We start from the raw sequence: 112,823 nt of genomic DNA on the forward strand, positions 1-112,823 counted from the left end.
AATTTCCTGCTGGCGCTGACTGAAGGCATCGTTGGACAGACCAACGATCACTCGCCCCAGATAATCCTCGCTGGCCGCGCCGCTGCTGACTTTGGCGTCCTGGAAAAAATCATTGTTCAGGGCAATTCGTTGCAGCCGTACCGGCGCCTGAAACACTTCGACCTGATGCGGACGACTGTGGGCATCCGCCGGTTGTTCGACATACACCAGAATCCGGTTGGCGCTGTCCTGTACTTCAAGGAAGCGCACGTTGGGCGTCGCCAGTGTTGCCTTGAGCAGACTTTCCAACACGTCGTTGTTGCCGGATATCACCCCGTATTCGGTGGCGGGCGCCAGTTGGTTGGCGATCAGTTGACCGGTGTGGTTGAGCTCCTGGCGCAAATCCTGAATGCGCACGAAGGTGAAGAAACTGATCAACAACAAGGTCAGCAACAGCGCCGGGCCCAGGCTGATCAGCTGAGTGCGGGTGTTGATATCCCAACGACGACGAAAATTCATGGGCGGCTTTCTCCTTCAGCCAACGCGCTGGCGACAGACGCTTCATTCAGCGGTTCGATACCCAAGGAACGAGCGACCTGGGCATTACTTGAGACCTTGAAGCGTTCGGGATAGAGCGATCGCGGCCAATGGATCGGCGGCTGGTCGAGCAACCGGTCGAGAATGCTCAGCCAATCGCTCTGGTCGCTGTAAGTGCTGGCCAGGCTGCCGGCACGCACGAACGCGGCGTTTGGCCCGACCAGCGCCATTTGCCGGGAATAGCTGCTGAGCAGCAGATTTTTCGCGGTCTTGGGGTTGTACAGATCCGGATCATCCAGGCCCAGCAGCACGTCACTGTTTTTCAGCACGGCTTGCAGGGGGCGGCTGTCGTGAGTGTTGTCCCAGCGCTGGCTGACCACTTGCAGATTCAGCGGCTCGGCAGCCAGAAGCAGCTCTTTGAGGAGGAACTCGCTGTGTTCATCGAACAACACGCCAATCCTGCTCGCCTGAGGCAGGATGTGGCGGATCAACTGCAACTGTCGGCTCAGCGGCGGATCACTCCAGAGCAAACTCAGGTGCGCCGGTTGCGCGGCGCCGAGGCGTTGTCGGGCTTGCAGACGACTGATGCGCAACACCAGCGTCGCCGGGCCTTGAGGTTCTTGCAGGCGCCAGTCGAGGCTCGGCAGGTCGAGCAGAATCAGGCGCAGGCTGGACGGCAATTTGCCTGGCGCTGGCAGACTGGCCAAGGGCTGGAAACGCACGTTGTCGGTGGGACGCAATTCACTCAGCGCCTGGACGAACGCCTGCACGCCGGGGCTTTCTTCGGCGCCGGTCAGCAAAATGTCCGCGGCTTGCACCGCCACGCCGTGCAACCACACGGTCACAAACAGGCAAAGTCCGGCCAGCCAATGGCCGAGGGTCGGCGCCTTCCTTGACAGGCCGTGGCGCATCCTAGAACTCCAGCTCGGCGCTGACATACATCACGCGGCGTTCGTCGTAATTGTTGTCGACGAAGGTGGTCGGCTCGTGATCGAGGCGCTGCTGCAACACGCCGGCCAGTTCCAGTTGGGCCTTGCCCAGCGTGATGCGTTTGGCGATTCGCGTGTCGACGCGCTCGAAGCGATAGCCGTTGAGCGCGTTGTCGCCGTAATAGAAGAGGGCGCTGTTCCAGCCGTGACCCCAATCGCGCAGCCATCCGGCAGAACCGCTGTGACTGGCGGTGAATTGCTGATCCAGCGGATTGCTCGCCTCGGCGTCGACGTAAGCGTAAGTGAAGCGCAAGCGGTCGACCGTGTTAACGCGCCAGTCGAGTTGGGTTTCGGTGCCGCGAAAACGCGAGCTGTTGGCGTTGCTGGCGATGTACTGATTGTTGCGCAGCGGTTCGCTGATCATCCCGGTGATCTCGTCGTAGAACAGTTTGACGTCGACCGCCAGGCCCCATTCGGCAAAGTAGCCGTTGTAGCCCAGCTCTCGCGAGCGCATGTGTTCCTGGTCGAGATCGCCGGGGCCGCGGGTCTTGACGAAGTAGCGCGCCGAAGATTTGCCGTACGCCGAAGGTCGCAGTTTGCTGACCTGATAGCTCCAGTTGACGTTGTTCTCGAACATGTCCGGCGAGCGAATCGCCTCCGAGTACACCGCACGCAGGCCGTGACGCGGGTTGATCAGGTAATTGATCGCGAAGCGTGGGGTCAGCGAACTGCCGATCAGTTGCGTGTCCTCGAACATCGCGCCGCCCTGCAACAGCCAGTGTTCAGTGGCGCGCCACTCCAATTGGCCGAACGCCCGCCACGTAGTGTCGTCCAGCGTGCCGTTGAAGTAGGTCTCGGAATTGGCGCGGTCGTAACGATAGTTCAGGCCGCTGACCAGACGCAGGCTGTCGGAGAGGCTGAGGGTGTCTTGCAGTTCGAGGTCGTAGCGCGACTCGCGCGCGCTCTGGTCGATGTCGCCGCACAGGGTCTGACTGGCGCCGTTGCGCCACTGATCGAGCACTTGGGTGGCCAGAGCCATTTCCCGCGGCGTACCAGGTTCCGCGCCTGGACCAGTGAAACGCGTGATGTTGCGCGCTAAACGCTCGGTGTAATTCGGGTTGAGCTGCCACAGCTGTGTCAGCTCCGGGCTGAACGACACCTCGGCATCACAGGCGCGCCACACCTGCTGACGATCCCAGTGCTGCGCCGAGCCTTGTATATAAAGACTGTGCTCGGGATTGATGTCGAGATTCCAGCGCACTGAACCGGCATAGTCCTTGGCCACCACGTCGGAATTGTTGCCGCTGTCAGTAATCCCCGAGAACACCGGGCGGTAGGTATAAGGCCGTTGATTGCTGCCGTCCTTCGCATTGGCCTGCCAGTCGAGGCTCTGGTTGTCAGTCAGCGTGTGGCTGACCGCAAGGCTGAAGCGGTTCAAGCGGCGGCTGTCACGGTAATCGGCGCCCGTGCGATCGCTGTCGAAACCGTCATCCTCCTGGCCGGACAGCGACAGACGCAGATCACCGCCATTCCATCCGGTGCCCTGGCTGGCATAAAAATCGTTGATGCCGCGCTGGCCTCGGGTGATTTTCAGCCGCGTGCCGTGGCTGTCTGCCGGATTGCGGGTGATGATATTGACCACTGCCATCAGCGCGTTGGCGCCGTAGCTGACAGTGTTCGGGCCGCGAAAGACTTCGATGCGCTCGATGTCCTCCATGGCCACCGGAATATCGCTCCAGTCCACCGTGGCCAGACCTGCGCGGTACACCGAGCGGCCGTCGATCAACACCTGCATGCGCCGCGCTTCGGTGGCGTTGGTGCCGTGGTAATTGACCGCCGCCTGATTGCCGCTGATGTTGCCGACCATCATGCCCGGCACCAGCCGCAGCAGTTCGCTGATGTCGCGGGCGCCGCTGGCGCTGATCAATTCGCTGTCGAGCACGGTCATGCTCCCCGGCACTTCCGCCGGCGTCTGTTTCAGCCGAGTGGCTGTCAGTACCTGCGGCAGCGCCTGGCTGTCCATGAACAGGTCGTCCGCCAGCAATACCGGGCTGAACAACAGCGCCAGCAGCAGGGAGGAACGCGGTGGGGGAGGAGCGAAAAACACGACGCGGCCTATCGAACGAAGAATTGGCGCGCATGTTAACCGAGGACAGCGACTTTTCTAATCACGTTGCAGGCATTTTCCTAGGTTTTATTGGTCTTCTTCCTACAAGTGTCGGTAATTGACGCAGGGGCTGGCCGCGACCGGGTCGCCCCGTATAATGCCGGCATCGCCACTGGTATGGATTAACGGATTGCATATGACTGAGCAGCGCCCGATTGCGGTCCTGGGAGGCGGAAGTTTTGGTACCGCCGTGGCCAACCTTCTGGCCGAGAACGGCCATCAAGTCTTGCAGTGGATGCGTGACCCCGAGCAGGCCGAGGCCATCCGGGTCAACCGCGAAAACCCGCGTTACCTCAAAGGCATCAAGATTCTGCCGGGCGTGACTGCGGTCACCGACTTGCAGCACACCCTCGACGCCTGCGACTTGTGCTTTGTCGCGCTGCCGTCCAGCGCACTGCGCGCAGTGCTCGCCGCGCACGCCGAGCGTCTGAGCGGCAAGATGCTGGTCAGCCTGACCAAAGGCATCGAAGCCCACACCTTCAAGCTGATGAGCCAGATCCTCGAAGAGATCGCCCCGCAGGCGCGCATCGGCGTGTTGTCCGGGCCCAATCTTGCGCGGGAAATTGCCGAGCACGCGCTGACGGCAACGGTGGTCGCCAGTGAAGACGAAGAACTGTGCAAACAGGTGCAAGCCGCGCTGCATGGCCGCACATTTCGTGTTTACGCCAGCGCCGACCGTTTCGGTGTCGAACTGGGCGGGGCGTTGAAGAACGTTTACGCGATCATCGCCGGCATGGCGGTGGCCCTGGAAATGGGCGAGAACACCAAGAGCATGCTGATCACCCGCGCATTGGCCGAGATGACCCGGTTTGCGGTGAATCAGGGCGCCAACCCCATGACCTTCCTCGGTCTGGCGGGTGTTGGCGATCTGATCGTCACGTGCTCGTCGCCGAAAAGCCGCAACTATCAAGTCGGATTCGCCCTCGGCCAGGGCCTGAGCCTTGAAGAGGCGGTGTCGCGCCTCGGTGAAGTCGCCGAAGGGGTCAATACCCTGAAAGTGCTGAAAGCCAAGTCCCAGGAAGTCGGCGTCTACATGCCGCTGGTCGCCGGCTTGCACGCGATCCTGTTCGAGGGGCGCACGCTGGAACAGGTCATCGAGCTGTTGATGCGCGCCGAGCCGAAAACCGACGTCGACTTTATTTCCACCAGTGGTTTCAACTGACTGCTGTTATTCACGGGTAGGGGAGCTGAACATGAACGAATCAAAATCCGAAGCCAGGTACGAATCCATCCTCCTGCGGGTGTTGTGGATGATCGTCTACCTGCTGGTCTGGCAAGTGGCGCAGTTTATTCTCGGCGCGGTGGTGCTGGTGCAACTGATCTATCGTTTGATCTATGGCGCACCGAGCGCCAGCCTGATGAACTTCGGCGACAGTCTGAGCCAGTTTCTGGCTCAGATCGGCCGCTTCGGCAGTTTTCACAGCGACCAGAAGCCTTGGCCGTTTGCCGACTGGCCAGCGCCGCGTACGCCGGAAGGCGAGGCGCCACATGCCGTGCCGCCAGCACCGCATCCGGTTCGCGATGAGGAACCCAAACTATGAAACTCTGGGTATTGCGTCACGGTGAGGCCGTGCCTTATGGCTCGTGCCCCGACTCCGAACGGGAACTGACCGAGCACGGTCGCAAGGAAGCCTTGAGCAGCGCGGCCCGATTGATCGGTCAGCCGCTGACGGCGATCTACGCCAGCCCCTACCTGCGCGCGCAACAGACCGCGCAGATTGTCCGCGAGGCGCTGGGCTTCGAACCCGAGATCCGCACGGTCGAGTGGCTGACGCCGGAGGTCGATCCGGACAAGGTCACTGATCAGCTGGTTTCGGTGAGCAATGTGCTGCTGGTCAGTCACAACCCGCTGGTGGGCAATTTGCTCAGCTATCTGCAGCATGGCGCCGGGTATCCGCCGGAGAAAGTCAGCACGGCGGGGTTGGCCGAGCTGGAGAGTGCTGAACTGCTGATCGGCTCGATGACCCTCAACAGCCTCAAGCATCCTTAAAGCAAAAGATCGCAGCCTTCGGCAGCTCCTACATGAGAATGCGATCCCATGTAGGAGCTGCCGAAGACTGCGATCTTTTGATCTTGTTTCTTTTAGTAAAAATTCCAACCAAGCACTTGCTTGGTTGACTACGCTTGCTCCAGACCTAAAAAAACAGGAGCGAGTCGCATGTCTGCCGCATTCCGTTTGCCGCTGGACGTGTTTTACGAACGTGAAGCCCGGCATCCGCGCCAGCGTTTTCTTGTGCAGCCCATCGGTGGTGGCCAGGTCGAGACGCTGACCTGGGCCGACGTCGGCCATCAGGCCCGTTGCGCCGCACACTGGCTGCGTGCACGGGAGTTGCCGCAAGGCAGCCACATCGCCCTGATCTCGAAAAATTGCGCGCACTGGATCATTGCCGATCTGGCCATCTGGATGGCCGGGCACGTGTCAGTGCCGCTGTATCCGAACCTGACGGCCGACTCCGTCGCCCAAGTGCTCAAACACTCGGAGAGTGTGCTGGCGTTTATCGGCAAACTCGATGACTGGCCGAGCATGTCGACAGGCGTGCCGGCGGGCTTGCCGACCATCAGCCTGCCGCTGCATCCGCCTGGCGATTTCGATTTCAGCTGGGCCGATTTGCAAAGCAGCTCGCCGATCCAGGACGATCCGCGTCCCGCCGCCGAGCAACTGGCGACCATCATCTACACCTCCGGCACCACTGGCCTGCCCAAAGGCGTGATGCACAGTTTTGCCAATCTTGGGTTTGCCACCAGCCGGGGCACGCAGCTCTTCGGGCTCAACGAGAGCGATCGGCTGCTGTCGTACCTGCCGTTGTGCCATGTCGCGGAACGCATGTTCGTTGAAATGGCCTCGATCTATACCGGGCAGACAGTGTTCTTTGCCGAAAGCCTCGACACCTTCATCACCGATCTCAAGCGGGCGCGGCCGACGGCGATGTTCGGGGTGCCGCGGATCTGGACCAAATTCCAGATGGGCGTCTACAGCAAGATCCCGGCGAAGCGTCTTGATTTGCTGCTCGGTCTGCCCTTCATCGGCAAGCGTGTGGGGCATAAAGTGCTGGCGGGCCTGGGGCTGGACGCCTTGCGCGTGGCGCTTTCCGGTGCAGCACCAGTGCCGCAGACATTGCTCGCCTGGTATCAGAAACTCGGCCTCGATGTGCTGGAGGTCTACGGCATGACCGAGGGTTGCGGTTACTCGCACATCTGTTTGCCCGGCGAATACAAACAGGGCTGGATCGGCAAACCGTGCCCGGATGTCGAGGTGCGCATCGATGAATCCGGCGAGGTGCAGGTGCGCAGTCAGGCGAACATGCTCGGTTACTTCAAGGAACCACAAAAAACCGCCGAGACCCTCACAGCAGACGGCTATCTGCGCACCGGCGACAAGGGCGAACAGGATGCCGAAGGGCGCTTGCGCCTGACCGGGCGACTGAAGGAAATCTTCAAGACCAGCAAAGGCAAATACGTCGCCCCGGCGCCGATCGAAAACCGTTTGGCCGTGCACTCGCGCATCGAACAGGTGTGTGTGGTCGGTGATGGTTTGAGCGCGCCGCTGGGGTTGTGTGTGCTTTCGACCGTCAATCAGGAAGAGCCTCGCGCGAGCCTGCATTCGAGCCTGGAAAAACTGCTGGAGGAGGTCAACGCCGTGCTCGACAAGCACGAGCGTCTGCGCCGGCTGGTGGTGGTCAAGGACAGCTGGGCGGTGGAAAACGGCTTCCTTACGCCGACCCTTAAAATCAAACGCAACGTCATAGAAGACACCTACGGCGCCCGCTTCGAAGAATGGAGCGCGCGCAGCGAGGCGGTGCTGTGGCAGGATTGAGCGACGACTAAAACAACAAAGGAAGTCTGCGATGAGCTTGTGGCGTACCACTCCCAACATCGAGCAGTTGAACGCGATCCAGAAAAACACCATCGGCGAAGTGCTCGACATCCGTTTCGAAGCGTTCGACGAGGAGTCGCTGACCGCGAGCATGGTCATCGACCACCGCACTCATCAGCCTTATGGCTTGCTGCACGGCGGCGCTTCGGTGGTGCTGGCGGAAACCGTCGGCTCGATGGCCAGTTATCTGTGCATCGATGCCAGCAAGTTTTATTGCGTGGGGCTTGAGATCAACGCCAACCATTTGCGCGGCCTGCGCAGTGGCCGGGTGACAGCGGTGGCCAAGCCGATTCACATCGGCCGCACCACGCATGTCTGGGATATCCGCCTGACCAGCGATGAAGGCAAGGCCAGTTGTGTGTCGCGGTTGACCATGGCGGTTGTGCCACTGGGGCAACAACCGCCGGCTCGATGAGGATCATGCGATTGAGTCGTCACAGGTGTCGTCTAAAAGTGCAGATTTGATCGCGAGTATTTGCGTTGACCGGGCGCCGTTTCGCTGACGATGTAGAACACCTCTGTGGCGGCGGGGTCGTAGGCCTGATTGCTGGACGTCGGCACCTCCTCCTGTTCGATGCCGCTGCCGACAGTGTTATTTTCCACATCCCAACGGGTCTGGCCCAGATCTGCGCTCAAGCCGGGAGTCGCGGTGGTGACAAATGTCGAGCGCAAGTCGCCAATCCCATTGGCGACCGCTCGACTGACTGCTGCCTGAGCATTGGCGTCCAATTTGTCAAAACCCGGTATTTGTGCGACCGCCAGGTTGGCCAGTTGACCCAGTGAGGAAAAGAAATGCCGGCTGCTGTACCCGACGACGGCTTTGGCCTTGTCGAGTGTCGGCCCGCTGCCTTTCGAGGGTTTGGTGGGCGTTCCCAAAAGGCCCCTTGCCGCGGAGGCTCCAGCTGCGCCGACGGCCGTCGCCGTGGCGGCGACCAAGGTTGATTGCAAGGCTTGTCCCGCAGGCTCGGCGCCAAACAACAGCGAGCCAGCATAGCCCAAGGCGCCACCCGCAGCACCCACGGCGCCCATGCTAGCGGCCCCGGTGCTGAAATCGGCACGGCCGACGGAGGGATTGCTCGGGCCGGCGTTGGCGAGAAATTGTGAAGACAGTTCGCGAAACACAGTCCCGAATGCGCTGCCGATTTGCGCGGCTGCAGCGGTATTGCCTAATGGGTCGAGAGCGCCGAGCAAAGAGGGGGCTGCCCCCAGTGCTGCGCCAAGAACAGTTCCGCCGACTTTAGCTAAAAAAGGTGCCATGCTGCCGGGATCATCGAAAGACAAGCGCGACTGTGCCCAGTTAGTGCTGGCGTACCCACTGATCGCTCCGGTAATGCCGCCCGCGATTGCACCGGCAATAGTTACTCCCGCGCCAAGGGGAGAGAGCGTTCCGGTGACGGTATATTGCGCACCGGCGGCAAGCAGGGCGCTGGGCAGTTCTCGGCCCGCGGTTGCTGCAGCCGCCTTGACCGTGTCGGAACCGGCGAGGCCTTGCAGGTCGACGAATCTGACCGGATTGCCGCGCACCATCGCAAACAGGTTCAGGCCATCGCCAATGCCTGCCGGGTCCGGGCTGAGCCAGCGCATCCACCAGTGGGCGTAATAGCGTTGGCCGTAGTAATACAGGCCGGTAGCGTCGCGCTCTTGTCCTGAGTAACGCCGCGTCTTGTAGCTGGCCTGCACTTTGTCCTGACCGGCCCACCATGACGTGCCGCCATAAGGGAAATACTCTTCCTCGCTGATCAGTGCGGCGTCTTTGTCGAGCGTCAGCTGGCTGGAGCCCAGATGATTGCTGAGGCTGTAGTGAAACTGGTCGGCACCGGGGCCGCCGTGAGTCCAGTGGAGTACCTGCACGGAGCAGCGCCCAGCCTGTACGCAGATCACCTCCAGCGTTTCTTGCGGTGTCGTGCGGATTTCCAGTCCCGGCAAGTATCGGGTTTCGTGGGTTCGCGTGGTGACGCCGTTGTGGATCAGGCGAATTTTGCGTTGGCGTTGCCCGGCGACATCGTAGATGTAGCGTTCAAAATCGTTCGCCGCCTCCTTGCGCACGACCTGGTCAACCTGGCGCAGCCGCTGGTCGAGGCTCCAGCTCAGGTTCTGGCCGGCAAGCAGTTGATGCTGTTTGCCGCAGGCATCGAAACCGGCGGCGATTTCACTCTCGTCGGGCAGGCTGCCATCATCCTTTTGTGTCAGGCCCCGATTGCTGTACCTGGAAATCGCCATGCGCTGGGTCCAGCCCTGGCTGGCTGCGCCATGAATCAGTAGGGTCAGGTTGCCGCCAGCATCATAGGTGTATGTCTGTCGGTAATTTTCCAGTTGTCCGGGATCGGAGGGGGAGGTGAATACCGGTTCATGCGGGCCGTTGCGGGTGTTGATTCGCTGGCGACCGGTAGCCTCGATCAACTGATAAAGACTGTTGTAGGTAAACTCGCTGACGGGTTCGATCCTCTGGTTGCGAAAATAATAAGTGCGCTGAGCCGTGTCCTCGATCCGGAGAATATTGCCCACCTGATCGTATTGGTACAGCAGACGTTGCAGTGGCGGCTGACCGGGCAGGCCCGCGCGGATTTCCAGAAGCCGGCCGTCCCGCGTGTCGTACAGGTTTTCGCTGGTCACGCCATTGCCGGCAGTCTGTCGCAGGATCTGATTACCGGCGCTGTACTGAATGCCGTGCAATAGCGGTGCAGCATTCGAATCCCCGGCCTGTTGCAGTCGAACACTACTGAGCTGACCTGCGACATTCAGATCGGAAAACTGCACATTACCTTTCGCATCTTCCACGCAGAGCGTGTTGCCTATGGCGTTGAAGGCTGTGCGCGTTATGGCTCCGCTGCCGGGTTCGTGGAGCAGGTCTCTCTCGGCCTCGGCAACCGGCCAGTGCGGCTCATCCAGAGTTTCAAGAAAGTATCGGGTCTGGGAAGCGACGCCGCCCGTCAGTGCGTAGCTTGAAAAAAGTATTGAGCCAGCACTGTCGTCAATACGAACCACTCTGCCGCATTGATTGTGCGAGGCGAACGGCGCGGCGTTGTCGCCGTACGTGTAAAACGCACTGTTTCTTGCCGGCCCGCCATGAGCCAGTTCGATCCTTTTGACCGGGCGCAACATGAGGTCATATTCGATTCGGACCTCAGTCAACAGGCTGTCCCAGCCGACAACCGTCTCTTTGGCTAACCCTGGCAATATCAGACGACTGCCCGCATCCACGCTGTCGCTGCGCAGAGCCACACCCGTCAGTCCGTGGATGGTTTGCAGGTTGGGTCGGGCGTCTGGTTCAGTCTTCAACAGTTCGTGCAGGCGGGGATCAAGGCTGACCGTCGGGCGACCTGCGGCATCATAGGTTTGTCGGTAAATCCGCGGTTGCGCCTCGGCGCCGGGGACTTCGCGGCAGTAGGACACCGAGGCGATGTCGAGTCCGCGAGGATCCCGTACAGAAACTGTTGGCGTTTTGGCATGCATGGTGGCGCCCCCGAGAACGCTGTGAACTGTCAGCATTCATCCGCCTTTGCCGGACTCTCGTCAACTGTCAGAACTAACAGGTAAGGGCTGTTTTTCGACGATATTTTCGGATTGTTTTCATCGATGAAACGACGCTGTCATCATTCCTGGCAGTTACGGTCATTGCTGTAGCCTCCGGTCTTGCGGACAATCAACGCCACGTTTCCCGCTCATGGATTTGCCAGCATGTCGCAACCTATCTTTTTCGCCCACGCCAACGGGTTTCCTTCGGGCACCTACGGCAAGTTGTTCGCGGCGCTGGCGCCCGAGTATCGGGTCGCGCATCTGGAGCAGCATGCTCATGACCCGCGTTTCCCGGCAGATGACAACTGGTACAACCTTGTCGACGAATTGATCCACCATTTGCAGCAGCAAGACCAGCCAGTGTGGGGCGTCGGCCACTCCTTTGGCGGTGTGCTGCACCTGCATGCGGCGTTGCGTTGCCCTGAGTTGTATCGCGGTGTGGTGATGCTCGATTCGCCGGTGCTGACCCGCACCGACCAATGGGTGATCCGCGCCGCCAAGCGCTTCGGCTTCATCGACAGACTGACCCCGGCCGGCCGCACCCTTGGCCGACGTGAAGAATTTACCGACCTCGCCAGCGCGCGCAGCTATTTCGCCGGCAAGAGCCTGTTTCGCGGGTTCGACCCGGAATGCTTCGATGCCTACCTGCAGCATGGCTTGCACCAGGTGGGCGACAAACTGCGCCTGCGCTTCGACCCGGCCACCGAAATCAGCATTTATCGCGGCGTGCCGCACACCAGCCCCGGCCGCACCCGCCAGTTGCAAGTGCCGCTGGCGGTGGTGCGTGGGCACACCAGCCGTGTGGTCATGCGTCATCACACGCGCTTCGTTTCGCGTCTTGCCCAAGGTGAAGCGCTGAGCATGCCCGGTGGCCATATGTTTCCCCTGGAGCGTCCGCAAGACACCGCACGGCTGTTGAAGAATCTGTTTACGCGCTGGGAAAACCGCCTGGACAAGGATTGCGCATGACCCCGACCTTCGAAGAAGTGCGCCTGAGCCTGCCGCATATCGAGTTGGCAGCGCATTTGTTCGGCCCCGAAGACGGTGTGCCGGTGATTGCCTTGCATGGCTGGCTCGACAACGCCAACAGCTTTGCCCGTCTCGCGCCGAAGCTCAAAGGCCTGCGCATTATCGCGCTGGACATGGCTGGACACGGGCATTCCGGGCATCGGCCGCACGGCGCCGGGTATGCGCTGTGGGACTACGCCCATGACGTACTGCAAGTCGCCGAGCAACTGGGCTGGAAGCGTTTCGGCCTGCTCGGGCATTCCATGGGCGCGATTGTTTCCATGGTGCTGGCGGGATCGTTGCCGGATCGGATCACTCATTTGGCGTTGATCGATGGGGTGATTCCTCCTACAGACAAGGGCGAAAACGCTGCCGAGCGCATGGGCATGGCCCTGCAAGCGCAACTGGATCTGCGCGACAAGCGCAAACCGGTCTACAACACCCTCGACCGTGCCATCGAGGCGCGGATGAAAGGCCTGGTCGCGGTCAGTCGGGAGGCCGCAGAGTTGCTGGCCCAGCGCGGCTTGATGCCGGTACCCGGCGGTTACACCTGGCGCACCGACAATCGCCTGACCCTGCCATCGCCACTGCGCCTGACTCAGGAGCAGGCGATGGCCTTCGTCCAGCGCATCGGTTGCCCGGCGCAATTGGTGGTCGCGGCGGACGGCATGCTGGCCAAGCATCCTGAGCTGCTGGAGCGTCTACCCTTTAGCCGGGAACAGCTGCCCGGCGGGCACCATTTGCACCTGAACGACGAGGCCGGTGCGGATCTTGTCGCAGACTGTTTCAATCGGTTCTTCGCCATTCCTTGACTTGCACCGGGCAACTGTCGAGGCTGGGCGGGTTGAAATGGGAGACAACCACGATGGATTTCTATACCGCTACGACCCCGATCCGCCAAGCCATGCCGATCCGATGAGCCTGACTATGCGGTCACTCAGTCTGTTGGCGCTGTGCTGTTTCAGTTCCATTTCGTTCGCCGCCGATGTGCCGGGCAGTCAGGATCTGCAGATCGTGCCGCGACTGGCCGACGCGCAAATCGTCGACTATCGCGCTCCGGCAGAGCAGGAGCGGATTTACCCCTTGGGCTCGATCCGCAAGATCAGCGGCCAGTTGCGCTTTGACGGCCAGGTCACTGCCCGTGGCCAGACCACCTCGCTCACTTACGAGTTGCCACCCGAACACGCCGCCACCGAAGCCTTCACCGCCGCCCGCGAGGCCCTGCAAAAGCAGGACGCCGAGTTGCTGTTCTGGTGCCAGGCCCGCGACTGCGGCGAAAGCAGCCTGTGGGCCAACGAGGTGTTCGGCAATGCCAAGTTGTACGGTGCCGACGAACAACAGGCGTATTTGTTGCTGAGGCTGGCCGCACCGCGGGATAACACGCTGGTTGCGGTCTACAGCATCACGCGGGGCAATCGCAAAGCCTATCTGCATGTCGAACAGTTCGAAGCGGCTGCGCCGCTGGGCGAGTTGCTGCCGACGTCGGCGACCCTGCTGCGCCAGCTCAAGAGCACGGGTGAACTGGATTTCCCCAAACTCGTGAATGACCCGGATGACACCTGGTTGCGCCTGATTTCTCGTGGACTGAATCTCGATACCACGCAGCGGGTGACAGTGTCGGGGCCCAAAGCCGAGGCCTGGCGCCAGGCATTGATCAATCAGGGCGTGCGCGCGGCGCGGATGGAAACCGGCAAGGTCGATGGCACAGGTTTGCGCATTGATCTGTTGCGATAAGCTGCATCGGGCGGGCACGCGCAGCATGTTCGCCTACTCTTTGCCTGACTGACTTTTTCGAGACCTTACATGCTCAATAACGATCGACTGCTGGTGCAGATCCTGCTGCTGGTGTTGTTTGGCGCCAGCCTGTGGGTGATGGCGCCGTTCTGGTCGGCGCTGTTCTGGGGCGCAGTACTGGCGTTTGCCAGTTGGCCGCTGATGCGTCTTTTGACCCGGCTACTCAATGGCCGCGAATCACTCGCGGCGGCGATTCTGACCCTGGGCTGGATGTTACTGGTGGCGGCGCCGCTGGTCTGGCTGGGCTTCAACCTCGCCGATCATGTGCGTGACGCGACGGCGTTCATCAAGGATGTGCAGGTAGATGGGTTGCCGGAGGCGCCGACCTGGCTCGCCAGTGTGCCGCTTGTGGGCGAACGGCTGGTCGGCATTTGGGACAGCATCGATCAGCAGGGCGCTGCGTTGATGGTGTCGATCAAGCCTTACCTGGGGCAGGTCGGTAACTGGTTGCTGGCGCGCAGTGCGCAGATCGGCGGCGGAATTCTCGAGCTGACGCTGAGCATTGTCTTTGTGTTCTTTTTCTATCGCGACGGGCCGCGTCTGGCGGCGTTCGTGCACGGTTTGCTGGAGCGTTTGATCGGTGATCGCGCCGGGTACTACATCGAACTGGTTGCCGGGACGGTGCAGCGGGTGGTCAACGGGGTGATCGGCACGGCAGCGGCGCAGGCGGTCCTGGCGTTGATCGGGTTCCTGATTGCCGGGGTGCCGGGTGCGCTGGTGCTGGGGATCGTGACGTTTCTGCTGAGTCTGATTCCGATGGGGCCACCGTTGGTGTGGGTGCCGGCCACGGCTTGGCTGGCCTGGAAGGGCGAGTATGGGATGGCGGTGTTTTTGGGGATCTGGGGGGCGTTGATCATCAGTGGCGTGGATAACGTTTTGAAACCTTATCTGATCAGCCGAGGCGGAAATTTGCCGTTGGTGATTGTGTTGCTTGGGGTGTTTGGCGGGTTGATTGCGTTTGGGTTTATCGGGTTGTTTATCGGGCCTACGCTTTTGGCGGTGGCTTATAGTTTGTTGACGGACTGGAGTAAGAGTCAGGCTCGGGTTTAGGGGCGCTTTGAGGTGTGTATATCCGTTTTTGTGGTGATGGCTGATTAGGGTTCCGCCCTTACGGCGGGTCACTTTTTCCAGACGCCGAAAAAGTAACCAAAAAGGCTTTACCCTGACGTACGGCCCTCGCTGTGGCTCGGGTTCCTTCGCTGCGGAATTGATCCGGGGGCATCGCCTCCGGTTTGCTTCGCTGCACCTCCTCTCGATGTGTTCGACTTCGTCGAACGGTCGCTGCGCTCCCACCCCCGGATCAATCCCTCCACTCAGCCTGCCGACGGGCTCCGAGATCAAGATCAAGAGCTGCACTCGAGCTAACGCTCATTGTGTTGAGTGGGGCGGACTTCGCCGCGTGGGGTGTACGTGATTCAACATTATGGAAGCTGGCTTGCCAGCGAAGGCGGCCTGACAGCCTACCAGTTTCTGGCGGGTGTACCCGATCCATGTGGGAGCTGGCTTGCCAGCGATGGCGGCCTGACAGCCGACCAATCTCTGGCGGATTGAATCCCCCCTGTAGGAGCTGCCGAAGGCTCGGGCCGCGATCGGACGATCTTTTGATCTGCTTGGCTTTGGCTTTTGATCTTGCTCTTCAGGCCCATCGGCAGGCCGAGCGTAGGTGTTCATCAGGGGGTAGGCGCGCAGCGCCGTGCGGCGAAGCCGCATCCATCGAGAGGAGGTGCAGCGAAGCAAACCGTAGGCGATGCCCCCGGATGGACACCGTAGCGAGGGAACACTGAGCCTCAGCGAAGTGCCGTACGTCAGGGGGCAGCCTTTTTGGTTACTTTTTCGGCGTCTGGAAAAAGTGACCCGCCGTAAGGGCGGAACCCTAAGCAGCCGTTACCGCAGCAACGGATATGCCCCCACCCCCCCCCCCACACACATGCAAGAACCGCCAAACGCCACGATCTGTTGATCTTGCTAATAATTCAAAAAGCAAAATCAAAAGATCGCAGCCTCGTTCCACTCGACAGCTCCTACAGTAGGCGGGTTACGTAGCGACGTTGAGGTACTTGCCCACTGGCGCCGCATTATCCAGCGAGTACTGCTTGCTCAAATTGGCAATCATGCGGTTCAGCGCTTCTGTCGTGCTCTGGATCGACGCCATTTGCTCTTCATCCGGTCGCTCCCGCCCTGCCTGCAAAGCCGCTTTCAACTCATCGCTGCTCACGCCGCCGCTGCTGTCGCTATCCAGTACCTTGAGCAACGCAGCACTGTCATCGGTGCTACCGGCGCTGGTCAGGCCGCTGCTGAGTTCATCGTTGCTGATGGCGCCGTCGCCGTCAGTGTCGAGGGCGCTGATCAGGGCGTCGGCCAGGTCGGTGTTGGGGGCTTGGTCTTGCGGTGGTGGCGGCGGCGCCATGGCCGTCATTTCTTCGGCGTTGAGGCTTCCGCTGCCGTCGCTGTCCAGGTCGCCGAATTGTTTGCTAAGGTTGACGAGCAGGCCGTCGTCGGACTTTTGCGACAGGGCGCTGTTCAGTTCGTCCTGATCCACCGCGCCGTCGCCGTTGCTGTCGAGTTTGGCGAACAGGTCTTTCTGCAGTTGCTGGCTGCGGGCGTTTTGCGTGGCGGTGCTGTTGGTGCTGGTATAGCTCGTGTAGTTGCTGACGCTACCGATCATCGGGCTCACTCCTTGGACTGGAAAACCGGTGGGCGTACCGGCTTATGCAGCCTCAAGGTGCAAGTTGTCGTGGGTATGTGGAGTTTGTACCGGCTGGTACACAGATCGAACGATTACCATTGAACCTGTAGGAGTGAGCCTGCTCGCGATGACGGCGTGTCAGTCGACATCAATATCGACGGATGTACCGCTATCGCGAGCAGGCTCACTCCTGCAGGGTGGGTGTTTTCAGGTGCGGGGCAGACGAATGATCGCTGTGAGACCACCGCCCGGTGTTTCTTCCAGGTTCAATTGCCCGCCCAGTCGTTGCGCGGCTTCCCGGGCGATGGTCATGCCCAGCCCGACCCCACCGGAATTGCGGTTGCGCGATCCTTCCAGACGAAAGAACGGTTCAAACACCGCTTCACGTTTGTCCTCGGCAATCCCCGGCCCATGGTCGATCACGCGGATCAGCAGTTGCTCGCGCTGATCGTGCAATTCGATGCGCGCCTGCCCGGCGTAACGCAGGGCGTTATCCATCAGGTTGTTGAGGCAGGACCGCAGCGCCATCGGCTGCACCGGCAGCGGTGCGCAGTGGCCGCTGACGTGTACGTCTGCGCCCTGGTCCTGAGCGTTTTCGCACAATGATTCGACCAGCGCCTGCACGTCCATCAGTTGCAAGGCTTCGCTGGTGCGTTGCTCGTGCAGGTAGGTGAGAGTGGCGTCGAGCATGGCGATCATGTCGTTCAGGTCCTGGCGCATCTGGCTTTGCAGCTTGTCGTCGCTGATGTTTTCCAGGCGCAGTTTCAATCGTGACAAGGGTGTGCGCAGGTCATGGGACACCGCGCCGAGCATGCGCGCGCGCTGTTGGACTTGTTCGCGAATGCGCCGCTGCATCAGGTTGAAGGTGTGCGCCGCTTGCCGCGCCTCGCGTGGGCCGGACTCGTCCAGCGGGGGGCTGTCGAGGTCCTCGCTGAGACGTTCAGCGGCGTCGCTCAGGCGCTGGATCGGTCGACTGAGCAACTTGGCGCCGTACCAGGCGGCGATCATCAAGGTGATGAACTGAAAAGTCAGCGGCACGATCGGGCCGCCGAACCAGGGGCGCGGTGGGCGTGGTGGGTAGCGCGGATCGTGTGGCGGCTGTTGGCCTTCGATGTTCTGGGAAAATTCCGGTGGCGGCGGAGGCGGGGGTGGGCCGTAGAGGCGGAACCAGGTAAAAGCGAGCAAGTGCGCCAGGACGATCGCCAAGAACAGCACGCCAAACAGACGGCCGAACAGCGTGTCAAAGCGCGCTCGCATCAGCCGATGTCTCGGGCGTCGAACAGGTAACCTTCACCGCGCACGGTTTTGATCAACTGCGGGGCTTTTGGATCGTCGCCGAGTTTCTGTCGCAGGCGCGAGACCAGCAAGTCGATGCTGCGATCGAACGCTTCGATCGAGCGACCGCGCGCAGCGTCGAGCAATTGTTCGCGGCTGAGTACCCGGCGCGGGCGTTCGATAAACACCCAGAGCAGGCGGAATTCGGCGTTGGACAGCGGCACCACCAGGCCATCGTCGGCGACCAGTTGGCGCAGGACGCTGTTCAGACGCCAGTTGTCGAAGCGGATGTTCGCCCGCTGCTCGGTGCGATCATCGCGCACGCGGCGCAGGATGGTCTGGATTCGCGCGACCAGTTCGCGCGGTTCGAACGGTTTGGCCATGTAGTCGTCGGCGCCGAGTTCGAGGCCGATGATGCGGTCGGTGGGTTCGCAGCGTGCGGTGAGCATCAGGATCGGGATGTCCGATTCGGCGCGCAGCCAGCGGCACAGCGACAAGCCGTCCTCGCCGGGCAGCATCAGGTCCAGCACCACCACATCGAAATGCTCGGCTTGCATGGCCTGGCGCATCGCTGTGCCATCAGTGACGCCGCTCGCGTGGATGTTGAAACGCGCGAGGTAGTCGATCATCAATTCGCGGATCGGCACGTCATCGTCGACGATCAGTGCACGAATGCTCCAGCGCTTGTCGTCTTTTTGCTCATCCGTCATGGTGGTTTGGGTGTTGTGCATGGGGCTGTTCATCTGCCAGTAGGCCGCCAACCACAAAGATGGGCTGCGAGGTGGTGGTTTCAGCATAGGCGTCCGGCGGTGAGGCGGGAAGTGCTGATGTAAGGACGTGTTGCGGCTGGCGAGGCTAGCGCGGGCGCGTGTTGGCGACATGTCGGCTGTGTATCGGAGTCGACACAATAGCAGCGAGCGCTATGCTGATCTCGGCTGGCACGACGATTTACCGATCATCGGGTGCCGCGCCGCCGCCGGTTCCGCTACAATGCGCGCCGATTTCGACCTGCCTGAGAGCCCTTCCAATGTCCGTCTGCCAGACTCCTATCATCGTCGCCCTGGATTTCCCCACCCGTGACGCCGCACTGAAGCTGGCCGACCAGTTAGACCCGAAACTGTGCCGGGTCAAAGTGGGCAAGGAACTGTTCACCAGTTGCGCCGCTGAAATCGTCGGCACTCTGCGGGACAAGGGCTTTGAAGTATTCCTTGATCTGAAATTCCACGATATCCCCAACACCACTGCGATGGCCGTGAAAGCGGCTGCCGAGATGGGCGTCTGGATGGTCAACGTTCACTGCTCCGGCGGTATGCGCATGATGGCAGCCTGCCGTGAAGTGCTGGACAAGCGCAGCGGCCCGCAGCCGTTGCTGATCGGCGTAACCGTGCTGACCAGCATGGAACGCGAAGACCTGGCGGGTATTGGTCTGGATATCGAGCCGCAAGAGCAGGTTCTGCGTCTGGCAGCACTGGCCGAGAAAGCCGGGATGGATGGTTTGGTGTGCTCGGCACTGGAAGCCCAAGCGCTGAAAACTGCGCATCCGTCGCTGCAACTGGTGACCCCGGGGATTCGCCCGGCGGGCAGCGCGCAGGACGATCAACGGCGCATTCTGACCCCGCGTCAGGCGCTGGATGCAGGCTCCGATTACCTGGTGATCGGCCGTCCGATCAGCCAGGCGACTGATCCGGCGCAGGCGTTGGCCTCCGTCGTCGCCGAAATCGCCTGATCAGACCCTGCGCAGCCTGCGATCTTTTGACCTTCCCTCAGCTGATATAAATGGCTGCAAGCGGTAAAAAGATCGCAGCCTTTGGCAGCTCCTACATGGGCTGCCTACAGGCTGAGATCCTTTTGACTTTGTTTTAAACCTTCAACACCAACTTGCCGAAATTCTCACCGCTGAACAATTTCATCAGCGTCTCCGGGAACGTCTCCAGCCCCTCGACAATATCTTCCTTGCTCTTGAGTTCGCCCTTGGCCATCCAGCCGGCCATTTCCTGTCCGGCGGCAGCGAATTGTGCGGCATGGTCCATCACCACAAAACCTTCCATCCGCGCACGATTGACCAGCAGCGACAGGTAGTTGGCCGGGCCTTTCACCGCCTCTTTGTTGTTGTATTGGCTGATCGCACCGCAGATCACCACTCGCGCCTTCATGTTCAGACGGCTCAACACCGCGTCGAGAATATCGCCGCCGACGTTATCGAAATAAACATCGACGCCTTTCGGGCATTCACGTTTAAGCCCTGCAACCACGTCTTCGCTCTTGTAGTCGATGGCGCCGTCAAAGCCCAATTCATCAATAAGGAATTTGCACTTGTCGGCACCGCCGGCAATGCCGACCACGCGGCAACCTTTGATCTTGGCGATCTGTCCGGCAATGCTGCCCACCGCACCGGCCGCGCCGGAAAGCACCACGGTGTCGCCGGCCTTCGGTGCGCCGACATCAAGCAGGGCGAAGTAAGCAGTCATGCCGGTCATGCCCAGCGCAGATAGATAAACCGGCAGCGGTGCCAGTTTCGGATCGACTTTGTAGAAACCTCTGGGTTCGCCGAGGAAGTAATCCTGCACGCCAAGGGCGCCATTGACGTAGTCCCCGACTGCAAACCCCGGGTTGTTCGATGCGACGACTTTGCCTACGCCCAAGGCGCGCATGACTTCGCCGATACCGACCGGCGGAATGTAGGACTTGCCTTCATTCATCCAGCCGCGCATGGCCGGGTCGAGGGACAGGTATTCGTTCTTGACCAGAATCTGTCCTGCCGCAGGTTCCCCGACCGGCACTTCCTGATAGGTGAAGGTCTCGCGGGTGGCGGCACCCACCGGGCGTTTGGCGAGCAGGAACTGGCGATTGGTCTGGGAAGTCATGACAGGCACTCAAGTTGAATGAAGCCTTGTTGATAGACCTTCATGGGCGATGCCGCAAGGTTGGCTGATGCGGCGAATGCACGCCGATCCAATGCAGTGATAGTCATAGGCATGGATTTATCACTGCGACGCATGGGCACATAGACAGCCTTCTGATAGTGCTGACGTCCGGCAAACCCTTGTCGCTATGCTGCAATTGCGCTGCATGTCTAAACCGCCCCGCATCTATCCGTTCGAGGACATAACAATGAGCATGACGTTTTCCGGTCAGGTTGCCGTAGTCACGGGAGCCGCCAACGGCATCGGCCGCGCAACGGCCCAGGCATTCGCCGCCGAAGGTCTGAAAGTGGTGGTGGCCGATCTGGATACTGCCGGAGGGGAGGGCACTGTCGCGCTTATTCGTACAGCCGGCGGCGAAGCGACCTTCGTGCGTTGCAACGTTACCGTCGAAAGCGAAGTGAAAAATCTGATGGACGAGGTGATTAATACCTACGGCCGTCTCGACTATGCCTTCAACAATGCCGGAATCGAAATCGAGAAGGGCAAACTGGCCGACGGTTCGATGGACGAGTTCGACGCGATCATGGGCGTCAATGTCAAAGGCGTCTGGCTGTGCATGAAATATCAATTGCCGCTGTTGCTGGCTCAGGGCGGTGGGGCGATCGTCAACACCGCCTCGGTGGCGGGCCTGGGGGCGGCGCCGAAGATGAGCATTTATGCGGCGTCGAAACACGCGGTGATCGGTCTGACCAAGTCGGCGGCCATCGAGTACGCGAAGAAGAAAATTCGCGTCAACGCGGTGTGTCCGGCAGTCATCGACACCGACATGTTCCGTCGTGCCTATGAGGCCGATCCGAAGAAAGGCGAGTTCGCCAACGCCATGCATCCGGTGGGGCGCATCGGCAAGGTCGAGGAGATCGCCAGTGCGGTGTTGTATCTGTGCAGCGACGGCGCGGCGTTCACCACCGGTCATTCGTTGGCCGTGGATGGTGGCGTTACCGCGTTCTGAATCACACTGTTGAAAAAACCCGCATTCGTGCGGGTTTTTTTATGCGCCGTGTTCACTTCACTTAAACCACTAAACAATGTGTATCAAATGATTAGAACAGTCGCTTTTGAGGGCGTTGTCGCACAGCCTGTGCGGCGTGGCTGTGATTAACTGCCGCCAGCAAAACGGACAGGAGTTTGCTTGCTCATGGAATTGAGAATTGACCGACAGGCAATGGTGCCCGTCGTACAGCAGATTGTTGACGGGCTGACTGAGTGGATCCTGCAAAGCGGGGTACCGCCAGACACCCGTTTGCCCTCGATCCGGCAAATCGCCCGGGGTAATCTGCTCAGCCAGTCGTGTGTCGTCGAGGCGTGCGAACGGCTGGTTTCGCAGGGCGTCCTGACCACCCGCCAAGGTGCGGGGTTTATCGTGGCAGCGTCGCCGTCGACGACGGGCGCAGAGGATGAGTCCATACCCTTCGAGAGCCGGCTTGCCTGGTGTGATGCGGTGTGTGGGGCCGCGAGTGGTCTGAAGCTTGGCGGCGGCGGTTTGCCGCAGAGCTGGCGCGAGCCTGACGATCTCAGCTATGCGCTGCGAGAGGTGGCGCGCACCGACATGGCCAGCCTGTTCAACTACAGCACGCCGCTGGGCCTTGCGGCATTGCGTGAGCAGATCGTCAAACGCCTGAGACTGTTCGGGGTCGAGGCCCGCAGCACGCAGTTGCTTAGCACGTGCGGCGCCAGTCACGCGCTGGATCTGATCGTTCGAACCTTGTTCAAGGCCGGCGACTGTGTGGTGGTCGAAACCCCCGGTTACGCGCCGTTGTTCGACCTGTTGCGGCTGCACGGGGTACGGATGCTTGAAGTGCACCGCACACCGAGCGGGCCGGATACGGTCGCGCTCGAGGCGTTGCTGCGCCAGTTTCAGCCCAGTGCATTGTTCATCAACAGCCATCACCAGAACCCCACTGGCAGTTGCCTGACGCCGGCGGTGGCGCAGCGCATCGTGCAATTGAGCAAGACTTACGATTTGCGCGTGATCGAAGACGATGTCTACGCCGATCTGCACACTGGCAACGGTACTCGACTGGCCGCGCTGGACGATGAAGGGCGAGTGATTTACGTCGGCAGTTTTTCCAAGACACTCAGCAGTTCGATAAGGGTCGGATTTGTTCTCGCCGACAGCGAGATTGTTGCGCGGCTTGCCCAGGTCAAGATGATCAGTGGTCTGGGGGCCTCAAGGTTTTCCGAGGCGGTGCTGGCCAACCTGATGGCAACCGGTGCTTATCGCAAACTGGTGCAGCGCCAGCGGCAACGTTTGAATGCCGATCGCGCCGCGGCGTTGCAGGCATTGGAAGACGCCGATTGGGAAGTGTTCGGCAAACCGACTGGCGGTTTGTTCATCTGGGCACGTGCGCGGGTGGCGGATCAGGCGCGAGTGCGCGCACAGGCTCAGCGTTGCGGTGTTTTGCTGTCAGCCCCGGATGCCTTCAGCCCCAGTGGCGAGGGAGGCGACTGGCATCGCATCAACGTCGCTTACGCCTGTGATGCGCGGGCTCGACAGTTTTTTCGCAATACCGGTTCGGATCGACCTCAAGTGTTCTGAAAACGACGCAGGCGTAGCTTTTTGCCATTATTCCGATGCCAGAGACTTGTGCTCGTTCATGGCCATTGCGACTCTTCGTCAACTGACTTTGGCAGGGGACTACGCGCAATGATTTCGGCCGTGCAAGGACGTTTTGCCAACCTCGGTATGGCGAAAAAACTGGGTATCGGGTTTGTGCTGGTTTTGCTGCTGACCGCACTGGTGGCGGCGATTGGCGTCTGGTCCCTGCAAACCATCAGCCACCGATTTGACGGGCTGAAACAGATGTCCTCGCTCAATAGCGGCCTGCTCAAGGTTCGATTGCTCGAGCAGGAGTATGCCTTGCGCGGTAATCCGAAAACGGCCGATGCCTTGCGTGAGGGCGTGGATGGCTTGATTGCCCTGGCCAACGAGCTCAAGGCGCAATCGCCTGCCAACGTCACGGTAATGGCGGATGTCGAGCAGTCGTTGGGCGCCTATCGCAAGGCGTTCGACGAGTTTGTCTCGTTGACCCAGGCCAAGGATCTGGCGCTGGAAATGGCCAGTTGGTCAGTCTCAAGCGTGGCCAACAACCTCGACGTGTTGCAGGCCGGGCTGGCGGATGACGGTGCCTATACCCTGAAGGACACCGAAGGCAAGGACGGTGCGCAGTTCATCGAGCAGGCCAGTCAGATCAGCCAGGTGTCGAGGCTGATGCTGCAAGCGATGAATGAGGCGCGGGTTCGCCTGGATCAGAGTCGCAAGGGCGATGACAGTGGTGGCAAGGGCAATATCGAACAGGCCGCGCAGGCCCAGAGCCAGGCCGAAGCGCTGAAGTCCTCGGTCAAGGACGATGGGTATCTGACGGTGCTCAATGAGGTCTCGGGGCACATCGCCGGTTTCAACGACAAACTGGCCGAGTACACCGGATTGCTCGCACAGGAAAAGACTGTCTACGAGCAATTGCATCAGCGCGCGGCACAAGTGATGGAACGGGTGGATCAGGCTTACGTTGCCGAGGACGCCGCCATGCAGGCCGAGCTGAAAAAGAACTCGCTGTTGATTGTGGGTTCTTCGGCACTGGCGCTGTTGGTCGGTTTGATTGCGGCGTGGCTGATTACTCGGCTGATCGTCGCGCCGTTGCGCAGTGTGATCAATGTCGCGCAGCGCATTGCGGCCGGTGATTTGAGTGCGACCGTGGAAGTCACTCGCCGTGACGAGATTGGCCAACTGATGTTGGCGATGCAGCAGATGGGCGCGGGGTTGAGCACGATTGTCAGTGGGTTGCAGGCTGGTATCGAACAATTGGCCAGTTCCGCGCAGTCGCTGTCGGCCGTCACCGAGCAGACCAATCTTGAGGTCAGCAGTCAGAAGGAAGAAACCGAACAGGTGGCCACCGCCATGAACCAGATGACCGCCACCGTCCACGATGTCGCGCGCAACGCTGAAGAAGCGGCGTTGGCGGCGCAGACGGCGGACGGCAAGGTCGAGAGTGGTCAGCAAGTGGTGCGCCAGAGCATGGCGCGGATCGAGCAACTGGCGGATTCGGCGAATTCGGCCAGCTCAAGCATCGAGAGTCTCAGTGCCGAAATCCAGAATATCGGGACGGTGCTGGGTGTGATCAAAAGCGTTGCTGAGCAGACCAATCTGTTGGCATTGAATGCGGCGATCGAGGCGGCGCGGGCCGGGGAGCAGGGCAGGGGCTTTGCGGTGGTGGCCGATGAGGTTCGCGCATTGGCTCGACGCACGCAGCAATCGACCGAAGAGATTGAGCGGCTGGTCAGTGCATTGCGCTCGGCGGCGCATTCGTCGGTGCAGCAGATTCAGAGTAGCGGTGAGTTGGTGGAGCTGGCGGTGAGTGATGCGTTGCAGACTGAGAGTGCGTTGGGGAGTATTGCGGCGGCGGTTTCGTTGATTCAGCAGATGAATCAGCAGATTGCGGCGGCGGCGGAGGAGCAGAGTTCGGTGGCGGAGGAGATCAATCGCAGTGTGACGAGTATTCGCGCGAGTGCGGATCAGTCGTCGATTGCGATGCGTGGGAATGCGGCTTCGAGTATTGAGCTGGCGCAGTTGGGGAGTGAGTTGCGGGGGATGGTTGGGCATTTTCGGCTTTGACGCTTTTGACTTGGCGGCCTTTGGGCCGACCATGTTGTGGGGGTTGGGGTGAATATCCGTTTTTTTTGTGATGGCGGCATAGGGTTCCGCCCTTACGGCGGGTCACCTTTTCCAAACGCCGAAAAGGTAACCCAAAAGGCTTTGCCCCAACGTTCGGCCCGCTCGCTGGGGCTCGGGGTTCCTTCGCTCCGGGATCCATCCTCTCAGCCTGCCGACGGGGCCTTGTAGATCAAGAGCTGCAGTCGAGCTAACGCTCATTCTGTTGAGTGGGGCGGCTGCGCCGCGGTGGTGCTGCTTGCTGTTTTGCTTGTAGTGGGGACTCCCTGTAGGAGCTGCCGAAGGCTGCGATCTTTTGATTTTGCTGTTGCTCTTTGTGTGAGCTGGACAATCCCTGGTTGAATGCATCCATCCCAAACTGTAGGAGTGACCCTGCTCGCGATGGCGACCTGTCATTCACCTTGCTTGTGCAAATGAAACACCAACATCAGCCCACAAAAAAGCCACCTCTCGGTGGCTTCTCTTTCAGCATCAGCGATCAGTCGTAGATGACTTTTTTCTTCCAGTCCGCATCTGCTTCAGCATCCTTGAGCCCTGCAGTCAGTTGGTTTTCTTCACCTTCGACCGGGGCGATTTTGTCCATGACCTGGGCGTTGGCGCGAGCCAGCAGTTTTTCCAGGTACTGCAGTTGTTCGGCATACATCTGCGGGTCTTGCTGTTTGCGCAGGTATTGCACGCCGCGTTCGAAGGCGAGGCGGGCCTGGCCGGGTTGGTTTTGTTGCAGGGACTGCTGGCCGAGGTTGTTGAAGAACTCGATGTGCAGCAGTACCAGAATGTGGCGGACTTCGCGGATCCAGTGTTTGGCTTCGTTCGGTGGCAGGAAGCCGTCATGGGCGGCGCGAGTGATCTGGCCGTGCAGGGCTTCGAGGAGGAAGCGTACGTCTTTGGCTTTGGCTTCGGTCAGGATCGGCGCCGGTGGATTGTTGACCGGGATCGATTCGCCTTGGGCTACCAGTGCGTTCAGTTCGGTGATGCGGGCTTTGGTGGCGGCGCTGGTTTTCTCAAGGTTCAGCAGGCGCTGGCAGACGTTGAGTTCCAGGCGGGTCAGCAACAGCTTGAGGGCCGGGGTCATGAACTGGCCGGGGAAGGTCTCGGTCAGTTCGCCGCAACGGCGCAGGCGGTCGTTGAGTTCGACTTTGGTGCGGGCCTTTTCCAGTTTGTTGTTTTCCACCACATGGTTCATGTAGCCAATGGCGATCAGAATTGCGATCCCGGCTACTACTAGCAGGGTGATCATGAGTGGTGTCACCGGTAAGACCTCTTTATAGGGTTCGCATGCGAGTGTAGTGGTTGGGCATTTATGCGCCTAGCGCCGTTCGACGAGTTGGCGCAGTGGGTTCTATCTGTATCGGCCATGCACCACTTATATGAATGCTGGCGCATGATATGCAGATTGCCATCACTGTGCGGTGACTATAACGTCTTGGCGACTGCCGGAATATAGGCGTCAATCGTCGGGCGAAGGAAAAGCCGGAACGGGGCCTGAAAGCAGGTCGAAGTCATTGATTTAAATAAATTTATATCAGGGGGTTGACGACCCTCCAATCCATCCATAGAATGCGCGCCACTTACAGCGTAAAGCACACAGCGAAACGCGGTAGGGAGTGAATGTTGTAGTGTGTCCCCTTCGTCTAGTGGCCTAGGACACCGCCCTTTCACGGCGGTAACAGGGGTTCGAGTCCCCTAGGGGACGCCAATGCGGGAATAGCTCAGTTGGTAGAGCACGACCTTGCCAAGGTCGGGGTCGCGAGTTCGAGTCTCGTTTCCCGCTCCATTTTTAAACAGCACTGCTTTAGGGCGGGGCTGAGTGAAACCAGAACCAAGTCTTCGGATGCGGATCTGGACACCGAAACACACACCATGTGTTCCGGGTAGCGTGTCCCCTTCGTCTAGTGGCCTAGGACACCGCCCTTTCACGGCGGTAACAGGGGTTCGAGTCCCCTAGGGGACGCCATTTGCGGGAATAGCTCAGTTGGTAGAGCACGACCTTGCCAAGGTCGGGGTCGCGAGTTCGAGTCTCGTTTCCCGCTCCAATTTCACAAAAACGCCGCTCAGTGATGAGCGGCGTTTTTGTATGCGCGTTTTATGGATTCTTCTTCCCAAGTATCACGCAGACAAAAAAAGGCCCATCGATGAAAGTCGGTGGGCCTTTTGCGTTGCGGGGGCAACTTACCAGGACAGCATCAGTCGACCGGCAAACAGAATCAGCACGACACCCATGGTGCGTTCGAACCAGTGCCCCATGCGCATGAACAACAACCGCACTTTGTTGCTTGAGAAAAACAGCGCGACGATCACGAACCACAGCGCATTCACAAAACACATCCACACACCGTAAAGCGCTTGAATCTCCAGCGGTGTGCTGGCGCTGATGATGGTGGTGAATATCGCGAGGAAGAACAGCGTGGCTTTGGGGTTGGTGGCATTAGTCAGAAAACCGGTACTGAAGGCTTTGAACAGCGTTTGTTCGGCGGCGGGCTCATCGGCGATTTTGTCACCCTCGAGTGTCGATTTCGGCTTGCTGCGCAGCAGGCTGACACCCAGATACAAAATGTAGGCACCGCCAATCACCTTGGCGACCGTCAACAACCACGGGGTGGTGTGCATCAATGCGCCGACGCCCAGCAAGGTGTACAGCACATGTACGGAAATGCCTGCGCCGATACCCAGTGCCGTGCAAATTCCCACCAGTCGGCCAAAACGCACACTCTGGCGAATGGTAACCGCGAAATCCGGGCCGGGAGCGACCACGGCCAGAAAGTGAATGGTGGCCAGCGCCAGAAACTCGCCCAGGTAGTTCGATAACATCTCAGCTCCAGAAGGTCAGGGGTGAAGCATTGCCGCGGTAGCCGACAAAGAAGGAAAGGCTCAAGCGCGGATCCGCCACGCCCGGAGTTACCGAGTGCATACAGCGCGAATTGAACATGATGAAATCGCCGGGCTCGGGTCGCACTTCGAGGGTGGGCGGGCCGAGCAGTGCCGGATCGATGCCGTAACTGTCGCCGCGCATTTCGTCGAATTGATCCGGCGTAATGTCGTCATCCCACATTTGCAACGCGCCGCCCTCGGTCGGCATGTTCAGGTATACGTTGCAGGCAAATTGCGCCTCGAGGCTGCGGGCCTGAAAACTCTCCGGCGCGTCCTTGGCGAAAATGTCGTGGTGGGCCAGGAAGCACACGCCGGGTTTCACCACGCGCGAAAGGCCGACATACATTTTGCGTCCGTAGAGGTTTTCCAGATGTGCGCCGGCGGGCCAGGATTCGTCGAGCATGCAGCGGAGTGTGTCGACCGGCGACGAGTAGGGCGCACAGCGCTGACGCAGTTCGGCGATGTTGCTGGTGGCCCGTTCGAAATAGTCCTCGATCAGTAGCGGCTGGTTTTCCGCTTCATAAAACGCCATGCCGATGCGGCCGATACTCGGTGCGTTGATGTATCCCTCAAAGCCTGGCGCAAGAATCTTGTCGCCAATCCGGATCGCCAGCGGCTCGGGCAAAAAGCCTCTGAGGCGGATGGCGAGGACTTCTTCGTTGGCCAGTTTTTTTATGCACGTCTCATCGAGACGCTCGACGTCTAGCATCATTTTCTTTAGGTCCATCTATCGATAGTCAACGGAATCCGCGCGTGCGGTTCCCCCGCGCCGGCTACTGCGCAGGGCAGCGGCCGAAATGCTCAATCCACGCTGTAGTGGACGGACAGCGTGCCTTTCTTCTGTGAAAGGGACGCGATCGTGACTGTGCCCAGATCCTTCAGGCTACGTACGTGGGTGCCGCCGCAGCCATAGGCTGGCAGCTCACCAAAACCGATTTCCCGCGCGCCTTCGCGCAGTGACGTCAAGCGTGGCAGATCGTGTTCGACCCATTGATCGATACCGAGTTGAACGGATTGCGCGTCGACCTCCTGCGCGGCATCGCCCGGCTTGAATTGCACGCGTCCTTCGTCTGGCCAGTGGTGCGCCTTGATCGGCATCCAGCCCAGAGCCTGAACGAAATGCCCGATCAAATGGCCGGCCGAATGCATGCGGGTGTTAAAGCCACGGCGCTGTTCGTCGACGCGGATACAGGTCATGCCGAGCGGTACCGGTCGGTCGACGAAGTGGATGATTCGATCCGGTTCCTGCACCACGCGCAGCACCAGACTCTCGCCAATCCAGCCGGTGTCACATGGCTGGCCGCCACCTTGCGGATGAAACAAAGTGGCGCGCAGCACTACTGCGAATTCGTTCTCTTGGGGCGTGCAGTCGAGGACTTCCACATTGGCCTTGAGGTCATCACTATGGAAAAAGAGGCGAAGCGTCATATTCCATGCCCTGATTAAAGTTTCTATTTTTATTATATGAATCGTGCAATAACGTGATAATCCGTTCAAACATCAAAGGACTTGTGCGCTGTGAGCATCAATCTCCCGCTACCACTGCTCGGCGAAATGGCGATTTTCGTCAAGGTCGTGGAGACCGGCAGCTTTTCTGAGGCCGCGCGCCAGCTCGGTTCATCTCCGTCGGCGGTCAGTCGCAGCATTTCTCGGCTGGAAAAGGCTCTGGCTACGCGGCTTTTACAGCGCACTACGCGCAAATTGCGGCTGAGTGACGGCGGGGAAGAGGTGTTCAAGCGTTGTCAGGAGATGGTCAGCGCCGCCAAATCGGTGATGGAGATCAGCGGCCAGTTCACCCATGAAGCCGAGGGCCTGATACGCGTCAGTGTGCCGAAGGCGGTGGGGCGTTTCGTGATTCATCCGCACATGCCCGAGTTTCTGCGGCGTTATCCCAAGGTCGATGTAGAGTTGTTGCTGGAAGACCGGCAGGTCGATCTGATTGACGATCATGTCGATCTGGCGATCCGCATCACGGATCGGCCACCGGCCGGGCTGGTCGGGCGGCAACTGCTGACCATCGATCATTTGCTCTGCGCTTCCCCGCAATACCTGGCCGAGCACGGTACGCCAACGCATCCCCACGATTTGCTCAATCACAGCTGCATTTATCTGGGCGAAACCCCAAGCGATGCGCGCTGGAAATTCAAAAAGGGCACCAAAGCAGTGACGGTGGGGGTGCGCGGTCGCTATGCCGCCAATCACACCGGCGTGCGCTTGGGTGCGGTGTTACAGCACATCGGTATAGGCAGCCTGCCGTATTTCACCGCGCGCTATGCGCTGGAGCAGAAGTTGGTGGTGCAGGTGCTGCCAGACTGGGCGTTCCTGGCTTCATACCATGGTGGGCTGTGGTTGCTGCATTCGCCCACGCGCTATCTGCCGCCGAAGTTGCGGGTGTTTATCGACTATCTGGTGGAGTGTCTGGAGAAAGAGCCGACCTTGAGCAAGCCGGGGAAGCCGGGTGGGGTGGTTAACGCAGCGATGGCGTATGAGTTACCGGAAAGCGAGGGGTTGTTGTAGCGTAAAAGCAAAAGATCGCAGCCTTCGGCAGCTCCTACATGGGAACGTATTCTCCTGTAGGAGCTGCCGAAGGCTGCGATCTTTTGATCTTCAGCAGATAAAAATCAGTGCTTGCTGTCCTGAGCGGACATCGCCATCAGCTGTTTTTCCTGATTCCAGTCGAACGGCTCATCGTTCTGTTCAGCCTCGAAGCGACGTTCTTCCAGAGCCTGATACATGTCGATCTCTTCATCGGACAGGTAGTGCAGGCAATCGCCAGCAAAGAACCACAGCAGATCGCGCGGGATCAGGTGGGCAATTTGCGGATAACGGCTAATCACTTGAGTCAGGATGTCCTGCCCCAGGTATTGGCTTTCGATCGGTTCGATCGGCAGTGACGCGAGCAATTCGTCGAAGCGCTCCAGGAACAAGGCATGGCTTTCTTCGGGAACCTGTTCGGCCTCACCTACGGCGACCAGAATACTGCGCAGATGGTCGAGTAACACAAGATGATCGGCAACGACGTTGGACACGAGATAAGTCCTCAAGAGCAAAACGGGCGCAGGAGTATAAAGCTCCTGCGCCCTTTTTTCACGGGTAACGGTCAGGCGGTTGCGGCGATCAGCGCACTTTGCTCTCTGCCAGCTCCAGTTCCTCTTTGTCGAAGTCATCGACATCGATCACCTTGCGCCGTGCTGCTTCGGCATCGCGCAGGCTCTGCGCTTCAAGCGGTTGCAACACACCTGCTTCCAGCGCCGCATCAATGGCGTGTTCGCCCGCCACCGGTTTGACCTGGCCGCTTTTCAACGAAGTGTGCAGTTTTTTGTGCAGTGGCTGCGCGGCATTCAGCAGATCGCTGGCGTGTTGCAGCGCACCGACAGCATCGTCCGCCGATTGCGGGCGATAGCAGCCGGCAAGCAGTTCTTCCAGCGCCGGATCACCTTTGGCGCGGCCGATGACACCTGCCACTTCGGCACCGAGTTTGTCCGACGGGCCTTTATGACGACGACCGAACGGGAACACGATCACGCGCAACAGGCAGCCGAAGACCTTGTTCGGGAAGTTGCTCAGCAGTTCATCCAGCGCTCGTTCCGACTGGCCGAGGCTTTCTTCCATGGCCCATCTGAACAACGGCTCCATGTAGGCCGGCGAATCCAGATCGTGATAACGCTTGAGCGCAGCGGAAGCCAGATACAGATTGCTCAATACATCACCCAGACGTGCCGACAGGCGTTCGCGACGTTTCAGTTCGCCGCCCAGCAGCATCATGCTGAAGTCGGCGAGCATGGCGAACGCAGCCGCCTGACGATTGAGTGCACGGAAGTAGCCCTGACTGATCTTGTCGCCCGGTGCTTTTTCGAAATGACCGAAGCCCAGGTTCAGAACCAGCGTACTGGCGGCATTGCTCACGGCGAAGCCGATGTGTTTGAGCAGCAGGCCATCGAATTCTTTCAGTGCCTGATCCTTGTCCTCGCGACCCGCCAGAGCCATTTCCTTGAGCACGAACGGATGGCAGCGAATCGCACCCTGGCCGAAGATCATCAGGTTGCGCGAGAGAATGTTCGCGCCTTCCACAGTGATGAAGATCGGTGCACCGTTCCAGCTGCGTCCCAGGTAATTGTTCGGGCCCATGATGATCGCTTTGCCGCCGTGTACATCCATGGCGTGGCTGATGCATTCGCGACCGCGTTCGGTGAGGTGATACTTGAGGATCGCTGACAGCACCGAAGGTTTCTCGCCCAGATCCACCGCGTTGGCGGTGAGCATCCGCGCGGCGTCCATCATCCACGCGTTACCGCCGATGCGCGCCAGCGCTTCCTGAATACCTTCGAATGCCGACAGCGGCACGTTGAATTGCTCACGAATCTGCGCGTACTGGCCGGTTACCAGGCTGGTGAACTTGGCTGCGCCGGTGCCCACTGCCGGCAGCGAGATAGAACGGCCGACCGACAGGCAGTTCATCAGCATCATCCAGCCTTTGCCGAGCATTTCCTGACCGCCGATGAGGAAGTCCAGCGGGATGAACACGTCTTTGCCCGAGTTCGGCCCGTTCATGAACGCGGCGCCAAGTGGCAGGTGACGACGACCGATTTCCACGCCCGCCGTGTCGGTTGGGATAAGCGCCAGGCTGATACCGAGGTCGGTCTTGTCGCCCAGCAGGTGATCCGGGTCATAAGCCTTGAACGCGAGGCCGAGCAGGGTGGCTACCGGGCCGAGGGTGATGTAGCGCTTTTCCCAGTTCAGGCGCAGACCGAGAACTTCCTCGCCTTCCCATTGGCCTTTGCAGATGATCCCGGTGTCGGGCATCGCGCCAGCGTCGGAACCGGCCAGTGGTCCGGTGAGGGCGAAGCAAGGAATGTCGTCGCCACGGGCCAACCGTGGCAAGTAGTGATTACGTTGTTCATCGGTGCCGTAATGCAGCAGCAATTCGGCCGGGCCGAGGGAGTTGGGCACCATCACGGTGGAAGCGAGGTCGCCGCTGCGCGTGGCGAGTTTCATGGCCACTTGCGAGTGGGCATAAGCCGAAAAGCCTTTGCCGCCGAATTCCTTGGGAATAATCAGGGCGAAGAAGCCGTGCTCCTTGATGTGCGTCCAGGCTTCTGGCGGCAGGTCCATCGACTGGCCGATCTGCCAGTCCGTGACCATTGCGCAGAGTTCTTCGGTCGGGCCATCAATGAACGCCTGTTCTTCTTCGCTCAATTGAACCTTGGGATAGGCCAGCAATTTGTCCCAGTCCGGACGACCACTGAACAGCTCGCCATCCCACCAAACGGTGCCAGCATCGATCGCGTCGCGTTCGGTCTGCGACATCGGCGGCAGGGTTTTCTGGAACCAGTTGAACAGCGGCGCGCTGAAATGCTTGCGGCGCAGATCGGGCAACAGCAAAGGTGCTGCAACGACCGCCAATACGACCCAGAGCACCAGCAGCAGCAAGCCTGGCGCGTGGCCGAAAATCCCCATTGCCAAAAGGTAGACGGCAACGATGCCCAGCGCGGGCAGCGGGGCGATGCGCCGGTGGGCGAGGTACGCCACACCAATGATCAAAACCAGTATCCACAACAACAGCATATTTCAGTCCTCCGTGAACCAAGGCAAATCGACCCTCCACAGCTTAGACGGCATCTGCGAAACCGGGTGGTCAGAGCAAGGTGATTGAAATCGTGGGAAACCCCGGATGGTTTTCGTAGGTTCGGTGGGCAACACGTGTGGGAAATCGTTCGCTTATTCCGCGCCTTTGCGTCCAAGTTTGGCCGAAACGTCGTTATCTCTGTGCTTGAGCTGTCGCTAGACTCGAGGCTCACCCAGGAGATCTGTCGTCATGCGCGAGTATCTGAGTTCCGGCCGCTTCATCGATAGTGACCACCCGGCGGTGGTGGAGTTCGCCGAACGACATCGTGGTGTCAGCCGCGATCCGCGTGAGCAGGCGATCAGCCTTTATTACGCCGTGCGCGAGGCAGTGCGTTACAACCCCTACACCTTCAGCCGTGACCCGCAAACTTTGTGCGGCAGCTATGCGCTGGCAGCGGGGGAGAGCTATTGCGTACCCAAAGCCACGCTGCTTGCCGGTTGCGCACGCCATTGCGGTATTCCTGCGCGCATCGGGCTGGCCGATGTCAGAAATCACCTGTCGACCCCGCGTTTGCTTGAATTGCTGAAAAGCGATGTGTTCGCCATGCACGGCTACACGGAGCTGTTTCTGAACGGTCGCTGGGTCAAGGCGACCCCGGCGTTCAACCAGCAACTCTGCGAGATGTTCAACGTCGCACCGCTGGAATTCGACGGCATCAATGACAGTGTTTTCCACCCGTTCAACCGTGACGGCGCGCAACTGATGGAGTATCTGGTCGATCATGGCCAGTTCACTGATGTGCCGGAAACCTTCTTCTTCGAACACCTGGAAAAATGCTATCCGCACCTGTTCGGCGATCATCAGCCGCAACTGTTGGGTGACATGCACAGTGATGTAAGCCGTCTCTGATCCGGCGTATGCTGCCTGCCCACTCATGTGCAAAGAGGCGGTCATGCTGAAGATCTGGGGACGGAAAAACTCATCGAATGTCAGGAAGCCACTGTGGGCTGCCGAGGAATTGGGCCTGGCTTACGAGGCGATTGATGCCGGTGGCGCATTTGGCGTCGTCGACACGCCCGAGTATCGGGCGATGAACCCGAATGGTCGGGTGCCGGTGATCGAAGATGACGGTTTCGTGCTGTGGGAATCCAACGTCATCGTCCGTTATCTGCTGGCAAAACATGCACCGAACAGCGCGTGGTACTCCGCCGATCCGCGAGCCCGCGCTGTCGCCGACAAGTGGATGGACTGGACCACTTCGAGTTTTGCCGGCCCCTTCCGCACCGTGTTCTGGGGCGTGGTGCGCACCCCGGCCGAGCAGCAGGACTGGCCAGCCATTCGCGCCGCAATCAAGGAATGCACCGAGTTGCTGGCCATGGCCGATCAGGCCCTCGCCGACCAAGCTTACTTGTCCGGTGACGAAATCGGCATGGGCGATATCCCGCTCGGCAGTTTCATTTATGCCTGGTTCGAGATGCCCATCGAGCGTGCGCCGCAGCCTCATCTGCAAGCCTGGTACGAGCGCCTGAAGCAGCGTCCGGCGTACCGCAAAGCAGTTATGACCGCGTTGACTTAATACCTACTATCGACACGCTTGACTGTACTTGTGCGGCGGCGGCACGCACCATTGCGCTCTTGCGCCGCGGTTGAATTCGCCGTCGCGCGCCCTTATTCAGTTCTTTCTTCCCTTCACCATGGTGCGTAAATCAGATATGAGTTCCGCTCTGTCCATCCGGCAGCTAACCAAAACCTACGGCAACGGGTTCCAGGCCTTGAGTGGTATCGATCTGGACGTCGCCGAAGGTGACTTTTTCGCCTTGCTCGGCCCTAACGGCGCCGGCAAATCCACGACCATCGGCATTCTTTCGACCCTGGTGAACAAGACCAGCGGCACGGTGAATATCTTCGGTCATGACCTGGACAAGAATCCTGCGCAGCTCAAGCGCTCGATTGGCGTGGTGCCCCAGGAATTCAACTTCAACCAGTTCGAAAAGACTTTCGACATCGTCGTGACCCAGGCCGGTTACTACGGCATTCCTGCGAAGATCGCCAAGGAACGCGCCGAGCAGTACCTGACCCAGCTCGGTCTGTGGGACAAGCGCGATGTGCCGTCGCGTTCGCTGTCCGGCGGTATGAAGCGGCGGCTTATGATTGCCCGCGCGCTGGTGCATGAGCCGCGTCTGCTGATCCTTGACGAACCGACTGCCGGAGTCGACATCGAGCTGCGCCGTTCGATGTGGACGTTCCTCACCGAACTGAATGAGAAAGGCATCACCATCATCCTCACCACGCACTATCTGGAAGAGGCCGAGCAACTGTGCCGCAACATCGGCATCATCGACCACGGCACCATTGTCGAGAACACCAGCATGCGTCAGCTGCTCGGTCAGTTGCACGTGGAAACCTTCCTGCTCGACCTCAAGGGTGATCTGGCTGCCGCACCGCAACTGGTCGGGTATCCGGCTCGTCTGGTGGATGCGCACACGCTGGAAGTCCAGGTCGACAAATCGATGGGCATTACCGCACTGTTCGGCCAATTGGCGTTGCAGAACATCGAAGTGCTGAGCCTGCGTAACAAAACCAATCGCCTTGAGGAGTTGTTCGTGTCCCTGGTGGAGAAGAATCTGTCGAAGGTGGCGGTATGAGTTCCGAGTTACGTCCAAACCTCGTCGCCCTCCAGACCATCGTTTACCGCGAGGTCAAACGCTTCACGCGGATCTGGCCGCAGACGCTGCTGCCGCCGGCGATCACCATGGTTTTGTACTTCGTGATCTTCGGCAACCTGATCGGTCGGCAGATCGGCGAGATGGGCGGCTTCACTTATATGGAGTACATCGTGCCAGGGCTGATCATGATGTCGGTGATCACCAACTCCTATGGCAACGTGGTCTCGAGCTTCTTCGGCAGCAAATTCCAGCGCTCGATTGAAGAGCTGATGGTATCGCCGGTGTCGCCGCACACCATTCTGATCGGCTACACCTGCGGCGGCGTGTTGCGCGGTTTGATGGTCGGGGTGATCGTGACCATCCTGTCGCTGTTCTTTACTGATTTGCAGGTGCATCACCTGGGTGTGACCATTCTGGTGGTGGTGCTGACGGCGACGATTTTCTCGCTGCTGGGCTTCATCAACGCCGTGTTTGCGCGCAACTTCGATGATATTTCGATTATCCCGACCTTCGTGCTGACACCCCTGACGTATCTGGGTGGCGTGTTCTACTCGATCACCCTGCTGCCACCGTTCTGGCAGACCGTGTCGATGGCTAACCCGGTGTTGCACATGGTCAATGCGTTCCGTTACGGCATTCTCGGAGTGTCGGATATCCGCATCGGCATCGCGATCACGTTCATGCTGGTGGCGACGGTGGTGCTGTATATCGGCTGTGCGCGGTTGCTGGTGAGTGGGCGCGGGATGCGCACGTAATACGCACATGTAGGAGCTGCCGAAGGCTGCGATCTTTTGATCTGGCTTTTAAAGGCAAGATCAAAGGATCGCAGCCTTCGGCAGCTCCTACAGTGGGATTGTTGTCAGTTCAGGCAACACAAAAAACGGCCTCCATTGCGGAGGCCGTTTTGCATTCAGGACATGCGTTTTTTCTTGCGCCGCGCCCATTGCCGGGACACCCACCAGCGCCAGTACATCATCACGCCGAAATAGGCGATGACGCCAAGCACCAGTCCGACCACGACCGAGCCCAGCAAAAACGGTTGCCACAGCGTCGACAGTTCACCGCTGATCCATTCCCAGGTCAGCTCATCCGGCAAGTGCCGCGCCGGCACGTCCATCAACCAGGCGCCGGTCTGATAGGTGCAGAAAAACACCGCCGGCATGGTGATCGGATTGGTCAGCCACACCAGGCTGACGGCAATCGGCATGTTGCCTCGCACTACCACGGCCAGTGCCGCGGCAACCAGCATCTGAGCGGGAATCGGCAGGAAAGCGGCGAACAGCCCAACCGCCATCGCTCGGGCCACCGAGTGGCGATTGAGGTGCCAGAGGTTTGGGTCATGCAGCAACTTGCCGAGAAAGCGTAAGGATTTGTGTTCCCTGATGCTCGTCGGGTCGGGCATGTAACGTTTGAATAAGCGCCGGGGCATAAGGCTTCTCGGTCGGTTAAGGCGGCAAGTATGTCTGGATTCCATGAACGGCCCATTCAGACTTTGTGACAATTGTTGACGGCGGTCGTGCCAAATACCCGCTATGCCTAAGTTCGGGACTCTCAAGGACGGGCTTATGCGCACAGGGATGATGGCGCTGGCAGTCGGTTTGCTTGCTGCGATATTTATGCCGGCGTTACCGCCGGTCTGGTTGATGGTGTTGCTGGCGGTCGTGGCTTTGATGTTGTTGCCGTTTCGCAGCTACCCATTGGCTTTTCTGCTTTTTGGTTTCACCTGGGCTTGCGTCAGCGCGCATTGGGCGTTGCAGGATCGCTTGCCGGTGGCGCTGGATGGCGAAACCCGTTGGCTCGAAGGGCGGGTAGTCGGGTTGCCGCAAACCAGCGACGGCGTGGTTCGTTTCGAATTGGCGGACGCCCATTCGCGCCACGGCAAACTGCCGTCACTGATGCGCCTGGCCTGGTACGCCGGGCCGCCGGTCAACAGCGGCGAACGCTGGCGCCTGGCGGTCAAGCTCAAGCGCCCAAACGGGTTACTCAATCCGGACGCCTTTGATTACGAAGCCTGGCTACTCGCACAACGCATCGGTGCCACGGGCACGATCAAGGAGGGTCAGTGTCTTGGCGAAGCGCGATGGGCGTGGCGCGACGGCATTCGTCAGCGCTTGCTGGCGGTCGACGCGCAGGGCCGGGGTGGGGCGCTGGCGGCGCTGGTGCTGGGCGATGGCTCGGGCCTGAGTCGCGAGGATTGGCAGATTTTGCAGGACACCGGCACCGTGCATTTGCTGGTGATTTCCGGCCAGCACATTGGAATGCTGGCGGCGGTGATGTACTTGCTGGTCGCCGGGCTGGCCCGATATGGTCTGTGGCCGCTGCGGTGGCCGTGGCTGCCTTGGGCCTGTGGCCTGGCCTTCGCCGCGGCACTCGGTTACGGGTTACTCGCCGGATTTGATGTGCCGGTGCGACGGGCCTGCGTGATGGTCGGGCTGGTACTGTTGTGGCGTCTGCGCTTTCGCCATCTCGGCGCCTGGTGGCCACTGTTGCTGGCGTTCAATGGCGTGCTGTTGCTGGATCCGCTGGCCAGTCTGCGCCCCGGTTTCTGGTTGTCATTTGCGGCGGTGGCGGTGCTGATCTTCACCTTTGGCGGGCGTCTCGGGGCATGGCGCTGGTGGCAGACCTGGACGCGGGCGCAATGGTTGATCGCGATTGGTCTCTGCCCGATGTTGTTGGCGCTGAATCTGCCGATCAGCCTCAGTGGGCCGTTGGCGAATTTGCTGGCGGTGCCTTGGGTCAGTCTGGTGGTACTGCCCCCGGCATTGCTCGGGACGCTGTTGTTGCCAGTGCCGTATGTCGGCGAAGGGTTGTTGTGGTTGGCGGGTGGTTTGATCGACTGGCTGTTCCAAGGCTTGGCGCTGATCGCCGGGCAGTGGCCAGCGTGGATTGCGCCGTCGCTTCCCCCGTGGGCGTTGGCTATCGGCAGTCTCGGTGCCGTGCTGTTGTTGCTACCGCGGGGCGTACCGCTGCGTCCGTTGGGCTGGCCATTATTGTTGATTCTGGTCGTGCCGCCACGGGAGCGGCTGGACGCCGGACTGGCCGATGTCTGGCAACTTGATGTCGGCCAAGGCCTGGCGATTCTGATACGTACGCGTCATCACGCGCTGCTCTACGACGCCGGGCCGCGGTTTCGCGATTTCGATCTTGGCGAGCGTGTTGTCCTGCCGGCCCTGCGCAAACTGAATGTCGAGACACTGGACCTGATGCTGCTCAGCCATGCCGACGCCGATCATGCCGGTGGTGCTTTGGCCGTTGCGCGCCGTTTGCAGGTGAAGCAAGTCATCAGCGGCGATCCGCCGGGGCTGCCAGCCGAACTCAACGCGCAGGCGTGTGAAAGTGGCCAGCAGTGGCAGTGGGACGGTGTCAGTTTTCAACTCTGGCAATGGGCGGACGCTCACGACAGCAATCAGCGCTCCTGCGTGTTGCAGATCGAGGCCAATGGCGAGCGCCTGCTGCTGACCGGCGATATTGATGCACACGCTGAACGAGTTTTGCTGCAAAGCCCTCTGAACGTAACCACTCAATGGCTGCAAGCCCCGCACCACGGCAGCCGCAGTTCTTCATCCATGGCATTGCTCAAAGCGCTGAAACCCAATGCCGTTTTGATATCCCGTGGCCAGGGCAACTCGTTCGGCCATCCGCATCCGATTGTCATGGCGCGTTATCTACAGCAGGGCCTGCGTATCTACGACAGCGCCGAGCACGGTGCCATTCATCTGCAACTGGGCGCGTTCAAACCACCGTGGACAATGCGCCAGTACCCGCGTTTCTGGCGTGAACCGCCGCTGTCCTCCCATTGAGCGGGGCAAGCGTGAAGGCGACATCACGGTCGTCGGAGCGGCGGGTCTTAATCGCGAACCGGTATGGTAAAGTGGCGCACTTTTTCGAGGGGACTGTCACTGTGTGGGAATTGGTCAAATCCGGCGGCTGGATGATGCTGCCGATCATTCTGAGTTCCATCGCGGCCATGGCGATTGTCGCCGAGCGCCTGTGGACCCTGCGCGCCAGTCGCGTCACCCCCGAGCACTTGTTGGGCCAGGTCTGGGTCTGGATCAAGGACAAGCAGCTCAATAAAGAAAAACTCAAGGAGTTGCGCGCCAATTCGCCGCTGGGAGAAATCCTCGCCGCAGGCCTGGCCAACTCCAAGCATGGTCGCGAGATCATGAAAGAGTGCATCGAAGAGGCCGCTGCCCGGGTCATTCACGAGCTCGAACGCTACATCAATGCACTCGGCACCATTGCTGCCATGGCGCCGTTGCTGGGTTTGCTCGGCACCGTGCTGGGCATGATCGACATTTTCAGCGCATTCACCGGTTCCGGCATGACCACCAACGCCTCGGTTCTGGCCGGTGGTATCTCCAAAGCGCTGATCACCACGGCTGCGGGCCTGATGGTCGGTATTCCGGCCGTGTTCTTCCACCGTTTCCTGCAACGCCGCATCGATGAACTGGTGGTGGGCATGGAGCAGGAAGCGATCAAACTGGTTGAAGTGGTGCAGGGCGACCGTGACGTCGACCTGGCTGAGGGCCGCGCGTGAAATTCCGTCGCAAGCCCCGGGAAACCGTAGACATCAACCTCGCGTCGCTGATCGACGTGGTGTTCATCCTCCTGCTGTTTTTCGTCGTGACCACCACATTTACTCGCGAAACCCAATTGCGCGTGGATCTGCCGGAAGCGGTCAGCGGCTCGCCGGCCGAAGATCAGCAACTCAAGCAACTGGATATTGCCATCAGCGCCGAAGGCGTGTTTTCGGTGAATAACAAGATTCTGCCGAAAAACGATCTGGCGACGCTGATGGAAGCCATGCAGAAGGAATCCAACGGCGATACCAACATGCCGTTGTCGATCAGTGCTGATGGCAAGGCTCAGCATCAATCAGTGATCACCGCCATGGACGCGGCCGGCAAGCTCGGTTTCAGCCATCTGCGCATGACCACGGTCGAGGCGGCGCCTAAATCCTGATGAGCCTGTCCGATCGTTTGCTCGCCGCGTGGTATCAGGGGCACCCGGCCCTGACGCTGTTGCGGCCACTGGAAATGCTTTATCGGCGCGTCGTCATCGGCAAGCGCCAGCGTTTTCTCGACGGTGAAGGCGAAATCTATCAGCCGCCGGTGCCATTGATTGTGGTGGGCAACATCACGGTCGGCGGCACCGGCAAGACGCCGATGATTCTCTGGTTGATCGAGCATTGTCGCCGCAGCGGTTTGCGCGTCGGCGTGGTCAGTCGTGGTTACGGCGCCAAACCGCCGCAGTTGCCCTGGCGAGTCGAGGCCGATCAAAGCGCCGACATTGCTGGCGACGAACCATTGCTGATCGTGCAACGAACCGGCGTGCCGCTGATGATCGACCCCAATCGCAGCGGCGCCGTCAGAGCCTTGTGCGCCAGTGAACCGCTGGATCTGATCCTCTCCGACGACGGCATGCAGCACTACCGCCTGGCGCGGGATCTGGAGCTGGTGCTGATCGACGCTGCTCGTGGCCTGGGCAATAAACGCTGCTTGCCGGCAGGTCCGTTGCGCGAGCCGATCGAACGTCTGCAAAGCGTTGACGGTGTGCTGTTCAACGGTGCCACCGAGGACCGCGACGACGGTTTCGCTTTCCGCCTGCAACCCACCGCGCTGATTAATCTGCGCAGTGGCGAACGCAAGCCGCTCGATCATTTTCCGGCCGGTCAGGCGCTGCATGCAGTGGCCGGGATCGGTAATCCGCAACGTTTCTTCAATACCCTCAAAGCGCTAGACTGGCGACCAGTCCCCCATGCGTTTGCCGATCACGCCGAGTACAGCGTGCAGGCCTTGAATTTCACACCGTCATTGCCGTTGGTGATGACTGAAAAGGACGCGGTGAAGTGCCGAGCCTTCGCGGCTGCCGACTGGTGGTATCTGGCGGTCGATGCCGTGCCGTCGCCGGCCTTCGTGGCCTGGTTCGACACACAGCTGATGCGCCTGATGCCGGATCGTCTTTTGCCTTAACTCTTTTATCCAGGGAATGTTCATGGACACCAAATTGCTCGACATCCTCGCGTGCCCTATCTGCAAAGGCCCGCTCAAGCTCAGCGCCGACAAGACCGAACTGATCAGCAAGGGCGCCGGCCTGGCGTACCCGATCCGTGACGGCATCCCGGTAATGCTCGAAAGTGAAGCCCGCACCCTGACCACCGATGAGCGTCTGGATAAATGACCACTGCCTTCACCGTTGTCATCCCGTCGCGTTACGCGTCGACCCGGCTGCCGGGTAAACCGCTGCTGGACATTGCCGGCAAGCCGATGATCCAGCACGTCTGGGAACAGGCGAGCAAAAGCAGCGCCACTCGTGTGGTAGTGGCAACCGACGATCCGCGCATCGTCGAGGCCTGCAAAAGCTTTGGCGCCGAAGTGGTGCTGACCCGTGAAGATCACAACTCCGGCACCGATCGTCTTGCCGAAGTCGCGGCGAAACTGGGCCTTGAGCCTGACGCGATCGTGGTCAACGTGCAGGGCGACGAGCCGCTGATTCCGCCAAGCGTGATCGATCAGGTCGCCGCCAACCTCGCGGCCCACACTGAAGCGCGCATGGCCACGCTGGCCGAGCCGATCGAAGACGTGGAAACCCTGTTCAACCCGAACGTGGTCAAGGTCGTCAGCGACCTTAATGGTCTGGCGCTGACCTTCAGCCGTGCAACCTTGCCGTGGGCGCGCGATGCGTTTGCCAAGAGCCGCGAGCAATTGCCTGATGGCGTGCCGTATCGTCGCCACATCGGCATTTATGCCTACCGCACCGGGTTCCTCCAGGACTTCGTCAGTTGGGGCCCGTGCTGGCTGGAAAACACTGAATCGCTGGAGCAACTGCGTGCCCTGTGGCACGGCGTGCGGATTCATGTCGCCGACGCACTGATCGCGCCGCCAACCGGCGTTGACACAGTCGAAGACCTCGAGCGCGTTCGTCGCCTGCTGGAGGCCTGATGCGGGTTTTGTTTGTGTGCCTGGGCAACATTTGCCGGTCACCCACCGCCGAAGGCGTGTTGCGCCGCAAACTGCGTGAAGCGGGGCTGGCGGATCAGGTCGAAGTGGCCTCCGCCGGCACCGGTGACTGGCACGTTGGCAACTCGCCGGACAAACGCAGCCAGGCTGCGGCCAAGGTGCGCGGCTATGATTTGTCAGCGCAACGCGCGCAGCAAGTCAGCCGTGCCGATTTCGCCAGTTACGATTTGATCCTGGCCATGGACAACAGCAACCTGCGCAACCTCAAGGCGCTGCAACCGTCCACTGGCAAGGCCGAGCTGGATCTGTTCCTGCGTCGTTATGCCGGTGTCGTCGATGAAGTGCCGGACCCGTATTACGACGGCGACCAGGGTTTCGAGCAGGTGCTGGATCTGATCGAAGCGGCCTGTGACCAACTGCTGATCGAAGTGAAGGGCCGGTTATGAGTCTGCTGGTGCAACCCCGGGTTTCCCTGAAACCGTTCAACAGTTTTGGCGTGGACGTTCACGCGCAGCTGTTCGCCGAAGCCCACTGCGACGCCGATGTCCGCGAAGCGCTGGCGTATGCCGAGTCTCACGATGTGCCTTTGCTGGTAATCGGTGGCGGCAGCAACCTGCTGCTGACCGCTGACATAAAGGCGCTGGTGCTGCGCATGGCCACGCGCGGTATCCGCGTGATCAGCGATGACGGCAGTCGCGTGGTGATCGAAGCCGAAGCGGGCGAGCCGTGGCATCCCTTTGTGCAGCACACGTTGGCGCAGGGTTTTTCCGGACTGGAAAATCTCAGCCTGATCCCTGGCACGGTTGGCGCTGCGCCGATGCAAAACATCGGTGCGTACGGCGTCGAGATCAAGGATGTATTCGCCGGGCTCACCGCGCTGGATCGCCAGACGGGCGAACTGCGCGATTTCAGTCTGGAAGAATGCAACTTCGCCTACCGTGACAGTGTGTTCAAGCAGCAACCGGGGCGTTGGCTGATTCTGCGCGTGCGTTTTACGCTCGACCGCGTCGCGCATCTGCATCTGGAATACGGCCCGGTGCGTCAGCGCCTGACCGAGCAGGGCATCGAGCAACCGACGCCCACTGACGTCAGCCGCGCAATCTGCAGCATCCGCAGTGAAAAACTGCCGGACCCGGCAGTGCTCGGCAATGCCGGCAGCTTCTTCAAGAATCCGTTGGTGCCGGCATCGCTGGTCGCGCAGATCAAGGCGCAGCATCCGGATCTGGTGGCCTACGCCCAACCGGACGGGCAGATGAAACTCGCCGCCGGTTGGCTGATCGAACGCGCCGGCTGGAAGGGTTTCCGTGAGGCCGATGCCGGTGTACATAAATTGCAGGCGCTGGTGCTGGTCAACTACGGCGCGGCGACCGGCCTGCAGTTGCTCGACTTGGCGCAGCGTATTCAGAAAGACATTAGCGAACGTTTCAATGTCGAACTGGAAATGGAGCCCAATCGCTATTGAAGCTACGCTTGCTGAGCGTCATCCAAAGCCCTGCACTGATTAAAAAGTGCAGGGCTTTTTTGTTAATGCTGGGTTAACTTAGCGAGCTAACGATGCTGTTCATTTGCTCCACCAAAGGCCCGGTGCAGACCTTCCCGTCGGCACAAGAGAGCCCATTAGCCTGAGTCGATCTGCGCGAACCCACCGCTGACTTTCCGGCGGCAGATTGCTCGACCCCATAACCTCCAAAAATATGCGGGCGTGCCCATGATTACCCTGAAACTCAATGGCCAAGACCATCCACTCGATGTCACCGAAGACATGCCGCTGTTGTGGGCGATTCGTGATGTCGCCGGTTACAACGGCACCAAATTCGGTTGCGGCATGGGCCTGTGCGGCGCGTGCACAATTCATATCGATGGTTTGCCGGCGCGCAGTTGCATCACGCCGATCGGCTCGGTAGTCGGCCAGAACGTCACCACTATCGACAACCTGCACGCTGACCCGGTCGGGCAAGTCGTCCAGCAAGCCTGGCTCGACAGCGCTGTGGCCCAGTGCGGTTTTTGTCAGGGCGGGCAGATCATGTCGGCCACGGCGTTGCTCAAAACCAATCCAAACCCGAGCGACGAGCAGATCGAAGAGGCCATGGTCGGCAACATTTGCCGCTGCGGCACCTATAACCGGATCAAAACCGCGATTCGCCAGGCTTCCACCCACCTGAAGGAGGCCAAGGCATGAGTCGCCTGCCGAATGATTTCGCCCTGAGCAATCTCAGTCGCCGTGGCTTCCTTAAAGGCGCAACCGCCACTGGTGCATTGGTGCTGGCGGCGAGCTGGGGTTGGCAGGATGCGTTCGCCGAAGACAAGCCGAAGCAGTTCGGTGCCGATGGCATGCCCAACGGCTGGATCGATGATCCGAAGGTCTACGTCAGCATCACCAGCGACGGCACGGTTACTGTCGTGTGCAACCGCTCCGAGATGGGCCAGGGCGTGCGCACCAGTCTGACCATGGTTGTCGCCGACGAACTGGAAGCTGATTGGGCGCACGTCAAAGTGCAGCAGGCGCCGGGCGATGAGATGCGTTTCGGCAATCAGGACACCGACGGTTCGCGCAGCATGCGTCACTGGTACGAGCCGATGCGCCGTTGCGGCGCGGCAGCCCGTACGATGCTTGAGCAAGCGGCGGCCGCGCAATGGAAAGTGCCGGTGGGCGAATGCCATGCGCAATTGCACAAAGTCATTCACAAGCCGTCCGGGCGTGAGCTGGGTTATGGCGAGCTCGCCGCTGCGGCCAGTGCGTTGGCGGTACCGGCGCGCGACAGTCTGCGCCTCAAGCAGCCGTCGGAATTTCGCTATATCGGCAAGGAAGGCAGCAAAGCCATCGACGGTGACGACATCGTCAAAGGCCGCGCGGTATACGGCGCCGACGTGCATTTCGACGGCATGCTGTACGCGACCATCGCCCGTCCGGCGGTGTACGGCGGCAAGGTCAAATCACTGGATGACAGCGCGGCGCTGAAAGTGCCCGGCGTGCTAAAAGTCATGCAGATCGAAGGCCGTCCACTGCCTTCGGAGTTTCAACCATTAGGCGGAGTGGCCGTGGTTGCCAGTAACACCTGGGCGGCCATCAAGGGCCGCGAGGCGCTGAAGATCGAGTGGGACGATGGCCCGAACGCCAGTTACGACTCGATCGCTTATCGCAAGGAACTGGAAGCCGCGTCGCTGAAGCCTGGCAAAGTGGTGCGCAACACCGGCGATATCGACAAGGCGCTGAGCAGTGCTGCCAGCACCTTGGAAGCCTCTTATTATTTGCCGCATCTGGCGCAGGCACCGATGGAACCGATGGTGGCCATCGCCCGTTTCAACAACGGCGTTTGCGAGGCATGGGCGCCGAGCCAGGCACCACAGGTGACGCGTGAGCGCATCGCCGAGCGCCTGGGGCTGCCATTCGATAACGTCACCGTCAATGTGACGCTGCTGGGTGGTGGTTTCGGGCGCAAGTCGAAACCGGACTTCGTCATTGAAGCGGCCATCCTCGCCAAGGAGTTTCCTGGCAAGGCAGTGCGGGTGCAGTGGACGCGCGAGGACGACGTGCACAACTCGTATTTCCATACCGTGTCCGCCGAATACCTGAAGGCGGGCGTGGGCAAGGACGGCATGCCGTCCGGCTGGTTGCATCGCACCGTGGCGCCGAGCATCACCGCGCTGTTTGCGCCGGGCATGAACCATGAAGCGGCGTTCGAACTGGGCATGGGCTTCACCAACATGGCCTACGCAATTCCCAATGTGCGTCTGGAAAACCCGGAAGCGAGGGTGCACACGCGGGTCGGCTGGTATCGCTCGGTGTCGAACATTCCTCATGGTTTCGCGATCCAGAGTTTCGTCGATGAACTGGCGCACAAGGCCGGTGTGGATCCACTCAAATATCAGATCAAGCTGCTTGGCCCGGACCGGCAGATCGATCCGCGCACCTTGAGCGAAGAGTGGAACTACGGCGAATCCCCTGAGCGTTATCCGATCGACACCGGTCGTATGCGCGCCGTGCTGGAAACCGCGGCCAAGGCAGCCGGTTGGGGTCGTCAACTGCCAAAGGGTCGTGGCCTGGGGCTGGCAGTGCATTACAGCTTCGTCACTTACGTGGCGGCGGTGATTGAAGTCGAGGTCAAGGACGATGGCACGCTGATCGTGCACAAGGCCGACATCGCCGTGGATTGCGGGCCGCAGATCAATCCTGAACGTATTCGCTCGCAGTTCGAAGGCGCTTGCGTGATGGGCCTGGGTAACGCCGTGCTGGGTGAAATCAGTTTCAAGGACGGCAAGGTCCAGCAGGACAATTTCCATATGTACGAAGTGGCGCGCATGTCGCTGGCGCCGAAGGAAGTTGCCGTGCATCTGGTCACACCACCGGGCGATGTGTCGTTGGGCGGCGTCGGTGAGCCGGGCGTACCGCCAATTGCGCCGGCACTGTGCAATGCGATCTTCGCCGCAACCGGCAAACGCATCCGCAACCTGCCGGTGCGTTATCAGTTGCAGGGCTGGCAGAAGGCACGAGCCTGATGGACAGCGTTGATCTGAATGTCCTGCGCAGCGTGCTCGAATGGCGCCGCGCCGGCCAGCGAGTGGTGCTGTTCAGCGTGGTGCAGACCTGGGGCACGGCGCCGCGGTCGCCCGGCGCCATGCTCGCCTTGCGCGAGGATGGCGTGGTAATTGGCTCGGTGTCCGGCGGCTGTGTCGAGGATGACTTGATCGCCCGGCTGCACGACGGGCGCATTGCTACCGACGGGCCACCGGTGCAACTGATCACCTATGGCGTCACGCGTGAAGAGGCGGCGCGGTTCGGCCTGCCTTGTGGTGGAACGTTGCGCCTGACAGAAGAGCGGGTCGGCGACCCGGCGTGGGTCGCCGAACTGCTTGCGCGATGTGAAGCCCACGAGATCGTTGCCCGTGAGTTGAACATTGAAACGGGTGAAGTGGTGTTGGCGCCCGCGAGCAAATCCGACTCGCTGGCGTTCGATGGCAAAACCCTGCGCGCGATTTACGGCCCGCGCTGGCGTCTGCTGTTGATCGGCGCCGGGCAATTGTCGCGATATGTCGCGGACATGGCGCGGCTGCTGGATTTCGAGGTGCTGATCTGCGATCCGCGCACCGAGTTCGTCTATGGTTGGGAAGAACAACATGGTCGTTTTGTACCGGGTATGCCGGACGATGCGGTGCTGAGCATCCAGACCGACGAGCGCACGGCGATTGTCGCGCTGACTCACGACCCGCGGCTGGACGACATGGCGTTGCTCACCGCGCTCGATTCGCCGGCCTTTTATGTCGGCGCACTGGGTTCGCGGGTCAACAGTCAGAAACGCCGGGAGAATCTGGCTCAGCTAGGCTTGTCAGTAGAGGCGATCAAGCGTTTGCACGGGCCGATCGGTTTGCACATCGGCAGTCACTCGCCGGCGGAAATTGCCTTGTCCTTGTTGGCAGAGATCGTGGCGATCAAGAACGGCGTCGAGTTGAAACAGAAGAAGTCAGTGGAGGGCGCATGAGTCATTCCATCGCGGTGATCGTATTGGCAGCAGGCGAGGGCAGCCGCTTTCGCCAAGTGGCAGGCGCGGACAAGGACAAGTTGCTGGCCGATTGCACTGGTCGTGATGGCGCCGTGCGTTCGGTGATCGAGCAAGTGCTGGTGAACCTGCCGGCCAGTCTCGACAAGCGCGTGCTGGTGACGACTGAAGCACGGCCGCAGGCGATGCGCATGGCGCAGGCTTATGGCTGTGAAGTGGTCTTGATCGAGTCTACCGGCATGGGCGACAGCATTGCCGCGGGCGTGGCGGCTTGTCCGGATGTTGATGGCTGGCTGATCGTGCTGGGGGATATGCCGTTTATCTTGCCGTCGAGTATCGAGCGGGTGGTGGCGGCGATGGCGAACGATGCGGTGAGTGTGCCGGTGCAGGATGGCGAGTTTGGGCATCCAGTGGGGTTTGGACGTTCGTTTGGTTCGGGGTTGCTGGCGTTGAGCGGTGATCGCGGGGCCAGGCCCTTGTTCAAGCAGGGAAGGGTCGTTGAGGTGACGGTGGATGATCCCGGGGTGTTGTGGGATATCGATGTGCCTGAGGCTTTGGTATTTAAGTAACAGCAAAGTCAAAAGATCGCAGCCTTCGGCAGCTCCTACAGGGGATCGCATTCCAGATATTGATCATACCCACGCTCTAAATGGGAACGATCATGTAAATGCGATCCCCTGTAGCAGCTGCCGAAGGCTGCGATCTTTTGATCTTCCAAACCGCATAAAAAAGCCCCGCCTGACGAATCAGGCGGGGCTTTTTAGTGGCTTACGGAATCAGACGAGTGGTTTAGGCTCGTGTTCTTTTTCCTGGGCCTCTTCGTGTTGCTGTGCCGCGTCCTGAACGGAGCGTGGCGCTTCGGCGATCACCGATTCAACCGCAGCTTCTTCAGCAGTAGGGGCAGGAGCTGCCTCAACCACTTCAGCAACCACTGGCTCGGCAACAACCGGAGCAGAGGCTGCTGCCAGCTCGGCTTCCTTCGCCAGACGCTCTTCTTCACGCTTGCGACGACGCACTTCACGCGGGTCGTTTGGTGCGCGGCCGTTTGCTGCCAGGGCGCTGACCGGAGCAACTTCCACTTCTGGAGCTGGTGCTTCGGCAACCACTGGAGCCTCGACGACTGGCGCTGGAGCCGGTTCGGCAACCTTGGCTTCTTCAACCACTGGCGCTTCGTATGCAGGCGCTGGTGTTTCAGCGGCGGCAGGCTCGGCAACCCAGTTGAATGCAGTCTGCTCTTCGCGAACTTCACGCACGGTTTCGGTCACGGTTTCAGATACGGTTTCGACAACCGGCTCTGCAACGACGACTGGTGCCTCGACGACTACCGCAGGTTCGGCGGCAGGTTCAGCAAACGCTTCAAACTGAGCCTGGGTTTCGCGAACCGGTGCTACTTCAACTTCCGGAGCTGCTGTCACTTCCACTGGAGTGGTGGCTTCAACAACCGGTGCTTCTACTGGAGCAGTTTCCAGAGTAGCGGCGGTGGCGCGTTCGGCTTGCTCGTGAGCTTGTGCTTCAGCCGGAGCGCTGATCACGCTGCTGGCTACGGCGGCAGTCACGGCCAGGCCAGCAGCCAGATCGGCAGTGCTCGGGCCTTCAGCGTTTTCGTCGGACTCGGACTCTTCCGAACCTTCGATCACGTTGCCATTGGCATCACGCTGACGCTCGCGACGGTTGCTGCGACGACGCTGACCGCGGGAACGACGACGTGGGCGATCGCCTTCGGCGCTCTCCGAACCGTCTTCCTGCAGTTGCTCTTCGTTGCTGATGACTTCTTCTTCATCAGCTACGGCAGCAGCGGCCTGCTCGGCGCGCGGTTGACGCTCTTCACGTGGCGGGCGCGGTGCGCGCTCTTCACGTGGCTGACGGGCCGGACGCTCTTCAGCGGTCACGGCAGCAGCGGCGGCTACAGCTGGAACGGCATCGAGTGGCTCGCGCAGTTCACGTACACGTTCTTCACGCTCGCCACGTGGCTTGCGATCTTCACGTGGAGCACGTGGTGCACGCTCTTCACGCGGTGCGCGTGGTGCGCGTTCTTCGCGGGCGGCTGGCGCTTCGGTACGGGCTTCACGAGGCTCGCGAACTTCACGGGCTTCACGTGGCTGACGCTCTTCACGCGGCTCGCGTGGGGCGCGTTCTTCACGCGGTGCACGTTCTTCGCGCGGCTTGCGTTCTTCATCGCGGCGACCGTTACGGTTGCGGCTCTGCTGACGACCGTTGCGACGCTCTTCGTTACGGGCCGGACGCTCGGTGGCCGGTTTCTCAACCACAACCGGAGCAGCAGGCTCTTCTTTGGTAGCGAACAGGCTGACCAGCGACTTCACCAGACCTTTGAACAGGCTTGGCTCTGGCATGGCAACTGGCGCAGCAGCGGGTGCCGGGGCAGCCACTTCGGCCGGGACCGGAGCATTGGCGCGGGCCGGAGCAGTTTTCACTGCAGCTTCCTGGCGAACCAGAGTGCGGGTCGCGGCGGCTGGCTGAACTTCTTCAACTTCGGCAGCAGCGGCGGCAATTTCATAGCTCGACTGGCCGGTAGCGGCTTCCGGGCTGTCATCACGCAGACGCTGAACTTCGAAGTGCGGCGTTTCGAGGTGATCGTTCGGCAGAATGATGATGCGGGCACGGGTGCGCAGTTCGATCTTGGTGATCGAGTTGCGTTTTTCGTTGAGCAGGAACGCAGCAACCGGGATCGGCACCTGAGCGCGGACTTCGGCGGTGCGGTCTTTCAGGGCTTCTTCTTCGATCAGGCGCAGGATCGCCAGCGACAGCGATTCAACGTCGCGGATGATGCCGGTGCCGTTGCAACGCGGGCAAACGATGCCGCTGCTTTCGCCCAGCGATGGACGCAGGCGCTGACGGGACATTTCCAGCAGGCCGAAGCGCGAGATCCGGCCGATCTGCACGCGAGCGCGGTCGGCTTCCAGGCATTCGCGGACTTTCTCTTCCACGGCGCGCTGGTTCTTGGCAGGGGTCATGTCGATGAAGTCGATGACGATCAGGCCGCCGATGTCGCGCAGGCGCAACTGACGGGCGATTTCTTCAGCCGCTTCAAGGTTGGTCTGCAGGGCGGTTTCTTCGATGTCGCTGCCTTTGGTGGCGCGGGCCGAGTTGATGTCGATGGACACCAGGGCTTCGGTCGGATCGATAACGATGGAGCCGCCGGAAGGCAGTTCGACGACGCGCTGGAAAGCGGTTTCGATCTGGCTTTCGATCTGGAAACGGTTGAACAGCGGAACGCTGTCTTCGTACAGCTTGATCTTGCTGGCGTACTGCGGCATCACCTGGCGGATGAAGGTCAGGGCTTCGTCCTGGGCTTCAACGCTGTCGATCAGCACTTCGCCGATGTCCTGGCGCAGGTAATCGCGGATGGCGCGGATGATCACGTTGCTTTCCTGGTAGATCAGGAATGGCGCGGCGCGATCCAGCGAGGCTTCTTTGATGGCGGTCCAGAGTTGCAGCAGGTAATCGAGGTCCCACTGCATTTCTTCGCTGCTGCGGCCAAGGCCGGCAGTGCGCACGATCAGACCCATGTCGGCTGGAGCAACCAGGCCGTTCAGCGCTTCACGCAGTTCGTTGCGCTCTTCGCCTTCGATGCGACGGGAGATACCGCCGGCACGCGGGTTGTTCGGCATCAGCACGAGGTAACGACCGGCCAGGCTGATGAAGGTGGTCAGGGCTGCGCCCTTGTTGCCACGTTCTTCTTTCTCGACCTGAACGATGACTTCCTGGCCTTCGCTCAGGACGTCCTTGATGTTGACGCGGCCTTCAGGGGTTTTCTTGAAGTATTCGCGGGAGATTTCTTTGAGGGGCAGGAAGCCGTGGCGCTCAGAGCCGAAGTCGACAAAGGCAGCCTCAAGGCTTGGTTCGATGCGAGTGATCTTGCCTTTATAGATATTGGCTTTTTTCTGCTCGCGTGCACCGGATTCGATGTCCAGGTCGTAGAGGCGCTGGCCATCTACCAGTGCAACACGCAACTCTTCGGGTTGAGTTGCGTTAATCAGCATTCTTTTCATGTAGTACCGTCGGTTTCCGGGCTGCCGGAAACGGCGTTCGGCACACACGACTTCTCACGGTCGGTGTCAGGTGCGTCGGGAGTGGTTGGCCATTCCCGTGTCTGGCGATTGCGACCAATTGGGCCGAGACCGCGACGTACGCGTCCTGCTTGCTGTGGCTACTTAAGCACTCAGTCAGGAGGAGGAATCAACCGGCGGCTGTGGACGAGATGAAGCGTCTTGATAAAGCCTAATGCTACACAGTCCAGCGGTTGTGCATCTCCACCCTACACGTATCCCTGATAATTCGGGTGCTGCCGCGCGCAGAATCCGCAACGGGTTGGCATTTACCGTGAGCTCCGAAAGGGGAGGTCACGCATCATGGCTAATTTAGGCGTTGTTTCCGAAGCCTTCGCTCGGGGTCATTCACAGCTGACTGCACTTTGTGAACTGGCCTTGAATGTTTGCCTGCCAGGCGAGTAAAAACTCTGCTCGGCGGTGTGATTCAGGCCTTATGTCACCTGCGCTTGTTACAACTGCAAACTCCACCGTTACGTAGCGAAAGCCCCGTAGGACGGCCTCGCGTCCTGGTGAATTGCGTTGGTCAGGGCCGGTTTTTGACCGTGGTGCCGCTGTCCAGGCCGCTTTTGGCGGCGTTCGCGACTATAGCAGCAATGATTAAGTGCTTCAATTCCATAAAAATTGTTATCATCCGCGCCATGACAACTACTGCCCCTACGACTCCAGGCGTTCAACTGCTTGAAGTCTCGCCGGAGTATGCCGGCCAACGAATCGATAATTTTCTCCTCGCCCGGCTCAAAGGCGTGCCCAAGACCCTGATTTACCGCATTTTGCGCAAAGGCGAAGTGCGTGTGAACAAAGGTCGGATCAAGCCCGAATACAAGCTGCAGGCCGGTGATATCGTGCGCGTGCCGCCCGTTCGCGTGCCTGAGCGTGACGAGCCGGTGCCTCTGGCCCAAGGTCTGTTGCAGCGTCTGGAAGCCTCGATTGTCTTCGAAGACAAAGCCCTGATCGTGATCAACAAGCCTGCGGGCATTGCGGTTCACGGTGGCAGCGGCTTGAACTTCGGTGTGATCGAAGCCTTTCGTCAGTTGCGTCCGGATACCAAAGAGCTGGAGCTGGTTCACCGTCTCGATCGCGACACTTCCGGCCTGCTGATGATCGCCAAGAAGCGCAGCATGCTCCGTCATTTGCACGAGCAGTTGCGCGGCGATGGCATCGACAAGCGCTACATGGCGCTGGTTCGTGGCAACTGGGCGACCTCGATCAAGAAAGTCAGCGCGCCATTGCTCAAGAGCAACTTGCGTTCCGGCGAGCGCATGGTTGAAGTCAATGAAGAAGGCAAAGAAGCCCTGACGATGTTCAAGGTGCTGCGCCGCTTCGGTGATTTCGCGACCATGGTCGAGGCCAAGCCGGTTACCGGTCGCACCCATCAGATTCGCGTGCACACTTTGCATGCCGGCCATTGCATTGCTGGCGACAGCAAGTATGGCGACGAGGATTTCACCAAGGAAATCCGCGATCTGGGCGGCAAGCGCCTGTTTCTGCATGCTTACATGCTGACCGTGCCGCTGCCGGATGGCGGCAAGCTGACCTTGCAGGCGCCGGTCGATGAAATGTGGGCCAAGACCGTGGAGCGATTGAGTGCGCCCATCTGATTACAAACTGCTGATTTTCGATTGGGACGGCACGCTGGCCGATTCCATTCATCGGATCGTCGAGGCGATGCATTCGGCGTCCGGGCGCTCCGGTTTCGAGTTGCGTGATGATTTTGCCGTCAAGGGCATCATCGGTCTGGGCCTGCCTGAGGCGATCCGCACGTTGTATCCCGAAATCAGTGACGCTGAAATGACCTTGTTTCGCGAGTATTACGCTGATCACTACATTGCAGCGGAAGCCGTGCCTTCGCCGCTGTTTGAGGGCGTCGTCGAATCGATGACGTCCTTTCGTGAGCAGGGTTATCACCTGGCTGTCGCGACGGGCAAGAATCGTCGCGGACTGGATCGTGTGCTCAAGGCCAATGGCTGGGAAGAGTATTTCGACATTACCCGCGCGGCCGATGAAACTGCGAGCAAGCCGCACCCTCTTATGCTGGAGCAGATACTTGCGCATTGCGGTGTGCGTGCGGATCAGGCGCTGATGGTCGGGGATTCGTCCTTCGATCTGCTGATGGCGCGTAACGCGGGGATGGATTCGGTGGCTGTCAGTTATGGCGCGCAATCGATCGAATCGTTGCAACGGTTCGAGCCGCGCCTGTCGATCGACCGTTTTTCTGAATTGCATGCCTGGCTGGCGCAGCAGGCTTAATACGTTTTTGCTGGGGTGGATGGCATGACCGACGAATGGAAAGCACCGGCCAAGGCAAGTGCCGACGGCGGTGACGAGAAGAGCTGGAAGCTGCTGGAAAAGACCCTTCTGGCGGGTGTGCAGGAACAGCGTCGTTCGCGGCGCTGGGGGATTTTCTTCAAGTTTCTGACGTTTGTTTACCTGTTTGTCGCGTTGATCCTGTTCACGCCGCTGATGGACATGGAAAAAAGCGCGACTCGCGGCGAGAACTACACCGCGCTGATCGACGTCACCGGCGTGATCGCCGACAAAGAACCGGCCAGTGCCGACAACATTGTCGGCAGCCTGCGCGCAGCGTTCGAGGACAAGAAGGTCAAGGGTGTCATCCTGCGGATCAACAGTCCGGGTGGCAGTCCTGTGCAGTCGGGTTATGTGTATGACGAGATCAAGCGTCTGCGTGGCTTGCACCCCGAGATCAAGCTGTATGCGGTGATTTCCGATCTCGGTGCGTCTGGTGCGTATTACATCGCCAGTGCCGCGGATCAGATTTACGCCGACAAGGCGAGTCTGGTGGGCTCCATTGGTGTGACGGCGGCCGGTTACGGCTTTGTCGGCACCATGGAGAAGCTGGGAGTCGAGCGTCGCACGTATACGTCTGGCGAGCACAAATCGTTCCTTGATCCGTTCCAGCCGCAGAAGCCTGAAGAAACGGCGTTCTGGCAAGGTGTGCTGGACACCACGCACAAGCAGTTCATCAACAGCGTTAAGCAGGGTCGTGGCGATCGCCTGAAGGACAAAGAGCATCCGGAGCTGTTCTCCGGGCTGGTCTGGTCTGGCGAGCAAGCGCTACCGCTGGGTTTGATCGATGGATTGGGTAATGCCAGTTCGGTGGCGCGTGATGTGGTCGGCGAGAAAGAGTTGGTGGACTTCACCGTCCAGGAATCGCCGTTTGACCGCTTCTCGAAGAAGCTTGGCGCCAGTGTGGCCGAGCAGTTGGCGATGTGGATGGGTTTTCACGGGCCTTCGTTGCGCTGAGTCGCTGGTAGATCAAAAGATCGCAGCCTGCGGCAGCTCCTACAGGTTCGATGTTCATTCGCAATTTTTGCGCTGACACGAACGCTGTAGGAGTTGCCGCAGGCTGCGATCTTTTGCTTTAAGGGATCTGCACGCCTTCGACCAATAGCATGTCGATCAGCCGAATCAGCGGCAGACCAATAAGGCTGGTAGCGTCAGGGCCTTCGGTGGACTGGAACAAGCTCACGCCCAACCCTTCAGCCTTGAAGCTGCCCGCACAGTCGTAAGGCTGCTCGATGCGCAAGTAACGCTCGACCCGCGCCGGATCGAGCTGGCGCATGTGCACGGTGAACGGTACGCAGTCGACTTGAATTTGCCCCGTCTGACTATTGAGCAGCGCCAGGCCGGTGAGGAAAGTCACGCTGGCGCCGCTGGCGGCCATCAGTTGCTCGCGGGCCTTGTCGAAGGTGTGCGGCTTGCCGATGATCTGGTCGCCGACTACGGCCACCTGGTCCGAGCCAATAATCAGATGAGCGGGGTGGCTGTCGGCCAATGCTCGGGCCTTCTGTTCGGCGAGGCGTTTGACCAGCTCGATTGCCGGTTCGCCAGGACGGTGGCTTTCATCGATATCCGGCGAGCTGCAGACGAACGGCAAGTGCAGGCGGGCGAGCAATTCCCGGCGATAAGTCGAGCTTGAGGCAAGTAATAAAGGCAGCATTTGCGTCTCCTGGGGCAGATGTGAATTCTAGCGGAGGCACGCAAGTGACGGACAGGGCACAATTTCCTTTGACATGGGTGGGTGCATCCCTATAATGCTGCGCCTATGTTGAATGACCCGATTCCACCTCACGTTGACCCGCGCAAATTGGCTGATCGTGGCACCACCATCCAAGGTGAGCTGCTGCTGGCCGATTTGAAGAGACTCTGCGACCCGCTTTCCGACAATGTCGGTACGGTGCAGGCGAAATTCGTTTTTGAACGAGATGAACGTAAATCTGTGGTAATTCACAGCTTTATCGACACCGAGGTCAAAATGGTTTGCCAGCGTTGTCTTGAGCTGGTCACCCTGCCGATCCACAGCGAATGCAGTTACGCTGTGGTGAAAGAGGGTGCGAATACCCAGTCGTTACCGAAAGGTTATGACGTGCTGGAACTGGGCGAAGATCCATTGGATCTGCAGTCACTGGTCGAGGAGGAGCTTTTGCTTGCCTTGCCTATCGTGCCTGCTCATCATCCGGAAGAATGCCAGCAGCCGGCGGGGTCAGATGAGCCCGAACCGAGCGAGGACGAGGTAACGCGGTCCAACCCGTTCAGTGTATTGGCGCAGTTAAAGCGTGACCCAAACGTTTAGGAGTTAATCAATTATGGCTGTTCAGCAGAACAAAAAATCCCGCTCTGCCCGTGACATGCGTCGTTCGCACGACGCCCTGACGGCGAGCACTCTGTCTGTAGAAAAAACCACTGGTGAAATTCACCTGCGTCACCACGTATCGCCAGAAGGCGTATACCGTGGCCGTAAAGTGATCGACAAGGGCGCTGACGAGTAATCACTTGTCTGCTCAAGTCATCGCGATTGACGCAATGGGCGGGGACTTCGGTCCCCGCAGCATTGTTCAGGCCAGCCTCGCTTGCCTGTCTGCTACGCCCTCGCTGCACCTGACCCTCGTCGGTCAACCCTCCCTTCTTGAAGAATTGATCAATGGCCAATCGGCTGCCGATCGCGCGCGCCTGACGATTGTTGCGGCCAGCGAAGTCATCACCATGGACGAAAAACCGACTCAGGCCCTGCGTGGCAAGCCGGACTCGTCGATGCGTGTCGCCCTTGAACTGGTGCGTGATGGCAAGGCGCAAGCCTGTGTCAGTGCTGGCAATACCGGTGCGTTGATGGCGCTGTCGCGCTATGTGTTGAAGACCTTGCCGGGTATCGACCGTCCCGCGATGGTGGCCGCCATTCCGACGCAGAAGGGTTATTGCCAGTTGCTTGACCTTGGCGCCAACGTCGATTGCAGTGCGGAGCATCTGTTGCAGTTTGCGGTGATGGGTTCGGTGGCGGCGCAGACGTTGGGTATTGCTCGACCGCGGGTGGCGTTGCTGAACATCGGCACCGAAGACATCAAGGGCAACCAGCAGGTCAAGTTGGCGGCAACGCTGTTGCAGGCGGCCAGGGGCATTAACTACATCGGCTTCGTCGAAGGTGACGGCCTGTATCGCGGTGAAGCCGATGTGGTGGTGTGCGACGGATTTGTCGGCAACATTCTGCTCAAGTCCAGCGAAGGCCTGGCAACGATGATTGCTGCGCGCATCGAGGCGCTGTTCAAAAAGAACATGGCTTCGCGCGCAATCGGTGCCTTGGCGCTGCCACTGATGAAGCGCTTGCAGGCAGATCTGGCACCGGCGCGACACAATGGCGCAAGCTTCCTTGGCTTGCAGGGCATTGTGGTGAAAAGCCACGGTTCGGCGGGAGTTCAGGGCTTCCAGAGTGCGATTCAGCGTGCGCTGATCGAGATTCAGGAGAACCTGCCCGAGCGCCTTCACGGGCGTCTCGAGGATTTGTTGTCTTAGGCGTTTTCGTCGGACAATGCTTAAATGTGACCGCCCGGTTCAAAGGGCCATCCAACTGTCAGTTTCTTGCGTCCCCCAGTGGGGCGTCATTTTCCGACGACAAGATCATTAGGGGCTTGTTACATGTCTGCTTCCCTCGCATTCGTCTTTCCAGGACAAGGTTCGCAGTCCCTCGGCATGCTGGCCGAGCTGGGCGCGCAACATCCACTGATCCTCGAAACGTTCCAAGAAGCCTCCGCTGCTCTGGGCTATGACCTGTGGGCACTGACCCAGCAGGGGCCGGAAGAGCTGCTTAATCAAACCGACAAGACCCAACCGGCCATTCTGACCGCATCGATCGCCCTGTGGCGTCTGTGGCTGGCTGAAGGTGGCGCGCGTCCGGCATTTGTTGCCGGTCACAGCCTGGGTGAATACAGCGCGCTGGTAGCTGCCGGCAGCCTGACCCTGGCTGACGCGGTGAAGCTCGTTGAGCGCCGTGGCCAGCTGATGCAGGAAGCGGTTCCGGCCGGGCAGGGCGGCATGGCTGCCATTCTGGGTCTGGAAGACGCTGACGTGCTGGCGGCCTGTGCTGAAGCGGCGCAGGGCGAAGTGGTCAGCGCCGTCAACTTCAACTCCCCGGGCCAGGTTGTAGTGGCCGGTGCCAAGGCTGCCGTCGAGCGCGCCATTGAAGGCTGCAAGGCGCGTGGCGCCAAGCGTGCCATGCCGCTGCCGGTGAGCGTGCCGTCGCACTGCGAACTGATGCGTCCGGCTGCCGAGCGCTTTGCCGAATCCATCGCCGCCATTGACTGGCAGGCGCCGCAGATCCCGGTGGTACAGAACGTCAGCGCACAAGTGCCGGCCGATCTGGAAACCCTCAAGCGTGATCTGCTCGAACAACTCTACAAGCCAGTACGCTGGGTCGAGTCCGTACAGACGCTGGCCGCCAAGGGCGCGACCAATCTGGTCGAATGTGGCCCGGGCAAAGTACTGGCCGGTCTGAACAAACGTTGCGCCGAAGGCGTTTCGACTTCCAACCTCAATACCCCAGACGCTTTCGCTGCCGCTCGTGCAGCGCAGGCCTGAATCAGGAGAAACTTGCATGAGTCTGCAAGGTAAAGTTGCACTGGTCACCGGTGCAAGCCGCGGTATCGGCCAGGCTATCGCACTGGAACTGGGCCGTCAGGGCGCCATCGTTGTGGGTACCGCAACCTCCGCCAAGGGTGCCGAGGCGATTGCCGCCACGCTCAAAGAGCACGGCATTCAGGGTACCGGTCTGGAACTCAATGTCACCAGCGACGAATCCGTCAGCAAGGTGATCGCGACCATTCAGGAGCAGTTCGGTGCACCGGCGATTTTGGTCAATAACGCCGGCATCACCCGCGATAACCTGATGATGCGCATGAAAGATGACGAATGGTACGACGTGATCGATACCAACCTGAACAGTCTGTATCGCCTGTCCAAGGGCGTTCTGCGCGGCATGACCAAAGCCCGTTGGGGTCGAATTATCAGTATTGGCTCGGTGGTGGGTGCCATGGGCAACGCAGGCCAAGTAAACTATGCAGCCGCCAAGGCCGGTCTGGAAGGTTTCAGCCGTGCAATGGCGCGTGAAGTCGGTTCGCGTTCGATTACGGTCAACTCGGTAACCCCAGGGTTTATCGACACCGATATGACCCGCGAACTGCCTGAAGCACAGCGTGAAGCCTTGCAGACGCAGATTCCGCTGGGTCGTCTGGGACAAGCTCAAGAGATCGCGTCTGTGGTCGCTTTTCTTGCATCCGACGGTGCGGCATACGTAACTGGGGCTACAATCCCGGTGAACGGTGGGATGTACATGTAAGTAAAATGTGACGGATTGCTTCAAAAAAATGTCATACGAGCTGTCTAAAATCCGTTATAAAGCTGCAATCTATTTATAGGCAGAGGGTCGCAGGGTTTGAGGAGTGAAGCTTTCAGTTGAAAAACTGAAAAGTCTTTCTATACACTTACCCACTGGCCAGCTGCCTGAATTTGTCCATTAGGAGTGAAAACAAGGTATGAGCACCATCGAAGAGCGCGTCAAGAAAATCGTTGCCGAGCAACTGGGTGTTAAAGAAGAAGAAGTGGTTAACACCGCTTCCTTCGTAGAAGACCTGGGTGCCGACTCCCTTGACACCGTTGAGCTGGTGATGGCTCTGGAAGAGGAATTCGAGACCGAAATCCCTGACGAAGAAGCTGAGAAGATCACTACTGTACAAGCTGCAATCGATTACGTTACAAACCACCAGGCTTAATAGCTTGTAATCGTTGCTTGCTGTCATGGAAAAACCGCACTGCCATCACGGCGTGCGGTTTTTTCTTTAGGCCTGATGCAAAGTCGTCATTTGAAAAAGGAGAGTGCTGTGTCGCGTAGACGCGTCGTAGTCACCGGTATGGGTATGTTGTCGCCACTGGGCACGGATGTGCCGAGCAGTTGGCAGGGCATTCTAGCTGGCCGCAGTGGCATTGGTCTGATCGAACACACCGACCTTTCTGCCTATTCCACCCGCTTTGGCGGCTCGGTAAAGGGCTTCAATGTCGAGGAATACCTGTCGGTCAAGGAAGCGCGCAAGCTCGACCTGTTCATTCAGTACGGTCTCGCGGCTGGCTTTCAAGCCGTTCGCAACGCTGGCCTGGAAGTTACCGACGCCAACCGTGAACGCATTGGCGTGGCCATGGGTTCGGGCATCGGCGGTCTGACCAATATCGAAGAAACCAGCCGTACTTTGCATGAGACGGGCCCGCGTCGAATCTCGCCATTCTTCGTGCCAGGCTCGATCATCAATATGATTTCCGGTTTCCTGTCCATCCATCTGGGCGCACAGGGACCTAACTACGCCATCGCTACAGCGTGTACCACCGGTACGCACTGCATCGGCATGGCGGCGCGCAACATCATGTACGACGAAGCCGACGTGATGATTGCCGGCGGTGCCGAAATGGCCGCATGCGGTCTGGGCATGGGCGGCTTCGGCGCGTCCCGTGCGCTGTCGACCCGCAACGATGAACCGACTCGCGCAAGCCGTCCGTGGGACAAGGGCCGTGACGGTTTCGTACTGTCCGACGGTGCCGGTGCATTGGTGCTCGAAGAACTCGAACACGCCAAGGCGCGCGGCGCGACCATCTACGCTGAGCTGATCGGTTTCGGCACCAGTGGCGATGCGTTCCACATGACTTCGCCACCTGCCGACGGCGCGGGTGCAGCTCGCTGCATCACCAACGCCTTGCGCGACGCGAAGATCAACGTCGATCAAGTGCAATACATCAATGCCCACGGCACCTCGACCCCGGCCGGCGACCTTGCCGAAGCCAACGCGATCAGGTCGGTGTTCGGTGAGCATGCCTACAAACTGGCGGTCAGCTCCACCAAGTCCATGACCGGTCACCTGCTGGGTGCGGCGGGCGCGGTCGAGGCGATCTTCAGTATCCTGGCCATCAACAGCCAGGTGGCGCCGCCAACCATCAACCTTGATGAGCCGGACGAAGGCTGTGATCTCGATTTTGTGCCGCACACTGCGCGCAACATGGACATCGATGTCGTGCTGTCGAACTCCTTCGGCTTTGGCGGCACCAACGGTACCTTGGCGTTCCGTCGGTTCGCAGGCTGATGGACAGCTGGGTCGACGGTCAACCGGCTGACACTCTGTCGCTGAAAGACCGCGGCCTGGCTTACGGCGATGGTCTGTTCGAGACCATTGCCGTGCATGACGGCCAGCCGGTATTGCTCGATCGACACATGACGCGGCTGGCCGATGGCTGTTCGCGTCTGGCTATCGTTGCCGATATCGAACTGATTCGCCACGAACTGCTGAGCTACGCTGCCGCGATGGGCGAGGGTGTGCTCAAACTCATCCTCACCCGTGGCGACGGTTTGCGCGGTTACGCGCCTGACCCTGCGGCGCCGGGTCGACGCATTCTGCAAGGCAGTTCGCCGGCGGCTTATCCTGCTGCGCATGCCGAACACGGCATCCGCCTGTTTCCGTGCAACACGCGTCTTTCCAGGCAGCCATTGCTTGCCGGACTCAAACACCTCAATCGACTGGAACAAGTGCTCGCCCGCGCCGAATGGCAAGACAGCGAGCACGCCGAAGGCTTGATGCTCGATCAGGCCGGTCGTGTCATCGAAGGCGTCTTCAGTAACCTGTTTCTGGTGCGTGATGGTGTGTTGATCACGCCCGATCTGAAACGCTGCGGTGTCGCCGGTGTGATGCGCGCGGAAATATTGTTTCAGGCCGAGTCATTGGCCATCCCCACCCAAACCGTCGATATTGGCCTGGAACAGCTGCAATGGGCCGATGAAGTGTTTGTCTGCAACAGCGTATATGGCGTCTGGCCGGTACGCGCCTACGCTGCACTGAGCTGGCCGGTTGGCCCGCTCACCCGTAAACTGCAAACCATTGCCCGCGCCCTACTGGATGCCTGATTTGTGAGACGTAAATTTTTGCTGCTGCTGGAAACCGGACTGGTTCTGGCAGGGCTGCTGTTGGGCGCCAGCGCCTGGAAGATTCACTCCGCGCTGGAACAGCCCCTGAACATCACGCAGGAAGAACTGCTGGATGTGCCCAAAGGCTCTACACCGACCCGTACCTTCCTTGGACTCGAAAGCGATGGCGTCATCAAAGACGCTTTCTGGCTACGGGTCTATTGGCGTTTCAATCTTGCTGGTACGCCGATTCACACTGGCGAATACCGCATGCAGCCCGGGATGACCGTCAACGGTTTGATCGATTCGTGGAAGCGTGGCGACGTGGTTCAGTACAGCCTGACGCTGGTTGAAGGCTGGAATTTCCACCAGGTGCGCGCCGCGCTGGCGAAAGATGAAAAAATCGAACAGACCCTCAATGGTTTGAGCGACAGCGATGTGATGGCAAAGATTGGCCACAAGGGCCTGTTCCCGGAAGGCCGTTTTTTCCCCGATACCTACCGTTTCGTGCGCGGCGTGTCCGATACCGAGCTGCTGAAAAAGGCTTTCGATCGTCTCGACGAAGTGCTGGCCAAAGAGTGGGAAAAACGCGCTGCCGATGCACCGTACAAAGAACCTTATCAAGCGCTGATCATGGCGTCCCTGGTCGAGAAGGAAACCGGTGTACCGCAGGAACGCGGCGAGATTGCCGGGGTTTTTGTGCGCCGGATGGCGCTGGGCATGCAGCTGCAGACTGATCCCACGGTGATCTATGGTTTGGGCGATCGCTACACCGGCAAGTTGACCCGCGCTCACCTCAAGGAGCCGACGCCGTATAACACTTACGTGATTCCTGGCTTGCCGCCGACGCCGATTGCGATGGTCGGGCGTGAAGCCATTCACGCGGCGCTGAATCCGGTGGGAGGCACCAGCCTCTACTTTGTTGCCCGTGGCGACGGTAGCCATGTGTTTTCTGACGATCTCGATGCACACAACAATGCGGTGCGTGAATTTCAGCTCAAACGCCGTGCCGATTACCGCTCCAGCCCGGCGCCGGCAACTACGCCGGAAGCGGCACCGGCCGCCGAGGAGTCGATTCCTGCGGCATCGCCGGATACTGCGCCCGAGTCGCTGCCGCAGGTTCCGACTGAGGAATCCGCGCCGACTCCTGACGCCGACGCACCACAAAACACGCAATGACTTTGATTAAGGACTGCCTGTGACTGGCTTGTTTATTACCCTGGAAGGCCCTGAAGGCGCCGGCAAGAGCACCAATCGCGAATACCTCGCCGAGCGTTTGCGCGCCGCCGGTGTCGAGGTCGTGCTGACCCGCGAGCCCGGTGGTACGCCACTGGCCGAGCGGATTCGCGATGTGCTGCTGGCCCCGGCCGACGAAGTCATGAACCCGGATACCGAACTGCTGCTGGTGTTCGCTGCGCGTGCTCAGCATCTGGCCGAGGTGATTCGCCCGGCACTGGCACGCGGTGCGGTGGTGCTGTGTGATCGCTTCACCGATTCGACGTATGCCTATCAGGGCGGCGGTCGCGGTTTGTCGCTGGAGCGTATCGCGACGCTTGAAGCTTTCGTGCAGGGTGATCTGCGCCCGGACCTGACGCTGATTTTCGATCTGCCGGTAGAAATCGGCCTGGCCCGTGCCAGCGCTCGTGGACGTCTGGATCGTTTCGAGCTGGAAGGTCGGGCATTTTTCGAGGCGGTGCGCAGTGCATTCCTCAAGCGCGCTGAAGCCGATCCTGCGCGCTATGTGCGCATCGATGCGGGCCAGCCATTGGTCAAGGTTCAACAATCGCTGGATACCTTGCTCCCGAATTTGCTGGAGCTGGCTCGTGGCTGAGGCCTACCCATGGCAAGAAAGCCTCTGGCAGCAACTGGCCGGACGGAGCCAGCATGCTCACGCTTATCTGCTGCATGGGCCGGCCGGGATCGGCAAACGCGCACTGGCCGAGCGGTTGATGGCCAGTCTGTTGTGCAAGCACCCGACGCCGGAGGCTTGCGGTGAATGCAAATCCTGCCTGCTGCTCAAGGCCGGCAGTCACCCGGACAATTACATTCTCGAACCGGAAGAAGCCGACAAGGCGATCAAGGTCGATCAGGTGCGCGAACTGGTCAGTTTCGTGGTGCAGACCGCGCAACTGGGCGGGCGCAAGGTGGTGCTGATCGAACCCACGGAATCGATGAACATCAACGCCGCCAACGCCTTGCTCAAGAGCCTTGAAGAGCCTTCCGGCAATACGGTGTTGTTGCTGGTCAGCCACCAGTCGAGCCGTTTGTTGCCGACGGTCAAGAGTCGTTGTGTGCAGCAAGCCTGCCCGTTGCCGAGCGAAGCGATGAGCCTGCAATGGTTGGCTCAGGCGCTGCCGGAGAGTTCCGAAGCGGAGCGTGTCGAACTGCTGACGCTGGCCGCTGGTTCGCCGTTGATGGCGGTCACTCTTCAGTCCCAGGGCGTACGCGAACAGCGCGCGCAAGTGGTCGAAGGGGTGAAGAAGTTGCTCAAACAGCAGCAATCGCCCACGCAATTGGCCGAAGAATGGAAAAACATCCCGATGCTGCGTTTGTTCGACTGGTTCTGTGACTGGTCGAGCCTGATCCTGCGTTATCAACTGACTGAGGATGAAGCCGGCCTTGGTCTGACGGATATGCGCAAGGTGGTGCAGTACCTGGCGCAGAAAAGCGCCCAAGGCAAAGTGCTCGAAATTCAGGACTGGATCCTCGCGCAGCGCCAAAAAGTGTTGAGCAAAGCCAATCTCAATCCGGCGCTATTGCTCGAAGCGCTGTTGGTGCAATGGGCGGGACTGCCAGGCCAGCGGTGATCCCCGCAAAAACGACGGTGTGCGCCTAGACTCTGAAGATCAGCAGTGGAGGTCAACATGAATGAACCCGTCAGCCCGGGCCCGCGCAACGGCATTTTGTCCCTGACAATCAAGGACAAGTCGGTGCTTTACGCCGCTTACATGCCGTTCATCAAGAACGGTGGCCTGTTCATCCCGACCAACAAGAGCTACAAGTTGGGCGACGAGGTGTTCATGCTGTTGAACCTGATGGATGAGCCGGAAAAGATCCCGGTTGCCGGCAAAGTCACCTGGATTACGCCCAAAGGCGCACAAGGCAATCGCGCAGCCGGTGTCGGCGTGCAGTTCAACGACGGCGACAACACCGCGCGCAGTCGCATCGAAACCCATCTGGCCGGAGCCCTCAAGTCCGACCGTCCCACTCATACGATGTAAGTAGCCGTATTTTTATGCTCGTAGATTCCCATTGTCACCTTGATCGCCTCGACCTCGCCGCCCATGACGGCTCGCTGGATGCCGCACTCGATGCGGCCCGCGAGCGCGGGGTAGGGCATTTTCTGTGCATCGGCGTGAGCGCCGACAACGCCGCTGACGTCAAAGCGCTCGCCGAGCGTTACGACGATGTCGATTGCTCGGTAGGCGTGCATCCTCTCGATGTGCAACCCGGCGCCGCCCCCGCGCTGGACTGGTTGCTGCACGAACTCAACCACCCGAAAGTGGTGGCGATCGGTGAAACCGGTCTGGACTACCACTACGAGCCGGAAGCCGCCGAGCTGCAGCAGGCGTCGTTCCGCCTGCACCTGCAAGCGGCGCAGCAAACCGGCAAACCAGTGATCATCCACACCCGCGGCGCCCGTGCCGATACCCTCGAACTGCTGCGTGAAGCCGCGTTGCCACAGGCCGGGGTGCTGCATTGCTTCACCGAAGACTGGGACATGGCCAAGGCCGCGCTGGACATGGGTTATTACATTTCCCTGTCAGGCATCGTCACCTTCCGCAATGCTGATGCCTTGCGTGATGTGGCGAGCAAAGTCCCGGCGGATCGTCTGCTGGTTGAAACAGATTCGCCTTATCTGGCGCCGATCCCTTATCGCGGCAAGCCGAACCTGCCGCAATACGTGCGTGAAGTGGCAGAGTTCCTGGCGATGCTGCGCGGCGAAAAGTACGAGCGTTTTGCCGAGCAGACCACCGAGAACTTCAAACGCCTGTTCCCGCTGGCGCACGTCAAAGCTTCAGGTTAACGCCGCCGACCTGTAGGAGATGCCGAAGGCTGCGATCTTTTGATCTTTTTTTTGAAAAGCAAGGTCAACAGATCGCAGCCTGCGGCAGCTGCTACAAGTGTGAGGTTCGGGATAGACCGGTCGATCACCAAATCGCAGGCAAAAAAAACCCGGGTTCTGGGGGGTGAATCCGGGTTAAGACCATTAGGAGTAAAACAAAGGCACGCGGTCCGTTGGTACCTTTATCGGCGCGGCACTTGGGGGAGATGCCGCCCGACAGTTGAAGTATTGATCAGTCTGGCGTGCAGTCCAGTTAGCGGGTCGTGGTTTTTAAACAAATTTGGAATACGTTCGCTTCAGTTGAGTTCTCATTGCGCCGAAAACGTTCTCAAAATGAACAAGAAACACAGATATGGTCGGATGATCCGTGCATTTTTGCGCAAGTTAGGCATAATACGCGGCTTCGAATTTTGACCCTTCAGACCTTTTTCTTATGCACAAAGAACCTCGTAAGGTCCGTGAGTTTCGTCGCCGCGAGCAAGAAATTCTCGATACCGCGCTCAAGCTGTTCCTCGATCAAGGTGAAGACAGTGTCACCGTCGAGATGATTGCTGATGCCGTGGGTATCGGCAAAGGCACGATCTACAAACACTTCAAGTCCAAGGCCGAGATCTATCTGCGCCTGATGCTCGACTACGAGCGCGATTTGAACGAGCTGCTGCATTCGGCCGATGTCGACAAGGACAAGGAAGCACTGTCCCGTGCCTACTTCGAATTCCGCATGCGCGATCCGCAGCGCTACCGTCTGTTCGATCGTCTCGAAGAGAAGGTGGTCAAGGGCAACCAGGTGCCGGAAATGGTCGAGGAGCTGCACAAGATCCGTGCCTCGAACTTCGAACGCCTGACCCTGTTGATCAAAGGTCGCATCAGCGAAGGCAAGCTCGAAGACGTGCCGCCGTACTTCCACTACTGCGCATCCTGGGCGTTGGTGCACGGCGCGGTCGCGCTGTACCACTCACCGTTCTGGAGCAATGTGCTGGAAGATCAGGAAGGTTTCTTCCAGTTCCTGATGGACATCGGCGTGCGCATGGGCAACAAACGCAAGCGCGACCCGGAAACGCCGAGCAGCTGAGCCATTCAGCTGCCTTATTGCGCGATGATTTCGTTACATGGCGCAGTACCGCAGGAATATACTCAGGCATAGGGCTTGCTAAAACTTGATTTGTGAGTCAAGTTTTAGCCGCTCGATTTCCTTTCGCCGGAGTGATCATGATCGTTGACCGTCAAGGCAGGCGTTTTCGCAATTTGCGGATCAGCCTGACCTCAGCCTGCAATTACGCTTGTACCTACTGCGTGCCCAACGGCAAGCGGTTGGTGGCTGCGCAGGATGAGCTGTCGGCCGACGCCATGGCGCGCGGCGTGGCGTATCTGATCGAAGCTGCTGGCATCGAGCGTTTGCGCATTACCGGTGGCGAGCCGCTGGTCAGCCCCAAACTCGAATCGTTCATGACCGCCGTCGGCAAGATGGGGCTGGAAGACATCAGTCTGACCACCAACGGTCAACTCCTCGCCAAGAAACTCCCGCTGCTGGTGGATGCCGGCCTGCGCCGGATCAACGTTTCTCTCGATACCCTCGACGCCGACGCGTTCCGCAGCATTGCCCGCGGCGGCGATCTGGCCACCGTGCTCGACGGTATGGATAAGGCCGCAGCAGCGGGGATGAAGATCAAGGTCAACATGGTGCCGTTGCGCGGGCAGAATCTCGATCAGGTCATGCCGTTGCTCGACTACTGTCTGGAGCGCGGGTATGAACTGCGCTTTATCGAGCTGATGCGCATGGGCCATCTGGCCAAAGACTCCAATGCCTTCCTGCAACAGTTTGTCAGTCTTCAACAATTGCTGGAGCTGATCGGTGAGCGTTACGAGTACGCGCAAGCTGATGCCCCTGTCGACGCTACGGCGGTGCGTTACGCGATTGCCGGGGTGGGTAATTTTGGGGTGATTGCCAATGAAAGCGTGCCTTTCTGCCGAACCTGCTCACGCCTGCGTCTGTCGTCGACCGGTTGGCTGCATGGTTGCCTGTCGTCGAGCAACCGCCACTACGTCGGCGATTTGCTCGATAAACCGCGTCACCAGGCACTGCCTGCGCTACAGCGCTTGCTGGTCAAGGCCTTGGGCGACAAGCAGGAAGTGGCGTTTTCCGGCGGCGCAACCATCATGAAAATCATCGGCGGCTGACATATCCAATCGCTAGCCTGCTAGCGATGACAACCTATAAAGTCACGACTTCTTCGAGCTGGCGCAAAAGCTGCATCCAACGCCCATTCGCCGGTTTTCCGTCACCGGCCTCTGGAGGAATAGGATGCGTAGCCTGGTTTTGCTGCTGGCCATTTTGGCGCTTGGCGGCTGTATGACTGTCAGCGATATGGCCGAAGGCACTCGCTATCAGATGAGCGACGCGGGGCTGCTGGATCACAGCGACAGCCGCCGCGTGAACAACTTCCGCATTCAGCCGGACTCATTCATCTACATCGCCCAGGGCGCATTTGCGCCGCCGGGTGGTTCGTATCCGCGGCCGAACGTGGTCGCTGAGGAAGCGTTCAAAGGCTTTATCGAATACTTCCCGATGGTTCGCCGCGCCCGCGCGCCGGCAGGCCTCGATCAGGCAATGGGCGAAGCCCGTGACGCCGGTGCGCATTACCTGCTCTACACCCGATTCGCCAAGGCTGACGACCGCATCGGCAACTCTGATGAGTGGCTGGATGAGGAGGCTGTGGATCGCCTCGGTATTGACGGCGGCGTGATTCAGATCATGTTGATCGAGACCAGCACCCAGTATTTGATTGATACTGCACGGATCAAGAGTCGTGGCGGTTTACTGACGTTCCACGACAGCAAACCCGAAGACCTGATCGGCCCACCGCTGGCGCAATACGCGCGTAGCCTGTTGGGGATCGGCAACCAGTAATTTCAAGGAGTACGCCATGAGTGGCCCGCAAAAAGCCAATGACCTGTTGGGACAAATCCCCAAAACCAAAGGCCTGCCGCCGGTGCACTTGTGGAACCCGGACTTCTGCGGCGACATCGACATGCGCATCGCCCGGGACGGCACCTGGTATTACCTGGGCACGCCGATCGGGCGCAAGCCGATGGTCAAGCTGTTCTCCACGATCATCCGCCGCGACGGCGATGATTATTTTTTGATTACGCCGGTCGAGAAGGTCGGGATCAAGGTCGACGACGCGCCGTTCGTGGCGATTGCCGTGGAGGTTGAAGGCGAGGGTGAGGCGCAGGTGCTGCGCTTTACCACCAATGTCGACGAAACTGCCGAAGCCGGGCCAGAGCATCCGATTCGAGTTGAGATCGATCCGGTCACTCAAGAGCCTGCACCGTACGTGCATATGCGCACCAACCTTGAAGCGTTGATTCATCGCAACGTGTTCTACCAGATGGTTGAACTGGCTGTCAGTCGCGAAATCGACGGCCAGCGCTGGCTTGGTGTGTGGAGTGGCGGCGAGTTCTTCCGTATCGGCCTCGAACCTTAAAAGATCGCAGCCTTCGGCAACTCCTACATGGAAATGCGTTCCCTGTAGGAGCTGCCGAAGGCTGCGATCTTTTTTTGTCGTTGACACCCAATCATATGATCATTAGCTTGGTCACCCATTGTGATCCGCTTTGAGGTGTTCATGTCCAGCAGCTTTCATGCATCAACGGTTGACTGGCTGGGCAGCTGGATTGCCGCTGGCCAGGTAAAACCGGGGCAGACCATCAAGGTCGAGGCGGATCTGGGCGAGCAGCTCGGCGTCAGCCGCACCGTCATCCGCGAAGCGATCAAAACCCTCGTTGCCAAAGGCATGCTTGAAGTCGGGCCGAAGGTCGGCACCCGCGTGTTGCCGGTGCGCCGCTGGAACCTGTTCGATCCGCAGGTCGTCGGTTGGCTGTCACGCAATGGTCTGCCGGAAAACTTCGTCGATGACTTGCTCGACCTGCGCCGCACCATTGAACCGATGGCCGTGCGCTGGGCCTGCGAACGGGCGACGCTGGAGCAGATCGACGCCGTGCAACTGGCCTACAACGCCCTCGAGCGCGCGGTAGACAGCGGCGGCGATTACAACCGTGCCGATCAGGCCTTCCACGAATGCATCCTTGCCGCCAGCCATAATCAGTTCATCGAACAAATGGTCCCGGCGCTGGGCGCGTTGCTGGCAGTCTCGTTCGAAGTATCAGCGGCCGATCCGGATGAACTGCGCCGCACCTTGCCGATTCACAAAGACATGGCCGACGCCATCGCCGCTCGCGATTCTGCGCGAGGTGTGTGGGCCTGCATGACCCTGATCGACAACGCAGACCTGGCGATCAAACGGTTTTACCCGAAAGTCATGGCCGACAAAAAGGCCGGCTGAAAACACATGTCCCATTGTAGGAGTGAGCCTGCTCGCGATAGCGGTAGATCAGTGACTTTAATTTCAACTGACACGGTCCCATCGCGAGCAGGCTCACTCCTACAGATAAAAACAATAACGAAGGAGTCGATATGACCTGGACCGCACTGACCCAACACCGCGCCCAACTCGGTGAAGGCCCGTTCTGGGACGCGCCGACCCAGGCGCTGTACTGGGTCGATATCGCCGGCCAACAAGCCCTGCGCCTGATCGACCAAAACGTGCAGATCTGGCAAATGCCCGAGCACGTTTCCGCGTTCATCCCCTGCGCCAGCGGCGATGCGCTGGTCACCCTGAGCAGTGGCGTCTATCGCCTTGACCTCGACTCCCCGGGACTTGAACCGCGCCTGACGCTGTTCTGCGTCGCCGACCCGCAACCCGGCAATCGACCCAACGAAGCCCGCTGCGACGGGCAAGGCCGACTGTGGCTCAGCACCATGCAAAACAACATCGGCGAGCAGGGCGAAGATCTGCCGATCGTCCGGCGTTCCGGGGCCCTGTTCCGTATCGATCCCGACAAACGCGTCACGCCGTTGCTGCGCAACCTGGGGATTCCCAACACGCTGCTGTGGAGCGACGACGGCACCCGGGTGTTGTTCGGCGACAGCATGGACGCCACGTTGTACAGCTACTTCATCCACACCGACGGCAACCTCGACACCGCCAACATCTGGTACGGCCCCGACCAACATGGCGGTCCTGACGGTTCGGCGATGGATGCCGAAGGCTATGTGTGGAACGCCCGTTGGGACGGCAGCTGTCTTTTGCGACTGTCGCCGGATGGCAAGGTCGACCGCAAAATCGATCTGCCGATCAGTCGCCCGACCAGTTGCGTGTTCGGCGGCGAGGACCTGAAAACCCTGTACATCACCAGCGCCATGAGTCCTCACAACCATCCGCTGGACGGCGCGGTACTGTCGATGCGGGTTGATGTTGCAGGAAAGCTCTGTACGCGTTTCGCTGGTTAAATCCCAAAATATGGGATGCAAAATTATATATTGAGATTATTTGGCGGTCGGGTTTATAGTCGGCTCCAGCAGTAACACGCACTCACACTTAAAAAGAACAAAACAGGTGAAGTGATGCAGCGAATTTCCATCGCACTCCCACGCGGAGTCCGTGCCACGCAACGGTTCAATGCCGTCAGTGGCGCCTGCCTGTTCAGTTCTAAACGCTCTCCAGACCGGACATCGTCAGATGCCCGGTTTTTTTGCGCTTGCGAACAGGAGTCCTGAGCCATGGCTGAACCTCTTTCCCTGCCGCCGGTGCCAGCACCGCCGAAGGGCGAGCGCCTGAAAAACAAGGTTGTGCTGCTCACCGGTGCCGCTCAGGGCATCGGTGAAGCCATCGTCGCTGCTTTCGCTTCGCAGCAAGCCAAGCTGCTGATCAGTGATATCCAGGCCGAAAAAGTCGAGAAGGTTGCCGCCCATTGGCGCGAGCAAGGCTTTGACGTTCAGGCGATCAAGGCTGATGTGTCGCGCCAGGATGATCTGCACGCCATGGCCAAACGCGCCGTTGAACTGCACGGGCGCATCGACGTGCTGGTCAACTGCGCCGGGGTCAATGTGTTCCGCGATCCGCTGGAGATGACCGAAGAGGACTGGCGTCGTTGCTTCGCCATCGACCTCGACGGCGCGTGGTACGGCTGCAAAGCGGTCCTGCCGCAAATGATCGAGCAGGGCATCGGCAGCATCATCAACATTGCCTCGACCCATTCTTCGCACATTATTCCCGGCTGTTTCCCGTACCCGGTAGCCAAGCACGGGTTGCTGGGACTGACCCGCGCACTCGGTATCGAATACGCAGCGAAGGGCATTCGCGTCAACGCCATCGCACCGGGCTACATCGAAACGCAACTGAACGTCGATTACTGGAATGGTTTCGCCGACCCGCATGCCGAGCGTCAACGTGCCCTCGACCTGCACCCGCCCAAACGCATTGGTCAGCCGCTTGAAGTGGCGATGACGGCGGTGTTCCTGGCCAGCGATGAAGCGCCATTCATCAATGCTTCGTGCATCACCATCGATGGTGGCCGCTCGGTGATGTACCACGACTGATCGATCGGATTCCACGCGAAGAAATCCGCCTGAAATCCAATCATCATACGATATGACTATTTTCAACAGGCTTTGCAGGAACGTGCTTTACCGCTTTTCAAACATTGCTCAAAAAAAATAACAAGGAGTCAGCTTATGAAACGTCGTTTCGGGATTCGTACCCTGTGCAGTGCCGCGCTCGCGGTCACCGCGTTCAGCCTGAGCAGTTCGCTGCTCGCCGCCGATGCGGTGAAGATCGGTTTCCTGGTCAAGCAGGCCGAGGAGCCGTGGTTCCAGACCGAGTGGGCTTTCGCCGAGAAAGCCGCCAAGGACAGGGGTTTTGAACTGATCAAGATCGCCGTCCCGGATGGCGAAAAAACCCTGTCGGCCATCGACAGCCTCGCCGCCAACGGTGCCAAGGGCTTTGTGATCTGCCCGCCGGACGTGTCGCTCGGCCCGGCGATCATGGCCAAAGCCAAACTCAATGACCTCAAGGTGATTGCCGTCGACGACCGTTTTGTCGACGCCAACGGCAAGTTCATGGAGGACGTGCCGTACCTCGGCATGGCCGCGTTTGAAGTCGGTCAGAAGCAGGGCGCCGCGATGGTCGCCGAAGCGAAAAAACGCAACTGGGACTGGAAAGACACCTACGCGGTCGTCAACACCTACAACGAACTCGACACTGGCAAGAAGCGCACAGACGGCTCGGTCAAATCCCTCGAAGACGCCGGCATGCCGAAGGATCACATCCTCTTCGCCGCACTGAAAACCCTCGATGTGCCAGGCAGCATGGATGCCACCAACTCGGCGTTGGTGAAACTGCCGAGCGCGGCGAAGAACCTGATCATTGGCGGCATGAACGACAACACCGTGCTCGGCGGCGTCCGCGCCACAGAAGCCGCCGGGTTCGCCGCGGCCAACGTGATCGGCATCGGCATCAACGGCACCGACGCCATCGGCGAACTGAAAAAGCCTAACAGCGGCTTCTTCGGTTCGATGCTGCCGAGCCCGCACATCGAAGGCTACAAGACCGCCGAGATGATGTACGAGTGGGTCACCACCGGCAAAGAGCCGCCGAAATACACCGCCATGGACGACGTCACCCTGATCACCCGCGAGAACTTCAAGCAAGAGCTGGAAAAAATCGGCTTGTGGAACTGACGTAGCGACGGCCCGGGCAACCGGGCCGTTTGAACGGTGTGAAGAGGTGGCTTAAATGCACGCGCAAGTACAAACACAAGAACAACGCAACGGCGGCAGCCTGCGCTTCAACGGGATCGGCAAAACCTTTCCCGGCGTGAAAGCGCTGGACGGCATCAGCTTCGTCGCCCATCCCGGCCAGGTTCACGCCTTGATGGGCGAGAACGGCGCCGGCAAGTCGACCCTGCTGAAAATCCTCGGCGGCGCTTACATTCCGAGCAGCGGCGAGTTGCAGATCGGCGAGCAGACGATGGCGTTCAAGTCGACCGCCGACAGCATCGGCAGCGGCGTGGCGGTGATTCACCAAGAGCTGCATCTGGTGCCGGAAATGACCGTCGCCGAAAACCTGTTCCTCGGTCATCTGCCGGCCAGTTTCGGTTTGATCAATCGCGGCACGCTGCGTCAGCAAGCACTGGATTGCCTCAAAGGCCTGGCCGATGAAATCGATCCGCAGACCAAAGTCGGGCGTTTGTCGCTGGGCCAACGGCAACTGGTGGAAATCGCCAAAGCCCTGTCGCGTGGCGCCCATGTGATCGCCTTCGACGAACCGACCAGCAGCCTTTCGGCGCGCGAGATCGACCGTTTGATGGCGATCATTGGGCGCCTGCGCGACGAAGGCAAAGTCGTGCTTTACGTGTCCCATCGCATGGAAGAAGTGTTCCGGATCTGCGACGCGGTGACGGTGTTCAAGGACGGTCGCTACGTGCGCACCTTCGAGGACATGAGCCAGTTGACCCACGATCAACTGGTGACCTGCATGGTCGGCCGCGACATTCAGGACATCTACGATTACCGCAATCGCCCACGCGGCGCAGTGGCGCTGAAAGTCAACGGCCTGCTCGGTCCGGGCCTGCGTGAGCCGATCAGTTTCGAGGCGCACAAAGGCGAGATTCTTGGTTTGTTCGGATTGGTCGGGGCAGGGCGCACCGAGTTGTTTCGCTTGCTCAGTGGTCTGGAACGCAAAACCGCCGGACGCCTTGAACTGCGCGGCCATGAACTGAAATTGCGCTCACCGCGCGATGCCATTGCCGCCGGGATTTTGCTGTGCCCCGAGGATCGCAAGAAGGAAGGGATTATTCCGCTGGCCAGCGTCGCCGAGAACATCAACATCAGTGCGCGCGGCGCGCATTCGGGGCTTGGCTGCCTGATTCGCGGTCTGTGGGAGAAGGGCAACGCCGACAAACAGATCAAGGCACTGAAAGTCAAAACGCCCCACGCCGGCCAGCAGATCAAGTTTCTTTCCGGCGGCAATCAGCAGAAGGCCATTCTCGGTCGCTGGCTGTCGATGCCGATGAAAGTCCTGCTGCTCGACGAACCGACCCGTGGCATCGACATCGGCGCCAAAGCCGAGATCTACCAGATCATCCACAACCTCGCCGCTGACGGTATTTCGGTGATTGTGGTGTCGAGCGACCTGATGGAAGTGATGGGTATTTCCGACCGCATCCTGGTGCTGTGCGAAGGCGCCCTGCGCGGCGAAGTCAGCCGCGACCAGGCCAATGAATCCAACCTGCTGCAACTGGCTTTGCCGCGCCACCGTGCTGACGGCGTGGCGAACTGAGAGGTGACTATGATGACAACCCAAAACGAAACCCTGCCGAAAGAGCGCAAACCTTTGGACATGCGCCGCTTCCTCGATGACTGGGTCATGCTGCTGGCGGCCGTGGGCATTTTTGTTGCCTGCACCTTGCTGATCGACAACTTCCTTTCGCCGCTGAACATGCGCGGGTTGGGCCTGGCGATTTCCACCACCGGCATCGCCGCCTGCACCATGTTGTATTGCCTGGCGTCGGGGCACTTCGACTTGTCGGTGGGCTCGGTGATTGCCTGCGCCGGGGTGGTGGCGGCGGTGGTGATGCGCGACACCGACAGCGTATTCCTTGGCGTCGGTGCGGCGCTGGTGATGGGCCTGATTGTCGGCCTGATCAACGGGATTGTGATCGCCAAGTTGCGCGTCAATGCGTTGATCACGACGCTGGCGACTATGCAGATCGTCCGTGGTCTGGCGTACATTTTTGCCAACGGCAAAGCGGTGGGCGTGTCGCAGGAATCGTTCTTCGTGTTCGGCAACGGCCAGTTGTTCGGCGTGCCGGTACCGATCCTGATCACCATCGTCTGCTTCCTGTTTTTCGGCTGGCTGCTGAATTACACCACCTACGGGCGCAACACCATGGCCATCGGCGGCAACCAGGAAGCGGCGTTGTTGGCCGGGGTCAACGTTGATCGCACCAAGATCATCATCTTCGCCGTGCACGGTGTGATCGGTGCGCTGGCCGGGGTGATTCTGGCATCGCGCATGACTTCCGGGCAGCCGATGATTGGTCAGGGTTTCGAGCTGACAGTGATTTCCGCGTGCGTGCTGGGCGGGGTGTCGCTGAGCGGCGGGATCGGCATGATTCGGCATGTGATTGCCGGGGTGTTGATTCTGGCGATCATCGAAAATGCGATGAACCTGAAGAACATCGATACGTTTTATCAGTATGTGATTCGGGGATCGATTTTGTTGTTGGCTGTGGTTATCGATCGTTTGAAACAACGGTAAACCGTATTCCGCTCTATGTAGGAGTGAGCCTGCTCGCGATTGCGTTCTTTGAGACACATTGTTCTTGAATGTGTCGACGTCATCGCGAGCAGGCTCACTCCTACAGGGGAGCGCATCAACTGCCCGCCTTCCGTCATCTTCCTTAAATATTTCTTGCCCGCCACCGACCGTTTCGGTTATCACTTTGTACATGATTAGACAGGTACGATTCGACAAGAAACAACGGGTGGTCGACGAGCTCGTTCGGCGCATCGAAAGTGGCCTCATGGAGGACGGCTTTCTGTTGCCCGGCGAGCATCAGTTGGCTCAAGAATTCAACGTCAGCCGTGGCACGTTGCGCGAAGCGCTGGCTGAACTGAAGCGGCGTAAATACATCGCCACGCAAAGCGGGGTCGGTTCCATCGTCACCTTTGACGGTGTGGTTCTCGACCAGCGCAGCGGCTGGGCTCAGGCACTGGCAGACACTGGCGCGTTGATCAACACCGAAGTATTGCGCCTCGAAGCCGTGACCCGGACCGATCTTTCGGCTGTGTTCGGCTCCGATCAATTCATTCTGCTCGAGCGCCGTCGCCGCTCCAACGACGGCACGCTGGTGTCCCTCGAGCGCTCGCTGATGCCGGCCAACGGAGGCCTGGAAAGCCTGCCGCGCGTCGGCCTGATCGATAATTCCCTGACCATCACCCTGGCCGCCTACGGTTACATCGGCGAGCGCGGCGATCAGTGGCTCGGCGCCGAACCCTTGAATGCCGAAGATGCCGAATTGCTCGGCCGTCCGCCAGGCACGGTATTCCTCAAAGCCCTGCGCACCACCTACGACCGGCAGAACCGTTTCATGGAACAGGTCGAAAGCCTGCTCGACCCGGTGCATTTCCGCCTGCACCTGCAATTTGGAGATTCGAAATGACCCCGCTCAACCGTGCCTTGGGTGCGTTTTATGGCCTGGCCCTCGGTGATGCGCTGGGCATGCCGACCCAATCGCTGAACCGCGAAACGATCAAGACGCGCTTCGGCCGGATTACCGATCTGCAAGACGCAGGCCCCTTGCAACCGATCGCCGCAAACATGCCCAAAGGCTCGATCACCGACGACACCGAACAGGCGATTCTGGTTGGCGAGCTGCTGGTCGAAGGCAAGGGCCATATCGAGCCGGCCATCCTCGCGCAACGGCTGATCGAGTGGGAAGCGCAGATGCAAGCCAAGGGCTCGCAGGACCTGCTGGGCCCGTCGACCAAACGCGCCATCGAGATGATCCTCGCCGGTCATTCGCCGGAGGAGTCCGGGCGCTACGGCACCACCAACGGCGCGGCCATGCGCATTACCCCGGTGGGGATCGCGGCAGACGTCAGCGATCCTCAGCGGTTTATTGCTGCAGTGGTGCAGGCCTGTCAGGTCACCCACAACACCACGTTGGGGATTTCCAGCGCGGCGGCGGTGGCGGCGGTGGTCTCGGCCGGGATCAATGGTATGGATCTGGGCGAGGCGCTGAACCTCGGCCAACAAATCGCGCAACAAGCCGAAGTACACGGTCACTGGGTGGCCGGTGGGCGCATCGCTTCGCGCATCAGTTGGGCGCGCAGCATCAGCGTCGACAGCGACAAAGCGCTGCTGGCCGATCTGCTCTACGACGTGATCGGCACCTCGGTGGCATCGCAGGAATCAGTGGTGGTCTCGTTCGCCCTGGCGCAGCAGGTGGCCATCGGTGAAATGAGCGCGTTCGATGCGTTGTGCATGGCGGCGAGTCTCGGTGGCGACACCGACACCATCGCCGCGATTCTCGGCGCCATGCTTGGGGCCTGCCTGGGTCTTGAGTGTTGGCCGACCGAGATGATCGAGACGGTGACAGCCGTCAATCATCTGCAGCTTGAGCCCCTGGTGAATGGACTTCTCACCCTGCGCTGAGGTACCTGTGTAGGAGCTGCCGCAGGCTGCGATCTTTTGATCTTCAGCAGTTTTCAGGCAGCCAGAAAATAAAGATCAAAAGATCGCAGCCTGCGGCAGCTCCTACAGGAGAGGGTGCAGGTTGATAAATTGCCCACAACCACAAAAAAGGCAAACAGGAGCATTTTCATGAGTTCATCGAACGCCGGGCAAAACGCCGGGCAACTGGAAACCCGTGGCATCGAGCCGGTACCGGAAGCCGAGTGCAACGGTCATCCGCTGCAACTGTTCTGGGTCTGGTTCGCCGCCAACATTTCCATTCTCGGCCTGCCGCTGGGTGCCACGCTGGTCGCGTTTCGCGGCCTGGCGATCTGGCAGGCAATCATCGTCGCGATCATCGGTGCCGCCGGTTCGTTTGCGGTGGTCGGGATCATCTCGATTGCCGGCCGCCGTGGCCGCGCGCCGAGCCTGACTTTGTCGCGGGCGATCTTCGGCGTGCGCGGCAATATCGGCCCGACACTGGTCTCGCTGATGTCGCGTCTGGGCTGGGAAACCGTCAACACCACCACCGCTGCATTCGTGCTGCTGTCGCTGTGTTCGATCCTGTTCGGCTCACCGGTTGAAGCGAAAAGCGCACCCGTGCTGACGCTGCTCTTCATCGCGATTTTCGTGCTGCTGACCTTGGCGGTCTCCGGCCTCGGCCATGCGACCTTGCTGGTGATCCAGAAGTGGGCGACGTATGTCTTCGGCGCGCTGAACATTCTGGTCGGCGGCTTTCTCTGCGCCACCATCGACTGGAGCGCGGTGTTCAACGCCACACCGGCGCCGGTCAGCGCAATGATCATCGGCATCGGCACCATGGCGGCCGGCACCGGTATCGGCTGGGCCAACGCGGGCGCGGACATGTCGCGCTATCAGCATCGCAGCGTCAAAGCCGTGCGTCTGGTCGCTTCCGCAGCGTTCGGTGCCGGTATTCCATTGGTGCTGCTGATCACCCTCGGCGGCCTGCTGTCGGTGGGTAACAACGATCTCGCCTCGGCGACTGACCCGATCGTGGCGATCCGCGACATGCTGCCGACCTGGATGGCCGTGCCGTACCTGATCACGGCGTTCGGTGGTCTGCTGCTGTCGAACAACCTGTCGGTGTACTCCGCCGGTTTGACCACGTTGACGCTCGGCCTCAAGGTCAAGCGCGTCTACGCCGTGGTGGTCGACATCGTTGCGATCTTCGCCGGTTCGATCTACTTCATGCTGATCGCCGACAGTTTCTACGGCCCGTTCATCACCTTCATTTCCCTGCTGGCAGTGCCGATCACCGCGTGGGTCGGGATCTTCGTGATCGACTTGATTCATCGTCACTACTACAGCCCGCAAGACCTGCTCGACGTCAGCCCAAGCAGCGCCTATTGGTATCGCGGCGGTATCGAGTGGCGCGCATTCGGGGCGTGGGCGATTGCCATCGTGCTCGGTTTCAGCTTCACCACCATCGGCACCACCGCTGAGAATGTCTGGTTCAAAGGTTTCCTGTCCGACTCGTGGCTGGGCCACAACGGCCTCGGCTGGATCGTGACGTTCGTGGTCGCCGGTGGCATTTATTTCCTCCTCGGCGGGGCAAAAGATCGCCGCGCCGCGCCAGTCGAGAATGCTCATGCCTAAGATGTTGCACACCGGCCAGGTCATCATCGACCTGGTCATGGCCGTGGATAAATTGCCGCATATTGGCGGCGACGTACTGGCACAGTCCGCCGGTTTCGAGGCCGGTGGCGGTTTCAACGTGATGGCGGCGGCGGTGCGTAATGGCCTGCCGGTGGTTTACCTCGGTCGCCATGGCACCGGGCGTTTCGGCGACCAGGCGCGGCAGGCGATGCATGCCGAGGGGATTCACATCGGTATCAGCCAGCCTGCGCAGCGCGACACGGGTTTGTGTGTGGCGCTGACCGATGCGTCGGCCGAGCGCAGTTTCATTTCCTACATCGGCGCCGAAGGCGAGGTCACCGTCGATGATTTGAACAGCGTGGCTTTTGAGGCCGGGGACTATGTTTATCTCAGCGGTTACAGCCTGCTGCACGAGGGTAAGGCGCAGGCTTTGCTTGCCTGGACGTTGGCATTGCCCGCCACGATCCACGTGGTGTTCGATCCGGGCCCGTTGGTGGAATCGCCGGATTCACCGCTGATGGAGGCGCTGCTGCCGCGCATTGATGTGTGGACCAGCAACAGCGTCGAGGCGCTGCGTTTTACCGGGGCTGAGAACATCGATGTTGCGCTGGATTGTCTGGCTGAGCATCTGCCGCAAGACGTGTTGATGGTGGTGCGCGATGGGCCGCAGGGCTGCTGGATTCATCAAGGTGACGAGCGTCGGCATGTGCCCGGGTTTGCCGTTAAAGCGGTGGACAGCAATGGTGCCGGTGATGCGCATGCGGGGGTGTTTGTTGCGGGGTTGGCGCAGGGTTTGACTGCATTTGAAGCGGCGCGGCGGGCGAATGCTGCGGCGGCTTTGGCGGTGACTCGGTGGGGGCCGGCGACAGCGCCGGGGACTGCTGAGGTGGATGCGCTGATCCGCGAGACTTGCGGCGACTGATTTACCGCCATCGCTGGCAAGCCAGCTCCCACAGAGATCGGAGGTGTGCACACATGTTGCGTCCACCAGAAGAACTGTGGGAGCTGGCTTGCCAGCGACGAGGCCATCAGCCCCAACATAAATTTCAAGCGGCCGCTCACCGCATCGGCAGCGAGCGGTCGCGGTACTACTGCATATCCAGTTTGCGCGCCGCTTCAACTCCAGCAGCGCTGAGCTTGATCGGCAAATTCAGCGAGTGTTCACCGGCCTCGTTGCAGGTGATATGGCCATGGTGTATCAAGCCGCGTTCCTGCAGTGAGGCGAGGGCGCTGGCCACGACCTTTTCGCCCCGGTAATTGTCCAGCACCTCTTTGCCCAGTCCACTCGGGTGGGCGTGCAGCAGGCGGGTGAGGACTTCTTTTTCCAGGTTTTTATCGACGTTCATGGTTACCTCTTCATGGGTGTGAATAGGACGCTCGCGTCGGCGAACTACTGGCCGGATCCTTCGGAACCGGAGCCACCGGTGGTGGTTTTCGAACCGACGCCCGGGCCCGCGTTGTCTGGCGTGGCGGGAGCGTCGGGGGTGTTCATGCCACCCTGGCGACCGGGATCACTGCCCTGCGTGCGCGGGTCAGTACCGGTGGCAGGTGGCTGGTTGATCAGGGGGACGCCAGAACCATCGGTGTTAATGCCGGGGGCACTGTTGATGACGGGCGCGCGGGGCGGTGTCGGATCGGTAGGGCCGGTGCCCGCAGCGGTGGCGGCGAAAACCGCGGGGCAGAGTAGGGCGCTGAATACGAAAGCGGTCAACCTTGACGGGATCATAGGGCTTCTCCAGTGATTGGAATCCATACCCTTTGTTGGTCTGCCCTCGTCGTCGATTGGTGCCTGATGAGCGACGAACGGTCTAGATCGCTGGCGCGGTTCTGACTTTGAGTCGTCGCCAGAGCAAACGGCCGATGGTGATCAGCCAGTTGACCAGCGCCACCGCCATTACGGTGTATAGCAGCGCCGCCATACCGTGTTCGACGATGATCTTTCCGGCCAGCAGCGGAAAGCCGAACACGCCGATAAAGTACGCCAGGCTGAACAGCAACAAGGCCTGCGAAGTGGTACCGACGGGCGCTTCGTTGGCCGCCAATCCGTTGATCACCGAATAGGTCAGGCCGTATCCGACACCGAGCATGACTGCCGCCAGCAGATAGCTGAAAGCGCTGTGCACGCCGAAGGCGAACAGCACAATCGAGCCGAGCATCAAACCCGACAACAGACACGACGCCCGCAAGGGATCACGCTTGACCACGAACCCGGCGATCAACAGGCGACTGCTGATCGCCGCGCTCATGAAACCGAGAAAGAACAGCGAATAATCCAGCGAGTGGGCGGCGGCATAACTGGTCTGGAAACTCGACAAACCGCCGAATACGCAGCCACCGAGACCGACCATGATGATTGGAAACACTGCGCGGGAACCGAGCACCTGAGTCGTCGCTGGCCAAGTGATGCTTGCGGCTGTTGTGGCTTGGGTGCTTTTCAGTTGCGAGCCGAGACGCCAGAACAACAACACACCGATGAGGCTCGCCGCCGCCGCCAGATAAAACGCCGAGGTCACCGGCAATTCCAGCGCACTGGCCGTACGCCCGAGCAATGGACCGCTGCCGATTCCGGTCATCATGCTGCCGGACAGCAAGGCAAAGTATTTAGCTCGCTGCGCCGGGGTCACCAGACTCGCCACAATGATCGGCCCCAACGTGTAAAACACACCCCAGCCCAGGCCGAGCAGCAAGCCGAAAAACAGCAAGAGATGACCAAACCCCGGCGTCATCGCAAAGCCCAGGCTCGCCGCAACAAGCAGCAGACCAAACAAGGCAATCGAACGCGCCGCCCCCAGCAGATCCGACAGATGCCCGGACACCAGCACCGCGACAAACGTACTGAGCATCGCCGCAGAAATCACGCTGCCCGCATCGTGTTCATTGCCACCGCGAGAACCGATCAACAGCGCCAGCAAAAACGTCGAGCCGTAGGACAGCGACAGCAGATAACTGGCGAGGCAGAACAAGCCGAACAGCTTGCCCGACACTTGGGGTGTTGCTTGAGACATGACGCGGTTCCTTGACCCGAGAAGGTGAACAGCAACTGTTTACCACGCCATGGTCAGGGATTAGGTGCGAGGTTGGCGAAGTCAGGATCGCGGCAGGCCGGAGTAATGCCTCAGACGATGCCAATCTCTTCTTTGAACTGTTCCATGAAACCCTTCAGGCGCCGATGGCGAATCTGCGCCAGACGCTGGCCGGCGACGGTCTGGAAACCGTCGGCGAGGTGCAGCAGTTTGGTCTGGAAGTGATCAAGGCAAAAACGTGTGTCGTTGTAGTCGCGCTCCCTCGCTTCGGGATCTTGCGGGTCGTAGAGCGCCGAGCCCATGCGCCCGGCAACATAGAACGTGCGAGCAACGCCGAGCATGCCCAGCGAGTCGAGACGATCGGCGTCCTGGACGAGTTTCGCTTCGAGGGTGAGCGGGGCGATGTTGGCGGAAAAACTATGGGCTTCGATGGCGTGGGCGACGGCCTCGATTTTAGCGTCGGCCCAGTTCAACTCCGTCAGCACCGCCAACGCTTTTTCCGCTGCCAGACGTGAAGCTTGCGAGCGCAGTGGCGAGTTCTTTTCGACGGCTACGCAATCGTGAAGCAGCACGGCGGCCAGCAGCACTTCCAGATCGCCGCCTTCTTCGGTTTGCAAAGTACGCACGTTGTGCCAGACACGTTGCAGGTGTGCGATGTCGTGCGCGCCGTCATCCGAGGGTTCGAGGGCGTGGGGCAGCAGTTCTGCCGCAAGAGAAGACAGCGGTGTGAAGGCTTGGAGGTTCATGTGAATCCCTTCAGATTTACGTGCATATCGTGTCGTTCAAGCTTTTGTGGCGAGGGGATTTATCCCCGTTGGGGCGCGAAGCGGCCCTGAAAAAAGGGCCCGCTGCGCAGGCCATCGGGAGTAAACCTCCTCACCACAATGGCCGATGGAGCCAGGGAAGCAGTGTATTGCCATGTGACGAGCACCGTGCACCGATTTACTATGGCGTTTTCCTCCCCCGACAAGGCCCGTCCATGACGATCGAGATCCGCCCGGCGACTCCCAGCGATGCACCACAAATCCTCGCCTTCATCACTGAACTCGCGGATTTCGAAAAGGCTCGCCACGAAGTCATCGCCAGCGTTGCCGACATCGAGCGCAGCCTGTTCGGCGAAGGCGCGACCGCCCATGGTCTGATCTGCCTGCGCGACGGCTTGCCCATCGGTTTCGCGGTGTTCTTCTTCAGTTATTCGACCTGGCTCGGCAGCAACTGCCTGTACCTTGAAGACCTCTACATCACCCCCGAACAACGCGGCGGCGGCGCGGGCAAAACCCTGCTGCGGCAACTGGCGAAAATCGCCTGCGCCAATGACTGTGGACGCTTCGAATGGAGCGTACTCGACTGGAACACCCCGGCCATCGAATTCTACAAATCCCTCGGCGCACAACCGCAGGAAGAATGGGTGCGCTATCGCATGGACGGCAAAGTGTTGCGCGAGTTCGCCGAGGGCCAGTGAACGATGATGGCCATTTAGTGTTTATTCGATTGTCGCCAAGGCTCTAGTCCGGCATTCTACGCGCGCATTTTTGCGCGCTCACGGACGACACCTGCAATGCCTCAGGCAAAAATTCTCCACGCCCGTGGAGCCTTCGCTGCGTCAGCGAGGACCGTGACCCACTCGACGATGCCTGGCAACAACTGCAAACCACTCCATACCCGAACAGTCGTGAGTATCGTCACGCACTGTTCGACCCCGTCGACAATCGCTGGCGCTTCGCCGCGACCGACGTCGACATCTACCAGCCACACCCGGAACCTCTGAAGCAAGGAGCTTTGAATTGAGTGGAAAACCCGCCGCCCGCGTCACCGACCCAACCGCCTGCCCACTGCCTGGCCATGGCACTAACCCGATTGTTTCCGGCTCGCCGAACGTCTTCTTCGACGGCCTCGCCGCCGCGCGCATGACTGATAAATCTGCGTGTGGCAGTCCGATCACCGGCGCTGTCTCCGGCACCGTTTTCATCAATGGCCTGAACGCCGCAACGCTCGACAGCACCGGAGGTCACGGCAATGTCGTGATCGGTGGTTCGGGGACGGTGATTATCGGCCAGAGCGGCGGAGGGGCGGCGTTTAGTGGGTTGCTGCCGATGCCGGTGCATTTTACGGACAAGATGCAGTTGGTCGATGAATTCTCAGGAGAACCTGTCGCTAATCATCCTTACACCATCAAACGTGGGAATGGCAGTGAAGAGCACGGTATAACGGACGCAGCAGGTTTCACACATGCTGTGAGCTCGCATCTTGCGGAAACTATCGAACTATTCGCGGAGTGATTGGAATTGGGAACGGATACCTCTACTGCGGATGGCGACAAGAAGAATCTTGGTTCACACACGCTAACCTGCCCAACAGACGAAGCAGTTAAACAGTTTAAATACATGCGGCGTGCTGCTGCGTTCTTCATCGGAGGAGCAGGTGATAAGGAAAGTTACTACGGTTTTGGGCCGAAGAATAACGTGGCTCGTGCACAAAAGTCCTTTGATAACTCAGTCATTCAAGCCAGTTATGCCCCTGGCGTGAAGTCTTACCATCTTGGGTACAATCAAGTTATTGGTGAGGAAAATATTAAAACGAATGTGCTTCAAGAGCTTTGTAAAAGTGACGCTGTTTACATTGTTGGGCACAGTCTAGGAGGGTGGAACGGCGCCCACCTGTCGAACCATTTGAGTGGTTTGGGTTACTCCGTTAAGATGCTGATTACCCTCGATCCAGTTGGAAAGGGGGCACTGGTTGGCGGTATTTCTAATATCTATTCCGATACGCCGCAGCCTCGGGCGGGATTGTGGATAAATATTCTGGCTCAATCTTCAGATTCTAATATGTCTGACTGGATCGCTGGGATCGGCGAACAATGGCGCCTTGAAAGTGGGCCGAACGTGAACAGTATCATGGACGTTAATCATGAAGCTGCAGGCGTCATGTATACCACGGCATTGGCGGATGGGAAATCAGCTTTGAGTTATATGATAAATTCGGTAAATCAACATTTCAGGGGCGAAATGTGATGATATTCAGAATAGTCTTTTTGCTGCTTGTGATGGCGTCTGCAGGATGTACATTCAAACAAGCTAAGCCTCCTGCGAATCTTCAGTTCTCTAAGATTGAGCGTGTTGCGAATACAGGTCTGTATGAACTGCATTTTACTTCGGATGTCGATGTTTTGGGGCCGTATAAATCGTTGATTGGAGTGGGTCTGCTTTGTGCGTTAGAAGATGATCCTGACTTTAGTGAAGGTCATCAGATGAAGAAGTTTATGAGCGGTTCGGTTACTGATGATAAGTCTGGAACTCATCTTGATTTTGTGTCGCACGTCGTTTTCAGTGAATCGGTAGCCAATGGGAACAGTCAAAGAAATTTGTCTCCCGAAGAAATAAAAAATTTGTTGGTGAATAGAAAGTTTGTGGTTTGTAAGTTTTTTGCCAGTGCGACAATGATCGATACTTATTTTTCCAATGCTATGTATGTACCAGTGGAAGAGATACTCAAGGCAGTGGATAAGCACTGAGCCACTAAACAAAAAAATAAAGGTCTGGAGTTCGCTTGGTCACGGGCAGGGCGTCATTGATAGATGCCATGCGCGTGTAAGCAAGGAATTGTCAGTTGCGTGCATTATTCGCTGGGTTTTAGTTGCTGTGTTATTTCTTTTTGGAGTGGTAATGGCTAGGTTGCTATTGGTGGTTTTATTTGCCTTATGTTCCTCATGTATGCAGTTGAATGTGCCTTCACCAAGGATAGAATTCACTTCTATCGAATACGATTCGGGGCATTACAATCTGCGCTTTAGATCTGATAGAGATCTGGTCAATTTGTACGATGCGCATGGGATAAGCGCTCAAGTCGGTACGTGGCTAATATGTTCGCTTGATGGTGATAACGATTTTTCAATTCTGCATCACATTCGTTACACTGCAAATGGTGTTGTTGATGAAGTTCGTACTGTTGAAGGTGATCGCCGTTATGAGTTTAACGTTAACCTTAGATTCAAGGAGGACGTAAGTCACGGCTCTAGCTCCTTGTCCATTAGAAAGGAAGTGTTGCTTTCAATGCTGAAGGCACAAGATTACATACCTTGTCGGACTACCACTACCGCTACCTTCTATAAAGCCTATTATTCAAAGATTATGTATATTCCAACCTCTCGAATTATGAAAGAGGTGCAGCATCAAATTACAGCGCCGGAATATGTGATTTTGCCGCCTGGACTACGCCCATTGTCATGGCTGACTTTTGAACAGATATGCATTACAGATAAGCGTTACCACGGCGGAGACATTATTGTTCATGGTGGAGTGTGCAGCAGTATGCCCTACAGCAGCATATTGAGTTCTTTTGCACCCCGGAATGGAAAATTCCGCATTTTCGATACCCGCACCCAGCAGCCCAAGGCGGACGTCAGGTACATGATCAAACGCCCGGATGGTCGCGAAGAGGAAGGCCTGAGTGACGCTCGGGGCGATACTCATGTGTTTGGCTCGAATTACCCTGAAAATTTTAAGCTGTTTTTGTTTGAGGATGGCTTGGGGGCGTCGGCGATACAATGATTCCCATAATGTGGGATGCTAAATTACATATTGAGATTTTCATGCTGAGAGGTCTATAGTCCGTCGCACTCACTGCCAAAAACAAATCAGGTGAAGCGATGCTGGCGCAATTGATCGCGCTCGATTGGGGGACGACCTCATTACGTGCTTACAAACTCGCGGCGGGCGGTGTGGTGCTGGAACAGCGCTCGCTGTCGTCCGGGATCATGCAACTGCCGAAGACCCCGAAAGTCATCAACGGTCGCGAATGTGCTGACGGTTTTGAACTGGCTTTCGATGAGGCCTGTGGCGACTGGCTCGAGGCGCAACCGGATCTGCCGGTGATCGCCTGCGGCATGGTCGGCAGCGCGCAAGGCTGGCGCGAAGCTGCCTACTGCGACACGCCGGCGAACGTCGCCAATCTCGGAAATTCCCTACAAACAGTTCTCAGTCTTCGCGGTACGCGGGTGCATATCGTGCCAGGCGTGATTCAGCGTTCGCGTCTGCCGAACGTGATGCGCGGCGAAGAGACCCAAGTGCTGGGCGTTCTGCAGAATCTACCTGTCGAGGCGGGCGGTGATCTGTTGATCGGCCTGCCGGGCAGCCACTCGAAATGGGTGGAGGTGGTCGATGGCTGCATCACCCATTTCGACACCTTCATGACCGGCGAAGTGTTCGCCGTGCTCAGCGAACACAGCATTCTCGGCCGCACCCAACAGCAAGGTGCCGCTTTCGATGGTCAGGCATTTGACCGCGGCGTGCAGGTTGCGCTGTCGGCGGACGGTGAACTCGGTGTGCTCTCTACATTGTTCAGTGCCCGTACCTTGGGCCTGACCGGCGAACTCAGCCCGACGGCGCAAGCGGATTACTTGTCCGGCCTGATGATTGGTCATGAGTTGGCGGCACTTGCCACCGCTCAGCGCCGTCGCCGTGACAATCCGAATCTTCCCTCGATCATCCTCATTGGCAATGCGCAATTGTGCACACGTTATAGCCGTGCCCTTGACGCCTGTGGCTTCGCCAACGTGACGCTGGCCGAGCAGGCCACCGAGCGTGGCTTGTGGCAACTGGCACTGGCTGCCGGACTGATCGATTCCTCATCCCGTTAACCCCGACTGGAGGCCTGACATGCTCAAGCAAGCATTGGCGCAAAACGGTCTGATCGCGATTCTGCGTGGCCTGCATCCGCAGGAAGCTGCCGCTGTGGGAGAAGTCCTGTATGCGGCCGGATTTCGCGTCATCGAAGTACCGCTCAATTCCCCTTCGCCGTACGAAAGTATCGCCATCCTGCGTAAGGCCTTGCCCGCCGATTGCCTGATCGGTGCCGGTACGGTGTTGACCCCGGAACAGGTCGAATTGGTGAAGGAGGCCGGCGGCCAGGTCATCGTCATGCCGCACAGCGATGCCAAGGTATTGCGCGCAGCGAAAGCGGCGGGGCTGTACCTGTCGCCGGGCGTTGCCACGCCGACCGAAGCCTTCGCGGCGCTGGAGGAGGGCGCGGACATTCTCAAGTTGTTCCCGGCCGAGCAGATGGGCCCGGCGGTCGTCAAAGCCTGGCTGGCGGTATTGCCGGCCGGGACGATTCTGGCGCCGGTCGGTGGCATCACCCCGGACAACATGCAGGTGTTCATCGACGCTGGCGTCAAGGGTTTCGGTCTCGGCTCGGGGCTATTCAAATCGGGGATGAGCGTTGAGCAAGTAGCGGCGAATGCCAAGGCCTATGTGGCTGCCTGGAAAGCCCTTCGCTAAGACTTTTTGGCGCTGCGAGCGCTACATCTATAAGAGAGACAACAAGATGAAAATCACCAAACTCACAACCTTCATCGTTCCGCCGCGCTGGTGCTTCCTCAAGATCGAAACCGACGAGGGCGTGACCGGTTGGGGCGAGCCTGTGGTTGAAGGTCGCGCGCACACGGTGGCGGCGGCTGTTGAGGAATTGTCCGACTACCTGATCGGCAAAGACCCACGCAACATCGAGGACATCTGGACGGTGTTGTATCGCGGCGGCTTCTACCGTGGCGGCGCGATCCACATGAGTGCGCTGGCCGGTATCGATCAGGCGCTGTGGGACATCAAGGGTAAGGCGCTTGGTGTGTCGGTCAGCGATCTGCTCGGTGGTCAGGTGCGCGACAAGATCCGCGTGTATTCGTGGATCGGCGGCGACCGGCCAGCCGACACCGCGCGTGCGGCGAAAGAGGCCGTGAGCCGTGGTTTTACCGCAGTAAAAATGAACGGCACGGAAGAGCTGCAGTTTCTCGACTCCTTTGAAAAAGTCGACCTCGCCCTGGCCAACGTCGCCGCCGTGCGTGATGCGGTCGGGCCGAATGTCGGCATCGGCGTCGATTTCCATGGTCGCGTGCACAAACCGATGGCCAAGGTGCTGATGAAGGAACTCGACCCCTACAAACTGATGTTTATCGAAGAGCCGGTGCTCAGCGAGAACTACGAAGCGTTGAAAGAACTGGCTCCGCTGACCAGCACGCCGATTGCCCTCGGCGAGCGGTTGTTCTCGCGTTGGGACTTTAAACGCGTGTTGAGCGAAGGCTACGTCGACATCATCCAGCCGGATGCCTCCCACGCCGGCGGTATTACCGAAACCCGCAAGATCGCCAACATGGCCGAAGCCTATGACGTGGCGCTGGCGTTGCATTGCCCGCTGGGACCGATTGCTCTGGCGGCGTGTCTGCAACTGGATGCGGTTTGCTACAACGCGTTTATTCAGGAGCAGAGCCTGGGCATTCATTACAACGAGAGCAATGACTTGCTCGACTACGTGAAGGATCCGCGGGTGTTCGATTACGACAAAGGCTTCGTGAAGATTCCGAACGGCCCGGGGTTGGGTATCGAGATCAACGAGGAATATGTGATCGAACGCGCGGCCGTCGGCCACCGCTGGCGCAACCCGATCTGGCGCCATGCCGATGGCAGTTTTGCCGAGTGGTGAGTCCCGCCTGACTCAACACAATTCAGATGTAGGAGTGAGCCTGCTCGCGATGACGTCGTAGCTGTCACATCAATGCCGGATGTGCAATCGAATCGCGAGCAGGCTCACTCCTACAGGGATTAGTGCAAGGCCTCAGGCCGACCTCAATAAACATAAAAAGAGGCTCTCTTCATGCAACCGCAAACCCTCACCGGGCAGGCGTCTTTAGTCACGCCCAGCCGAAAGCGTTTTTTCATCATGGTGTTGCTGTTTATCACCGTGGTCATCAACTACCTCGACCGCAGCAACCTGTCGATTGCCGCGCCGGCCCTGACCAGCGAGCTGGGCATCGACCCGATTCACGTTGGCCTGATCTTCTCCGCATTCGGCTGGACCTACGCTGCCATGCAAATCCCCGGCGGCTGGCTGGTGGATCGCGTGCCGCCACGGATTCTTTATAGCGTCGCACTGCTGTTGTGGTCGATCGCCACCGTGATGCTCGGTTTCGCCGCCAGTTTCATTGCGCTGTTCGTCCTGCGCATGGCAGTTGGCGCGTTGGAAGCCCCTGCCTATCCAATCAACAGTCGCGTGGTGACGACATGGTTTCCCGAGCGTGAACGCGCCACGGCGATTGGTTTTTATACTTCCGGGCAATTTGTCGGGCTGGCCTTCCTCACGCCGGTTCTCGCGTGGCTGCAACACGAATTCGGCTGGCACATGGTGTTCGTCGCGACAGGTGCGGTGGGCATTATCTGGGCGGCGATCTGGTACGCGGTGTATCGCGAGCCACGGGATTTCAAAGGGGCCAACGATGCAGAAATCGAGCTGATCCGCGAGGGCGGCGGGCTGGTGGATATCCAGGCCGATAGCGCCAAGGTCAAAGCCAAATTCAGCTGGACCGATCTCGGCATCGTTCTCACCAAACGCAAGTTGTGGGGCATCTACCTCGGCCAGTTCTGCCTGAACTCGACGTTGTGGTTTTTCCTGACGTGGTTCCCGACCTACCTGGTGAAATATCGCGGCATGGACTTCATCAAGTCTGGCTTGCTGGCCTCGTTGCCGTTTCTCGCCGCGTTCGTAGGCGTGTTGTGCTCGGGGTTTTTTTCCGACTTCTTGATTCGTCGCGGTTACACCATCGGGTTTGCGCGCAAGTTGCCGATCATTGGCGGGCTGCTGATTTCCACTTCGATCATCGGCGCCAACTTCGTCGAGTCGACGCCGCTGGTGATTGCCTTTCTGGCGCTGGCGTTTTTTGGCAATGGCCTGGCATCGATCACCTGGTCGCTGGTGTCGACACTGGCGCCGGCACGCCTGCTCGGCTTGACCGGTGGGGTGTTCAACTTCATCGGCAACCTGTCGGCGATTGCCACGCCAATCGTGATCGGGTTCCTCGCCAGCGGTGATTCGTTCGCCCCGGCGATCACCTATATCGCGGTTCTGGCGTTGATCGGTGCTTTGTCCTACGTGCTGCTGGTGGGCAAGGTTGAACGTATCGAGTTGTAGTGCTTAGCGTCGGGCGACCATAATGCCGCCCGTTCCCTCGCTCAACGGTAAAGGCTGGATATGCAGGAAGACGCTCCGGAAAAAACCAAGGACGCCGCACCCACTGGCACCCAGACGCTGCTTCGCGGACTGGGCGTGGTGCAAGCCGTGGCCAGTGGCGCGCGTGATCTCAAAGAGATTGCCCGGCTGATCGGCACCACGCGCAGCACCACCCATCGTCTGGCCAGTTGTCTGGTCGACGAGCGCTATCTGCGCGTGGTGCCGCAAGTCGGTTATCTGTTGGGGCCGAAGCTGATCGAACTGGGTTTTCAGGCGCGTGAAGAACTGCCGCTGGTGAGCCTGGCCGGGCCCTATCTGGATGAGTTGTCGGCACTGACCGGTGACACCGTTCACCTGGGGATTCGTGAAGGCGATGAAGTGCTGTATCTGCTGAAGAACCCGGGACGCAACGGCCCGGAAATGCGTTCGCGGGTCGGCCATCGTATGCCGCTGGCACGCACGGGGATCGGCAAGGCCTTGATGCTCGATGATTCGCCACAGGATTGGCAGCGCCTGTACGACATCAGCCTTCCGGCGGGTGGGAAAAGTCAGTTCTGGCCGCAGCATCCCCAACAGTCGTGGGAACAGCTTGAACAACGCATGACCGAATACGTGGCCGGTGGCTACGCGTTCGATCTGGAAGACAACGAACCGTCGATCCGCTGCGTGGCGGCGCCGATTCGTGATGCGAGCAAGGGCATTGTGGCGGCGATCAGCATCGCCAGCACCGTGCCCTATATGCCGCTGGAGAAAATGGCCGAGCTGATTCCCCTGATCAAAGGGGTCACAGCCCGGCTATCGGCGGAGCTGGGTTTAAAGGTGTGATTAAACCTTGAGCGTTGCCATGTCGATCACGAAACGGTACTTCACGTCGCCGGCGATCATGCGGGCGTAAGCCTCGTTGATCTGGCGGATGTCGAGCATTTCGATGTCGCAGGTGATGTTGTGCTCGGCGCAGAAATCCAGCACTTCCTGGGTTTCTGCAATGCCACCGATCAACGAGCCGGCGAGTACGCGACGGCTCATCACCAGTTTGCCGGCGTGTACCGGTGGATCAACCGGTTCGATCAGGCCGACCAGAATGTGCACGCCATCAAAGCGCAGGGTGTCGAGGTACGGGTTGAGGTCGTGCTGCACCGGAATGGTGTCCAGCAGGAAGTCGAAGTAACCCGCGGCAGCCTTCATCTGCTCGGCATCGGTGGACACGATCACATGATCGGCGCCCTGACGACGACCTTCTTCAGCCTTGCTCGCCGAACGGGTGAACAGGGTGACTTCGGCGCCCATCGCCTTGGCGAACTTGATGCCCATGTGGCCCAGGCCACCCATGCCGAGAATCCCGACCTTGTCGCCAGCCTTGACGCCGTAATGCTTGAGCGGCGAGTAAGTGGTGATGCCGGCGCAGAGAATTGGCGCAGCGCTGGCCAGAGCCAGTTTTTCCGGGATGCGCACGACGAAGTGCTCGCTGACGACGATGCTGTCGGAGTAGCCGCCCATGGTGTTGCTACCATCGACACGGTCCGGGGTGGCGTACGTCATGGTCGGGCCTTCGAGGCAATACTGCTCGAGGTTCGACTGGCAGGCTTCGCAACTGCGGCAGGAGTCGACCATGCAGCCGACGCCGACCAGATCGCCTACTTTGTGTTGGGTGACATTCGCACCAATTGCGGTGACTTTTCCGACGATCTCGTGGCCGGGCATCAACGGGTAAACAGCGATGCCCCATTCGTTGCGTGCCTGGTGGATGTCGGAGTGGCACACGCCGCAGTACAGAATTTCGATGGCGACGTCGTCGGCGCGAGGGCTGCGGCGTTCGAATTTCATCGGGGCGAGGGGCGTGGTGGCCGATTGGGCGGCATAGCCGATAGCGGTATACATGTGAAACCTCGCAAAGCAGTGACAAGTGAGGCGGCGCATTTTGGGCGCCGCGCGACTGTCCGGCCATGGCGATTCCTCCGGGTCTCATGCCTAATCCTCCGGCAAGCGGGTTTGTTCAGTCGCATTGGCAAAAGGATCTGCGATGATGCTTTCATGCCTTTTTCCGTTACTTTTTTCTGAAGAACCTCGATGCAATTAACTCGTCACCTTGATGCCAACGCCACGCTGGTTTCGCTGATTGAACCGCTGGCACTGCGCGACGGTTATTCCCCGACCGGGCTGCCGGGCGTGCAGGTGCTGCGCGCCAGTTGCGATGTTGCCCGTGGCCCGCACATCTATGAACCGAGCCTGATGATCATCGCCCAGGGCAGCAAACTGGCGTTTCTCGGGCCGCGCACCATGGAATATGGCGCCGGACATTATCTGATTCAGGCGCTGCCGGTGCCTTTCGAGTGTGAAACCTTTGCCTTGCCGGATGCGCCGCTGCTGGGTGTGTCGGTGGCGATCGACCGTGTTTTGCTCGGCGAGCTGGTGCTGGCCATGGGGCTGGCGCCGGGGCGGCATATTCCCGCGCAGACGCCGGAGTCGATGACGTCGGTGGTGCTCGACGATGACATGCGCGGCTGTGTCGAACGGTTGCTCGGTTGTCTGCACGATCCGCTGGAGTGTCAGATTCTGGGCCCAGCGCGAATTCGCGAGTTGCTGTTCGTCGCCTTGCGCGGACCGCAGGCCGATGTGTTGCGCGCGCTGGTTGAGCAGCAGGGGCAGTTCGCCCGGGTGGCGGCGTCGATCAGTCATTTGCACGCGCATTACACTGAGCCGTTGAACGTCGAAACGTTGGCCAGTTGCGCGAACATGAGCGTGTCGACCTTTCATGAGCATTTCAAACGCAGCACGTTGTTGTCGCCGGTGCAGTATTTGAAACGTTTACGGTTGTTGAAAGCGCAGACGCTGTTGGTGGCTGAGGGATTGGGTGTGGCGCAGGTGGCGCATCGGGTCGGGTATCAGAGTACTTCGCAGTTCAGTCGTGAATATAAGCGCTACTTTGAGCGCAGCCCGGGTGATGAGCGCGCTGCCTGAGGATTTACACAATCCCTGTGGGAGCTGGCTTGCCAGCGATGAGGCCGGCACATTCAACATAGATGTCGCCTGATCCACCGCCATCGCTGGCAAGCCAGCTCCCACAGGGTTTGATGTGATGCACTGAATTGCGGCAACAAAAAGGCCCCCATTTCGGGAGCCTTGTTGTTCAGCGGTTCGGCTTACATGTTCGGGTAAGTCGGGCCGCCAGCGCCTTCCGGCGTCACCCAGGTGATGTTCTGCGAAGGGTCCTTGATGTCACAGGTCTTGCAGTGCACGCAGTTCTGGGCGTTGATCTGGAAGCGTTTCTCGCCGTCTTCCTTGGTGATCACCTCGTACACGCCGGCCGGGCAGTAGCGCTGCGCCGGCTCGTCGTACAGCGGCAGGTTTTTGCTGATCGGAATGCTCGGGTCGGTCAGCTTCAAGTGGCAAGGCTGTTCTTCTTCATGGTTGGTACCGGAGATGAACACCGAGCTGAGTTTGTCGAAGCTGAGTTTGCCGTCGGGTTTCGGGTAGTCGATCTTCTTGCAGTCGGCCGCGAGCTTGAGGCAGGCGTAATCCGGCTTGGTGTCGTGCAGGGTGAACGGCAGTTTGCCGGCGAAGATGTTCTGATCCAGCCAGTTGAAACCACCGCCGACGATGGCGCCGAACTTGTGGATCGCCGGGCCGAAGTTACGGCTGGCGAACAGCTCGTCATAGAGCCAGCTTTTCTTGAAGGCGTCGACGTAAGTGGTCAGCTCTTCAGTGCCGTCCTTTTCAGCGAACAGCGCGTCAGCCACCGATTCAGCGGCGAGCATGCCGGATTTCATCGCGGTGTGGCTGCCTTTGATCTTGGCAAAGTTCAGGGTGCCGAGATCGCAACCGATCAGCGCGCCGCCCTTGAAAACCATCTTCGGCAGCGAGTTCAGGCCACCTTTGCTGATTGCGCGGGCGCCGTAGCTGATGCGCTTGCCGCCTTCCAGATACTGAGCCAGCACCGGGTGATGTTTGAGGCGCTGGAACTCGTCGAACGGCGACAGGTAGGTGTTGCTGTACGACAGATCAACGATCAGACCGACCACTACCTGATTGTTTTCCAGGTGGTAGAGGAAAGAGCCGCCGGTGTTCTCGGTGCCCATGATGTCCAGCGGCCAACCGGCGGTGTGAACCACCAGGCCTGGCTGGTGTTTGGCCGGATCGATTTCCCAGATTTCTTTCAGGCCGATGCCGTAGTGCTGGGCGTCGGCATCGCTGTCGAGGTTGTAGCGCTTGATCAGTTGCTTGCCGATGTGGCCACGGCAACCTTCGGCGAACAGCGTGTATTTGCCACGCAGTTCCATGCCCGGGGTGTACAGGCCTTCTTTCGGATTGCCTTCGCGATCGACACCGAGGTCGCCAGTGATGATCCCGCGAACCACGCCTTGCTCGTCGATCAGCGCTTCCTGAGCAGCGAAGCCCGGGTAGATTTCTACGCCCAGGTTCTCGGCCTGCTGGGCGAGCCAGCGGCACAGGTTGCCCAGGGAGATAATGTAGTTGCCTTCGTTGTGCATGGTCTTGGGCACAAAGAAGTCTGGAATTTTCTGCGCGCTTTCGGCGTTTTTCAGCACGAAGATGTCATCGCGGGTAACCGGCGTGTTCAGCGGGGCGCCAAGTTCTTTCCAGTCCGGGAACAGTTCGTTCAGTGCGCGGGGTTCGAATACGGCACCGGAAAGGATGTGTGCGCCGACTTCGGAGCCTTTTTCGACCACGCAGACGCTGATTTCCTTACCGGCTTCGGCGGCCTTCTGCTTCAAGCGGCAGGCGGCGGACAGGCCAGCGGGGCCGGCACCGACGATGACCACGTCGAATTCCATGTATTCGCGTTCCACAGGCTATCTCCTACTCAAGGCTCAACAGTTTTTTTTCTAATATGGAGGTTTGATGTCGCTTCCGCTACGCCTTTACGTTAACGTCAAGGGGATAAAGGAGAAGCCACCTTTCTCTCTAGGGGGCGCATTATATCTACACCACTCCTAGCGTCCAATACAAACGTTTGTTTGAATCGGCTCCAGCCCAGATAAATCAAAGAAGCGCGGCTTATGAATGGTCATTTTGCTGTATTGACCGGAATAGGCGTTCCGGTCAAGATACGGGCGGTTTTGCGCTCGCCGTAGGCAGACTGGCGGTTTCAAGAGCACCTCTAAAGACAGGGCGTAGGCAATACAAGGTGATGCGCAGCGCAGGTCCGGCGCGCAGTTTACACACCGTGAAGAGGCATGACTTGTCGGTCACCACTGACGAACGGTCACAGCACTTCGCAGCGTGGAATCATCTCGTACACAGGCCGGCGTTTTTAGAGGTGCCCTTGTAGCCCGATGAGCATCAACCGCCAGGTTCGCCTAGGCGACTTTCTTTTCACCGGAGAGTAACGAGGAATCCATGAAGGTTCTTGTAGCTGTCAAACGCGTTGTGGATTACAACGTCAAGGTCCGCGTCAAGGCGGACAATTCCGGCGTAGACCTCGCCAACGTCAAGATGTCGATGAACCCGTTCTGCGAAATCGCAGTGGAAGAAGCCGTACGCCTGAAAGAGAAAGGTGTTGCGACTGAAATCGTCGTCGTCTCCATCGGCCCGACCACCGCTCAGGAGCAGCTGCGTACCGCACTGGCTCTGGGTGCCGACCGTGCCATCCTCGTCGAATCCGCTGAAGATCTGACCTCGCTCGCCGTGGCCAAGCTGCTCAAGGCTGTGGTCGACAAGGAACAGCCTCAGTTGGTGATCCTTGGCAAACAGGCCATCGACAGCGACAACAACCAGACTGGCCAGATGCTCGCTGCATTGAGCGGCTACGGTCAGGGCACGTTCGCCTCGAAAGTCGAAGTCTCCGGCGACAGCGTTGCCGTGACCCGCGAAATCGACGGCGGCGCGCAAACTGTTTCGCTGAAACTGCCGGCCATCGTCACCACCGACCTGCGTTTGAACGAGCCGCGCTACGCGTCCCTGCCAAACATCATGAAAGCCAAGAAGAAGCCTCTCGAAGTGCTGACTCCGGACGCTTTGGGCGTTTCCACCGCCTCCACCAACAAGACCCTGAAAGTCGAAGCGCCGGCTGCACGCAGCGCAGGCATCAAGGTCAAGTCGGTGGCTGAACTGGTCGAGAAACTGAAAAACGAAGCGAAGGTAATCTGACCATGACTATCTTGGTAATCGCTGAACACGACAATAAAGTGCTGGCTCCGGCCACGCTGAACACCGTGGCTGCTGCTGCCAAAATTGGCGGCGACATCCACGTGCTGGTTGCAGGTCAGGGCGCTGGCGCCGTGGCTGAAGCCGCTGCAAAAATCGCTGGCGTGAGCAAAGTCCTGAACGCTGACAACGCGGCTTACGCGCATCAGCTGCCGGAAAACGTTGCTCCTCTGGTTGCAGAACTCGGCGCTGGCTACAGCCACATTCTGGCTGCCGCCACTTCCAACGGCAAAAACATCCTGCCGCGCGTTGCTGCACAGCTGGACGTTGACCAGATCTCCGAGATCATCTCGGTAGAAAGCGCTGACACCTTCAAGCGTCCGATCTACGCCGGTAACGCCATCGCTACCGTGCAATCGACTGCTGCGATCAAAGTGATCACCGTGCGTGCCACCGGTTTCGATCCGGTTGCTGCTGAAGGTGGTTCGGCTGCTGTTGAAGCTGTTGGCGCTGCTCACGATGCGGGCACTTCGAGCTTCGTCGGCGAAGAGCTGGCCAAGTCCGATCGTCCTGAGTTGACCGCTGCCAAGATCGTCGTTTCCGGCGGCCGCGGCATGCAGAACGGCGACAACTTCAAACACCTGTACGCCTTGGCCGACAAGCTGGGCGCTGCTGTAGGTGCTTCGCGCGCCGCAGTCGATGCAGGTTTCGTACCGAACGACATGCAGGTCGGCCAGACCGGCAAAATCGTTGCGCCACAGCTGTACATCGCCGTCGGTATCTCCGGCGCGATCCAGCATCTGGCCGGCATGAAAGACTCCAAAGTGATCGTTGCGATCAACAAGGACGAAGAAGCGCCGATCTTCCAGGTAGCTGATTACGGTCTGGTAGCGGACCTGTTTGAAGCAATCCCTGAGCTGGAGAAGCTGGTCTAATCCAGCGGCTTCACTTATAAAGAGCCCGACCTTTTGGTCGGGCTTTTTTTTGTCTCGGGTTTGAGTGGGAGCGTTTCGCCATGGATCTGCGCTGCGGATTGTTGTTGGGATTGGCCTTGTTGCCAGGATTGGCCGCGGCCGCGGGCAAGTGCGAGCGCCTGATCGTCACCGGCAGCCCGGATGCTCCGCCGTATCTGTGGCAGGATCCGCAAAATCCCAAGCAATTGATCGGTGCCAGCGCAGACCTGTTGCAGCAAGTGGCCAAGGACTTGGGCATCAAGGTCGAGTTGCTCTACGCCGGCAAGCGCTCGCAGGCCCTCGACGAGGTGCGCAGTGGGCGCATGGACATGCTGGCCGACGCGCCGCTGACGCTCAATGAGCTGGAGAATCTCGACTATATCCATCCACCATTGCTGGAAAACGACTACCTGGTGTGGACGCGCAAAGGCTCGACGCTGACCTACAGCGAAGCCGGTGACCTGCACGGTCATACCGGTGGCGTGTCGGAAAAGTCTCGAATGACCCAGGCATTCGGCACTTTCGCCGATCAGCAATTGACCCTTGTCCGGACAGAAAACCTCACCCAGGCCTTTCAGAAACTTCTGCTGGGCGAAGTGGAATATGTACTCGCCGGACGCTACTCGGGCATGGCCGCCGCGCAGGCGTTGGGCATGGCCAATGACCTCTTGGCGTTCGAGCAACCCATCGACAGACCGGGTCTGTTCCTCGCGGTTTCCCATAACTCGGCGTGCAACGATCCGTGGTTGCGCGGACAGCTGGCCAAAAAGATGACAGAATTGCCCGCGTCCGGACTGACGGAAGCCGCGCTGCAACGCAATATCGAGCGCTGGAAGGCGCAGCAGCAACAGCCGCAACAACCTGTCAGTGCCCCAAAACAGTAGGGATTCTTAGTGAGTATTCGACCTCTTTTCGCGGCGGTGGCCGTTCTGGCCATGGCCGGTTGCGCGACCGATCCGGCACCCATTGAACAAATGCGTTTGACCGAGCAGGCCATCGCCCAAGCCAAGGCCGTCGGTGCCACTGGCGATGACGTGCCGGAAATGAAACTGGCCGAAACCAAGTACAACCGGGCCAAAGGCAATATGGCAGACGAATCCTTTCGGAACGCGCGCATGCGTTCCGAACAGGCCGAACTCGACGCACGTCTGGCAGAAGCCAAAGTACTGACCCAGAAAAGCGAAGAACAGTTGAATGTGCTGAACACCCGCATCGTCCGTCTGCGCAAGCAACTGGGAGATGCCCAATGAGCCTCAAATCCAAGGTCCTCGGTGGTCTGATCCTCGCCGGTTGCGCGAGCCTGTTCGGCTGCGCCGGTCAGCACAGTGAGTCCGCGTTGCAAGACGCCGGCGCCGACTTCCAGAAGGTCAAGGAAGATTCCAACGTGCTGCGCATTGCGCCGAAAGACGTGATCCGCGCCGGTGAATCCCTGGCCCGTGCCGATCGCCTGTCTACTTACTGGGGCAGCGGTTCGGACGTGGTGCACTACGCCTACCTGAGCCAGCGTTACAGCGCGATTGCCCGCGAACACACCAATCAAGTGCTCAACGAAGAGCGTGCAGCCAAGCTCGAACTGGATCGTCAGCGCCTGCAACTGGCCCTGCGTGAATCGAAACTGCTGAGCGTGCAGCAGCAGGGCAAGTGGCTCGAAGAGCAGATTGTTGCGCTGGCCACCACGCAGACTGATCGTGGTCTGGTGATGACTTTGGGTGACGTGTTGTTCGACACCGGTGAAGCGGAGCTGAAAAACTCGGCCAACCGCGTGGTCCTGAAGATTGTGCAGTTCCTGCAGCTGAATCCGAAACGCGTGGTGCGTATCGAGGGCTACACCGACAGCACCGGCGGCAAACAGGAAAACCTCAAACTGTCCCGCGACCGCGCGCAGTCGGTGGCCGATGTGCTGATGGACCTGGGCATCGACGACAAACGTATTCAGGTCGAAGGTTACGGCGACGAATACCCGGTGGACGTCAACGCTTCCGAGCGTGGGCGAGCACAGAACCGTCGTGTGGAAATTGTGTTCTCCGACGAAAAAGGCCAGCTCGGCGCCGCCCGTTGAGGGTTGCGTCTCTGGAAAGCCCGGACTGTCATGCAGTGCCGGGCTTTTTTACACCTGTCGAATTGCTCGCAAATCAGTACAGTTGTGGCAGACAACCCACTGTATGGTCGTCTATGGTGACAACTGTCCCAGTACACTTCTAAACTGTTCCGGTATTGTTTCACACAAGAATAAAATGCCCGTGAAATCGAGTGCTGCGTCATGACCAATCTCTTGCTTTACCAACGTATAGCTCAGCAACTGGCCGAAGACATCCGCCGTGGTGTCTATCAACCGGGGGAGCGCGTGCCCTCGGTACGCAAGATGAGTTCGCAGCTCAACGTCAGCCATGCGACGGTGTTGCAGGCTTACGCCAATCTCGAAGACCAAGGCCTGATTCGCGCACGGCCGCAGTCCGGTTATTACGTGCACCAGACGCCCGCGCTGACGGCACCGACGCCGGACATCGCCCGGGTCGAACGGCCAGGGCTGGTCACGCGCAGCAGCATCATTCAGCAGGTTCTGGTCGAGTCGCGCCGCGAAGGCGTATTTCCGTTGGGCGCCGCAGTGCCGAGCGTGGACTATTTGCCGGTGCGGGCACTGCACCAGCAACTGGCCAAAGTCACTCGCTTCCACAGCCCGCGAGCGTTCAGCTACATGTTCAGCCCCGGCTTCGAACCGCTGCGCCGGCAAGTGGCGATCCGCATGCGCGATGCGGGTGTGGTGGTCGACCCGTCCGAAGTGGTGATCACCCACGGGTGTGTCGATGCGTTGCAGATGTCGCTGCGGGTGCTCACCCGTCCGGGCGATCTGATCGCCGCCGAGTCGCCGACCTATTACGGGCTGCTGCAACTGGCCGACCTGCTGGGCCTGAAAGTCATCGAGATCCCCAGCGATCCCGCCACTGGCATGAGCCTCGAAGCGCTGCAGCTGGCCGCCAACCAGTGGTCGATCAAGGCGTTGGTGTTGACCACGCGCCTGAGCAATCCTTTGGGTGGCACCATGCCGGAAGAGCGGCAGAAACAACTGCTGCGCCTGGCCTCGGATTTCGATATCCAGATCGTCGAAGACGACATCTATGGCGAGTTGATGTTTGAACAAGGCCGCACCAAGGCCCTCAAGGCGTATGACCGACTTGACCGAGTGATCTACTGCTCGAGCTTCTCCAAGACCTTGTCGCCTGGTGTGCGGATCGGCTGGATGATTGCCGGTAAGTACCAGCAGGAAATCCAGCGTTTGCAGACCTTCAGCACCCATTCGGCGTGCAGCGTGACGCAAATGGCGATTGCCGCCTACCTGGAAAACGGCGGTTATGACCGGCATTTACGGTACATCCGCCAGGAATACCGGAAAAACCTCAGCGCCTTCCAGTTGGCGGTGCAGCAGCACTTCCCCGAAGGCACGCAAATGACCCGGCCCACGGGCGGTTTTATCCTCTGGGTGAGTCTGCCGGGGCGGGTCAATACTCAGGAGTTGCACGTGCGCGCGTTGCAGCAGGGCATCAGTATTGCCCCCGGGCTGATCTTCAGTAATACCGAGCAATTCAACCACTGTATCCGCCTGAACTGCGGCATTCCGTGGAACCGCGAGGCGGAGCGGGCGTTGATGACCCTTGGAATGCTCGCAACCCAACTGTGTCAGGAAACGGCGGTCGGTTTCTGAACGAACGTACGGACATGCTTGTCTTGTGACGCTCAACAAGCGAGCATATGGCCCTCTGCCGTTAGTGTCGTTGGGTTCATGAAAGCGATTTTTTCTGCCGCCGGGATTGTCCTTTGCTTGCTGATGATCAGTCATTCGCCGGATGTCATGGCGGCTGCGGTTCAGGAAAAACCGGCCGCGGCGGCGACCCAGAAGAAACCGCTGGCGAGCAAAAAAAATACTCCGGCCAATGCGCAGAAGAAGAAAGCTGCGCCGGTGAAGAAACGTGCGCCAGTGGCATCCAAGTCGAAATCTGCCCGCGAAGTGGCGAAAACCAGACTGCCCTCAGCCAGACTCGACTTGAGCTTGCCCAAGGACATGGTTGAAGAATTGAAACCGCCCGGCACGGTCATTCTGCCCAAGCGCGAACCGATCCTGCCGCAGATGTTTGGCGAGAAGAACAGCGGATTCCAGCTTAATGGCCGTTTGCTCAGCAACGAAATGCAGTTGCAACTGCGCAATGAAGACCGCCATGAAGTCGAAGGCGCAGCCCTGGATTTCGAATTCAAACAGTAAATCCAATGCATCTGTGACCCGCGAACCAGACGCTTTGTCGGAGACTGGTCAGTCACATTCACTTATCCGTAAAAACCCCGGTGCAGGGAATTTTAAACAGCCGTTTTAGCGGTTACCCTGTTCCGTGTCCCTTTCACACATCGCCCGTCGCGAGGATTTGTTCGTCATGAAATGCCGTGAAGGCTGTGGCGCCTGCTGCATTGCCCCTTCCATCAGCTCGGCGATTCCCGGCATGCCTGATGGCAAACCTGCCGGCGAACGTTGCGTGCAACTCTCGGTCGAAAACCTGTGCAGCATTTTCGGCCGCCCGGAGCGCCCGGCTGTCTGTTCGGGCTTTGCCGCTGATATCGAAGTCTGTGGCGATAGCCAGGAAGAGGCGATCAAGTTGATCGGCTGGTGGGAGCAAATGACGGCGGCCTGATGTGTCAAACGAACGGAACTTCAACAATAAGGAATAAGACTATGGGTTCGCTGCATCGTATCGCTGTGTTGTGTGGTTTGACCGCCGTACTGGCCACGCCGCTGGCGCAGGCTGAAGACTGGAAAGTCGCCAAGAACGAGGACGGCATCAAGGTTTCCCTGAGTGAAGTGGCAGGCTCGGACTACAAGTCCTATCAGGGCGTAGCCTTGATGAAGACCACTGTCGCCAAATTGCGTGCTCTACAGGACGATGTGACGGGCGCTTGTGCATGGATTTACGAATGCAAAACCCAGAAGCTGCTCAAGCACGAAGGTGATCAGAGTTGGACTTACACCCAGTTCAATACACCGTGGCCCGTGACTCCGCGTGATTCGGCAACGCATGTCACCACCGTCGAAGGCGCCGATGGCAGCCTGACCCGCACGCTTGAAGGTGTGCCGAAATACGTTCCGGAAGAAAAAGGCTTTGTCCGCGTGGCCCAGGTCAAGGGCTTCTGGAAGTTCGTGCCCAAGGGCGATCAGGTTGAAGTGACCTATCAAGTGCACACCGAGCCAGGTGGCAGCGTCCCGGCGATGGTTGCTAACAAGTTTGTCGTCGATGCTCCTTTCAATACCCTTAAAGCCCTGAAAGAGCGCGCCGAGAAGTAATCCTCATGCCTGAAGCCAAACGCCCCGATTGATTCGGGGCGTTTTGTCTTGCGGTTTATATTGTGTTTCCAGATATGCGTTGAACGAAATTTTCACAACGCGTTCAAGACAATCCGCCCGCGCTATTTCCAAGCGTTCCCGTGGCCGATGCATCAAATGAATGCGTCTGGCGACAGGGCACTAATCAATGGCAATGGTGCCGGTGATCGTGCAACATTTGCGCACTGCGCACTGCGCACGCCCCGGGGTCTGGAGTGACCAATAGAGGGCATGGCGCCGCTGTATTTTTGCAACTTCAACTTCCAATGGGTCCTAAAACGACATGGCAAACCCGGACGCCCTGAATCAGCAGCGATCTTCCAGTCGCCTGCTGCAACCGACCGTCAAATCGCATCTGGCCTACACGCTGCTTTGTGCGCTGGTCATGATGGTGATGTTTTCCGTGCTGCGCCTCGCGCTGCTGGTCTACAACCGCGAGATGATCCTCGACACCCCGGCTGCAACGTTCCTCGAAGCGTTCGCCAACGGCTTGCGTTTCGACCTGCGCCTGGTGGTTTATCTGAGCATTCCGCTGGTGCTGGCACTGTTCAGCGCCCGGGCCATGGCGGCGCGCGGCTTCTTCCGGTTGTGGCTGACCGTTGCGTCGAGCATCGCGCTGTTCCTCGGTCTGATGGAGATGGACTTCTACCGTGAGTTCCACCAGCGCCTCAACGGCCTGGTGTTCCAGTACGTGAAGGAAGACCCGAAAACCGTGATGAGCATGCTCTGGTACGGTTTCCCCGTGGTGCGCTATCTGTTGGCGTGGGTCATCGGCACGGTGATTCTGACGCTGGCGTTCAAAGGCGCCGACCGTGCCACGCGTCCACGCGGACCTTTCAGCGGCGGCACTGTCAGCTCCCGTCAGGTGGCGCCGTGGTACACCCGTCTTGCGGTGTTCGTGGTTTGTCTGCTGATCTGCGTGGTCGCTGCGCGCGGCACCCTGCGTCAAGGCCCGCCAATGCGCTGGGGCGACGTGTACACCACCGACTCCAACTTCGCCAACCAGCTCGGCCTTAACGGCACGCTGTCGCTGATCGCTGCCGCCAAGTCGCGCATGGGCGAGGACCGCGACAACATCTGGAAAGCCACGCTGCCGCAAGAGCAAGCGCAGCAAATCGTCCGCGACATGCTGGTGATGCCGCAAGACAAACTGGTCGATGCCGACATCGCCGCCGTGCGCCGCGACTACACGCCGCTCGCCGACAAGACCCTGCCGATCAAGAACGTCGTCGTGATCCTGATGGAAAGCATGGCCGGTCACTCGGTCGGCGCATTGGGTGCACCGGGCAACATCACGCCGTATCTGGACAAGCTGTCGAAGGAAGGTCTGCTGTTCGACCGCTTCTTCTCCAACGGCACGCACACCCACCAGGGCATGTTCGCGACCATGGCCTGCTTCCCGAACCTGCCGGGTTTCGAATACCTGATGCAGACCCCGGAAGGCAGTCACAAGCTGTCTGGCCTGCCGCAGTTGCTCAGTGCCCGTGACTACGACGATGTCTACGTCTACAACGGCGACTTTGCCTGGGACAACCAGTCGGGCTTCTTCAGCAACCAGGGCATGACCAACTTCGTTGGCCGTAACGACTTCGTCAACCCGGTGTTCTCCGATCCGACGTGGGGCGTGTCCGATCAGGACATGTTCGACCGTGGCCTGCAGGAGCTCAAGGCGCGGGAAAACGGCAAACCGTTCTACGCGCTGCTGCAAACCCTGTCCAACCACACGCCGTACGCCTTGCCGACGCCATTGCCGGTTGAGCGCGTGACCGACCGAGGCTCGCTGAACGAGCACTTGACCGCCATGCGTTACTCCGACTGGGCGCTAGGCCAGTTCATGGAGAAGGCGCGCAAAGAGCCGTACTTCAAGGAAACCCTGTTCGTCATCGTCGGTGACCACGGTTTCGGCAACGAGCGCCAGATCACCGAAATGGATCTGGGTCGCTTCAACGTGCCGATGCTGATGATCGCACCGGGCATCCAGGAGAAGTTTGGTACGCGTGACCACACCGTGGGCACGCAGATCGACATCGTGCCGACCATCATGGGTCGCCTCGGTGGCGAAGTGCGTCATCAATGCTGGGGTCGGGACTTGCTCGATCTGCCGGAAGGCGACACCGGTTTCGGTGTGATCAAGCCGTCGGGCAGCGAGCAGACCACCGCGATCGTTACCGCTGACCAGATCCTCGTGCTGCCGAGAGACAAGGATATGGGGCCGAAGATCTGGAATTACCAGTTGGGTGCCAATCCAGGTGCCCAGGTCGTGCCGAATGCACCGCGCACTGCCGAGTTGAAACTCAAACTCGAAGCGTTCCTGCAAACGGCGACCAAGAGTCTGATGGACAACACCGCCGGTGTAATCCACGGCAAGCCGGACTGATCCAGCTGCAAAGATCCGCACAATAAAAAAGAGGCCCTGAAAAGGGCCTCTTTTTTTTTACGCTTGAATCGTTATATCCGACCGAGTAACAGCAGCACCAGCAGCACGACCAACACCACGCCGATAATGCCCGATGGACCATAACCCCAACTTCTGGAGTGCGGGAAGACCGGCAGACCGCCGATCAGCAACAGGATCAGGATAATGATAAGAATTGTGCCCATGGCGATTTCCTTGTTGATAGCGTTCGAGAAGTCTTGGTGTTCTAGGGCGACTGGAGACTAAGTAATTCCAGACGGCTTACAAATTCCGACCGGTCTGAATGAAAGAAAATTCAATGTTTTTTTAAGTTATTTGGATTGCTTGCTTATTTCCTTTGAAGCCTAAGATCAAAAGATCGCAGCCTTCGGCAGCTTCTACACCGATCCATGTATGAGCTGCCGAAGGCTGCGATCTTTTGATCTTGCATTCAGCAACTTGATGGAGCGTGGGTGGACACCGTTCCTTCGCTACACTCGGCGAATCTTTCCCGGAACAACAAGGCTGTCTGCTATGCAAAATCGCATGATGATCACTGGCGCAGGCTCAGGCCTGGGTCGCGAAATCGCGCTGCGCTGGGCGCGTGAAGGCTGGCGACTGGCCTTGTCCGACGTCAGCGAACCCGGTCTGCAGGAAACCTTGAAACTGGTCCGCGAGGCCGGCGGCGACGGTTTTATCCAGCGCTGCGATGTGCGTGATTACAGCCAGCTCACCGCGTTCGCCCAGGCTTGCGAAGAGAAACTTGGCGGTATCGATATCATCGTCAACAACGCCGGTGTTGCTTCGGGCGGGTTCTTCAGCGAACTGTCGCTGGAAGACTGGGACTGGCAGATAGCGATCAACCTGATGGGCGTGGTCAAGGGCTGCAAAGCGTTCCTGCCACTGCTTGAGCAAAGCAAAGGCAAGATCATCAATATCGCCTCCATGGCGGCGTTGATGCAAGGCCCGGCCATGAGCAACTACAACGTCGCCAAGGCGGGTGTGGTGGCATTGTCGGAAAGCCTGTTGATTGAACTGGCGCAACAGGAAGTCGGCGTGCATGTGGTCTGCCCGTCGTTCTTCCAGACCAACTTGCTCGACTCGTTCCGTGGCCCGACCCCGGCGATGAAAGCTCAGGTCGGCAAGTTGCTGGAAAGTTCGCCGATCAGCGCAGCGGACATCGCCGACTACATCTATCAGCAAGTAGCGGCCGGCGAATTCATGATCTTGCCCCACGAACAAGGGCGCATGGCATGGGCGATCAAACAGAAGAATCCGCAACTGCTCTACAACGAGATGACCTCCATGGCCGAGAAAATGCGCGCCAAGGCCAAACAAAACAACGGTTGATCTTGTCCGTAGCACGCACCGTCGTTAGGGTGGCCGCAATGGTCACCCTGTCGAGACGCGCTGATGCTCAATTACTTGTGGTTCTTCCTCGCGGCATTATTTGAAATCGCCGGTTGTTTCGCCTTCTTCATGTGGCTGCGTCAGGGCAAAAGTGCGCTGTGGGTAATCCCGGCGCTGCTCAGCCTGACGTTGTTTGCTCTGTTGTTGACGCGTGTTGAAGCGGCCTACGCCGGGCGTGCCTATGCCGCTTACGGCGGGATTTACATCGTGGCGTCTATTGGCTGGCTGGCTGTAGTCGAGCGGGTTCGGCCATTGGGGTCGGACTGGATCGGCGTGGCACTGTGCGTGATCGGTGCCAGCGTGATTCTGTTCGGGCCGCGCTTTTCTGCCGCTTGAGATAAAGGCTGTTTAACCATTTGCGGGAAACGTCTGAAGGGCGGCGCGCTGAAGGGTTGTAGGGCATTACTGATTTGTCCGCGCTGCATTGAACCGGCGCCGCAAGCCGCGCATCTTCATTGCTCGCTAACCCTGAAGGACGAATCTCATGCTTGTACTCAGCCGTGTCGTTGGTGAGTTGATTTCAATTGGTGACGACATCACCCTGCGCGTTCTGTCAGTGAACGGTGCAAGTGTGCGCTTTGGCGTCGAGGCACCCAAGAAGGTCAATGTGCATCGCGCGGAAGTCTATGAACGGATCCAGCGCAAACAGGCCCTGGAAAAGGCCCGTTGAGGTTTCAGTCAAACAGATGCTTGGGCACGTCGTGCTTGAGCATCAACTGGCACTGCTCGCTGTCGGGATCAAAAACAATCAATGCCTGGCCCTTGGTCAGCGCCTGACGCACACGCAGTACGCGGGTTTCCAGCGGCGTGTCGTCGCCGTTGTCGGTGCCGTCGCGGGTCACGAAATCTTCGATCAGGCGGGTGAGGGTGTCGACTTCAAGAGCGTCGTAAGGAATGAGCATGGGCACCTCGGCTAAATCAATGTCGGGATGCTACGGCGATTGCGGGTTACCTGCCAGTTTTGTGTTGCCTGATACGGCCGCATCGCGAGCAGGCTCACTCCTACATTGGAATGCGTTCCCCTGTAGGAGTGAGCCTGCTCGCGATAGCCATAGTCCAGTCAATAAAAAATCAGCTATCTGAACGCTGCCCCACCAGACTGTCCACCGGCGGCACCCGTGTATCGCTTTCCATTTGCGTGTCGTGCTCGATCTGATGACTGAAGCGATCCAGCGAAGCATTCGCCGGTGCCGCGTCGCTGGCGAATACCGGTGGGCTCAGGATATACGCCCCGAGCAAGCGGCTCAGCGCTGCCAGACTGTCGATGTGCGTGCGCTCATAGCCGTGAGTTGCATCGCAGCCAAAGGCGAGCAGGGCGGTGCGGATGTCGTGGCCGGCGGTTACCGCCGAATGCGCGTCGCTGAAGTAATAGCGGAACAGATCACGGCGCACCGGCAGCTCGTTTTCACTGGCCAGGCGCAGCAAGTGCCGCGACAGGTGATAGTCGTACGGCCCGCCGGAATCCTGCATCGCCACACTCACCGCGTGCTCGCTGGAGTGCTGGCCCGGCGCGACCGGCGCGATGTCGATGCCGACAAATTCACTGACGTCCCACGGTAATGCCGCCGCTGCACCGCTGCCGGTTTCCTCGGTGATGGTGAACAGCGGATGACAGTCGATCATCAGTTCCTGACCGCTGTCGACGATGGCTTTGAGTGCTGCCAGCAGCGCGGCAACACCCGCCTTGTCATCAAGGTGACGGGCGCTGATATGGCCGCTTTCGGTAAATTCCGGCAATGGATCGAACGCCACCACGTCACCGACGTTAATGCCCAGCGACTCGCAATCGGCCCGGGTTGCGCAGTAGGCATCCAGGCGCAATTCGACGTGATCCCAACTGATCGGCATCTCATCCACGGCAGTGTTGAACGCATGCCCGGAGGCCATCAGCGGTAACACGCTGCCGCGAATCACACCGTTATCGGTGAACAGGCTGACGCGACTGCCCTCGGCAAAACGGCTCGACCAGCAGCCGACCGGTGCGAGCGTCAGGCGACCGTTGTCTTTCACCGCCCGCACGGCAGCACCGATGGTGTCCAGGTGCGCGGAAACGGCGCGATCGGGGCTGTTCTTTTTACCCTTGAGCGTCGCGCGAATGGTGCCGCGTCGGGTCATCTCAAACGGAATGCCGAGTTCTTCCAGACGTTCGGCAACATAGCGCACGATGGTGTCGGTAAACCCGGTGGGGCTGGGAATGGCGAGCATTTCCAGCAGGACTTTTTGCAGATAGTTGAGATCCGGTTCGGGGGTTTGGAGGGTCATGGAAACTCCTGATGGGTTGAGCACATCGATGGTTTCGATGAGAAAAGAATTTGTATTGCCTGATCGGGCCTCATCGCTGGCAAGCCAGCTCCCACATGTTTTGTGTGCACCTGGGAACCTGTGGGAGCTGGCTTGCCAGCGAGGGCGTCAGTCCTGCAACCAAGCAATCAAGAAACAACCGGCTGACTGTGCGGAAACAACAAATCCACAAAGCGTTCAGCCGTCGGCTGCGGCTCATGGTTGGCGAGACCGGCCCGTTCGTTGGCTTCGATAAACACGTATTCCGGCTGATCCGCCGCCGGCACCATCAGATCGAGGCCGACCATCGGGATGTCCAGCGCCCGTGCCGCACGCACAGCCGCATCGACCAGCGTCGGATGCAGAATTGCCGTAACGTCTTCCAGTGTGCCGCCGGTGTGCAGGTTCGCCGTACGCCTTACGAACAAATGCTCGCCGGCCGGCAAGATGCTGCTGTAGTCGAACCCCGCCGCATGCAGCGTGCGCTGGGTTTCATGGTCCAGCGGGATTTTGCTTTCGCCGCCCGTGGCCGCTTGCCGGCGTCGGCTCTGGGCTTCGATCAGCGCGCCAATCGAATGCTGACCGTCGCCGATCACTTCGGCCGGTCGACGGATTGCTGCCGCCACCACTTCAAAACCGATCACCAGAATCCGCAGATCCAGTCCTTCGTGAAAGCTCTCCAGCAGCACTCGGCTGTCAAACTGCTTCGCTGTTTCGATGGCCTGCTGCACCTCTTCGATGCTCTGCAAATCCACGGCAACGCCCTGACCCTGCTCGCCGTCGAGCGGTTTGACCACCACCCGCTGATGCTCATCGAGGAACTCTAAATTGTCGTCGGCATTGCCCGCCAGTTGCTGCGACGGCAATTTCAGTCCGGCGCCTTTTAGCACTTTGTGGGTCAGGCTTTTGTCCTGACACAGGCTCATGCTGATCGCGCTGGTCAGGTCGCTCAGCGATTCGCGGCAGCGTACGCGGCGCCCGCCGTGACTGAGCGTGAACAGGCCGGCGTCGGCGTCATCCACTTGCACATCAATGCCACGCCGATGGGCTTCTTCGACGATGATCCGCGCGTAGGGATTGAAATCGGCTTCCGGTCCCGGACCGAGGAACAGTGTCTGGTTGATGCCGTTCTTGCGCTTGATCGCGAAGGTCGACAGGTTGCGGAAACCGAGTTTGGCGTAGAGGTTTTTCGCCTGACGGTTGTCGTGCAGTACCGACAGATCCAGGTAGCTCAAGCCGCGACTCATGAAGTGCTCGATCAAGTGCCGCACCAGCACTTCGCCGACTCCGGGCCGCGAGCACTGTGGATCAACTGCCAGGCACCAGAGGCTGCTGCCGTTTTCCGG

Annotated in this window: 112 protein-coding genes, 4 tRNA genes and 1 pseudogene (2 of these 117 running past the window's edge); 89 read left to right on the plus strand and 28 right to left on the minus strand. The window is 59.4% G+C overall.

The window, feature by feature from the left end; genetic code table 11:
* The 3 genes in view from ICA16_RS07940 to ICA16_RS07950 are tightly spaced (at most 1 nt apart) and all read right to left on the minus strand, a layout consistent with a single transcriptional unit that may run on beyond the window.
* A protein-coding gene (locus tag ICA16_RS07940; protein ID WP_210700354.1) for a response regulator crosses the window boundary here: on the minus strand, positions 1–498 show its start. 1,407 nt of this gene lie to the left of the window's left edge; only the first 498 of its 1,905 coding nucleotides appear in the window; it begins with the start codon at positions 496–498; its stop codon lies off the left edge, out of view.
* Positions 495–1,427, minus strand: a complete 933-nt coding sequence (locus ICA16_RS07945) for an ABC transporter substrate-binding protein (protein ID WP_210700355.1) — start codon at positions 1,425–1,427, stop codon at positions 495–497. Before ICA16_RS07945 ends, ICA16_RS07940 begins: the two co-directional genes overlap by 4 nt.
* A gap of 1 nt (position 1,428) precedes the next feature.
* Entirely contained in the window at positions 1,429–3,552 is a 2,124-nt protein-coding gene (locus tag ICA16_RS07950; protein ID WP_210700356.1) for a TonB-dependent receptor plug domain-containing protein, read from the minus strand.
* 196 nt (positions 3,553–3,748) lie between these two features.
* Between ICA16_RS07950 and ICA16_RS07955 the strand changes: the two genes are divergently transcribed.
* The 5 genes from ICA16_RS07955 to ICA16_RS07975 all read left to right on the plus strand — a co-directional run bounded on the left by ICA16_RS07955 (position 3,749) and on the right by ICA16_RS07975 (position 7,901).
* Positions 3,749–4,774: an NAD(P)H-dependent glycerol-3-phosphate dehydrogenase gene (locus ICA16_RS07955; RefSeq protein WP_150604228.1), complete on the plus strand. Its 1,026-nt coding sequence runs from the start codon at positions 3,749–3,751 to the stop codon at positions 4,772–4,774.
* A gap of 31 nt (positions 4,775–4,805) precedes the next feature.
* Positions 4,806–5,153 (plus strand): DUF4389 domain-containing protein, encoded by a 348-nt coding sequence (locus ICA16_RS07960; protein ID WP_042560479.1) that lies wholly within the window; start codon positions 4,806–4,808, stop codon positions 5,151–5,153.
* A complete protein-coding gene (gene sixA, locus ICA16_RS07965; protein WP_150604226.1) occupies positions 5,150–5,602 on the plus strand; it encodes a phosphohistidine phosphatase SixA in 453 nt (150 codons plus the stop codon). The genes ICA16_RS07960 and sixA overlap by 4 nt, the downstream gene beginning before the upstream one ends.
* 168 nt (positions 5,603–5,770) lie before the next feature.
* Positions 5,771–7,426 carry an AMP-binding protein gene (locus ICA16_RS07970; protein WP_210700357.1) on the plus strand — a complete coding sequence of 552 codons (1,656 nt, stop codon included), beginning with the start codon at positions 5,771–5,773 and terminating at the stop codon, positions 7,424–7,426.
* Positions 7,427–7,457: 31 nt separating this feature from the next.
* Positions 7,458–7,901, plus strand: coding sequence for a hotdog fold thioesterase (locus ICA16_RS07975; RefSeq protein WP_150616045.1), 444 nt, complete (start codon positions 7,458–7,460; stop codon positions 7,899–7,901).
* 32 nt (positions 7,902–7,933) lie between these two features.
* On the opposite strand, the gene ICA16_RS07980 is transcribed toward ICA16_RS07975, so the two are convergent.
* The gene (locus ICA16_RS07980) at positions 7,934–10,975 is read right to left on the minus strand and encodes an RHS repeat-associated core domain-containing protein (protein ID WP_228734151.1); all 3,042 of its coding nucleotides are present in this window, start codon (positions 10,973–10,975) and stop codon (positions 7,934–7,936) included.
* A gap of 189 nt (positions 10,976–11,164) precedes the next feature.
* Between ICA16_RS07980 and ICA16_RS07985 the strand changes: the two genes are divergently transcribed.
* The 4 genes from ICA16_RS07985 (at position 11,165) to ICA16_RS08000 (ending at position 14,854) form a co-directional block, all read left to right on the plus strand.
* Complete coding sequence (locus ICA16_RS07985; protein WP_150604223.1) at positions 11,165–11,971, plus strand: alpha/beta fold hydrolase; 807 nt, start codon at positions 11,165–11,167, stop codon at positions 11,969–11,971.
* Positions 11,968–12,822, plus strand: a complete 855-nt coding sequence (locus ICA16_RS07990; RefSeq protein WP_210554049.1) for an alpha/beta hydrolase — start codon at positions 11,968–11,970, stop codon at positions 12,820–12,822. The genes ICA16_RS07985 and ICA16_RS07990 overlap by 4 nt, the downstream gene beginning before the upstream one ends.
* Positions 12,823–12,937: 115 nt before the next feature.
* Positions 12,938–13,744: a DUF4892 domain-containing protein gene (locus ICA16_RS07995; protein ID WP_210700461.1), complete on the plus strand. Its 807-nt coding sequence runs from the start codon at positions 12,938–12,940 to the stop codon at positions 13,742–13,744.
* 69 nt (positions 13,745–13,813) lie between these two features.
* On the plus strand, positions 13,814–14,854 hold the full coding sequence (locus ICA16_RS08000) for an AI-2E family transporter (RefSeq protein ID WP_150616043.1): 1,041 nt from the start codon (positions 13,814–13,816) through the stop codon (positions 14,852–14,854).
* A 985-nt stretch (positions 14,855–15,839) separates the two neighbouring features.
* Here the strand turns inward: ICA16_RS08000 and xopAW are convergent.
* The 3 genes from xopAW to ICA16_RS08015 form a co-directional block, all read right to left on the minus strand.
* Entirely contained in the window at positions 15,840–16,469 is a 630-nt protein-coding gene (gene xopAW, locus ICA16_RS08005) for a XopAW family type III secretion system calcium-binding effector (RefSeq protein WP_210700358.1), read from the minus strand.
* A gap of 228 nt (positions 16,470–16,697) precedes the next feature.
* Positions 16,698–17,747 (minus strand): ATP-binding protein, encoded by a 1,050-nt coding sequence (locus tag ICA16_RS08010; protein ID WP_210700359.1) that lies wholly within the window; start codon positions 17,745–17,747, stop codon positions 16,698–16,700.
* Positions 17,747–18,496 carry a response regulator gene (locus ICA16_RS08015; protein WP_150605199.1) on the minus strand — a complete coding sequence of 250 codons (750 nt, stop codon included), beginning with the start codon at positions 18,494–18,496 and terminating at the stop codon, positions 17,747–17,749. Before ICA16_RS08015 ends, ICA16_RS08010 begins: the two co-directional genes overlap by 1 nt.
* A gap of 296 nt (positions 18,497–18,792) precedes the next feature.
* On the opposite strand from ICA16_RS08015, the gene pyrF reads away from it, so the two are divergent.
* Positions 18,793–19,491, plus strand: coding sequence for an orotidine-5'-phosphate decarboxylase (pyrF, locus tag ICA16_RS08020; RefSeq protein WP_210554045.1), 699 nt, complete (start codon positions 18,793–18,795; stop codon positions 19,489–19,491).
* Positions 19,492–19,624: 133 nt separating this feature from the next.
* Here the strand turns inward: pyrF and ICA16_RS08025 are convergent, their stop codons facing one another.
* Positions 19,625–20,629, minus strand: coding sequence for an NADP-dependent oxidoreductase (locus tag ICA16_RS08025; protein WP_150605200.1), 1,005 nt, complete (start codon positions 20,627–20,629; stop codon positions 19,625–19,627).
* A gap of 247 nt (positions 20,630–20,876) precedes the next feature.
* Between ICA16_RS08025 and ICA16_RS08030 the strand changes: the two genes are divergently transcribed.
* From ICA16_RS08030 to ICA16_RS28430, 4 genes and pseudogenes are all read left to right on the plus strand, one after another.
* Entirely contained in the window at positions 20,877–21,638 is a 762-nt protein-coding gene (locus ICA16_RS08030) for an SDR family oxidoreductase (protein WP_150593011.1), read from the plus strand.
* A gap of 186 nt (positions 21,639–21,824) precedes the next feature.
* A complete protein-coding gene (locus tag ICA16_RS08035; RefSeq protein ID WP_210700360.1) occupies positions 21,825–23,225 on the plus strand; it encodes an aminotransferase-like domain-containing protein in 1,401 nt (466 codons plus the stop codon).
* A 987-nt stretch (positions 23,226–24,212) separates the two neighbouring features.
* Positions 24,213–24,437: pseudogene (locus ICA16_RS28425) on the plus strand (HAMP domain-containing protein); the annotation flags it as partial.
* Entirely contained in the window at positions 24,435–25,298 is an 864-nt protein-coding gene (locus ICA16_RS28430; RefSeq protein WP_414704736.1) for a methyl-accepting chemotaxis protein, read from the plus strand. The pseudogene ICA16_RS28425 and the gene ICA16_RS28430, both read left to right, overlap by 3 nt.
* A 535-nt stretch (positions 25,299–25,833) precedes the next feature.
* Here ICA16_RS28430 and ICA16_RS08045 read toward each other — a convergent pair.
* Positions 25,834–26,592 carry a hypothetical protein gene (locus ICA16_RS08045; protein ID WP_191626510.1) on the minus strand — a complete coding sequence of 253 codons (759 nt, stop codon included), beginning with the start codon at positions 26,590–26,592 and terminating at the stop codon, positions 25,834–25,836.
* Positions 26,593–26,975: 383 nt separating this feature from the next.
* Between ICA16_RS08045 and ICA16_RS08050 the strand changes: the two genes are divergently transcribed.
* The 4 genes from ICA16_RS08050 to ICA16_RS08065 all read left to right on the plus strand — a co-directional run bounded on the left by ICA16_RS08050 (position 26,976) and on the right by ICA16_RS08065 (position 27,388).
* A tRNA-Glu gene (locus ICA16_RS08050) sits at positions 26,976–27,051 on the plus strand.
* A gap of 2 nt (positions 27,052–27,053) precedes the next feature.
* Positions 27,054–27,129, plus strand: a tRNA-Gly gene (locus ICA16_RS08055).
* A 104-nt stretch (positions 27,130–27,233) separates the two neighbouring features.
* A tRNA-Glu gene (locus ICA16_RS08060) sits at positions 27,234–27,309 on the plus strand.
* 3 nt (positions 27,310–27,312) lie between these two features.
* Positions 27,313–27,388: transfer RNA gene (locus tag ICA16_RS08065), tRNA-Gly, on the plus strand.
* A 136-nt stretch (positions 27,389–27,524) separates the two neighbouring features.
* On the opposite strand, the gene ICA16_RS08070 is transcribed toward ICA16_RS08065, so the two are convergent.
* The 3 genes from ICA16_RS08070 to ICA16_RS08080 form a co-directional block, all read right to left on the minus strand.
* On the minus strand, positions 27,525–28,163 hold the full coding sequence (locus ICA16_RS08070; protein ID WP_210700362.1) for a LysE family translocator: 639 nt from the start codon (positions 28,161–28,163) through the stop codon (positions 27,525–27,527).
* 1 nt (position 28,164) lies between these two features.
* Positions 28,165–28,935 (minus strand): 2OG-Fe(II) oxygenase, encoded by a 771-nt coding sequence (locus ICA16_RS08075; RefSeq protein ID WP_150605205.1) that lies wholly within the window; start codon positions 28,933–28,935, stop codon positions 28,165–28,167.
* 89 nt (positions 28,936–29,024) lie between these two features.
* The gene (locus ICA16_RS08080; protein ID WP_210700363.1) at positions 29,025–29,651 is read right to left on the minus strand and encodes an alanyl-tRNA editing protein; all 627 of its coding nucleotides are present in this window, start codon (positions 29,649–29,651) and stop codon (positions 29,025–29,027) included.
* A gap of 90 nt (positions 29,652–29,741) precedes the next feature.
* On the opposite strand from ICA16_RS08080, the gene ICA16_RS08085 reads away from it, so the two are divergent.
* Entirely contained in the window at positions 29,742–30,740 is a 999-nt protein-coding gene (locus tag ICA16_RS08085; RefSeq protein WP_210700364.1) for a LysR family transcriptional regulator, read from the plus strand.
* Between the two features lie 104 nt (positions 30,741–30,844).
* Here the strand turns inward: ICA16_RS08085 and ICA16_RS08090 are convergent, their stop codons facing one another.
* Entirely contained in the window at positions 30,845–31,252 is a 408-nt protein-coding gene (locus ICA16_RS08090; protein ID WP_150605208.1) for a PA2817 family protein, read from the minus strand.
* An 88-nt stretch (positions 31,253–31,340) separates the two neighbouring features.
* Positions 31,341–33,788, minus strand: coding sequence for an acyl-CoA dehydrogenase (locus tag ICA16_RS08095; RefSeq protein WP_210700365.1), 2,448 nt, complete (start codon positions 33,786–33,788; stop codon positions 31,341–31,343).
* Between the two features lie 250 nt (positions 33,789–34,038).
* Between ICA16_RS08095 and ICA16_RS08100 the strand changes: the two genes are divergently transcribed.
* From ICA16_RS08100 to ICA16_RS08115, 4 genes are all read left to right on the plus strand, one after another.
* Positions 34,039–34,698, plus strand: coding sequence for a transglutaminase-like domain-containing protein (locus tag ICA16_RS08100; RefSeq protein ID WP_210554038.1), 660 nt, complete (start codon positions 34,039–34,041; stop codon positions 34,696–34,698).
* Between the two features lie 43 nt (positions 34,699–34,741).
* Complete coding sequence (locus ICA16_RS08105) at positions 34,742–35,365, plus strand: glutathione S-transferase family protein (RefSeq protein ID WP_210554037.1); 624 nt, start codon at positions 34,742–34,744, stop codon at positions 35,363–35,365.
* Between the two features lie 136 nt (positions 35,366–35,501).
* Positions 35,502–36,434, plus strand: a complete 933-nt coding sequence (locus tag ICA16_RS08110) for an ABC transporter ATP-binding protein (protein WP_150605212.1) — start codon at positions 35,502–35,504, stop codon at positions 36,432–36,434.
* A complete protein-coding gene (locus tag ICA16_RS08115; RefSeq protein WP_150605213.1) occupies positions 36,431–37,210 on the plus strand; it encodes an ABC transporter permease in 780 nt (259 codons plus the stop codon). Before ICA16_RS08110 ends, ICA16_RS08115 begins: the two co-directional genes overlap by 4 nt.
* Positions 37,211–37,365: 155 nt before the next feature.
* On the opposite strand, the gene ICA16_RS08120 is transcribed toward ICA16_RS08115, so the two are convergent.
* The gene (locus tag ICA16_RS08120; RefSeq protein WP_150616030.1) at positions 37,366–37,884 is read right to left on the minus strand and encodes a DUF2062 domain-containing protein; all 519 of its coding nucleotides are present in this window, start codon (positions 37,882–37,884) and stop codon (positions 37,366–37,368) included.
* Between the two features lie 136 nt (positions 37,885–38,020).
* Here ICA16_RS08120 and ICA16_RS08125 point away from each other — a divergent pair, with 136 nt between their 5' ends.
* The 12 genes from ICA16_RS08125 to ICA16_RS08180 all read left to right on the plus strand — a co-directional run bounded on the left by ICA16_RS08125 (position 38,021) and on the right by ICA16_RS08180 (position 49,478).
* Entirely contained in the window at positions 38,021–40,255 is a 2,235-nt protein-coding gene (locus tag ICA16_RS08125; protein WP_210700366.1) for a DNA internalization-related competence protein ComEC/Rec2, read from the plus strand.
* A 101-nt stretch (positions 40,256–40,356) separates the two neighbouring features.
* A complete protein-coding gene (locus tag ICA16_RS08130; protein WP_042560451.1) occupies positions 40,357–40,992 on the plus strand; it encodes a MotA/TolQ/ExbB proton channel family protein in 636 nt (211 codons plus the stop codon).
* On the plus strand, positions 40,989–41,417 hold the full coding sequence (locus ICA16_RS08135) for an ExbD/TolR family protein (RefSeq protein ID WP_150605215.1): 429 nt from the start codon (positions 40,989–40,991) through the stop codon (positions 41,415–41,417). The genes ICA16_RS08130 and ICA16_RS08135 overlap by 4 nt, the downstream gene beginning before the upstream one ends.
* Positions 41,417–42,427 carry a tetraacyldisaccharide 4'-kinase gene (gene lpxK, locus ICA16_RS08140; RefSeq protein WP_210700367.1) on the plus strand — a complete coding sequence of 337 codons (1,011 nt, stop codon included), beginning with the start codon at positions 41,417–41,419 and terminating at the stop codon, positions 42,425–42,427. The genes ICA16_RS08135 and lpxK overlap by 1 nt, the downstream gene beginning before the upstream one ends.
* 22 nt (positions 42,428–42,449) lie before the next feature.
* Positions 42,450–42,635, plus strand: a complete 186-nt coding sequence (locus ICA16_RS08145; RefSeq protein ID WP_003174668.1) for a Trm112 family protein — start codon at positions 42,450–42,452, stop codon at positions 42,633–42,635.
* Positions 42,632–43,396, plus strand: coding sequence for a 3-deoxy-manno-octulosonate cytidylyltransferase (kdsB, locus tag ICA16_RS08150; RefSeq protein WP_210700368.1), 765 nt, complete (start codon positions 42,632–42,634; stop codon positions 43,394–43,396). The genes ICA16_RS08145 and kdsB overlap by 4 nt, the downstream gene beginning before the upstream one ends.
* On the plus strand, positions 43,396–43,860 hold the full coding sequence (locus tag ICA16_RS08155) for a low molecular weight protein-tyrosine-phosphatase (protein WP_150616026.1): 465 nt from the start codon (positions 43,396–43,398) through the stop codon (positions 43,858–43,860). Before kdsB ends, ICA16_RS08155 begins: the two co-directional genes overlap by 1 nt.
* Positions 43,857–44,876, plus strand: coding sequence for a UDP-N-acetylmuramate dehydrogenase (murB, locus tag ICA16_RS08160; protein WP_210700369.1), 1,020 nt, complete (start codon positions 43,857–43,859; stop codon positions 44,874–44,876). Before ICA16_RS08155 ends, murB begins: the two co-directional genes overlap by 4 nt.
* 246 nt (positions 44,877–45,122) lie before the next feature.
* Positions 45,123–45,593 carry a (2Fe-2S)-binding protein gene (locus tag ICA16_RS08165; protein ID WP_123466814.1) on the plus strand — a complete coding sequence of 157 codons (471 nt, stop codon included), beginning with the start codon at positions 45,123–45,125 and terminating at the stop codon, positions 45,591–45,593.
* Complete coding sequence (locus tag ICA16_RS08170; protein ID WP_210700370.1) at positions 45,590–47,911, plus strand: xanthine dehydrogenase family protein molybdopterin-binding subunit; 2,322 nt, start codon at positions 45,590–45,592, stop codon at positions 47,909–47,911. Before ICA16_RS08165 ends, ICA16_RS08170 begins: the two co-directional genes overlap by 4 nt.
* On the plus strand, positions 47,911–48,891 hold the full coding sequence (locus ICA16_RS08175) for an XdhC family protein (protein ID WP_150605221.1): 981 nt from the start codon (positions 47,911–47,913) through the stop codon (positions 48,889–48,891). Before ICA16_RS08170 ends, ICA16_RS08175 begins: the two co-directional genes overlap by 1 nt.
* Positions 48,888–49,478 (plus strand): nucleotidyltransferase family protein, encoded by a 591-nt coding sequence (locus tag ICA16_RS08180; protein WP_210700371.1) that lies wholly within the window; start codon positions 48,888–48,890, stop codon positions 49,476–49,478. The genes ICA16_RS08175 and ICA16_RS08180 overlap by 4 nt, the downstream gene beginning before the upstream one ends.
* 207 nt (positions 49,479–49,685) lie before the next feature.
* On the opposite strand, the gene rne is transcribed toward ICA16_RS08180, so the two are convergent.
* Positions 49,686–52,919: a ribonuclease E gene (gene rne / locus ICA16_RS08185; protein WP_210700372.1), complete on the minus strand. Its 3,234-nt coding sequence runs from the start codon at positions 52,917–52,919 to the stop codon at positions 49,686–49,688.
* 698 nt (positions 52,920–53,617) lie between these two features.
* On the opposite strand from rne, the gene rluC reads away from it, so the two are divergent.
* Genes rluC through ICA16_RS08200 form a run of 3 tightly spaced genes read left to right on the plus strand, consistent with a single transcriptional unit; the run spans position 53,618 to position 56,240 of the window.
* Positions 53,618–54,577: a 23S rRNA pseudouridine(955/2504/2580) synthase RluC gene (rluC, locus tag ICA16_RS08190; RefSeq protein ID WP_150616020.1), complete on the plus strand. Its 960-nt coding sequence runs from the start codon at positions 53,618–53,620 to the stop codon at positions 54,575–54,577.
* Positions 54,564–55,226 carry an HAD-IA family hydrolase gene (locus tag ICA16_RS08195; RefSeq protein WP_150616019.1) on the plus strand — a complete coding sequence of 221 codons (663 nt, stop codon included), beginning with the start codon at positions 54,564–54,566 and terminating at the stop codon, positions 55,224–55,226. Before rluC ends, ICA16_RS08195 begins: the two co-directional genes overlap by 14 nt.
* A gap of 24 nt (positions 55,227–55,250) precedes the next feature.
* Positions 55,251–56,240 carry a S49 family peptidase gene (locus ICA16_RS08200; RefSeq protein WP_150616018.1) on the plus strand — a complete coding sequence of 330 codons (990 nt, stop codon included), beginning with the start codon at positions 55,251–55,253 and terminating at the stop codon, positions 56,238–56,240.
* Between the two features lie 118 nt (positions 56,241–56,358).
* Here the strand turns inward: ICA16_RS08200 and ICA16_RS08205 are convergent, their stop codons facing one another.
* On the minus strand, positions 56,359–56,937 hold the full coding sequence (locus tag ICA16_RS08205; RefSeq protein WP_210700373.1) for a Maf family protein: 579 nt from the start codon (positions 56,935–56,937) through the stop codon (positions 56,359–56,361).
* Between the two features lie 105 nt (positions 56,938–57,042).
* On the opposite strand from ICA16_RS08205, the gene ICA16_RS08210 reads away from it, so the two are divergent.
* From ICA16_RS08210 to ICA16_RS08340, 27 genes are all read left to right on the plus strand, one after another.
* On the plus strand, positions 57,043–57,570 hold the full coding sequence (locus ICA16_RS08210; protein WP_150616016.1) for a YceD family protein: 528 nt from the start codon (positions 57,043–57,045) through the stop codon (positions 57,568–57,570).
* A 13-nt stretch (positions 57,571–57,583) separates the two neighbouring features.
* Positions 57,584–57,766: a 50S ribosomal protein L32 gene (rpmF, locus tag ICA16_RS08215; RefSeq protein ID WP_008152339.1), complete on the plus strand. Its 183-nt coding sequence runs from the start codon at positions 57,584–57,586 to the stop codon at positions 57,764–57,766.
* 4 nt (positions 57,767–57,770) lie between these two features.
* Positions 57,771–58,781 carry a phosphate acyltransferase PlsX gene (gene plsX / locus ICA16_RS08220; protein ID WP_080896053.1) on the plus strand — a complete coding sequence of 337 codons (1,011 nt, stop codon included), beginning with the start codon at positions 57,771–57,773 and terminating at the stop codon, positions 58,779–58,781.
* Between the two features lie 123 nt (positions 58,782–58,904).
* Positions 58,905–59,843, plus strand: a complete 939-nt coding sequence (gene fabD, locus ICA16_RS08225; RefSeq protein ID WP_101156226.1) for an ACP S-malonyltransferase — start codon at positions 58,905–58,907, stop codon at positions 59,841–59,843.
* Positions 59,844–59,859: 16 nt separating this feature from the next.
* Entirely contained in the window at positions 59,860–60,600 is a 741-nt protein-coding gene (fabG, locus tag ICA16_RS08230; protein ID WP_042560433.1) for a 3-oxoacyl-ACP reductase FabG, read from the plus strand.
* Between the two features lie 196 nt (positions 60,601–60,796).
* The gene (gene acpP / locus ICA16_RS08235; protein WP_003442511.1) at positions 60,797–61,033 is read left to right on the plus strand and encodes an acyl carrier protein; all 237 of its coding nucleotides are present in this window, start codon (positions 60,797–60,799) and stop codon (positions 61,031–61,033) included.
* Between the two features lie 108 nt (positions 61,034–61,141).
* Positions 61,142–62,386: a beta-ketoacyl-ACP synthase II gene (fabF, locus tag ICA16_RS08240; RefSeq protein WP_150605230.1), complete on the plus strand. Its 1,245-nt coding sequence runs from the start codon at positions 61,142–61,144 to the stop codon at positions 62,384–62,386.
* A complete protein-coding gene (gene pabC / locus ICA16_RS08245) occupies positions 62,386–63,201 on the plus strand; it encodes an aminodeoxychorismate lyase (protein ID WP_210700374.1) in 816 nt (271 codons plus the stop codon). The genes fabF and pabC overlap by 1 nt, the downstream gene beginning before the upstream one ends.
* A gap of 3 nt (positions 63,202–63,204) precedes the next feature.
* The gene (mltG, locus tag ICA16_RS08250; RefSeq protein ID WP_210554026.1) at positions 63,205–64,380 is read left to right on the plus strand and encodes an endolytic transglycosylase MltG; all 1,176 of its coding nucleotides are present in this window, start codon (positions 63,205–63,207) and stop codon (positions 64,378–64,380) included.
* A gap of 19 nt (positions 64,381–64,399) precedes the next feature.
* Positions 64,400–65,032: a dTMP kinase gene (gene tmk, locus ICA16_RS08255; protein WP_150605233.1), complete on the plus strand. Its 633-nt coding sequence runs from the start codon at positions 64,400–64,402 to the stop codon at positions 65,030–65,032.
* Entirely contained in the window at positions 65,025–66,008 is a 984-nt protein-coding gene (locus ICA16_RS08260; RefSeq protein WP_210700375.1) for a DNA polymerase III subunit delta', read from the plus strand. The genes tmk and ICA16_RS08260 overlap by 8 nt, the downstream gene beginning before the upstream one ends.
* A 57-nt stretch (positions 66,009–66,065) precedes the next feature.
* Positions 66,066–66,422 (plus strand): PilZ domain-containing protein, encoded by a 357-nt coding sequence (locus ICA16_RS08265; RefSeq protein ID WP_042560427.1) that lies wholly within the window; start codon positions 66,066–66,068, stop codon positions 66,420–66,422.
* Between the two features lie 14 nt (positions 66,423–66,436).
* Complete coding sequence (locus ICA16_RS08270; RefSeq protein WP_210700376.1) at positions 66,437–67,228, plus strand: TatD family hydrolase; 792 nt, start codon at positions 66,437–66,439, stop codon at positions 67,226–67,228.
* A gap of 472 nt (positions 67,229–67,700) precedes the next feature.
* Complete coding sequence (locus tag ICA16_RS08275) at positions 67,701–68,339, plus strand: TetR/AcrR family transcriptional regulator (RefSeq protein WP_007908276.1); 639 nt, start codon at positions 67,701–67,703, stop codon at positions 68,337–68,339.
* Positions 68,340–68,476: 137 nt separating this feature from the next.
* A complete protein-coding gene (locus tag ICA16_RS08280; protein ID WP_150616010.1) occupies positions 68,477–69,445 on the plus strand; it encodes a GTP 3',8-cyclase MoaA in 969 nt (322 codons plus the stop codon).
* A gap of 124 nt (positions 69,446–69,569) precedes the next feature.
* Positions 69,570–70,175, plus strand: coding sequence for a DUF4823 domain-containing protein (locus ICA16_RS08285; RefSeq protein WP_150593043.1), 606 nt, complete (start codon positions 69,570–69,572; stop codon positions 70,173–70,175).
* Positions 70,176–70,191: 16 nt separating this feature from the next.
* Complete coding sequence (locus ICA16_RS08290; RefSeq protein ID WP_210700377.1) at positions 70,192–70,752, plus strand: DUF1285 domain-containing protein; 561 nt, start codon at positions 70,192–70,194, stop codon at positions 70,750–70,752.
* Between the two features lie 141 nt (positions 70,753–70,893).
* Positions 70,894–71,610: a FadR/GntR family transcriptional regulator gene (locus ICA16_RS08295; RefSeq protein ID WP_150616008.1), complete on the plus strand. Its 717-nt coding sequence runs from the start codon at positions 70,894–70,896 to the stop codon at positions 71,608–71,610.
* Positions 71,611–71,741: 131 nt separating this feature from the next.
* Positions 71,742–72,617, plus strand: a complete 876-nt coding sequence (locus ICA16_RS08300; protein WP_150605239.1) for an SMP-30/gluconolactonase/LRE family protein — start codon at positions 71,742–71,744, stop codon at positions 72,615–72,617.
* Between the two features lie 270 nt (positions 72,618–72,887).
* Complete coding sequence (locus ICA16_RS08305) at positions 72,888–73,706, plus strand: SDR family oxidoreductase (RefSeq protein WP_150616007.1); 819 nt, start codon at positions 72,888–72,890, stop codon at positions 73,704–73,706.
* A gap of 135 nt (positions 73,707–73,841) precedes the next feature.
* Entirely contained in the window at positions 73,842–74,846 is a 1,005-nt protein-coding gene (locus ICA16_RS08310) for a substrate-binding domain-containing protein (RefSeq protein ID WP_150605241.1), read from the plus strand.
* 55 nt (positions 74,847–74,901) lie between these two features.
* Positions 74,902–76,446 (plus strand): L-arabinose ABC transporter ATP-binding protein AraG, encoded by a 1,545-nt coding sequence (araG, locus tag ICA16_RS08315; protein WP_210554022.1) that lies wholly within the window; start codon positions 74,902–74,904, stop codon positions 76,444–76,446.
* Between the two features lie 12 nt (positions 76,447–76,458).
* A complete protein-coding gene (gene araH, locus ICA16_RS08320) occupies positions 76,459–77,427 on the plus strand; it encodes an L-arabinose ABC transporter permease AraH (RefSeq protein ID WP_042562174.1) in 969 nt (322 codons plus the stop codon).
* Positions 77,428–77,617: 190 nt separating this feature from the next.
* Positions 77,618–78,331, plus strand: coding sequence for a GntR family transcriptional regulator (locus ICA16_RS08325; protein WP_150593050.1), 714 nt, complete (start codon positions 77,618–77,620; stop codon positions 78,329–78,331).
* Entirely contained in the window at positions 78,328–79,326 is a 999-nt protein-coding gene (locus tag ICA16_RS08330; protein WP_210700378.1) for an ADP-ribosylglycohydrolase family protein, read from the plus strand. Before ICA16_RS08325 ends, ICA16_RS08330 begins: the two co-directional genes overlap by 4 nt.
* Before the next feature lie 168 nt (positions 79,327–79,494).
* A complete protein-coding gene (locus tag ICA16_RS08335; RefSeq protein WP_150616004.1) occupies positions 79,495–80,961 on the plus strand; it encodes a purine-cytosine permease family protein in 1,467 nt (488 codons plus the stop codon).
* Positions 80,954–81,883, plus strand: a complete 930-nt coding sequence (locus ICA16_RS08340; protein WP_210700379.1) for a PfkB family carbohydrate kinase — start codon at positions 80,954–80,956, stop codon at positions 81,881–81,883. Before ICA16_RS08335 ends, ICA16_RS08340 begins: the two co-directional genes overlap by 8 nt.
* Positions 81,884–82,049: 166 nt before the next feature.
* Here ICA16_RS08340 and ICA16_RS08345 read toward each other — a convergent pair whose 3' ends face one another.
* The 4 genes from ICA16_RS08345 to ICA16_RS08360 form a co-directional block, all read right to left on the minus strand.
* Positions 82,050–82,307: a hypothetical protein gene (locus ICA16_RS08345; protein ID WP_150605247.1), complete on the minus strand. Its 258-nt coding sequence runs from the start codon at positions 82,305–82,307 to the stop codon at positions 82,050–82,052.
* A gap of 44 nt (positions 82,308–82,351) precedes the next feature.
* A complete protein-coding gene (locus tag ICA16_RS08350) occupies positions 82,352–82,687 on the minus strand; it encodes a hypothetical protein (RefSeq protein ID WP_150605248.1) in 336 nt (111 codons plus the stop codon).
* Positions 82,688–82,769: 82 nt separating this feature from the next.
* Positions 82,770–83,966, minus strand: a complete 1,197-nt coding sequence (locus ICA16_RS08355) for an MFS transporter (protein WP_210700380.1) — start codon at positions 83,964–83,966, stop codon at positions 82,770–82,772.
* Positions 83,967–84,076: 110 nt separating this feature from the next.
* Entirely contained in the window at positions 84,077–84,730 is a 654-nt protein-coding gene (locus ICA16_RS08360) for an HD domain-containing protein (protein ID WP_210554017.1), read from the minus strand.
* 233 nt (positions 84,731–84,963) lie between these two features.
* Here ICA16_RS08360 and ICA16_RS08365 point away from each other — a divergent pair, with 233 nt between their 5' ends.
* Positions 84,964–85,446: a GNAT family N-acetyltransferase gene (locus ICA16_RS08365; RefSeq protein WP_042562173.1), complete on the plus strand. Its 483-nt coding sequence runs from the start codon at positions 84,964–84,966 to the stop codon at positions 85,444–85,446.
* 101 nt (positions 85,447–85,547) lie between these two features.
* Here ICA16_RS08365 and ICA16_RS08370 read toward each other — a convergent pair whose 3' ends face one another.
* A complete protein-coding gene (locus ICA16_RS08370) occupies positions 85,548–85,739 on the minus strand; it encodes a hypothetical protein (RefSeq protein WP_210554016.1) in 192 nt (63 codons plus the stop codon).
* Positions 85,740–85,768: 29 nt separating this feature from the next.
* Between ICA16_RS08370 and ICA16_RS08375 the strand changes: the two genes are divergently transcribed.
* From ICA16_RS08375 to ICA16_RS08415, 9 genes are all read left to right on the plus strand, one after another.
* Positions 85,769–86,263, plus strand: a complete 495-nt coding sequence (locus ICA16_RS08375) for a PAAR domain-containing protein (RefSeq protein WP_042560408.1) — start codon at positions 85,769–85,771, stop codon at positions 86,261–86,263.
* A gap of 6 nt (positions 86,264–86,269) precedes the next feature.
* Positions 86,270–86,995, plus strand: a complete 726-nt coding sequence (locus ICA16_RS08380) for an alpha/beta hydrolase (protein ID WP_228734152.1) — start codon at positions 86,270–86,272, stop codon at positions 86,993–86,995.
* Complete coding sequence (locus tag ICA16_RS08385; RefSeq protein WP_210700382.1) at positions 86,995–87,495, plus strand: hypothetical protein; 501 nt, start codon at positions 86,995–86,997, stop codon at positions 87,493–87,495. The genes ICA16_RS08380 and ICA16_RS08385 overlap by 1 nt, the downstream gene beginning before the upstream one ends.
* Before the next feature lie 151 nt (positions 87,496–87,646).
* Positions 87,647–88,531 carry a hypothetical protein gene (locus ICA16_RS08390; protein WP_210700383.1) on the plus strand — a complete coding sequence of 295 codons (885 nt, stop codon included), beginning with the start codon at positions 87,647–87,649 and terminating at the stop codon, positions 88,529–88,531.
* Positions 88,532–88,629: 98 nt separating this feature from the next.
* On the plus strand, positions 88,630–89,619 hold the full coding sequence (locus ICA16_RS08395) for a 2-dehydro-3-deoxygalactonokinase (RefSeq protein ID WP_210700384.1): 990 nt from the start codon (positions 88,630–88,632) through the stop codon (positions 89,617–89,619).
* A gap of 19 nt (positions 89,620–89,638) precedes the next feature.
* Positions 89,639–90,259 carry a 2-dehydro-3-deoxy-6-phosphogalactonate aldolase gene (locus tag ICA16_RS08400; RefSeq protein ID WP_210554011.1) on the plus strand — a complete coding sequence of 207 codons (621 nt, stop codon included), beginning with the start codon at positions 89,639–89,641 and terminating at the stop codon, positions 90,257–90,259.
* 46 nt (positions 90,260–90,305) lie between these two features.
* On the plus strand, positions 90,306–91,454 hold the full coding sequence (gene dgoD, locus ICA16_RS08405; protein WP_030131992.1) for a galactonate dehydratase: 1,149 nt from the start codon (positions 90,306–90,308) through the stop codon (positions 91,452–91,454).
* A gap of 171 nt (positions 91,455–91,625) precedes the next feature.
* Complete coding sequence (locus ICA16_RS08410) at positions 91,626–92,936, plus strand: MFS transporter (protein ID WP_150593066.1); 1,311 nt, start codon at positions 91,626–91,628, stop codon at positions 92,934–92,936.
* Between the two features lie 60 nt (positions 92,937–92,996).
* Positions 92,997–93,800, plus strand: a complete 804-nt coding sequence (locus ICA16_RS08415; protein WP_150605414.1) for an IclR family transcriptional regulator — start codon at positions 92,997–92,999, stop codon at positions 93,798–93,800.
* On the opposite strand, the gene ICA16_RS08420 is transcribed toward ICA16_RS08415, so the two are convergent.
* Positions 93,801–94,853 carry an NAD(P)-dependent alcohol dehydrogenase gene (locus tag ICA16_RS08420; RefSeq protein WP_150605415.1) on the minus strand — a complete coding sequence of 351 codons (1,053 nt, stop codon included), beginning with the start codon at positions 94,851–94,853 and terminating at the stop codon, positions 93,801–93,803.
* A gap of 189 nt (positions 94,854–95,042) precedes the next feature.
* On the opposite strand from ICA16_RS08420, the gene ICA16_RS08425 reads away from it, so the two are divergent.
* Complete coding sequence (locus ICA16_RS08425) at positions 95,043–95,933, plus strand: AraC family transcriptional regulator (RefSeq protein WP_210700385.1); 891 nt, start codon at positions 95,043–95,045, stop codon at positions 95,931–95,933.
* 182 nt (positions 95,934–96,115) lie between these two features.
* Here the strand turns inward: ICA16_RS08425 and ICA16_RS08430 are convergent, their stop codons facing one another.
* Positions 96,116–97,780: an electron transfer flavoprotein-ubiquinone oxidoreductase gene (locus ICA16_RS08430; RefSeq protein WP_150605417.1), complete on the minus strand. Its 1,665-nt coding sequence runs from the start codon at positions 97,778–97,780 to the stop codon at positions 96,116–96,118.
* Positions 97,781–98,330: 550 nt separating this feature from the next.
* Here ICA16_RS08430 and ICA16_RS08435 point away from each other — a divergent pair.
* The 10 genes from ICA16_RS08435 (at position 98,331) to ICA16_RS08480 (ending at position 107,769) form a co-directional block, all read left to right on the plus strand.
* Positions 98,331–99,080 (plus strand): electron transfer flavoprotein subunit beta/FixA family protein, encoded by a 750-nt coding sequence (locus tag ICA16_RS08435; RefSeq protein WP_007908338.1) that lies wholly within the window; start codon positions 98,331–98,333, stop codon positions 99,078–99,080.
* A 2-nt stretch (positions 99,081–99,082) separates the two neighbouring features.
* Positions 99,083–100,012, plus strand: coding sequence for an electron transfer flavoprotein subunit alpha/FixB family protein (locus tag ICA16_RS08440; RefSeq protein WP_042560399.1), 930 nt, complete (start codon positions 99,083–99,085; stop codon positions 100,010–100,012).
* 80 nt (positions 100,013–100,092) lie between these two features.
* Complete coding sequence (locus ICA16_RS08445; RefSeq protein WP_150615994.1) at positions 100,093–100,914, plus strand: substrate-binding periplasmic protein; 822 nt, start codon at positions 100,093–100,095, stop codon at positions 100,912–100,914.
* A 9-nt stretch (positions 100,915–100,923) separates the two neighbouring features.
* Entirely contained in the window at positions 100,924–101,280 is a 357-nt protein-coding gene (locus ICA16_RS08450) for a DUF4398 domain-containing protein (protein ID WP_042560397.1), read from the plus strand.
* Complete coding sequence (locus ICA16_RS08455; RefSeq protein ID WP_150605420.1) at positions 101,277–102,089, plus strand: OmpA family protein; 813 nt, start codon at positions 101,277–101,279, stop codon at positions 102,087–102,089. The genes ICA16_RS08450 and ICA16_RS08455 overlap by 4 nt, the downstream gene beginning before the upstream one ends.
* 201 nt (positions 102,090–102,290) lie before the next feature.
* Positions 102,291–103,730: an aminotransferase-like domain-containing protein gene (locus ICA16_RS08460; protein WP_042560395.1), complete on the plus strand. Its 1,440-nt coding sequence runs from the start codon at positions 102,291–102,293 to the stop codon at positions 103,728–103,730.
* Positions 103,731–103,808: 78 nt separating this feature from the next.
* On the plus strand, positions 103,809–104,285 hold the full coding sequence (locus ICA16_RS08465; protein ID WP_150605421.1) for a translation initiation factor 2: 477 nt from the start codon (positions 103,809–103,811) through the stop codon (positions 104,283–104,285).
* A gap of 166 nt (positions 104,286–104,451) precedes the next feature.
* Complete coding sequence (locus ICA16_RS08470; RefSeq protein ID WP_150605422.1) at positions 104,452–104,706, plus strand: YkgJ family cysteine cluster protein; 255 nt, start codon at positions 104,452–104,454, stop codon at positions 104,704–104,706.
* A 41-nt stretch (positions 104,707–104,747) separates the two neighbouring features.
* Positions 104,748–105,353, plus strand: coding sequence for an START domain-containing protein (locus ICA16_RS08475; protein ID WP_210700386.1), 606 nt, complete (start codon positions 104,748–104,750; stop codon positions 105,351–105,353).
* 322 nt (positions 105,354–105,675) lie between these two features.
* Positions 105,676–107,769: an LTA synthase family protein gene (locus ICA16_RS08480; RefSeq protein ID WP_150605424.1), complete on the plus strand. Its 2,094-nt coding sequence runs from the start codon at positions 105,676–105,678 to the stop codon at positions 107,767–107,769.
* Between the two features lie 71 nt (positions 107,770–107,840).
* On the opposite strand, the gene ICA16_RS08485 is transcribed toward ICA16_RS08480, so the two are convergent.
* Positions 107,841–107,999, minus strand: coding sequence for a DUF3309 family protein (locus ICA16_RS08485; RefSeq protein ID WP_191626519.1), 159 nt, complete (start codon positions 107,997–107,999; stop codon positions 107,841–107,843).
* 322 nt (positions 108,000–108,321) lie between these two features.
* On the opposite strand from ICA16_RS08485, the gene ICA16_RS08490 reads away from it, so the two are divergent.
* The 3 genes from ICA16_RS08490 to csrA all read left to right on the plus strand — a co-directional run bounded on the left by ICA16_RS08490 (position 108,322) and on the right by csrA (position 109,867).
* Entirely contained in the window at positions 108,322–109,137 is an 816-nt protein-coding gene (locus tag ICA16_RS08490; protein ID WP_150615990.1) for an SDR family oxidoreductase, read from the plus strand.
* 63 nt (positions 109,138–109,200) lie between these two features.
* The gene (locus ICA16_RS08495; RefSeq protein WP_003226957.1) at positions 109,201–109,533 is read left to right on the plus strand and encodes a YnfA family protein; all 333 of its coding nucleotides are present in this window, start codon (positions 109,201–109,203) and stop codon (positions 109,531–109,533) included.
* A gap of 148 nt (positions 109,534–109,681) precedes the next feature.
* Positions 109,682–109,867, plus strand: coding sequence for a carbon storage regulator CsrA (csrA, locus tag ICA16_RS08500; protein ID WP_150605426.1), 186 nt, complete (start codon positions 109,682–109,684; stop codon positions 109,865–109,867).
* 4 nt (positions 109,868–109,871) lie between these two features.
* On the opposite strand, the gene ICA16_RS08505 is transcribed toward csrA, so the two are convergent.
* The 3 genes from ICA16_RS08505 to ngg all read right to left on the minus strand — a co-directional run.
* Complete coding sequence (locus ICA16_RS08505; RefSeq protein WP_003236706.1) at positions 109,872–110,099, minus strand: YheU family protein; 228 nt, start codon at positions 110,097–110,099, stop codon at positions 109,872–109,874.
* A 169-nt stretch (positions 110,100–110,268) separates the two neighbouring features.
* The gene (locus ICA16_RS08510; RefSeq protein ID WP_150596250.1) at positions 110,269–111,459 is read right to left on the minus strand and encodes an osmoprotectant NAGGN system M42 family peptidase; all 1,191 of its coding nucleotides are present in this window, start codon (positions 111,457–111,459) and stop codon (positions 110,269–110,271) included.
* A 167-nt stretch (positions 111,460–111,626) separates the two neighbouring features.
* A protein-coding gene (gene ngg, locus ICA16_RS08515) for an N-acetylglutaminylglutamine synthetase (protein ID WP_210700387.1) crosses the window boundary here: on the minus strand, positions 111,627–112,823 show its 3' portion. Its footprint extends 552 nt past the window's final position; 1,197 of the gene's 1,749 nt are visible here — the last part of the coding sequence; its start codon lies off the right edge, out of view; it ends in the stop codon at positions 111,627–111,629.

It is taken from the genome of Pseudomonas anatoliensis (genome assembly GCF_017976235.1).
GTDB lineage: Bacteria > Pseudomonadota > Gammaproteobacteria > Pseudomonadales > Pseudomonadaceae > Aquipseudomonas > Aquipseudomonas anatoliensis.

Excerpts from the sequence above, each read along its gene's own strand:
- ICA16_RS07945 (WP_210700355.1), bottom strand. The coding sequence starts at position 1,427 with ATGCGCCACGGCCTGTCAAGGAAGGCGCCGACCCTCGGCCATTGGCTG.
- ICA16_RS07955 (WP_150604228.1), top strand. The coding sequence starts at position 3,749 with ATGACTGAGCAGCGCCCGATTGCGGTCCTGGGAGGCGGAAGTTTTGGT.
- ICA16_RS07960 (WP_042560479.1), top strand. The coding sequence starts at position 4,806 with ATGAACGAATCAAAATCCGAAGCCAGGTACGAATCCATCCTCCTGCGG.
- sixA (WP_150604226.1), top strand. The coding sequence starts at position 5,150 with ATGAAACTCTGGGTATTGCGTCACGGTGAGGCCGTGCCTTATGGCTCG.
- ICA16_RS07970 (WP_210700357.1), top strand. The coding sequence starts at position 5,771 with ATGTCTGCCGCATTCCGTTTGCCGCTGGACGTGTTTTACGAACGTGAA.
- ICA16_RS07975 (WP_150616045.1), top strand. The coding sequence starts at position 7,458 with ATGAGCTTGTGGCGTACCACTCCCAACATCGAGCAGTTGAACGCGATC.
- ICA16_RS07980 (WP_228734151.1), bottom strand. The coding sequence starts at position 10,975 with ATGCTGACAGTTCACAGCGTTCTCGGGGGCGCCACCATGCATGCCAAA.
- ICA16_RS07985 (WP_150604223.1), top strand. The coding sequence starts at position 11,165 with ATGTCGCAACCTATCTTTTTCGCCCACGCCAACGGGTTTCCTTCGGGC.
- ICA16_RS07990 (WP_210554049.1), top strand. The coding sequence starts at position 11,968 with ATGACCCCGACCTTCGAAGAAGTGCGCCTGAGCCTGCCGCATATCGAG.
- ICA16_RS07995 (WP_210700461.1), top strand. The coding sequence starts at position 12,938 with ATGCGGTCACTCAGTCTGTTGGCGCTGTGCTGTTTCAGTTCCATTTCG.
- ICA16_RS08000 (WP_150616043.1), top strand. The coding sequence starts at position 13,814 with ATGCTCAATAACGATCGACTGCTGGTGCAGATCCTGCTGCTGGTGTTG.
- xopAW (WP_210700358.1), bottom strand. The coding sequence starts at position 16,469 with ATGATCGGTAGCGTCAGCAACTACACGAGCTATACCAGCACCAACAGC.
- ICA16_RS08010 (WP_210700359.1), bottom strand. The coding sequence starts at position 17,747 with ATGCGAGCGCGCTTTGACACGCTGTTCGGCCGTCTGTTTGGCGTGCTG.
- ICA16_RS08015 (WP_150605199.1), bottom strand. The coding sequence starts at position 18,496 with ATGCACAACACCCAAACCACCATGACGGATGAGCAAAAAGACGACAAG.
- pyrF (WP_210554045.1), top strand. The coding sequence starts at position 18,793 with ATGTCCGTCTGCCAGACTCCTATCATCGTCGCCCTGGATTTCCCCACC.
- ICA16_RS08025 (WP_150605200.1), bottom strand. The coding sequence starts at position 20,629 with ATGACTTCCCAGACCAATCGCCAGTTCCTGCTCGCCAAACGCCCGGTG.
- ICA16_RS08030 (WP_150593011.1), top strand. The coding sequence starts at position 20,877 with ATGAGCATGACGTTTTCCGGTCAGGTTGCCGTAGTCACGGGAGCCGCC.
- ICA16_RS08035 (WP_210700360.1), top strand. The coding sequence starts at position 21,825 with ATGGAATTGAGAATTGACCGACAGGCAATGGTGCCCGTCGTACAGCAG.
- ICA16_RS28430 (WP_414704736.1), top strand. The coding sequence starts at position 24,435 with ATGGGCGCGGGGTTGAGCACGATTGTCAGTGGGTTGCAGGCTGGTATC.
- ICA16_RS08045 (WP_191626510.1), bottom strand. The coding sequence starts at position 26,592 with ATGATCACCCTGCTAGTAGTAGCCGGGATCGCAATTCTGATCGCCATT.
- ICA16_RS08070 (WP_210700362.1), bottom strand. The coding sequence starts at position 28,163 with ATGTTATCGAACTACCTGGGCGAGTTTCTGGCGCTGGCCACCATTCAC.
- ICA16_RS08075 (WP_150605205.1), bottom strand. The coding sequence starts at position 28,935 with ATGATGCTAGACGTCGAGCGTCTCGATGAGACGTGCATAAAAAAACTG.
- ICA16_RS08080 (WP_210700363.1), bottom strand. The coding sequence starts at position 29,651 with ATGACGCTTCGCCTCTTTTTCCATAGTGATGACCTCAAGGCCAATGTG.
- ICA16_RS08095 (WP_210700365.1), bottom strand. The coding sequence starts at position 33,788 with ATGCTGTTGTTGTGGATACTGGTTTTGATCATTGGTGTGGCGTACCTC.
- ICA16_RS08100 (WP_210554038.1), top strand. The coding sequence starts at position 34,039 with ATGCGCGAGTATCTGAGTTCCGGCCGCTTCATCGATAGTGACCACCCG.
- ICA16_RS08105 (WP_210554037.1), top strand. The coding sequence starts at position 34,742 with ATGCTGAAGATCTGGGGACGGAAAAACTCATCGAATGTCAGGAAGCCA.
- ICA16_RS08110 (WP_150605212.1), top strand. The coding sequence starts at position 35,502 with ATGAGTTCCGCTCTGTCCATCCGGCAGCTAACCAAAACCTACGGCAAC.
- ICA16_RS08115 (WP_150605213.1), top strand. The coding sequence starts at position 36,431 with ATGAGTTCCGAGTTACGTCCAAACCTCGTCGCCCTCCAGACCATCGTT.
- ICA16_RS08120 (WP_150616030.1), bottom strand. The coding sequence starts at position 37,884 with ATGCCCCGGCGCTTATTCAAACGTTACATGCCCGACCCGACGAGCATC.
- ICA16_RS08125 (WP_210700366.1), top strand. The coding sequence starts at position 38,021 with ATGCGCACAGGGATGATGGCGCTGGCAGTCGGTTTGCTTGCTGCGATA.
- lpxK (WP_210700367.1), top strand. The coding sequence starts at position 41,417 with ATGAGCCTGTCCGATCGTTTGCTCGCCGCGTGGTATCAGGGGCACCCG.
- ICA16_RS08145 (WP_003174668.1), top strand. The coding sequence starts at position 42,450 with ATGGACACCAAATTGCTCGACATCCTCGCGTGCCCTATCTGCAAAGGC.
- kdsB (WP_210700368.1), top strand. The coding sequence starts at position 42,632 with ATGACCACTGCCTTCACCGTTGTCATCCCGTCGCGTTACGCGTCGACC.
- ICA16_RS08155 (WP_150616026.1), top strand. The coding sequence starts at position 43,396 with ATGCGGGTTTTGTTTGTGTGCCTGGGCAACATTTGCCGGTCACCCACC.
- murB (WP_210700369.1), top strand. The coding sequence starts at position 43,857 with ATGAGTCTGCTGGTGCAACCCCGGGTTTCCCTGAAACCGTTCAACAGT.
- ICA16_RS08165 (WP_123466814.1), top strand. The coding sequence starts at position 45,123 with ATGATTACCCTGAAACTCAATGGCCAAGACCATCCACTCGATGTCACC.
- ICA16_RS08170 (WP_210700370.1), top strand. The coding sequence starts at position 45,590 with ATGAGTCGCCTGCCGAATGATTTCGCCCTGAGCAATCTCAGTCGCCGT.
- ICA16_RS08175 (WP_150605221.1), top strand. The coding sequence starts at position 47,911 with ATGGACAGCGTTGATCTGAATGTCCTGCGCAGCGTGCTCGAATGGCGC.
- ICA16_RS08180 (WP_210700371.1), top strand. The coding sequence starts at position 48,888 with ATGAGTCATTCCATCGCGGTGATCGTATTGGCAGCAGGCGAGGGCAGC.
- rne (WP_210700372.1), bottom strand. The coding sequence starts at position 52,919 with ATGAAAAGAATGCTGATTAACGCAACTCAACCCGAAGAGTTGCGTGTT.
- rluC (WP_150616020.1), top strand. The coding sequence starts at position 53,618 with ATGACAACTACTGCCCCTACGACTCCAGGCGTTCAACTGCTTGAAGTC.
- ICA16_RS08200 (WP_150616018.1), top strand. The coding sequence starts at position 55,251 with ATGACCGACGAATGGAAAGCACCGGCCAAGGCAAGTGCCGACGGCGGT.
- ICA16_RS08205 (WP_210700373.1), bottom strand. The coding sequence starts at position 56,937 with ATGCTGCCTTTATTACTTGCCTCAAGCTCGACTTATCGCCGGGAATTG.
- ICA16_RS08210 (WP_150616016.1), top strand. The coding sequence starts at position 57,043 with ATGTTGAATGACCCGATTCCACCTCACGTTGACCCGCGCAAATTGGCT.
- rpmF (WP_008152339.1), top strand. The coding sequence starts at position 57,584 with ATGGCTGTTCAGCAGAACAAAAAATCCCGCTCTGCCCGTGACATGCGT.
- fabD (WP_101156226.1), top strand. The coding sequence starts at position 58,905 with ATGTCTGCTTCCCTCGCATTCGTCTTTCCAGGACAAGGTTCGCAGTCC.
- fabG (WP_042560433.1), top strand. The coding sequence starts at position 59,860 with ATGAGTCTGCAAGGTAAAGTTGCACTGGTCACCGGTGCAAGCCGCGGT.
- acpP (WP_003442511.1), top strand. The coding sequence starts at position 60,797 with ATGAGCACCATCGAAGAGCGCGTCAAGAAAATCGTTGCCGAGCAACTG.
- pabC (WP_210700374.1), top strand. The coding sequence starts at position 62,386 with ATGGACAGCTGGGTCGACGGTCAACCGGCTGACACTCTGTCGCTGAAA.
- ICA16_RS08265 (WP_042560427.1), top strand. The coding sequence starts at position 66,066 with ATGAATGAACCCGTCAGCCCGGGCCCGCGCAACGGCATTTTGTCCCTG.
- ICA16_RS08270 (WP_210700376.1), top strand. The coding sequence starts at position 66,437 with ATGCTCGTAGATTCCCATTGTCACCTTGATCGCCTCGACCTCGCCGCC.
- ICA16_RS08275 (WP_007908276.1), top strand. The coding sequence starts at position 67,701 with ATGCACAAAGAACCTCGTAAGGTCCGTGAGTTTCGTCGCCGCGAGCAA.
- ICA16_RS08280 (WP_150616010.1), top strand. The coding sequence starts at position 68,477 with ATGATCGTTGACCGTCAAGGCAGGCGTTTTCGCAATTTGCGGATCAGC.
- ICA16_RS08285 (WP_150593043.1), top strand. The coding sequence starts at position 69,570 with ATGCGTAGCCTGGTTTTGCTGCTGGCCATTTTGGCGCTTGGCGGCTGT.
- ICA16_RS08290 (WP_210700377.1), top strand. The coding sequence starts at position 70,192 with ATGAGTGGCCCGCAAAAAGCCAATGACCTGTTGGGACAAATCCCCAAA.
- ICA16_RS08295 (WP_150616008.1), top strand. The coding sequence starts at position 70,894 with ATGTCCAGCAGCTTTCATGCATCAACGGTTGACTGGCTGGGCAGCTGG.
- ICA16_RS08300 (WP_150605239.1), top strand. The coding sequence starts at position 71,742 with ATGACCTGGACCGCACTGACCCAACACCGCGCCCAACTCGGTGAAGGC.
- ICA16_RS08305 (WP_150616007.1), top strand. The coding sequence starts at position 72,888 with ATGGCTGAACCTCTTTCCCTGCCGCCGGTGCCAGCACCGCCGAAGGGC.
- ICA16_RS08310 (WP_150605241.1), top strand. The coding sequence starts at position 73,842 with ATGAAACGTCGTTTCGGGATTCGTACCCTGTGCAGTGCCGCGCTCGCG.
- araG (WP_210554022.1), top strand. The coding sequence starts at position 74,902 with ATGCACGCGCAAGTACAAACACAAGAACAACGCAACGGCGGCAGCCTG.
- araH (WP_042562174.1), top strand. The coding sequence starts at position 76,459 with ATGACAACCCAAAACGAAACCCTGCCGAAAGAGCGCAAACCTTTGGAC.
- ICA16_RS08325 (WP_150593050.1), top strand. The coding sequence starts at position 77,618 with ATGATTAGACAGGTACGATTCGACAAGAAACAACGGGTGGTCGACGAG.
- ICA16_RS08330 (WP_210700378.1), top strand. The coding sequence starts at position 78,328 with ATGACCCCGCTCAACCGTGCCTTGGGTGCGTTTTATGGCCTGGCCCTC.
- ICA16_RS08335 (WP_150616004.1), top strand. The coding sequence starts at position 79,495 with ATGAGTTCATCGAACGCCGGGCAAAACGCCGGGCAACTGGAAACCCGT.
- ICA16_RS08340 (WP_210700379.1), top strand. The coding sequence starts at position 80,954 with ATGCCTAAGATGTTGCACACCGGCCAGGTCATCATCGACCTGGTCATG.
- ICA16_RS08345 (WP_150605247.1), bottom strand. The coding sequence starts at position 82,307 with ATGAACGTCGATAAAAACCTGGAAAAAGAAGTCCTCACCCGCCTGCTG.
- ICA16_RS08350 (WP_150605248.1), bottom strand. The coding sequence starts at position 82,687 with ATGATCCCGTCAAGGTTGACCGCTTTCGTATTCAGCGCCCTACTCTGC.
- ICA16_RS08355 (WP_210700380.1), bottom strand. The coding sequence starts at position 83,966 with ATGTCTCAAGCAACACCCCAAGTGTCGGGCAAGCTGTTCGGCTTGTTC.
- ICA16_RS08360 (WP_210554017.1), bottom strand. The coding sequence starts at position 84,730 with ATGAACCTCCAAGCCTTCACACCGCTGTCTTCTCTTGCGGCAGAACTG.
- ICA16_RS08365 (WP_042562173.1), top strand. The coding sequence starts at position 84,964 with ATGACGATCGAGATCCGCCCGGCGACTCCCAGCGATGCACCACAAATC.
- ICA16_RS08385 (WP_210700382.1), top strand. The coding sequence starts at position 86,995 with ATGATATTCAGAATAGTCTTTTTGCTGCTTGTGATGGCGTCTGCAGGA.
- ICA16_RS08390 (WP_210700383.1), top strand. The coding sequence starts at position 87,647 with ATGGCTAGGTTGCTATTGGTGGTTTTATTTGCCTTATGTTCCTCATGT.
- ICA16_RS08395 (WP_210700384.1), top strand. The coding sequence starts at position 88,630 with ATGCTGGCGCAATTGATCGCGCTCGATTGGGGGACGACCTCATTACGT.
- ICA16_RS08400 (WP_210554011.1), top strand. The coding sequence starts at position 89,639 with ATGCTCAAGCAAGCATTGGCGCAAAACGGTCTGATCGCGATTCTGCGT.
- dgoD (WP_030131992.1), top strand. The coding sequence starts at position 90,306 with ATGAAAATCACCAAACTCACAACCTTCATCGTTCCGCCGCGCTGGTGC.
- ICA16_RS08410 (WP_150593066.1), top strand. The coding sequence starts at position 91,626 with ATGCAACCGCAAACCCTCACCGGGCAGGCGTCTTTAGTCACGCCCAGC.
- ICA16_RS08415 (WP_150605414.1), top strand. The coding sequence starts at position 92,997 with ATGCAGGAAGACGCTCCGGAAAAAACCAAGGACGCCGCACCCACTGGC.
- ICA16_RS08420 (WP_150605415.1), bottom strand. The coding sequence starts at position 94,853 with ATGTATACCGCTATCGGCTATGCCGCCCAATCGGCCACCACGCCCCTC.
- ICA16_RS08425 (WP_210700385.1), top strand. The coding sequence starts at position 95,043 with ATGCAATTAACTCGTCACCTTGATGCCAACGCCACGCTGGTTTCGCTG.
- ICA16_RS08435 (WP_007908338.1), top strand. The coding sequence starts at position 98,331 with ATGAAGGTTCTTGTAGCTGTCAAACGCGTTGTGGATTACAACGTCAAG.
- ICA16_RS08440 (WP_042560399.1), top strand. The coding sequence starts at position 99,083 with ATGACTATCTTGGTAATCGCTGAACACGACAATAAAGTGCTGGCTCCG.
- ICA16_RS08445 (WP_150615994.1), top strand. The coding sequence starts at position 100,093 with ATGGATCTGCGCTGCGGATTGTTGTTGGGATTGGCCTTGTTGCCAGGA.
- ICA16_RS08455 (WP_150605420.1), top strand. The coding sequence starts at position 101,277 with ATGAGCCTCAAATCCAAGGTCCTCGGTGGTCTGATCCTCGCCGGTTGC.
- ICA16_RS08460 (WP_042560395.1), top strand. The coding sequence starts at position 102,291 with ATGACCAATCTCTTGCTTTACCAACGTATAGCTCAGCAACTGGCCGAA.
- ICA16_RS08465 (WP_150605421.1), top strand. The coding sequence starts at position 103,809 with ATGAAAGCGATTTTTTCTGCCGCCGGGATTGTCCTTTGCTTGCTGATG.
- ICA16_RS08470 (WP_150605422.1), top strand. The coding sequence starts at position 104,452 with ATGAAATGCCGTGAAGGCTGTGGCGCCTGCTGCATTGCCCCTTCCATC.
- ICA16_RS08475 (WP_210700386.1), top strand. The coding sequence starts at position 104,748 with ATGGGTTCGCTGCATCGTATCGCTGTGTTGTGTGGTTTGACCGCCGTA.
- ICA16_RS08480 (WP_150605424.1), top strand. The coding sequence starts at position 105,676 with ATGGCAAACCCGGACGCCCTGAATCAGCAGCGATCTTCCAGTCGCCTG.
- ICA16_RS08490 (WP_150615990.1), top strand. The coding sequence starts at position 108,322 with ATGCAAAATCGCATGATGATCACTGGCGCAGGCTCAGGCCTGGGTCGC.
- ICA16_RS08495 (WP_003226957.1), top strand. The coding sequence starts at position 109,201 with ATGCTCAATTACTTGTGGTTCTTCCTCGCGGCATTATTTGAAATCGCC.
- csrA (WP_150605426.1), top strand. The coding sequence starts at position 109,682 with ATGCTTGTACTCAGCCGTGTCGTTGGTGAGTTGATTTCAATTGGTGAC.
- ICA16_RS08505 (WP_003236706.1), bottom strand. The coding sequence starts at position 110,099 with ATGCTCATTCCTTACGACGCTCTTGAAGTCGACACCCTCACCCGCCTG.
- ICA16_RS08510 (WP_150596250.1), bottom strand. The coding sequence starts at position 111,459 with ATGACCCTCCAAACCCCCGAACCGGATCTCAACTATCTGCAAAAAGTC.